Raw genomic sequence first — 114,839 nt, 5'->3', positions numbered from 1 at the left:
ACTTCGTCGACCGTGCTCGGTTCGACGAAATGGTTGCGGCACAAGCCTTCCTGGAATGGGCCGAGTACGCCGGCAACCGCTATGGCACCCCTCGCCGTCCTGTGCTGGAGGCCATCGACTCGGGGCGGCCGGCCATTCTCGAGATCGAACTGCAGGGAGCGCGGCAGGTGCGTGCCGCGATGCCCGAGGCGCAGCTGGTGATGCTCGTACCGCCGTCATGGGAGACCCTCGTCGGCCGGCTGACCGGCCGGGGTACCGAGGATCCCGCGGTGGTGGCGCACCGGCTGGCGGTGGCGGAGAAGGAACTGGACGCCCAGGGCGAGTTCGATGCGCTCGTGGTGAACACCGACGTCAAGCAGGCCGCGGGGGAGTTGCTAACCTTGATAACCGGTACCGCTGTCTGAAAACCGCACAGGAGTTCTTTTGACCACCGAGCTGGGCGCATTGGGTGAGCCGACGACCAATCTCGAAGGCATCACCAACCCCCCGATCGACGACCTGCTTGACAAGGTCTCTTCGAAGTACGCGCTGGTGATCTACGCCGCCAAGCGCGCCCGTCAGATCAACGACTACTACGCGCAGCTCGGCGAGGGCCTGCTCGAGTACGTCGGCCCGCTCGTCGAGCCGGGTCCCCGCGAGAAGCCGCTGTCCATCGCGCTGCGCGAGATCCACTCCGGCCTGCTCGAGCACACCGAAGGCGAGTGACCACCGCGGGCCGTCCCCGGGTGGTGCTCGGGGTCGGCGGTGGCATCGCCGCCTACAAGGCCTGCGAGGTCCTGCGCCGGCTCACCGAGTCCGGCCACCAGGTGCAGGTGCTGCCCACGACCTCGGCGCTGAACTTCGTCGGCAAGGCGACGTTCGAGGCGCTGTCCGGCCAGCCCGTGTACACCGGGGTCTTCGAGGACGTGCCCGATGTGGCCCACGTCCGGATCGGCAAAGAGGCTGATCTGGTGGTGGTCGTGCCGGCGACCGCGGACCTGCTCGCCAGGGCCGCCCATGGCAACGCCAACGACATGCTGACCGGCACTTTGCTGACCGCGAGGTGCCCGGTTCTGATGATCCCCGCGATGCACACGGAGATGTGGGAGCACCCCGCGACGCAGGACAATGTCGGGTTGCTGCGCTCGCGCGGCGTGATCGTGACCGAGCCCGCGAGTGGCCGGTTGACGGGCAAGGACACCGGCAAAGGCCGGTTGGCCGACCCCGCCGAGATCGTCGATCTGGCCCGGCTGCTGCTCGCGCGCCCGGACGCCCTGCCACGCGACATGAGCGGCAAGCGGGTCGTGGTGTCGGCAGGTGGCACCCGTGAGCCGCTGGATCCTGTGCGCTACCTGGGCAATCGTTCCTCCGGCAAGCAGGGCTACGCGCTGGCTCGTGTCGCCGCGCAGCGCGGCGCGCAGGTCACGCTGGTGTCCGCGCATACCGTCGCGTTGCCGGAGCCCGCGGGTGTCGACATCGTCAACGCGGGCACAGCCCTTGAGCTGCGCGAAGCCATGCACAAGGCGGCGGGCGAGGCGGACATCATCGTGATGGCGGCCGCCGTGGCCGACTTCCGCCCGGTCAGCCGGGCCGATCACAAGATCAAGAAGTCCGACCGCGATCCGGATCCGGTCGCGCTCACCCGTAACCCCGACATCCTGGCCGAACTGGTCGCCGCTCGAGCGGCGGGCAAGTTTCGCTCGATCATCGTCGGATTCGCCGCCGAGACCGGTGACGAAACCGGCGACGTGCTCACGCACGCGCGTGCGAAACTCGCTCGCAAGGGCTGTGACCTGCTGGTTGTCAACGCCGTCGGCGAGGGCAAGGCCTTCGAGACCGAGGACAACGCCGGTTGGCTGCTGGCCGCGGACGGGACCGAACGGTCTATCGCACTGGGCTCCAAGGCGCAAATGGCGGCCGGAATATGGGACTTCGTGCTGAACTCCGGCACGTATCCCACGGGCCCCGCAGGTGTTCAGTAACCTGGTGCGTGCGGCTTGTCGGGATGAAGTGAGGGGTAATGGCGACTAACAAGGCCAGCCGGCTGTTCACATCGGAGTCGGTGACCGAAGGACACCCAGACAAGATCTGTGACGCGATCAGTGACTCGATCCTGGACGCGTTGCTCCGCAAGGATCCACGCAGCCGGGTCGCGGTCGAGACGCTCGTGACCACGGGCCAGGTGCACGTGGCCGGTGAGGTCACCACGGAGGCGTACGCGGACATTCCCGCGATCGTGCGGGACAAGATCCTCGAGATCGGCTACGACTCGTCGGCCAAGGGCTTCGACGGGAACTCCTGCGGAGTCAACGTCGCGATCGGCTCCCAGTCCCCGGACATCGCCCAGGGTGTCGACACGGCGTACGAGTCCCGGGTCGAGTCGGCCGACGACGAGATCGACCGGCAGGGCGCCGGTGACCAGGGCCTGATGTTCGGCTACGCGTGCACCGACACGCCTGAGCTGATGCCCTTGCCGATCGCGCTCGCGCATCGGCTCTCCAAGCGGCTGACCAAGGTCCGCAAGGACGGCGTGCTGCCGTACCTGCGGCCCGACGGCAAGACCCAGGTCACCATCGAATACGCCGGTGACCAGGCAGTCCGGCTGGACACCGTGGTCGTGTCCTCGCAGCACGCGGACGGCATCGACCTCGAGCGGCTGCTCGGCGTCGACATCCGCGAGCAGGTCATGGAGCCGGAGATGGCCGGCCTGACGCTGGACACCTCCAACGTCCGGCTGCTGGTCAACCCGACCGGCCGGTTCGTCATCGGTGGCCCGATGGGTGACGCGGGCCTGACCGGGCGCAAGATCATCGTCGACACCTACGGCGGCATGGCCCGCCACGGTGGTGGCGCGTTCTCCGGCAAGGACCCGTCAAAGGTGGACCGTTCGGCCGCGTACGCGATGCGCTGGGTCGCCAAGAACGCGGTCGCCGCGGGCCTGGCCACACGCGTCGAGGTGCAGGTGGCGTACGCGATCGGCAAGGCCGCGCCGGTGGGCCTGTTCGTCGAGACGTTCGGCACCGAGGTCGTCGACCCCACCAAGATCCAGCAGGCCATCTCCCAGGTGTTCGACCTGCGGCCGGCCGCGATCATCCGGGACCTGGACCTGCTGCGCCCGATCTACGCGCCCACCGCGGCGTACGGGCACTTCGGCCGGCCGGAGCTGGACCTGCCGTGGGAACGCACAGACCGTGCCGAGGCGCTGAAGCAGGCCGCCGGTCTCTAGCAACGATGGCCCTGGTAAATACCAGGGCATGGTCAACGCGGGCACCCGGAACAAGGGCGAGCGGCAACCCGCCGCCACGCTCCCGGTTGCCCGCGTTTACGTCGACGTCCCGCTGACCCACCTCGACAAGCCGTTCGACTACCTGATCCCTCAGCAGCTCGACGAGCAGGTCGTGACCGGCTGCCGGGTCCGGGTGCGGTTCTCCGGCCGGCTCGTGGACGCCTATGTGATCGAACGGGTCGCCGAGTCCGAGCACCCGAAGCCGATGTACCTGGAGAAGGTCGTCTCTTCCGAGCCGGTCCTGGCGCCGCAGATCGCCCAGCTGGCCAGGACTGTGGCCGACCGGTACGCGGGCACGATGATGGACGTCCTGCGCCTGGCGATTCCGCCCCGGCACGCCCGCACGGAAGCCTCCCTGACCGCGGACCCGGTCACCGTCCAGCCGCCTGCCGAGACCGGCTGGGGCCGATACCCGCGCGGTCCGGCGTTCCTGGACGCCCTGAAAGCCGGCCGCAACGCGCACGCCGTGTGGCAGGCCCTGCCCGACGACGACTGGCCGAAACGACTCGCCGAGCTGGCCACCACGGTTGCCGCGACCGGCCGTGGCGTCGTCATGGTCGTCCCGGACTACCGCGACGTCGCCCGTCTGCACGCCGCGTGCCTTGACCTGGTCGGGAAGGACGGGGAACCGGCCGTTGTGGCGTTGTCGGCCGATCTGGGGCCGTCTACGCGGTATCGGCGGTGGCTTTCGGTCCTGCGCGGCTCCGCGCGGATCGTTCTCGGCACGCGTGCGACCGCGTTTGCGCCTGTCACAGACCCAGGGCTGGTTGTCATCTGGGATGACGGCGACGACCTGCACGCTGACCAGCGCTCGCCGTATCCGCATGTGCGGGAAGTTCTGACCTTGCGAGCGCACCAGACCGGGGCCGCGCTGCTCATCGGCGGGTTCGCGCGTACCTCCGAGGCTCAGTTGCTGCTGGAGACAGGATGGGCGCACGAGCTTGTGGCATCGCGCGACGAGCTCAGGCGGTCCGCGCCACGCGTCACCGCGATCGGCGAGACCGACGTCCAGATCGCGCGTGACCCAGCCGCCCGCGCGGCACGGTTGCCATCCGTCAGCTTCGAGGCCGCACGCGACGCGCTCAAGGCCGGGGCTCCCGTATTGGTGCAGGTTCCCCGTCGTGGGTATGTCCCCGCGCTTGCGTGCGCGCAGTGCCGTGCACCGGCTCGTTGCCGGCGGTGCGCGGGGCCGCTTGCGTTGCCAGGTGGCCATGACGACGGCATGGCGAGGCCTGCGGGCTGCCGGTGGTGTGGTGCCACTGAAGCTGCTTTCCGCTGCGGCAACTGCGGATCACGTCGGCTGCGTGCGGTTGTCGTCGGTTCCAAACGGACCGCGGAGGAGCTTGGGCGCGCGTTCGCCGGTGTCCCGGTCCGGACATCCGGCGCCGAGGAAGTGCTCGCCACAGTGTCGGACGCGCCCGCGCTCATCGTGGCCACGCCCGGCGCCGAACCGGTTGCCGAGGGCGGCTACGGCGCCGCGCTCTTGCTGGACAGCTGGGCTTTGCTTGGCCGCGCGGACCTACGCGCGACCGAGGAGACCCTGCGCCGGTGGATGGGCGCAGCCGCGTTGGTGAAACCCGCGTCCGACGGCGGCCGGGTCGTTGTCGTGGCCGATTCGTCGTTCGCGCCGGTTCAGGCCTTGGTGCGATGGGACCCGGCTTGGCACGCGTCGCAGGAACTGGCCGCCCGCGCCGAACTCGGGTTCCCTCCCGCGGTCCGGATGGCGTCGGTCGATGGATCGGCGAACGCCCTCGCCGACTTCCTCGATCAGCTCCAACTGCCGGAATCCGGCGAGATCCTCGGCCCGGTGCCGATCAACGAGACCACCGAACGTGCCCTGATCAGGACACCACGCGTGGACGGCCGCGCCCTGGCCGCCGTGCTGACTGTCGCCCAGGCCGGGCGCACAGCCAAGAAAGAGCCGGAAGCGATTCGCGTCCGGCTTGACCCGCTTGAACTCGTCTGAGCTGGATTCCACCCCAGTTCGCCGTTCACCGCGTGCGGCATGACGAGATGCGGGCGACCCAGGGGCCACCCGCATCCGCAGAACATGTGCCGTTACTTATGCCGCAGGCGGAAGGACAGGAAGCACGCCCCGCCACGGTCGTCTGTCTCGAAGAAGACAGAGAGTCCCTGTGTGGAGTCGATTGTCCTGTGCTGATTGCTTCCGCGCGGGTCGGCGCCGGGGCACTGGCCGCCGTCGCCGTTGAATTCCCACAGCACATCGAGCGCTATGTCATTTCGCCCGGAGATCGCCAGGGTGAGCTCGCATCCGCCGACCCTGTTGTCCGAGTTGACGATGATCGGGTCCATGAAGAAGTACTGGAATGCGAACGGGAAGTACGGAATCGGCACGTTACTCGCCGTGCCGCCGCACTGACCGGTGTTCCCGGGGATGAACCAGTAGGAAAGGACAAGCCCGTTGAGCGAACCGTCGGCATTGTTCAGCCCGAACTTCAGCTCGCATCCACCGGGACGGCTGTCGGTGTCGACCACCATCGCCGTCGTCCACTCGCCTACGTCCTTCCATTCGTGCGGCTTGGGGTCGCCGTATTCGAAGCCGCATTGCCCGTTGTCGCCCTGGTCCTTGTGCCAGATTCCGAACTGGGCTGCAGCCAAGGGGCCGACCGGAGCCGCGCTTGCCTGCGGTACGCCCACCACGGCCATCGCGGCGACGCTTATCCCGAAGGCCATGACTGTCAGTTTTCTTCGCAACCCTCGCACTCGCATTTGAAACTCCCGTGTCGGGGGTGGTTCACCTTGCGTGGAAAGCGAAGCAGCATCCACCGGCCCAGCAGGCCCGTGTGGGACAACCTGGGAAATGTTGGGAAGTCCGGCGGCAGAAGGCCAGGGAATCAGAGCGGCCCGGGCAGCGTTGACCGGGAACATGGCAGACGAGACCGTAGAGCTCAGCCCCACGGAATGGGTACAGGGCCAGACCAAGAGGATCCTGGAGACCGGGACCACCGAGGGGATCGACATCCTCGGGTCGCCGGTCGTGCTGCTGACCCTGCGCGGCGCGAAGACCGGCAAACTGCGCTACACCCCGGTGATGCGGGTGGAACACGACGGCAAGTACGCGGTCGTGGCATCCAAGGGCGGTGCCCCTGAGCACCCCACCTGGTACTACAACATCAAGGCGCACCCCGAGTTCCCGCTGCAGGACGGGACCGTGACCAAGGACTACGCCGCACGCGAGGTCGAGGGCAGCGAGCGGGCCGAGTGGTGGGAGCGGGCCGTCGCGGCCTACCCGTCCTACGCGGAGTACCAGGAGAAGACCGACCGGCAGATCCCGGTGTTCGTGCTCGACCCGAAATGACAGGCGTGCCCGCGGCGCTGGAAATGCGCCGCGGGCCTTTCTCACCGGGCGATCGTCGGGAAGCTGCGCGACCAGCGCTTGTCGTCGACCGCATGGACGACGAACCGGGCAAGGTCGGCCCGGGTGACACTCGTGCCACCTATGGGATTGACGCCGTCCTCGACTCGGTAGACGCCGGTCGGTGGCTCGTCGACGATGCGTGCGGGCCGGACAAAAGTCCAGTCGAGCGGGCTGTCCCGCACGATGTCCTCCATCAGGCGCATATCGCCATAGAGTTCTCCTATCAGGGTGCGGGCCACGACGCGGTACCAAAGCGGATGGTTCGGATCGTTCTTGCGCGCGCCACTGGAGGAGAGCGCGACGAGGCGGTCGATACCACTGGCGACCATGGCGGCGACGAGTGTGCGGGCGCCCGAGGAATAGAGCCCGTCGGCCTTTCGTCCCGCCGGCCCGATCGCCGAGATGACGGCGTCGTGGCCGGTCACGGCGGCGCGAACGCTGTCCAGGTCTCGTATGTCGGCTCGGACGACTTTGAGCGGTGCATTGCTGACCTGCCGGAAGGCGGCTGGATCACGCACGGCCGCGGTGACAGTGTGGCCGGCGCGCAATGCTTCCTCAACGATGACTTGGCCCGTGGCGCCGTTCGCCCCGAACACAACGAGGGCGCTCACCGGTCGCCGCCCTTGGTCAGCGAGCGCGGGATGACCGGCACCAGGATGGCAGAAATGAGACAGGCGGCTATGGCGAGAAGAACTCCGGCGACGAGGCCTGCGACGTCACCGTTGAGTCCGAAGTAGAGGGTTCCGGCCACTGCCACTCCCAGCGCGGTGGCGAGCTGCTGCGCAGCGTTGAGGCTGCCGGAGGCGCTGCCGACCTCGCTGGGGCCGGCCGTGGCCAGCACCGCCTGGATCAGCGGGCCGAACAGCAGTCCGAGTCCCAGACCGGTCACGAGCATCGGTGGTACGGCCCCCAAGGGCGGCGCGGAGAACACTGCGGCGCCTGCGACCCCGAGCAGGCCCAGGATCTCCACTCCCAAGCCCACGTACAGGATCGAGCGGCCGAGCCTGCGGGTCAGCCGCGCGGCGGCGAGCGACCCGAGCATGATCCCCGCGGCGACCGGGGACAGCGCCACGGCGGCCTGCAGGGCGGAATAGCCGAGATCCAGTTGCATGCGCAGCGAGAGAACCAACAGCAGTCCACCCAGACCGGTGAAGAACACGACAGCCACGACGAGCCCGCCGACGAAGGCGCGCTTGCCCAGCAGGCTCGGCACCAGGATCGGGGACGGACTGGTGCGTTGGCGCCGGCCGAGCAGGGCGAACGCCAGCACTCCGGCTGTGAGGGCGGCGAAGCTCCACCATGGCCAGCCGTTCTCGCGTCCCTGGATGAGCGGGTAGACCAGTAATGCGGATCCCGCTGTCACCAACGCCACGCCCACAGGATCGATCCGGGCGCCGGGGTCGCCGGGATCGGCAGGCATCCAGCGCAACGCGCCGAAGACCGTGAGCGCACCGAGCGGAAGGTTGATCAGGAAGATCAGCCGCCAGTCGAGCCCGCCCAGATCGAGCGCGATCAGTCCGCCCGCCAGGATCGGACCGCAGATCCCGGCCAGGCCCATTACCGGCCCGAACAGGGAAAACGCCCGGCCGCGCTCGTGGTCGCCGAACACCCCGGTCAGCACGCCGAAGCCCTGCGGGATCATCAGCGCACCGAGAGCGCCCTGCACGACTCGGGCCGCGATCAGTACGGACGGATTCGGAGCCGCCGCGCACGCGGCGGAGGCAAGCGTGAATCCGATGGCACCGATGACGAACAGCCGTCGCCGGCCCCACCGGTCGCCGAGTCGCCCTCCGACGACCAGCAGCACACCGAACGCGAGGGTGTAGCCGGCGGCGAGCCACTGCAGTGTCGCCTCGCTGCCGCCGATCCCGGCACGCACCGAGGGCGCCGCGACGTTCATGACAGTGGAATCGAGCAGGTCCATGACTCCGGCGAGCAGGACGACGGCCAGCACGCGCCATCGCCACCGGTAGGGCGTCGCGGTGCGTTCAGCTGCCAGCAGGGTGCTCATGTCTTCTCCTAGCGAACGGTGTTAGTAGCGAACGATGTTCGTGACGAACAGTGTACGTAACGAACGATGTACGTCAACGCTAGGCTTGGTGAATGCCCGGAAGCCCCCGAACCCGCCCCGCCAAACCGGCATTGAGCCGGGAGTCGATCGTCGCCGCTGCTCTCGACCTGGTCGATGAGCTCGGATCGGCTGCCGTGAGCATGCGTCGCGTCGCCACGGCCGTCGACACCGCTCCGGCATCGCTCTACGTCTACGTCGCGGACCGACGCGAACTGATGGCACTGGCGCACGATCTGGCGGTAGCCGACGTGGACCTGCCGACCGATGCCGACGGGAACTGGCGGACCCGGCTCGTGCTGCTCATAAAACGCACAGTGGACGCTCTCGCGGCCCACGGAGACATCGCCGCGATCGGCCTGACGGATCTCACGCCAGGCCATAACTCGCTACGGATCACCGAGGAGATGCTGCGGTTGTTGCGAGTGGGGGGCGTCGCGGACGAAGCCTGCGCCTGGGCTGTCGACCTGTTCGGGCAGTACATCGCCTCGTCGGCCCTGGAGGAGGCGACATGGCGCCGCGAACAGCCTGCCGGCGCCGTCACCGCGCAGCTCGACGCCGTCCACACCGCACTGTCCGTCGAGGACTATCCGACGATCCGCGCCCTTGCTCCCTTGCTGACCAGTGGTGACTCCGCATCCCGGGCGACCTGGAAACTGCGGGTCCTCATCGACGGAATCCTTGCCCAGGGAACGTAGTCCTAGCGAGGATGCAACAAGCCACTGTAGAGCGTGTTGCCTTTGGCGTCGTAGATGACCACCGTGAGTCCGTCGAGGCGTTGCTTGTCGATGGATCCTGTTTCGTCGAGCAACGACGGCGGAAGCACCGACAGGAAGGTGCCTGCCCGCACGTCGGTGTTCAACTCGACCGACCCGTCCAGGACAACGCTCATCGCGGTCGCGTTCGGCCGGACGGTGCCCGCGATGAGCAGGCCGCTGTCGGTTTCCGCGCCTGCCGGGAGCAGCAGCGCGTCGACGTACTGTACTGGCTGGGCCAGGAGGTAGTGGCGGAACTGCATGTCCGGCGGAGTGCTCACGGAATCCGTGCGGCCGCTGGGCTGCCACTGGCAGAGCGACGCTGCCTTGCTGTTGGACGCCATGATGAATTCTTCGCCGTTGATGGCGGCCGACGCCCCAGGTTGCCAGCTGTCCTGGTCCGGCACCGGATCCTGGGCTGCTTCGAGGCATTTGCCCAGCGCCTGTCCCCGCGGGGATGTCCGATCCGCCGGTGGGGACACCGGTCTGTCCACAAGAGACACCGAATAGGGTGGAAACGAGGCTATCTCCCGGTATGGGAAACGCGGATCGTCGTCATCGAGAGGCTCCGCGGGTTCGTCGACGGGCAGTTCCCGTACCGACAGCTTGAGATCCGGGCCGGCGGACATCGCCACGTTGGTCACGAACAGGCCCATGACCGGGGTCGATTCGACGGCTGTGCTCGTCGTGCCGTCGGCTGCTTCGACCTCGAGGCCACGCCATGTGGGGTCGACCACCCCGGCGATCGTGCCGTTCGGTGTCGCGAACAACACACCGGTCCCGGAATCGGTCGCGTAAATCGGTTCGGCGTCCGGGTCGGAGACGGTCACGGACGTCAATGTGCTTTCGCAGAACAAGGTTTCGTCCGCCGCGCGGACCGCGGTCACCGAGATGCCACCGGCGCCTGTGTTCGCGAACTGGCTGGTCCACTGTGTCCGGGCGGGCGACGTCCGGCCGGTGGTCGCCAGGGCCTGGTAGCACCGGTCCATCTCGGCGCTGGACTCCTGGTCGTCGAGCACCCGGGTGACGACCTGCTGCGGTGGCGCCCACGCCTGGTCCGCCGGTTCGTTCACCGGGGTGGGCACGGCGCGCCCGAAGATGACCGCGAATCCCGCGATCACGGTGACGCTGACCGCGGCCGCGATGGCCATCTTGGCCCGGCTGTACTGGGGCCTGGCCGGAACGTCGAGGTCGCGCCACAGCCGGCGGCGCAGGCGGTCACGCACCTCCGGCGGCATCTCCCGGCGCGGAGGCTGGTTGAACTCGGTCATGGCGCCTCCCCCAGGGGATCGCCGCCGAGCGTCTTGCGCAGCCGGGAGCGGGCGCGCGAGATCCGCGACCGGATGCTGACCTCTTCCAGTCCGAGCACCGCGGCGGCCTCCGCGATCGGCAGCTCGCCGATCAGGCACAGTTCGACCGCCTGACGCTCGGATTTCGGCAACCGCGCGATGGCGTCCAGCACGACGCGCATCCTCGCCTCGCCGTCGACCTTGTCGGCCACCGACTCGGCGTGGTCCTCGATCGCCTCCTGCGTGGGGACCCGGCGCAGCATCCGGGTGAATCGCCCGGAACTGCGGTATTCCGACCGCGCCAGGTTGCCCGCGACCGCGTAAAGCCAGGGCAGCGCGCTGTCGCGGACCAGGGTGACCTCGTTCAGCTTGCGCCACGCGGTCATGAACGTGACCGACGTCAGGTCCTCGGCCAGCGACCACGACCCGGTCAGCCGGTACGCGTGATTCCACACTGCCTGGGCGTGCCGTTCGAACAGCTCGCCGAAGGCCGCCTTGTTCCCCGACGCAGCACGACGCCACAGCGCTGCGTCGCTGTGCTGGTCGAGCTCGACCTCGGGTTCGGGCGCCATCCTCGCTCTCAGGCTCTTGGTGGTCACATGTGAATGTGTCCGTGGGTGACCTCAGCGTTGCAGATCCGAAACTCACAGTTGGTTCAGCCCAACGCCGCATGCATCAGGCGCGCGCTGCTCCTACTGTCGAAGATAGGACAGCCGTCACCGGAGGCAGGCGTGAGCGAAGCCCAGCTCGGCACCCGTGAGCACATCATGTCCGCCACCGAGGCGGCCCAGTTGACGGTAGGGGTGGAGGAGGAGTTCCTGCTGGTCGACGTCAAATCCGGCCGGCTGGCCGACCGCGCCCAGGACATCCTGGCCGGCTTCGGCGGGGACTACGACCTGCAGGCGGAGATCACCCTGAGCCAGGTCGAGACGGCCACGGGCATCTGCCAGACCATGGGTGAGCTGCATGAACAGCTGACGAACTCGCGCCGCCTGCTCTCCGAGCAGGCCGAACGCCACGAAGCATGGCTGGTCGCCTCCGGCGCGCCCGTGCTCGGCCGGGGATCGCCGGTCGTGACCCCGTTGCCCAGATATCACCGGATAACCCGCGAGTTCCGGGCCCTGATCGGCGACCTGCCGGTCTGCGGCTGCCACGTGCACATAGGCCTGCCCGACGACGACGCGCGAGTGGTGGTCAGCAACCACCTCCGCTTCTGGCTGCCGACCCTGCTGGCGATCGGCGCGAACTCGCCATACTGCAACGACGTCGACACCGGCTACGCGAGCTGGAGATACCTGATGTGGGGCCGCTGGCCCTCAGCGGGCCCGCCACCCTGGCTCGACTCACCCGCGACCTATTACGCGGCAAGAGAACACGTGATAGCCAGCGGCGCGGCCATGGACCTGGGCATGCTGTACTGGGACATCCGCCTCTCAGCCAATCATCCGACGATAGAAGTCCGCGTCTCGGACGTGGCCGCCACAGTCGAGGACGCAGTACTGCTGGCAGCACTGGTCCGCGGCATCGCCACAACAGCATTGGCGTCTGGCGCCCGCGGTTTGCCTGTGCCACAACACATGTTGCGCCCCGCCCTGTGGCGCGCAGCCCGGGATGGCCTGGAGGGCCTAGGAGTCGACCTCCACACCGGCGATCTCGCTCCTGCGGCGGATCTCGCCGCGGCTTTGGTGCGTTGGATCAGACCTGCGCTTGAGATGACCGGCGACTACGACCTGGTGGACGACTCCATGGCCAGGCTCGTTCTCGACGGCTGCGGCGCAGCCCGTCAGCGAGCAGCCTTCGCCCGCCACGGCGGCCTGGGCGAAGTGGTCTCATTCCTGGCCGCCCAAACCCGGCCACATTGACGGCCGCGGGCGGGATAGCAGCCTGGCTCTCGGCGGCGGCAGCGGCTTGGCAAGGGGTGGTGGCTTGCCCTCCAGCAACCGGGCGATGTCCGATCGCATCGCGTCAGGGGACTGATACCGCTCCTTAGGCCAATTGGTCAGTGCTTTCATGGTGATCGCTTCGAGATACCGATTGATGGCAGGATTCAGCTGCCGGGGTTGAGCAGGCTCCAGAAGCCGATGTTTCGGCCTGGCTGTGCCTGAGTGAGTCCCATATGGCTCCTCGCCGGTCAACAGCTTGTAAAGCAGCGACCCGATTGCCTGAACCTGGTACTGGAGATCGGCTTTCCGTGCGGCCACGTCGTCGGCTGAGGCACGCCATTGGTCTGGCTTTGTGTTCCCGGCGGTCGACCTGTCGAATGGGCGGGCTGTACTGAAACCTACCAGCTTGATCGCATTGCTCCTGGTGAGCATCACGTTGGCCGGGCTGACAGCGTCGTGCATGAGGTCTTTCTGATGGATGGCAGTCACCGCCTCGCAGACACTCGCGGCAACTTCCATTGCAAGCAACCCATCCAGTGGCCCGTCGGTTTCGACGATGTCGGCCAATGTCCGCCCATCGACGTACTCCATCGCGATGAATGGCAGGAGCCCGCTACTGGTGGGAGTTTCGGCGATCTCGTGGACGGCGGCGATAGCGGGATGCCGGACCTTCGCGGCCAGTATCGCCGAACGTCGGAACTGTTGCTGGGTATGAGAATTGTGGGCCAGATCAGCCCGCAGAATCTTGATCGCCACGGACCGGCGGAGCCCGGTATCGAAGGCTCGGTAGACCACGGACACATCGCCCGTGCTGAGCTTCGTAACCAGTTCGTAGCGGTTTGCGATCAACTTTGGTACACCGAGATCCCCGAATGGGTCCGGATCGGTTGTCAGTTGCACCGAATGTGTGTCATCCGGCCTGTTTACAGGTGTCCCAGGCTGGTCGGGTAGTGCTGCCAGCAGTTTCCGGTAGCGGCCGCCGAGCTGGGCCAGGACCACAATCGCGACATGCAGTGGGGAACCCTGGTCGATGGTTGCTCCGCCCCGCAGTGCCTGTTCCGGATCGGCCAGCAGGGCGGTGATGTCGAAGCCTTGCCTGGCTTGGGATGCGACGAATTTGTTGGTTTCCTGGACCACTGTGAGCAGGTCGCGGCGCTGCAGATAGCCCAGGAGGTGCTCGCGTACTCCAAGCAGGAAGTCGTAACGGGCGTTGTCCGGATCGACTGGCAGATCCAGTGCGTCCGACCTTTTCAGCAAGCCTCCCAACAGGACCTGGGTCAGGTCTCCGTCGTCGGCGTCGGGCAGCATCACATCCCGGACGAACTGCATTACCGGCAACGTCAGCCATGCCGCGGAAAGCAGGCACGCGAGCCGGAACGCCTGTGGCGAAGCCCCAAGCCGGTACCGCTCGACCACTTCCCGGGGCTCCAGCACGACATCCGGGGCGGACGTCGCCATCGGCGGAGTCAGCAGTGCGACCGGGGTCCAGCTGGATGTGCCGGCGACCACCTTGGCCCATGACGCGAGCCAAGGTGCTGAGAACCGGACGACGGGGATCGTCCCTCCAGTATGGACTGTCCACGAGCGATTCGGGGCACCCGGGTTCCAAGACCTTGCCTGCCCGCGTACGACTTGGATGCCGGTGCCGGGCCACATCTGGGGTGGAAGGACGTTGCATACCGCGACTGGCCGGGTTGAGCCCCACTTTTCCAGTAGGGCAAGCATTTTTCCGGTCCGCCAGTCGTCGCTGATCCCGTCGGTGATCAACAGGACTGCTTGCCTGTTCGCCGGTTCGGTCAGGATTCGGTCGATCGGGCGTTCGCGGATCAGACGGAACAGGCCGAGTCTTTCCGTCGTCATGCGGAACTGGCGGATGCGGTCCCGCCAGATCGCCATCGTGGGCGACGGGTCCACCACCAGAGTCAGGTTCAGCCATCGTTCGGTGTCCGGCCGTAGCACGGGGCTCCAGACGCCCTCGTCGGCGATCCGGGTGACGGTGGCGTTCTCATCGAGGACGAAACGGGTGCGGGCGGGGACTCGACGGCCGAACGGGCGCAAAGCCCTGGCTATCTCGATCTGACGGGCGGGCCGGACAGCACGGGCACGTTGGACTGCTATCCCTTGCACGCGGTCCGGTTGACCGAGAACCCGCGGTGGGCCGCCCGGCGCGCCGATGTACAGGCCGCCGCCCGGGGCCTCATGGTGTGGCGGATCGGCGGCCGGCTCGCCGGTTTCTTCCGGAGGCTGGATGGCCTCCGGTTCGGCGGACAGTGCCATCACTACCGGTTCGCCGGAGGGCTCGACAGCGACGTGGTCGGCGAGCCAGAGTGCGTCCCGCAGTTCGTCCGCATCCGGTGTCACCCCGGCGTTCGCCAGGACGGCCAGCAGTTCGTCGATCATCGGGGCTCGGAATCCGCCACCGGTCGCAGGACGGCGTCGACCATGTCGTTGAACGATCCCGGATCGCCGGTGGCGTGCCGGGAGCCTGATGTGGCCAGGTAGACCGCGTTCAGCAACTGATCCGTGGTCACTTCGGCGTGTTTGCGGCGTTCGAGGAAGTCCACTATGTGCTGCTGCGCCGCAACGGCCGCGTCCGGTCCGAAGTGCGCGGCCAGGATCGAGTGGATCTGTTTCGCGCTCGGCTCCCGCATGTCCAGTCGCAGGCACCTGCGGAGGAATGCCGGTGGGAACTCGCGTTCGCCATTGCTGGTGAGCACGACGAACGGGAACGCGTTGCACGCCACCTGCCCTCGTGTCACGGTCGCGTGGACATCGCGGTCAGCGGTCATCACCTCTACTTCGGCGACTTCGCGCGGCAGACGGCTGAGCTCGTCGATCTCGAATTCGCCTTCTTCGAAGACGTTGAGCAAGTCGTTCGGCAGGTCGATATCGCTCTTGTCGATCTCGTCGATGAGAAGGACACGAGGGCGCGCATAGGGGAGTAGTGCGGTGCCGAGTGGGCCGAGCCGGAGGTGCTGGCCGATGTCCTCGGCCATGTCCTCGCCGCTGTCCGTGCTGTCGGTGCGCCTGCGCAACTGCCGCAGGTTCTCTTCCCGTAGCCGGCCGATCGGGTCGTAGTGGTACAGCCCGTCGAGCAGCGTGGACCGGCTGGTGATCGGCCACCGCAGTACCGGGCCCAGCTTGAGCTCCTTGGCCACGGCGTAGGCGAGGGTCGACTTGCCTGTTCCCGGCCTGCCGGTGATCAGCAGCGGCCTGCGCAGGTACAGCGCCGCGTTCACCATCTGGATCTCCTCGGGCATGGAGGTCCGCGTGTGCCCGCTGCCGAGCCGCCTTGACGTGCTCGCGTCCTGGTCGATCGCTGGATTGGCGACATTCGGTCCACCGTCGAAAGCACGCCAGTTCGGCGGTGATGGCAGGTGCTCTATGCCGTCGTGGGGGATGCCTGTCCCCTGATAGATCGGCCAAGCGGTCATCGAGTGCCTCTCATATGGGTGGTAGCCAGGTCGGGTCTGGTGGTATCCGGTGCGGGTTGTCCCACAGCAGCACCACATCCCGGCCCGGGTGGGAGGTCAGGGCGTGCCTGGCGCTCGCGGCTTCGCGCTGTTCACGAACCACGTCCTGCAACCGGGACACCGGCCGTTCGAGCAAGATCGAGTTGAGTGGTGTGGTGTTCGTGTACCGATACGGCGTGGCCCTGTGCCACAGCACGACCGGTATCCCCGCGTCGAAAACCGCGGTCAGCGTGGCAGCCAGTGCCTCGGGCGGCGTGTCCACCGCACGGATGATGCCGACGCACAGAACATCCTGCAGTGGCTGTACCGAACCGGCTGTCACCAACTGGAAGGCGCCGGCATCGAACCGGCCGTCGGATTCCTTGAGCCTCTTCCACTTCTCGACATGCGCGGCGGAGATCTCCCGGCCCAGCGGCCGGACGATCACCGGGCACAGTGTGCCGATCGGATAGGCCCGGCCGGTGAGGTCGACCATCAGCTTGTCCACCGGGGCTTCCAGCATCTGCACCGGCATGGTGAACTCGACGATGGGCTCGCCGCCGCGCACGGACTCGATCTCCCGTAGCAACCTACCGAGCTGCTCGGCGATACGTTGCCAGCTCCAGGGTTCGGTGCTGCTCGCCGCGGCCTGCCAGCCCTCGCTGTTGGAGTAGAGCCACACCGTGACGTGGAAGTCCGGGGTCAGCAGATCGGGGAGCACCCGGACAGAGATGATCGTCCGCTTGACGATCTTGCCTATCCGGTCCAGCTCGTCGACGTTCACCGTCCAGTGTGGTGCGTTTCGGCGCAGCCAGCTCCACAACGCGTTGCCGGTCACCTTGTCCGGGCCGCATGCCAGCCGGGCCAGGAACTCGCACAAGGGAAAGGCGTTGACCGCGCCGCGGAGTGTCTGGACGGCACGCCAGAGGTCGCCGGGGTACGGCGGCAGGCCGGCAACGCCGCGCCGGACGTCGTGGTAGATCTCGGCGACCGACTCGGTCTCGGTCGCCCCGCCGAGAATGCGTTGCAGTTCTGTTTGCTGATCGAGCGTCAGGTCAAGCAGGTGCGGCGACGAGGTGAAGCACTGGGCTGTGGCGTTGAGCAGGCTGGTGAACTTCTCCCGGAGAGCCGGCCATTCGTCCCGCGCCGTGGTGATCAGTTTTTCGAGATACCCGGCGAGATGTGCCTGCTGGACGGCCGCGGTCCACAGTTGGCGGGCGTTGTTCCAGCCCAGCGGGAAATCCAGTTGGGACATCCCGGTTCTCCGCCACACATCCTCGGCGGCGGCGGGTTTGGGGTAGGCGTGGGCCAATGCTTTCACCAGGGTGTCGGCGGCCGGGTCGCTCCAGTCGGGAGCATCAATCCATCTGGTCACGGATCTCTGTGCCCAACTCGGCGATGCGGTCGGCTATGCGCGCGATTGCCCGGCCCTGGTTGCGGAACTCGGTCTGGGTGCCTTGGGCGATCTCGACGGATTTGTGGTGCAGGGCCACTACGCGCCACTGTTCGTCGAAGACCGGGGAGCCGGACGAGCCTTGTTCCGTGTCGGTCCAGTACTGCACGACCTGGGCGTCGGCGTGGCGGACGAGGTTGTGCAGCATGGCGATCTTCTTGGGCAGGCCCTGGGGGTGCTGGACTATGTAGACGCGATCGTCGGCGTTCACTGTCGCACCGGTTGTCAGTGGCAGGATTGGTGCGTCGCTCGGTATCGGGTCGTTGGTGGTGATGATCGCGAAGTCGTCCGCACGGCTGCCTTGGATTGATGTGATGTCGCAGTCGACGAGGGACGGTTGGCGGACTTGGCCGGTGATGTCGATTTCGAAGCCGAATTCGGCACGCACCCAGGTCGCGCGTTGGCCGGTTGTCCAGTCGTGCAGCACATGGTGGTTGGTCAGCAGGGTTCGTTCACCGATGCGGAAACCTGTGCCGTGGAAGAAGTCCCGGCCGATGGCGACGCTGAGGCGGCAGACTGCCCTGGCGCAGTGCACGCCCTGCTCGAGGAACACCACGTCCAGCAGGGTGTCCTGGCCTTCGACTATTTGGCGTTCCCGGCCGTCGGGGGTGAAACCCTTCCATGCCGGTTCCTCCGGCTCGGGAGCTTCGACCAGGGGTACCTCGCTGAGCAGTTCGTCGATCCGGACCTGTAAGGCCGGTACACGGTCCGTGGCGAGGGTGAGCAGCCTGGGCAGTGCCTGCTTGCCTGCGGCGTGGTCGAAGAGGTCGGTCCACAGGCGCCTGGCCGGCTGGTTGAGGTTCAACTCGGACGGTTCGATTCCGGCCGCTCGGGCTACGTCGACCACGTCGTCGTGCCGGAAGAGCGCACTGGCCACTGTGTCGCGCAGGCTGCGCACCCGTGGGTCCGACCAGGGCAGGGGAAACTCGTTCAACAGACCTGGCACCCTGCCTCAGCCCTCCCCGTGCTGAAACCTATGAAAGGTTGACGAGTCTAGGCAGGTGACTGGATCTTGGGGTCGCCGGGCAGGTGGCGAGAGCAGCCGATGATGGGATGTCCTGACTTGTATACATGATGCATGCACCGTTCGGGTGACGGTTTGCGTCGGCTTTAGCTCGCGGGTGTGTTTGCGTCAATCCTGAATTCAGGTCATTGTGATCCGCGATTATGCGACGCTCCGGGGTCATTACCGGCAAGTAAGTGCACTCTGACAGTGGTATCGCCGGTGATCAAATCCTGGCAATGTAACTGGGGGTTTTGTTCAGACCACTGTGGATGGCGAGATCTGAGCGAAGTGAGTCCGACGTTATGGCCGATTTATCCCTGCATGAGCATGTCTCTGGTCAAATTTCACGTCTCTGCGACGTCGCTGGGCTGACTGGTCACCGGGAAGGGGCCGCCGAGCTGATCGGTCTATTGCTTGGAGCGGCCGGTGAAAACAGGATCGGCGTGTTGTCGTCCTGGCCTTCCGGTGTTTCCGACGATACCACGCCTGTGGAATTCTCCGTCGCATTCGACACGAATGGAAAATATGCTGTACGGGTGCTCGGCGAAACTGTCGGCACGTTCCCTGAGTGGCATTTCCTTGATTCTGTCGCTGACCGGCTGCGGCTGGCCACCGATCGGTTCGAGGCGATCAGGGACCTTTTCCTGGCCGGCGAGCGGCAGGGTGAGTTCCGGATCTGGTACTCGCTGATCTTCCGGCCGGACACGCCGGCCAGGCTCAAGGTGTACCTGAATCCGCAGGTCAGCGGCCCTTCGCGGGCTGTTGACCTGGTGGTGGAGGGGATGCGGCGGCTGGGCATCGAGCGGGCCTGTGCGCCGGTTCTGGCAAGTGCGCTGACCCGGGGAACGCTGGACCGGTTCTCCTTTTTCGCCCTCGATCTGGACGGCACGGCGCAGGCGCGGGTGAAATTGTACGTCACCCATGAAGCGGCCGAAGTCGCCGATGTCGTCCGGGCGGCGAGCCTGGTGGCCGGTATCGACCCGATGAGGATCCAGGAGTTCTGTGCCATTCTCGGCGGGGGATACGGGCCTTTTCAAGGCCGGCCGTTGATTTCGAGTTACTCGTTCGTGGGCGGGGACGACGACCGGCCGAGTAGTTACGGCCTTTATCTGCCGATCCGGTCGTATGTTCCCGACGACGAAGTCGCGCGGGCGCGAGTGCTGGCCGTTCTGGCGCAGTACGATATGAACAGCGCCATCCTCGACGAGTCCATTGCCGCGGTGTCCGCGCGCCCATTGCGGGCCGGGGTCGGACTGATTCCGCATATTTCGCTGCGGCTGGGTGCCTCGGGATCCGGAATCACTGTCTATCTGTCCTCCGAGGCTTATTCCGTCATGCCACCGCGGGGAAGATCAGTTCTCGGTCTGGTGTCGTCAGCTCAATGAACCACTGAGGGAGTAGTCATGCGGGCCTTCCCGCCGTATCGGGCTCAGGTCGTCACCGGGATTCCGATCACCACTCGCGAGCAACGGGCTCAGGCTTTGGCCGACGCCGGGTACAACGCGTTCAACCTGCGGGCGAACATGGTCACCATCGATCTGCTGACCGATTCCGGCACGGGCGCGGTGTCCACCGGCCAGGAGTCGGCGGCCGCCGCGGGAGACCGGTCGTATGCCGGGTCGGACTCGTTTTTCCGGTTCCGGCAGGCCATCACGGATCTGACGTCGTTCCCGCACGTTTTTCCCGCGCACCAGGGACGCGCGGCCGAGCGGGTGTTGTTCGCCAGTCTGCTCAAGCCGGGACAGATCTCGTTGAGCAACACCCATTTCGACACCACCCGGGCCAACATCGAACTGCTTGGTTGTACGGCGCGAGATCTTCCGTGTGCGCAGGCCGCTGATCTCGACAGCCATGAACCGTTCAAGGGCAACATCGACATTGCCGAGTTGGAGCGGACACTGGCCGGTCCGGACGCTGACCAGATCGGCATGGTGCTCATGACGATCACCAACAACGGCGGTGGCGGTCAGCCGGTTTCGATGGCGAATCTGACCGCTGTCAGCGAGATCTGCCGCCGGCAGGGTGTCCCATTGATCCTCGACGCGGCGCGTTTTGCCGAGAACGCATGGCTGGTGACGCAACGCGAAAGCGGATATGCCGGCAGTTCGCCCAGGGAGGTCGCCGAGGCCGCGTTCGGACTCGTAGACGGCTGTGTGGCCAGTCTGAAGAAGGACGGCATCGCACCGATGGGGGCGTTCATCGGGCTGCGGGACACCGAACTGGCCCGGCGGTGCGAGATGAACCTGATCGCCACCGAGGGCTTCCGGACCTACGGCGGCATGTCCGCGCACGACCTGGAGCGCACTGCGGTGGGGATCGGCGAAGTCCTCGACCCGAACTACCTCGCCGCCCGCGCGGCCGAGGCGAGTCGCCTTGCCCAGCAAGCCAATGACGCAGGTGTCGACATTGTGCAGCCCGCCGGGGTCCATGCGCTGTATCTCAACGCGGGAAGACTGCTTTCACACCTGCCACCGAGCCGTTTTCCCGGCCACGCCTTGGCTTGCGAGCTGTACCTGCGTGGCGGGATCCGGTGTGCCGAGCTCGGTTCCCTGTATCTGGGCGAGTTCGACGACGACAACGAACTTGTGACAGCGGCGCCGTTCGAGCTTGTCCGGATCGCACTGCCACGCCGTGTCTACGGACAGGCACATTATGACTATGTGGCCGACGTTCTGGCCGACATCGCGAAGGATTCCGAGCGGGTACCGGGGTATCGCGTCCTGGAGGCGCCGCAGCTGCTGCGGCACTTCAACTTGCGACTGGCTCAGGTGTGAGGCCCGGGTGGGAGACACAGTGGAGGCCTCCACTGTGTCTCCCACCCGGGATCATCTGACCGGCAAGGCACTCATCGCGTGCTTCACCAGTTTGATCAACGCGAGCTTGCTGGAGTCCCGTTTGCGGGCGTCACACATCACGATCGGCACGTGCGTGGGCACGGCCAGCGCCCCGCGGATCTCGTCCTCGGTGTACGGCTGGGCGCTGTCGAAGCAGTTCACCGCGACGATGAACGGGATCTGGCGCCGCTCGAAGAAGTCGATCGCCCCGAAACTGGTGTCCAGCCTGCGGGTGTCGACCAGGACAACGGTGCCGATCGCACCGCGGGCCAGTTCGTCCCACATGAACCAGAACCGTTCCTGCCCGGGGGTGCCGAACAGGTACAGCACGTGTTTCGGCGAGATGGTGATCCGGCCGAAGTCCAGCGCGACGGTGGTGGTCGTCTTGCGCTCGACGCCTTCCAGGTCGTCTATCCCGTCGCTGGCCTCGGTCAGGATCTCCTCGGTGGTCAGCGGCGGGATCTCGCTGACCGAGCCCACCATCGTGGTCTTTCCCACGCCGAAGCCACCGGCGATGATGATCTTGACCGGGGTCGGGATGCTGTCGGTCCCGCTGTCGTGGTCAGAGTTTGGAAAGGCCATCGAGCACCGCCTGTAGTAGTTCATGATCCGGTGTTCCGGCCGGCAGCTGGGAGACCGATCGGACGATCACCACGCCACGTTCGATGAGGTCGCCGCACAGCACGCGTACGACACCGAGCGGAAGGCTCAGGTGGGCGGCCAGTTCGGCAACCGACAGCGCCCGGTGACACAGCCGCCTGATCTTGAGGTGTTCCGGGGTGAGCCCGGCCGGATCCGCCTCGGATCGCAGGGTCATCACCTGGGTGGCCAGGTCCAGTTGCGCACTGGCCGAGGACGACGGTGTCCGGCCTGCGGTGATCGCGTACGGCCGGACCAGTGGCCCGGCGGCTTCGTCGTACCATCCGTCGTCCACGCGTCACGACCTTTCCGCGGCCGTTTTCATTGCCTCGCGTGGGGCCGAGGCCATGAATTCGCCGACGCGCTTGACGAGACGGTTGATCTCGTAGGCGATCATTTCCACGTCCACTGTCTCGGCGGCGAGAACAGCCAGGCACGCGCCCCGGCCCGCGGCCGAGACGAACAGATAGCCGCGTTCCATCTCGATGAGGTTCTGCAGAACAGGGCCGCGGGAGAAATGCCTGCTGACGCCTTTGGCCAGGCTTTGCAGGCTGGACGCGATGGCTGAGAGCTGGTCGGAATCGTCCTTGCTCATCCCGGCCGATTTGCCCAGCAGCAGTCCGTCGGCGGAAAGCACGATGGCGTGCTGGGTGCCGACCACCCGGCTGACCATGTCGTCGAGCAGCCAGTTCAGATCAGTTTTCTGGTTCATGCTAGCGATTCCCCTGCTGGATAACCTGAGTCAGTCTGCTGACATATCGGATTCCCGGCCTCGCAGCGTTCCTTTGTGGAAAGCCGAGAGGGTGCGGGACTGGTCGAACTCGCGAGCATTTCCGGACTCGACGTCGTCGTCGCCGTGATCGTCGTCAGGATCGTCACGCAGTTGGGTGACAAGATTCTGTTGCGGCCGCCGTTGGGGTAACGGCGCGCGCTCACCTTGCGGGGTTTCGTCCGGTGCGGGGCGAGGCTTCGGCCGGGGTTTTTCCGGTTTTTCCTCCGCTCGCGCCAAGACACCGCTTGAATGGATCGCGGCCCGGGGTTCCGGCCATTCGATCGGGGGTTGCGGATCGCTCACCACGATTCTGTCCTCGGTCTGGCCGTCGGCGACAAGTACCTGGGTCGGGATCAGCACAGTGGCTCGCGTCCCGCCGTAACGCGATGGCGCGAATGTCACTGTGATGCCCAGTCGCGAGGCGATTCGGGCGACCACGAACAAACCGAGACTGGTGTCCGCGCGCAATGCCATCGCGTCGAATTCCGGGGTTTCGGCCATCATCGCGTTGGCCCAGTCCCGGACGGTTTCGGTCATGCCGAGCCCTTGGTCGGAGACCTCGATCACGACACCCCGGGCCACGAGCGTGGCCGTGACCTCGACCTGCGAGCCGGGCGGGGAGTAGGTGGTGCCGTTGTCGACCAGCTCGGCGACCAGGTGGATCGTGTCGGCCACGGCCGAGCCGGTGATCGAGACCTCCGGGATCGCCTCGACCCGCACCCGCGAGTACTGCTCGGTCTCCGACACCGCGGCCCGCAGGACCTCCATCAGCGGCACGGGGTTGCGCCAGCGCCGGCCGGGCTGCTTGCCGCCGAGGATGATCAGGTTCTCGGTGGTCCGCCGGGCCCGGGTGGCCAGGTGATCGAGCTGGAACAGCGACGCCAGCTGGGCGGAGTCCTCCTCGCGTTTCTCCATCTCGTCGAGGATCTGCAGCTGGCGGTGCACCAGGACCTGGTTGCGGTGGGCGATGCCGAGGAACACGTTGTGCACACCGCTGCGGGCCTTGGCCTCGCTGACCGCCGCGGACACCGCGGTCAGCTGCGCGATGTTGAGCGCCTCGGCGACCTGGCCGATCTCGTCCTTGCCGTGGTCCAGCCTGGGCAGCTCGGCGGCCACGTCGACCTGCTGGCCGCTCTTGAGCCGGTCGACGATGTCGGGCAGCCGGTTGCCCGCCAGGTCCAGGGAGTCGTTACGCAACCGCTCCAGCCGCGTCATCAGTGTCCGGTCGACCAGGGTCCGGGACACCCGGACCGCGATGATCACCGACGCGACCGACACGAGCAGGGCGATGACACTGCCGATGATGGCGTTTCGCAGCTGGCTCTCGCCGGACGCGATGGCCGCGGCCGAGACCTTGTCCGCCTGATCGATCGTCAGTGTCGTCATCGCGGCCGCGACGTCGTTGCTCACCTTCTGCCAGTCCGTCTGGCCCACCGGCAGCCCGGCCTTGTCCTTGGGCGTCCACGGGCCACGCTTGACCAGCGCGTCCTCGGCCGCGGCCAGCCGCTTCCACGAGTCGCTGGCGATCAGGTTCTGATACAGGGCCTGGGAGCTGGGCTCCAGGAACTGCGCGTTGCGGCTCAGGTCGGCCCGGTAGACGCCCATGAGCTGGGTGAACAGCATGAACTCGTCCGGCGTCAGCGTGCCCGACGCGTAGCCGCTCGTGATCAGGGATGCCTCGCGCGACATGTTGTCCGTGCTGCGGAACACCGTGATCGCCGCGATGGCCCCCTGGACGGCGACCTCGTCGGGCACCACGCGGGCCTGCACTTCGAACAGCCGGAACGCCGTGTCGAGAATGCCGTTGTAGAAGTCGTTGGCCTGCGCTTTCGACACGCTCTTGAAGCCGATCTGGGCGCGAATGACCGGCAGCTGGTCGAAACCGGACTTCAGTTCCCGCATCCGGTCGGCGATCTGGGCGGGCGCACTGTCGATGGCGGGGCCGAAAACCGTCTGCAGTTCCCGCAGCCGCTCGTCGGTCAGCTTCTGGCGGTCGGCCAGATCCGCCTGGCTGACCCCGTTGTTGACCAGGAACTCCACGCCGACCTGACGTTCCTGCTGGATGGCGGCCAGCGCACTGAGTGCCGGAATGGACACCTGGCGGACCGAATCGGCGACGACTTTGGCGTAGAGGCCGTTGAAGACGAAGTACGACGATACCGCGATCCAGAGCACCAGCAACGTGATACTGGGAATCAGAACCGTGCGGGTCAGCCGCTTCCGGATGGATTTGTCCTGCCCCGCTGAGGGGTCATCGGTTTTCTGCACGACGCTCCGCAAATTCCGCAGTAGATTGGGGAACTCGGTGGCACTGGATCGTCGACCGCACGACTGCCAACATCGCCTTTCGCCTGTCCGCAGGTACATACCGAGCGCGGGAGTTCTACCACAGCGCGGCGGTACCTCGCGGGCCGATCTTGATGTATACAATCGCCGGGCGGGATGCCTGACAAGATCGTTGCTGGGTATCCGTGTTCACTAGTCCGAACGAGTGAATGTGAATAGCGGTTCCGCATGTTTGCGCACGACGGATAGGATTACTCTGAATGGCCTAATCCGGTCGTCCGATGCCGGCGTGGCCGAATATCGGCGCATTTCATTCAGAAATCGTTTTCCCGAGTACGTGGAACACGCGGTCAGTCGGCGCCGGCCGGCCAGTCCGGCGGCAGCCAGTTCACCGCGTACCAGAGATCCATCCGGGGCTGAACCTGGGACAGGTCGACGTGCAGGGCCCGTTCGATCTGGCCGATCCGGTGCCGCACCGAGTTGCGGTGCACCTGGAGCATGGCCGCACTGCGGTCCCAGTTGCCGTGGTTGGCCAGCCAGACCCGAAGTGTCTCAACAAGATGCGTCGCCCCGGGTGACTTGATCTCGGTGAGCGGCGCGAGGGTACGCCGGGCGTAGGCACGGGCCTGAGCAGGGTCGACCAACGATGTGACGCTCCCGGATTCGTCGTCGGCGCTGACTGGCTGGCCGCTCGCGGCCGCGCGGCGCCGTAGCGCGACTGCTTCCCGCTCTGCTGAGCGCAGATCGCCGACCGACGTCACGCCGCTCATCCCGATGAGCCACCCGCGTTTGTGGAGAGCGTCCAGCGCCGCATGCCCAGGAGCCGACCGTGCGGCGACGATCGCGCGGAAGCTGCCGCCGGTCAGATCCACCAACGGCGTGCCCAGAAGTTGCACGAGCTGCGCGAAGTCGCCGTCCGGGCTGACCCGTGGCCGCCGCCGCACGTCGACTCCGGCAAGTACGCGGTAATCCTGGCCTGCCCGGTTGTCCAGCAAGGCGGCCAGTAGGTCCCCAGTGGACTCCGCGGCCGAACCCGCGGCCAGCAGCAGCCGCGCGGCGAGCCGGGACGCGTACCCGCGCGACGAGTCGACTTCACGCCGCAGCAGGCCGAGCATCGCCAGCGCCATCGCGACGACGGCACGGTCCCCGACGCTGAAAGCACGGCTGCGTCCCACGATGAGAACCGAAGACGGCTCAACCGGGTGCAACACCGCGTGATCGTCGCCGACGTGCGTGCTCGCGCTGCGGGGACCGGAACCGCCGCGCAGCTTGCCTGCCAGCGCTCGAAGATCTTCGGACGGCTCGGGCGCGAGGCCGGATCGGGTCACGACGGCGCCCTCGGAGTCGAGCAGCATCGCCCACCCGGTCAGCGATGTGGCCAGCGCGCGAACCGTCGTCTCGGTCGGCCGGGGCCGGGCGGCGGCGCGTGTCAGGGCGCGCTGGCTGTCGGCGATGACCCGCAGTTCGGCGTTCTGGGCTTCGGCGAGCGCGTTGCCGACAGCCTGGCTGACGGCCAGGAACGGCGTCCGCTCCGGGACCGCCAGCAGCGGCAGGCCGCGGTCGCGGCACGCCTTGACGAGCTCTTTCGGGACAGCGTCGTACACCGGCGTGACGCCGAAGCCCAACGCGCTCACACCGGCGTCGACCAGGCTTTCCACGTAGGCGTCGATCTCCGCGGGAGTCTTGGGGAAGTTCACCCCCGCGGTCAGCAGCAGCTCCTGGCCGAGCAGGTAGGGCACGGGGTCGCGCAGCTCGCTGACGTGTGCCCAGCAGATCGGCCGGTCCAGCTCGGATTTCCCGGCCCGGACCTCCAGCCCGAGCTCCGCCCGGCCGGTCACCGCACGCAGCGGAATCGTCCTGAGCACCATGGCGCGCCTCCCTGGGCCATTTCATCCAATGGTGGTGGCCGAGATTGTGCAGAACAACCACTGAATGGACCAGGCCTGGGTCTCTACGGTAATCGGAACGTCACTCCAGGCACCGGAGAACAGCATGGTCCTCGACTACACGGTGATTGTCGCCTACCTCCTCGGCATGGTCGCGATGGGGTGGTGGGGAATGCGCCGCGCCACCACCAAGAGCGAATATCTGGTCGCCGGCAGGCGGCTCGGCGGGTTGATGTACTCGGGCACGATGTCGGCCATTGTGCTCGGCGGGGCGTCCACGGTCGGCGGCGTCGGCCTCGGCTACAAGTTCGGGATCTCCGGAGCCTGGCTGGTTCTCGCCATCGGCCTGGGGATTCTGCTGCTTTCGGCGGCGTACGCGCGGCGGATCTCCCGGCTGAAGGTGTACACCGTCTCCGAGATGCTGGATGTCCGCTATGGCGGGAATTCCGCGGCGGTGTCCGGCACGGTGATGTGGGGGTACGCGCTGATGTTGACCGTCACTTCGCTGGGCGCGTCGTCGACGATCTTCCACGTGCTGTTCGGCTTCGACCGCTGGGCCAGCATTCTGCTCGCCGGTGGAATCGTCGTGCTGTACTCGGTTCTCGGTGGTATGTGGTCGATTTCGATGACCGACATCGTCCAGTTCGTGGTCAAGACCGTCGGCATCCTGATCCTGCTGCTGCCGTTCGCGGTGATCAAGGCCGGTGGTTTCGAGGGAATGCGGGAGCGGCTGGACGCGAGTTTCTTCGACTTCACCTCGATCGGCGGCGAGACGATCGTGACCTACCTGGTGATCTACACCCTCGGACTGCTGATCGGACAGGACATCTGGCAGCGCGTGTTCACCGCTCGCACGCCCGCCGTGGCCACCTGGGGCGGGATCACCTCGGGCCTCTACTGCGTGATCTACGCCTTCGCCGGCGCGTTGATCGGGATGGCGACCAAGGCGCTGTACCCGGCCTTGGCCAGCAAGGACGACGCCTTCGCCACCGCGGTGGAGGGCTTGCTGCCGACCGGTGTGCGTGGGTTGGTGCTCGCGGCAGCCTTGGCGGCATTGATGTCCACGTCCAGCGGTGCGTTGATCGCTGCCTCGACCGTTGCCGCGAACGACATCTGGCCCAGGCTGACGCGTCGTGCCGCCACAGCCAAGGACAACGTGCACTCCAACCGCATGTTCACGCTCGTGCTGGGGATCGTCGCGATCGTGCTCGCCGTGCTGATCGAAGGCGTGATCGCCGCGCTGACGGTCGCGTACAACCTGCTGGTCGGCGGGCTGCTGGTGGCGATTGTCGGCGGCATGATCTGGAAACGCGGCAACCGGCAGGGCGCGCTGGCATCGATGGTCTCCGGCGCGATCACCGTGGTCATCGTGATGTTCACCGCCGGGCTGGAGGCCAACGAGGTCATCTACTACGGCCTCGGTGTCAGCCTCGTGGCCTACGTCGTGGTCAGCCTGCTCACGCCGCCGACCGACGCGGCCGTGCTTGAACACTGGGAATCAAGGACCAAGGAAGTCAAGGAAGGGGTACCCGCGTGATCGGCCCGACTGACAGCTCTGTGGTGCCGCGGTTCGCCGGGCCGGCGACTTTTGCCCGGCTGCCCAGGCTGGACCAGGTGATCTCGGCCGACATCGCGGTGGTGGGAGTCCCGTTCGACACCGGTGTTTCCTACCGCCCGGGCGCCCGGTTCGCGCCTGCTGCGGTGCGCGAGGCGAGCAGGTTGCTGCGGCCGTACCACCCAGGGCTGGACTACTCGCCGTTCGAGTCGGCGCAGGTGGTGGACGCGGGCGACATCGTGTGCAATCCGTTCAACATCGGCAAGGCGATCACCGAGATCCAGGAGCAGGCCACAGGTCTGCTGGACACCGATACGCGGCTGGTGACGATCGGCGGCGACCACACGATCGCCCTGCCCTTGCTGCGTGCCGTGGCAGCCAAGCACGGGCCGGTGGCGTTGCTGCACTTCGACGCGCATCTGGACACCTGGGACACCTACTTCGGCGAGCCGTACACCCATGGGACGCCGTTCCGACGTGCGGTCGAGGAAGGCATCCTGGACACGTCCGCACTGTCGCATGTGGGCACTCGTGGGCCGCTGTACGGCAAGGCGGATCTGTCCGAGGACAAGCGGCTGGGCTTCGGCGTTGTCACGTCGGCCGACGTCATGCGGCGTGGGGTCGACGAGGTGATCGAGGCGCTGCGGGACCGGATCGGCGACCGCCCGCTGTACGTGTCGGTCGACATCGACGTGCTCGACCCCGCGCACGCACCGGGAACCGGCACGCCCGAGGCGGGCGGTATGACCAGCCGTGAACTGCTGGAGATCCTGCGAGGCCTGGCGGGCACGAACCTGGTTTCCGCCGATGTGGTCGAAGTGGCGCCCGCGTACGACCATGCGGACATGACTTCCGTTGCCGCGTCGCACGTTGCGTACGACTTGGTCACACTGCTTGCCATGGGTGTGAAGCAATGAGCCGTACTGGCGGCGACCTGGTCGTCGAATCCTTGACCGCACTGGGCGCGCAGACTGTGTTCGGGCTACCTGGGCAGCACGCGCTGGGGTTGTTCGACGCGTTGCGCCGGTCTTCGCTGCGGTACGTGGGCAGCCGGACCGAGGTGAACGCGGCTTTCGCGGCCGACGGGTACGCGCGGATGACCAGGAGCGTGACTCCGCTGTTCGTGTCGACCGGGCCTGGCGCTCTGCAAACGCTTGCCGGGTTGCAGGAGGCAGTGGCGGCATCGGTGCCGGTGTTCGGCATCAGCAGCCAGATCCCGTCGGCCGGGCTGGGCGGCGCACGGCGTGGATTCCTGCATGAACTACCTGATCAGCGGGCCAGTTTCCGGGACATCGTGAAGCACACGCGAGTAGTGCGGTCCGCTTCGCAGATCCCGTCCGCGATCGCCGAGGCCTGGCAGATCGCTGCTTGCGCGCCAACCGGGCCGGTGTGGCTGGAGATCCCGCAGGACATCCTGCTGGCAGACACTGACATCCCAGCTGTGACGGAATTGTCCGGAGAGCCACGCGCGCTCGTGCCGCGTCCGGAACTGATCGCCGAGGCGTGCCGACTGTTGTCCGAGGCGTCCCGGCCGGTCGTGCTGGCCGGCGGGGGAGTGGTACGGGGCGGCGCTGAGCAGGAACTGCTTGCACTGGCTGAGAAACTTGGCACCCCGGTGGTCACGACATTCGGTGGACGAGGCGCGTTTGCCTGGCAGCACCCGCTTTCATTGCAATCGTGGGTGGAGGACTGGCACACCACCGAGGTACTGCAGGACGCCGACATACTGCTGGTCGTTGGCTCCGGCCTGGGCGAACTGTCGAGCAACTACCACACGTTCGCGCCTCGAGGGCGTGTGATCCAGATCGAGGCGGATCTCGGCAAACTCGAGTCCAACCACCCGGCTCTGGGGATCCACTCCGATGCCGCACTGGCATTGCGCGCCTTGGTCTCCGGCGTTGCGCAGCGCACGGCACCCGTGCCGGACCTGTTGCCGAAGATCCAGGAACGTCTGGACAGCCAGGATCTGAAGCTGGAACGGGATGTGCTGGCCGCTGTCCGGGAGGCGCTGCCGGACGACGCGCCGAGCTTCTGGGACATGACGATCCTGTCGTACTGGGCCTGGTCCGCGTGGGATCCCAGAGGCGGTGCGATGAACTCCGCGCAGGGTTCCGGCGGCCTCGGGTACGCCTACCCGGCGGCGCTCGGCGCAGCGTCGACTGTGGACGGACCCGTGCTCGCGGTCTCCGGCGACGGCGGTGCGATGTATGGTATTTCGGAGCTGGCCACCGCGCGTCAGCACAACCTGCGGGTCACCTGGTTGATCGTGGACGATGGCGGTTACGGCATCCTGCGCGAGTACATGACCGGCGCGTTCGGCGAAGCCAACGGGACTGAGCTGGCGCGGCCCGATTTTGTCGCGTTGGCCGAGTCTTTCGGCGTTCCCGCGACACTCACGTCACCCGAGCGGCTGCGCGCCGACCTTGCCAAGGCATTGAGCAGCGACGGCCCTCAGGTCGTTGTCCTGCCTGCCTTGTTGCGGATGTTCGCCCCGACGCACCTGGAGCAGCAATGAGCGTGCTGGAGTTGGTCAACCCGGCGACCGGCGAGGTTTCCGGCACCGCGCCGATCGGTCGTGAGTCCGAAGTCGACGCTGCGGTTCAGACTGCTGTCAAGGCGTTCGCGGCTTGGCGCCGGAGCACGCCGCAAGAGCGTCAGGTCGTGTTGCTGGCCATCGCGGATGCGCTGGAGGCCCGCGCCGAGGAGTTCGCCGACCTGGAGTGCCGGGAGACCGGTAAGGACCGGGCAGTGGTCCTGGAGGAGGAGATTCCCCAGTCCGCGGACGTTTTCCGGTTCTTCGCGGGCGCGGCACGTACTCTGCAAGGCGCCACAGCGGGGGAGTACCTGGCCGGCCACACGTCCAGCGTGCGGCACGAGCCGCTTGGGGTGATCGCGCAGATCACGCCGTGGAACTACCCGCTGATGATGGCGGTCTGGAAGATCGCGCCCGCACTCGCCGCCGGGAACACGGTCGTCCTGAAGCCCGCGGACACCACGCCGAGCAGCACAGTCCTGCTCGGGTCACTGGCACCGGCCGGTCTGGTCAACGTCGTGACCGGCGACCGCGACACCGGCCGTCTGCTGGTCGCGCACCCCGTTCCGGCGATGGTGTCGATCACGGGCTCGACCCGTGCGGGTATCGAAGTCGCACGGACCGCCGCCGAGACTCTCAAGCGCACACACCTCGAACTCGGCGGCAACGCCCCTGTCGTGGTGTTCGACGATGTCGACGTGCCCGCAGCTGTCGAAGGCATCGTCGGAGCCGCGTTCTACAACGCCGGTCAGGACTGCACGGCGGCGAGTCGTGTGCTGGTGCAGGAGAATGTGCACGACTCGTTCCTTTCGGCTTTGGTTGCCCACGTGTCCAAGGCGAGCACTGGACCGTTGAACAGTGCGGCCCAATTGGCGCGCGTGACCGGCCTGTTGGACCGTCTTCCTTCGCACGCTGTCGTCCACTGTGGAGGGAAACAGCTCGGCGAGACGGGCTTCTTCCTTGCCCCGGCTGTCGTGTCCGGTCTGCGCCAGGACGACGAGATCATCCAGGAGGAGGTCTTCGCCCCGGTGATCACCGTGCAGCGGTTCGCCACTGACGACGAGGGCGTGGCCATGGCAAATGGCGTGCCACAGGGCCTGGCTTCCTCGGTGTGGACCCGGGATCTGGCTCGGGCCGCTCGCGTGAGCACCGAACTGGACTTCGGATGCGTGTGGGTGAACACGCACGGCCCGTTGGCGTCCGAAATGCCGCATGGCGGGTACGGCCAGTCCGGATACGGCAAGGATTTGTCGGTCTCCGGGCTGACCGACTACACGCGCGTCAAGCACGTGATGGCCCGGTTCGCTTGAGATCATTGGCGGCTGGGGGCAGAGTGGGGCCTTCAGCCGTCTGTGGGAGGTCATGTCGTGCGCAGATCCGCCACCCTGGTCGCGTTGCTCACCGTCACAACCGTGCTCGTCAGTGGTGCGGAGTCGGGGGCGACACCGACCAGGCCCAAGGTGCCCGAGGCAATCGGCTACGGCGGCGCCGTGGCCAGTATCGACTCGGACGCCACCGCGATCGGCATCTCGGTGCTGCGCCGAGGCGGCAACGCGGTCGACGCGGCCGTCGCCACCGCGGCAGCGCTCGGTGTCACCGACCCGTTCTCCAACGGCATCGGCGGTGGCGGCTTCTTCGTGTTCTACGAGGCCCGGACCGGCAAGGTGCACACCATCGACGGTCGTGAGACCACGCCGATGTCCGCGACCGAAACACTGTTCCAGGAGAACGGTGCGCCGCTTCCGTTCGCCGAAGGCGTCACCAGCGGGCTCAGCGTCGGCGTGCCTGGCACGCCCAAGACGTGGGAGCGCGCGCTCCAGCTGTGGGGCCGCAAGTCGCTCAAGGACGTGATGAAGCCCGCTGAGGAGCTCGCGCGCTCGGGCTTCGTGGTCGACGCGACGTTCCGTGGCCAGGTCGCCAACAACGCTGCGCGGTTCGCCGCGTTCCCGTCGACCCGCGCGCTGTACCTGCCTGGCGGGCAGCCACCCGCCGTGGGTACGACATTCCGTAACCCCGATATGGCCGACACGTACCGGGAGTTGGCCAACACCAACCTGAGGTCGCTGTACGACGGTCAGATCGGCAAGGAGATCGTGCAGACCGTCCAGCAGCCGCCCAAGGACCCGGCGTCAACACTGAATGTGCGCCCCGGCAAGCTGACCCAGGCCGATCTGGCCCGTTACGAGGCCCCGCTGCGTGAGCCGTCCAAGACGAACTACCGTGGCCTGGACATCTACAGCATGGGCCCGCCCTCGTCCGGCGGCACGACAGTCGGCGAGGCGCTGAACATCCTCGAGCCGACCAACGTGAAGAACCTGTCGCAGACGGACTATCTGCACTATTTCCTGGAGTCGACCCGGCTCGCGTTCGCGGACCGCAACCGCTGGGTCGGAGACCCCGCGTTCAGCAACGTGCCGACCAGCGAGCTGCTGTCGCAGAAGTTCGCCGACTCCCGCGCGTGCCTCATCAACCCGGCCAAGGCCCTGACGAGCCCCGTCGCACCCGGCGACCCTCGCAACCCAACCCCTTGCGCCACCACCGGCCAGGGTGTGGCCGCCGAGATCGGCAGCCAGCACACCACGCACCTCACCACGGCAGACGCCTGGGGCAACGTGGTCGCCTACACCCTGACCATCGAATCCGAAGGCGGCAACGGAATCGTCGTGCCAGGCCGGGGTTTCCTGCTCAACAACGAGCTGACCGACTTCAACTTCGCGCCCCTGTTCCCAGGAGTGCCCGACCCCAACCTCCCCGCCGCCGACAAGCGCCCCCGCTCCTCCATGGCGCCCACCATCGTGCTGCGCAACGGAAAGCCCTACTTCGCCACCGGTTCCCCCGGCGGAGCCTCGATCATCACCACAGTCGCCCAGGTGATCACCGGCCGGGTGGATCGCGGCAAGTCCCTTGTGGACGCCATCGCGGCTCCCCGCGCCTCCCAGCGAAACTCGGCGGCAGCCCAGGTCGAACAGGCCTTCCTGGACCAACCTGAAACCGCCGAACTGAAGAACCGCGGCCAGGGCTTCAGCACCGCCCCAGGGGAAATCGGCGCCGCCACCGGCGTCGAACGCCTCCCCGACGGTCGCTGGCTGGCTGCCGCCGAACCAGTCCGCCGCGGCGGCGGCTCAGCCGCAGTCGTTTTCCCGTTCCGCTGGTAGGTATTTCTCCTCAGTCTGCCCGGTGCGCTTCGGCGTGCCGGGCAGACTTTTCACTGCTTGGTCCAGGTGATCGCGCCACAGCTGAGGCATCGAGAGGTGTTTCCCGCAGGAGGGTTGACAGTTACCGACGCGGTCACGCTGTCCTGAGGTATGTCGATGGTGATCGTTCCATCGCCGACATACCCCCGGCACTGTTCGCCGACTGTCGAGTAAAACGGCACGGCACCCATGTAGTGCCCACCCGACCCGGTGATGCGAGCACCGCCGGCCGGGCAGGTGTTCTTCTGGCCCACGCTGATGACATTTTGAATCCAGTTGTCACCGTCGCCGGGAACAAACTCGACGATGTTGCCCAGATTGTCCTGCCACTGCCCTTCCAGAGGATCGGTGCCCTGCGAAAGGGCCACTCCACCGGCGATCCCGCCTGCGATGATCGCGGTGCTCACCACCGATGCGATGACAGGGTGCGAGCTCGCCGCGGAGGTGACCTTCTCGGTGATGTTGACAAAGAATCCGACCGGGATGAATATGAAACGTCTCTTGTTGACGGAATTGTCGACGTTGAAGCGTGCCTTGGTGGCGGTGATATTGTGGAACGTCGTGGCCTGATCGCCCGATGAAACCGGCCCGGAGTTGTTTCCGCCGATGCTTATCGAGCGGTCCTCGTTGCTGGGCAGGCGGTCGTTCTCCGGCAGGTGGACGACAAGCCGTACAGGAAGCCCGGCGTCCTCGCGAAGCGCCGTTTTGACCTGGAGACGCAAGCCGGCCTGGAAGTCCGGATCGTCATGTGACGAGGTGAGAGTGACCATCCCGGCCTCGACTGCCGGATTGGACGACAAATCACGAAGAAGCCGCAACCCGGCCTGCACGTCCTCGTCGGAAGCGACGTCATCAAGATGAGTCATGACAGCAGACCCATAAGCGCTCACGGCTGCGGAGATGTAACGGACAACCTGACTGGCGAGAACATTGTCGTCCACAGCGACTCCACCTATCGGAGAAACAGTCAACGACTTCTCGCGTCCGCGTAAACGATCGTTACGCCCTCGATCGGCTCATCACCCGGTCAGCCGAATTTGAATTGTTGGTAATTGACAGTCCATGGAATCAGCGTTCCCGAGAGGACTATGACAAGGCGAAGGCGGTGAGGGTTGTGTCGAGCATCGCCAACTGTGTGGTGGGTGGGTAGGCGGCCGGGTCGGTAGAGGCGAGTGCGGCCGTTCCTTCCACCATTGCGATCAGGGCGTATGCCGTTGTCGCCACTCGGTCCTTGGGCCAACGGGGTGCGACTGCCGAGACAAGCCGGATGATCCGTTCCCGCCATGCCTGGTTGTTGGCCTGGTGCAGTGTGGTCAGTTCGTCGTCGCCGACGGCGGAGGCCAGGAAACCCACCCAGACGATGGCTTCCGCTGTGGTTTCGGCGTCCAGTGCCAGGGCTTGTGCGAGGACGGCGCGCAAGGCGGTCTGAGGGCTTGCCGACTCGGTTTCGAGGGTTTCGACTCGGTCGCGGGTTCGCTCGTGCAGCAGTTGCCGGGCGTGCCGTAGCAGGGCCCGGCGGTTGGGGAACCGGTGCATGACCAGGCCTGTCGTGCAGCCTGCCGCTGCGGCGACCGCGCGGATCGTGAGTCGCTCGAGTCCCTGGCCGGCCAGGACGTCCCACACCGCTTGGGAGAGCTGGGCCTGCTGGGCTGACGGGTCGGCTGTTCGTGACATGGATGGCTCGTTTCCTCGTAACATCTGTTACGGTAACAGATGTTACGGCTGGATGGAGTGGACAGTGTCGAAACTGCAGCAGTGGATGATCGAGGTACGGCCCTGGGATGACCCTGCCGGTGTCGAAATGCGCCGGCAGCAGCGTGACGAGCTCGACGCTCGCTATGGCACCGACGACCATGAGCCTGGGATGCCGCCGTCGGCAGGAGACGTGAATCTCTTCCTTGTCGCAGTCGATCGTGACACCGGTGAGGCGATCGGTTGCGGTGCTCTGCGCCGGCTCGATGCTGCCGCTGCGGAGATCAAACGAATGTATGTCGTGCCACGGATGCGTGGCAGCGGAGTGGCGACCGGCCTGCTGCGTGCCCTGGAGTCGGCCGCCGTCGAGCGGGGATGGCGCACGGTGCGCCTGGAGACGGGCACTGAACAGCCCGATGCCCGGCGTTTCTACCTTCGTGAGGGCTACCGGGAGATCCCTGCTTTCGGCAGCTACGTCGGCTCGGTCCTGTCGGTTTGCTACGAGCGCGAACTGTAGGTGGCGGCGGCGACGCGGGCGAACGAGTGGATCAGCGGCCCGGGATTGGTACCGGTCCAGGCGACCACCAAAGAGCTGGGTGCCATGTCGGCCAACGCAACCGCAGTGAGTCCTTCGGGAAGGGGATGGCCCAGCGTTGTCAGGCCGACTGTGCCGTTCCAGAGAACAGCTTGAATGCACTCGTGGACTGTCCGGACGATGAGGCCGTCGCGGGGTTGGCCGCCGCTCCAGTAGGCCTGCCATATCGGGTCGGTTCCCTCTGGGAATCGGAACCATGGGCGGTCGTCGAGGTCTTGCAGGCGAAGGCTTTCCCGGCCGGCGAGGGGGTCGTCGGCTCGGAGGACCACACCGACCGGGTCGGTGCGCAGGACTTGTGTAGTGATTCCTGTGGTGTCAAACGGAGTCCGTGTCAGGGCCACGTCGACGAGACCGGCTCGCAGGCCGATGGTGGGATCGGTCAGGTCTGCCTCTCGGATGTGGACATGCACTGAGGGATGGTGTTTCCGGAATGCCGCGGCCAGGCTGGTGCCGACTTCCTCTGCGCTGTTGGCAAGGGTGCCTATGGTGATAGTGGCTGTGCCTGCTGCGGCGGCCACGCGTGTGCGGGCTTGGTCGGCCTGTGCGAGCAGTGTGAGGGCCTCGTCGTAGAGCGATGCCCCGGCTGGGGTGAGAGCGACTCCGCTGGGAGAACGTTGCAACAGCACGCATCCGAGGTCGGTTTCGAGCTGTTTGATGGCCCGGCTCAGGGGTGGCTGGGTCATGTGCAGGCGGGTGGCGGCCCGGCCGAAGTGGAGTTCCTCGGCCACCGCTACGAAGTACCGAAGCTCGCGTAGGTCCATCACCAGCGAAAATACCGGATCGGTATCGGGGCGTGCGAATCGGGCTTGGACTGCCGGGCTCAGTCCGCGATGGACTGGCGCCATGGAACCAGTTGTACAGATCAAGGACGTGCAGGAAGTCGCGAAGGACGTGGTCGTCGTCCCGAACCGGCATGTGCAACTCGTCCCGAACATCGGCGTCATCGGTGGCCGGCATGCCGTTTTGGTTGTGGATACGGGTATGGGCCCGCGCAACGCCGAGACCGTGCTGGCGTTCGCGGCCGACTATGCGCAGGGCCGCAAGCTGTATCTGACCACCACGCACTTTCATCCTGAGCACGCCATGGGTGCCCAGAGTTTCGCCGGTGAGGCGACGTACCTGGTCAACCAGGCGCAGGCTGATGACCTGGCGCAGAAGGGGCCGGGCTACATCGAGATGTTCAAGGGCCTCGGCGAAGGTGTCGCACGCCAGCTTGAGGGGGTCGAGTTTGTGCAACCGGACATCGTCTACGACGAGGCCTACGACTTGGACCTGGGTGGCCGGGTGGTGCGTCTGCAGGCGACGGGCCGGGCGCACAGCCGGGGTGACCAGGTGGTCAAGGTGACCGACGCGGACGTCCTGTTCACCGGGGATCTGGTGGAAACCGGTCAGTTCGCGATCTTCCCGTGGTTCCCGCCGTACGACACCGATGTTTCAGGTGTGCGCTGGCTCGCTGTGATGCAGCGTCTCGCCGCTGATGCTCCGCAGGTTGTTGTGCCCGGCCACGGCGATGTAGGTGGCGCGCAACTGCTTGCGGACGTACACGACTACCTGGAGTTGCTGCGCCACGAGACCTGGGCTCGCCGCGATTCGGCGATGAGCGAGCAGACCATGGTCGAGGAGATCGAGGCGTTGATGATCGAGCGGCACCCGGAGTGGGAGGGCCGGGATTGGATCGGGAAAGGCGTGCGCTGTCTGTGCTCCGAACGGTTGACGACCACCGACCGTCACCTTTAGTGTTTGTTTCGTAAACGTTTTCATTCCGCCGCTGGGTCGACTTCGGAGACTAGGAGTTCTCAATGGCGAGATTCGGCACGGTGGCTCTGGCCTGCGTGATAGCCGCGGGCCTGACGGCGCCGGCGGCTGCGGCGGCGCCGCCCGTGTTCAACGTCAAGTCGTACGGAGCGGTCGGCAACGGCAGCACCAATGACGACGACGCGATCGACAAGGCGATCAACGCGGCGAGTGCGGCCGGTGGCGGGACCGTGGACTTCCCCGCCGGCCGCTACCGGTCGCGCACCATCCACCTGAAGAGCAACATCACGTTCAACCTCAACGCGGGCGCGACGCTGCTCGCCGCGGGCAGCGGGATGGACAAGGCCGAGTCCAACGAATGGGACGAGTACCAGGACTACGGCCACAGCCATTTCCACAACGCGCTGATCTTCGGCGAGAACGTCGAGAACGTGGCATTCACCGGCGCGGGGACCATCGACGGCGACAACAAGCTGACCACCGGCGACCCCGGCCAGGGCGTGGCCGACAAGGCGCTGAGCCTGAAGTACTGCAAGAACGTCAGTTTCCAGGACATCACGTTCCGCCAGGGCGGCCATTTCGCGATCCTGATGAACGGCTGTGTCGGTGTTCGGATGGACAACACCAAGATCCTGTCCGCCGACGACCGGGACGCCTTCAACATCATCAACAGTTCGAACGTCGAGATCTCCAACTCGCGCATCGAGGCCAGCGACGACGCCGTGGTCTTCAAGAGCGACTACGCCCTGGGCCGCACGTTCGTGAGCGAGAACAACATCGTGCGCGACTCCACCGTGCTGTCCGCGGAGAACAACGCCCTGCAGTTCGGATCGGAGACGTGCGGCAGCTTCCGCAACATCACGTTCAAGAACCTCAACGTGACCGGTGCGGGCAAGGCGGGCATCGGCATCGTCACGATGGACGGCGCCACCATCGAGAACATCACCTACGACAACATCAAACTCACCAAGACGGCCTCGGCGATCTTCATGAACATCGGCAAGCGCTCGCGCTGCCCGGGCAACCCGCCGGCCGGCAAGATCCGCAACATCACCCTCACCAACATCACCGGCGCCAACCTGACCACCCCGCGGGACGTCGCGGGTGACGACGAGTACTCCAGCTCACTCAGCGGCCGGACCGACTCACCGATCGAGAACGTCACCTTCGACGGCCTCAACCTGGACTTCCCAGGCGGTCACCCGGCGTCCGACGCCAACCGCGTCCCGCCGGAGAATTCGACCGCCTACCCGCCCCGCACCTTCGGCGTCCGGCCTTCCTACGCCTTCTGGCTGCGGCACGCCAAGAACATCAAGTTCCTCAACAGCACGGTGTCCTTCGCGAAGTCCGACGGCCGCCCGGCGTTTCTGGCCAACGACACCACCGGCGTCAGCATCGACACCGTCAAGATGGAACGCAGCACCGGCAGCTACGACGTGACGTTCCAGAAGAGCAGCGGCCAGCAGGTCACCGGAAGCACCACCACCCCGAGCGGCACCCCACGCGTGCGAGTTCAATAGCCGGAGGGGAGAGCGGCCGGTCACCGCCGGTGGCCGGCCGTGGGGGCGCGCTGCACGACTGACTAGGCAAGTTCGTAGAATAAGCCGTCGTGACCATCCAACCGATCAGGCTCTTCGGCGACCCGGTGCTGCGTACGCGCGCGGACGAGGTCGTCGATTTCGACAAGGAGCTCCGCACGCTCGTCCAGGATCTGTGGGACACCATGGAGTCGCAGGGCGGGGCGGGGATCGCGGCGCCGCAGCTGGGCGTGAGCCTGCGGGTGTTCACGTATCACTGTGACGGGTCCGCGGGTCATATGGTGAACCCGACGTGGAACGCCATCGACGACGAGTGCCAGGACGGCGACGAAGGCTGCCTGTCCATCCCGGGGTTTCAGTGGGAGACACGCCGGATGCGCAATGTCGTGGCGTCCGGCTGGAACATGTACGGCGAGCCGATCGAGGTGCAGGGCACCGATCTGCTGGCGCGCTGTATCCAGCACGAGACGGACCATCTTGACGGCGTGCTGTTCCTCGACCGGCTGGACGCCGAGACGCGCAAGCAGGCCATGCGGGAGATCCGGCAGGCATCCTGGTTCGACGGCAACGTGCCCACCATCAAGCAGGACCCGCATGCCCTGTTCGGAGGCTTCTGACGATGCGGCTGGTCTTCGCCGGGACACCGGCGCCCGCGGTACCCACGCTCAAGGCGTTGATCGAGTCCGGCCGCCACGAGGTCGTCGCCGTTGTGACCAGGCCGGATGCGCCCGCGGGTCGTGGCCGTCATCTCGTACGGTCGCCGGTCGGCGCGCTGGCCGACGAGCACGGCATCGAGGTGCTCACGCCGCAGCGCGTCAAGGACCAGGACTTCCTGGACCGGCTGACCGAGCTCGCGCCGGATTGCTGCCCGGTGGTGGCGTACGGCGCCTTGCTTCCGCAGATCGCGCTGGACATTCCGGCCCACGGCTGGGTGAACCTGCACTTCTCGCTGCTGCCCGCGTGGCGTGGGGCGGCCCCGGTGCAGGCGGCGATCCGGGCCGGGGACGAGATCACCGGCGCGAGTACGTTCCGGATCGTCAAGGAGCTCGACGCGGGCCCGGTGTTCGGCGTGCTCACCGAGCCGATCCAGGACACCGACACGGCCGGTGAGCTGCTGGACAGGCTGGCCGAGGCCGGTGCCGGGCTGATGGTGTCCACTTTGGATGGCATCGAGGACGGCTCGCTGCGCGCGGTCGAGCAGCAGCATGCCGACGGCGTGAGCTACGCGTCCAAGATCGCGGTCGAGGACGCGCACATTGACTTCAACGCTCCGGCACACGTGGTGGATCGCCTGGTCAGAGCGGTGACGCCGGACCCAGGCGCGTGGGCGGAGGTCCGGGGCGAGCGGCTCAAGCTCGGCCCGGTCAGGCCCGTGGACGGCGATGCCCTGCCGCCCGGCGAGATCAAGGTGGAGCGCAAGCAGGTGCTCGTGGGCACCGCGACCAAGCCCGTGCGGCTCGGCGAAGTCCAAGCGCAGGGCAAGAAACGAATGGCTGCAACCGACTGGGCACGTGGTGCTCGCGTCGAGCAAGGGGAACGATTGTCTTGACGCACCGACCGTCCCGGCCACGGCAGGCGCACCCGCCGCGCCGCCGCGAGTCCTCCGCACCCCGGCCACCAGCTGAGGATCCAGCCCGCCGCGCGGCGTTGGACACGTTGCGCGCGGTACGTGACCGCGACGCATACGCCAACCTCGTGCTGCCGGGCCTGTTGCGGGAGCGACGGATCCAGGGCCGGGACGCCGCGCTGGCGACTGAGCTGACGTACGGGACATGCCGCGCGCAAGGCCTGCTCGACCAGGTGATCGCCGAGTGCTCCGACCGTCCACTGTCGCAGGTGGACAAGCAGCTGCTGGACGTGCTGCGGTTGGGTGCGTATCAGTTGCTGCGCACCAGGATTCCACCGCACGCTGCAGTGTCGTCCACTGTGGATCTAGCACGAGCTGACGTCGGGTCGAGGCTTGCCGGATTCGCCAACGCAGTGCTGCGTAAGGTCGGCGAGCACACTGAAGCCGAGTGGGTCGCCAAGCTGGCGCCCAACCGTGAGGAAGACCCGATCGGGTACCTTGCCACGGCGACGGCCCACCCGCGCTGGATCGCCCGCGCGTTCGCGGACTCGTTGGGAGACAAGGGCGACGGCCTGAAAGCCGCACTCGAGGCCGACGACGAACGCCCGGCCGTGCACCTGGTCGCCAGGCCCGGGGAGATCACAGCCGAAGAGCTCGCCGCGATCACCGGCGGCGACGTCGCGCCCTACTCGCCCTACGGCGTACGCCTGGAAGCGGGCGGCGGCGACCCAGCAGACATGGAACCCGTCCGGGAGCGGTTCGCCGGAGTCCAGGACGAAGGCAGCCAGCTCTGTGCGGTCGCCCTCACCCGCCCCACACTGACCGGCCCCGATGAGCGATGGCTCGACCTGTGCGCAGGCCCAGGCGGCAAAGCCGCAATGCTGGGCGCCCTCGCCGGACTGTCCGGCGCGACCGTGGACGCGGTCGAGAAAGCCCCGCACCGAGCCAGGCTCGTGGAGAACGCGACCGAAGGCCAGCCGGTGACCGTCCACATTGGCGACGGCCGCGAAACAGACTTCGAACCAGGCACATTCGACCGGGTTCTCGTCGACGCACCCTGCACCGGCCTCGGCGCGCTCAGGCGCAGGCCCGAGGCACGGTGGCGGCGTCAGCAGTCCGACGTCGGCGACCTCACCAAGCTGCAGCGCGAGTTGCTGCTGTCCGCGATGGACCTGGTCCGCGTCGGCGGCGTGGTCGCGTACGTCGTGTGCTCGCCGCACCTGTCGGAGACAATCGGCGTGGTCAGCGACGTCGTGCGCCGGACCAAGGCCGAGCAGCTGGACGCCCGCGAGTTCTTCCCCGGCGTCCCCGACCTCGGCAATGGCCCGGACGTACAGCTCTGGCCCCACCTGCACGGCACCGACGCCATGTACTGCGCCCTCATCCGCAAGATCTAGCTTTTGTTGTGCCCCCAATGCCACATTGGGGGCATCCAACGTCCCCAATGTGGCATTGGGGACACACTTCAAGCGCTCTGTGCGGGGTGAGTCGCCCACACGAGGTATGCGGACGTGTTGGCGGGGCTGGGGAAGTACTTGAGTGCGTTTTCCGGCTCAGTCAACACGTACTGGGTTCGGCCGTCGACCGTCGTGACGTAGGCGCTCTCGTCGAGAGCCATGCCCCATCCGGCGATTTGGGCATCGATCTGTTCGCCGTACTCCAGGACAACCGCGAACACGCGGGGCGCCTGGTCGGCGACCATTTCCGCGACCAGTGCGGGGAAATCGGCGTCGTCAAGTGATGTGTCTGTCGTGTGGGTCATGGTGGTACTCCAGTAGAAGGTGGTAGTCAGATTCGGCGCCGCGCCCGGGATCCAGTCGCGGCCAGGCAGCCAGGGCATCGGAACCTGTGACCCCGCTCGACTTCGGTCAGTCGGTCCACTTTGAACCGCTGTGTGCAGCCCATCGGTTCGAGCACAGGGAAGCCGGCAGCCAGGTCGATGTGCGCGAACGCGTGCGCAGTCCGGTGCCCTGCCCGGGTCTTCCAGGTCCAACGGCAAGTCATGTCGCGCTCCGAAACTCTGCGAGCAGTTCGCTGTGAAAGTAGACTCGCGCCAGAAAATTGGCTAGCGCTTACGAGCGCTGAAAGTGGAGGGCCCTCCGTGTCGCATCCCCGTGACCGTGCGATCGGTGCTCAGCTCCGGGCGATTCGCAAAACGCAGACCGATCTGAAGCTGGAGGACGCCGCGGAGCTTCTGCAGTGGTCGCCTGCCACATACAGCCGGATCGAGACCGGCAAACGTCATGTGACCAGTGAGGAGGTCATGGCGATCCTGGTCGCGTACAAAGTGCCGGTGGCCCAGCGGGATGAGATGGTCGCGAAGGCCAAGAACAACATGCAGCCGGGGTGGTGGGATGCGCCGCTGCCTGGTGTGTCGCCAGACTTCGGCACTCTGGCGAGCTACGAAGCGGAAGCTGATCGGCTGACCGACTGGTCACCGCTCTTGGTCCCCGGCCTCATGCAGACTCACGGCTATGCGCGTGGCTACATGCTCCAAGCGGGCGGTGCGCCACAGGATGTCGAAGTCCGATGGATGGCCAGATTTCAACGCCAGCAAGCACTCCGGCGTGTGAGGTACACCGGATACATTGGTGCGGCGGCGTTGCATACCCGGTTTGGGACTGAGAACGAGTTCACGGAGCAGCTTCAACACCTGCATGTCATGGCGAGTGCCGTGAACACGAGTATCCGGAACGTGCGGCGCACTCAGCCATGCTGCATTCGTTCCTGCTGATCGAGTTCCCTCAGGCCGATGCGGTCACCTACATCGAACTCGTGAGAGGCAGGGGCGTATACCTGTCGCAGGGGGAGGTGGCCTACTACTCGCGCATCAGTGATGAGCTGGACCGAATCGCCCTTTCAGCCCGTGAAAGCAGGGATATCCTACGAGCGATCGTCAGAGAACGAGAGGGTTGAGTGATGGAGTGGCGTAAGTCGTCGCGGTCCGGCAATGAGGGCAACTGTGTCGAGTTAGCGGGCACTCTCACTGCTGTGCGCGATTCGAAGCAGCCTGCCGCGATGCTGGTCGTTGATGTGCGTGCCCTGGTGGAGGCCGTCAAGGGCGGCAAGTTCGACCAGTAGCTGGCGTGTGTATGTCCCCAATGCCACATTGGGGACATGCGATGCCCCCAATGTGGCATTGGGGGCACACCTTTATGCCCCGAAAGCCACTTTGGGGGCACGCGAACTGCGCGTTAGAAGGAGACGCGTTCGACGCTGTCGGCGCGCAGTACTGATTGCTGCTGGAACTGTCGCTTGTAGTCGGTCCGGATTTCCTCGATGTCCTTGTTGGCTTTCCGGTTTGTGTACGGGTACAGCAGGATCAGCTGGTAGGAGTTCTCCTTGCCACCCATCCACTGGCCGTGGGCCTCCAGCCAGGTCAGGCCGTCGGGGAACGCGGGGGTGACTTCCTTGTCCAGGAACAGTTCGAACTGGGCGGGGGTGATCACCGTGCCGTCCGGGCGGCTGCCGCCGAAGAACAGCTCGGTGCGCTTGTAGGAGTCCCCAGGCGTCTGCTCAACAGCCACAGGAGCAGCGGTGGAGGCCGCGCTCGCGCCCAGCATCAGGGCGGCCACTATGCCTGCGATCGCGGTACGTCGTGTCGTCATGGCGTTATTCAAACGCCCACGTCATGGCTCTGTCCTGTTGTTTCGAGCAATGTCCGGACCCTGGGATCTGCCCGGTCGGGCAGTGGTGGCACACTGGTCGCCCGCGAAATCAACCTGGGGTGGGGTACGCGATGCCGTTTTTCGCAGGCGGGGCCTTCGGCCTGATCGTCATGGGACTCTGGATCTTCTGTCTGGTCGACGTGATCACCACAGTCGACGGCACGACCCGCAATCTGCCCAAGATGGGCTGGTTGCTGATCGTCCTGCTGCTGCCGCTGATCGGCTCCATCCTGTGGCTGGTCGCCGGGCGGCCGGAGCGGGTCGGCGGTCCCTATCAGGGGCCGCGGAGCCGGTTCCCGGAGTACGAGCGGCCCGGCCGTCATGTCGCGCAGAGCCCGGAGGACGACGCCGAGTTCCTGCGTAAGTGCCGTGAACGGGCCGAGCAGCAGCGCAAGGCCGCGAAGCCAAGGGAAGAGTCATAGGTGTCCTGGGGCTGGTCGCCGCCGCGTGTTTCGGCGTCGACCAGCGCCTTTATGACGAGATCGCCAAGCCGGCAGTCGAGCGCGGCTGGCGTCTCGCCGTGACCTTGACGCCGACGGCAGAGCGTTGGCTGAAGGCGTCCGGCGAGTTCGACCGCGTTGCCGCGCTGACTGATCTGCCGGTTCGCAGCACGTCGAGGCTGCCCGGGGAACCACGCCCGCACCCGGACCCGGAGGCGTTCCTGTTCGCCCCGGCCAGTGCGGGATCCACCGCCAAACTCGCGCTGGGCCTTGCCGACAATCAGGCGCTCACCGCGCTGTGCGAGGTGGTCGGTGACCCCACGGTCCGGGTTGTGGTCTGCCCGCAGTTGAGTGAGCAGCAGGCCAGGCATCCGGCGTGGCCACGGCATCTGGAGACGCTGGCGAGCGTGGGCGTGATCGTCCGGCGGATCATGCCTGACCAACCGTGGACTGGCGCGCTGGACGCCCTGCACGTGCCCACCACGCCCGAACCATAGACTTCAGGACGTGTCTGCAGATCCGATGATCGCGCCGAGCATCCTGGCCTCCGACTTCGCCCGCCTGGCCGACGAGCTGCATGCCATCGCGGGTGCGGACTGGGTGCACGTGGACGTGATGGACGCGCATTTCGTGCCCAACCTGACCCTGGGACTGCCGGTGGTCGAGGCGTTGCTGAAGGTGACCGACATCCCGATGGACTGTCACCTGATGATCGACGACCCGGACCGCTGGGCGATCGACTACGCCGAGGCCGGTGCGTACAACGTCACCGTGCACGCCGAGGCTGCGGGCGACCCGGTCAAGCTCGCCGCGAACCTGCGCGCCGCCGGTGCCAAGGCCGGTCTGTCGATCAAGCCGGGCACTCCGCTCGAGCCCTGGACCGAGGTGCTCAAGCACTACGACACGTTGCTGGTGATGTCGGTCGAACCGGGTTTCGGCGGGCAGTCGTTCATGCCGGAGGTCCTCGACAAGGTCCGCGCGGCGCGCAGGCTGGTCGACACCGGGCACTTGAAGCTGCTGGTGGAGATCGACGGGGGAATCAACACCGACACCATCGAGTTGGCAGCACAAGCAGGCGTCGACTGTTTCGTGGCCGGATCAGCCATCTACAGCGCGGACGAGCCCGCCAAAGCCATCGAAGCACTGCGTGACCAGGCGTCACGCGCCAAGGGAGGGAACTAGATGTTCACCGGGATCGTCGAGGAGCGCGGCCGGATCGTGGCCGTCGAGCCGCTGCCGGACGCCGCGCGGCTGACCGTGGCGGGCCCGCTTGTGACATCGGACGCGAAGCACGGCGACTCGATCGCGGTCAACGGCGTGTGCCTGACGGTCGTGGACGTGTCCGACGGAGCGTTCACCGTCGACGTGGTCCACGAATCGCTGCTGCGCTCGAGTCTGGCCAAGGCGCAGGCCGGTGACCAGGTCAACCTGGAGCGCGCGATGGCGCTCGGCGACCGGCTCGGGGGGCACATCATGCAGGGCCACGTGGACGGCACCGGCGTGTTCGTCTCCCGGGACGAAGCCGGGCTGACGACCTTCGAACTGCCCGCTGACCTGGCTCGATACGTGGTCGAGAAGGGCTCGATCGCGATCGACGGCATATCGCTGACCGTCGCCTCCGTACAGGGTGACAAGTTCACCGTCGCGCTGATCCCGACGACGCTGGAGCTGACCACCATGGGCCTGCGTCAGCCGGGCGACGTGGTGAACATCGAGGTGGACGTGCTCGCCAAGTACGTCGAGCGGCTCGCTGTGCCGCACATCGCAACGGCAGTGGCCGCCGGACAGGGCCACAATGGGCCTCGGAACTAAGGGAGGCGCTGTGGCCGGCTTGAACGACATCGAACGCGCGATCAGGGACATCGCCGACGGGCGGCCCGTGATCGTGGTCGACGACGAGGACCGCGAGAACGAGGGCGATCTGATCTTCGCGGCCGAGAAGGCCACACCCGAGCTGGTCGCGTTCATGGTCCGGTACACGTCCGGGTACATCTGCGTGCCGCTGACCGAGACCGACTGCGACCGGCTCGACCTGCCGCCGATGTTCCACACCAACCAGGACCGCCGCGGCACGGCCTACACCGTCACGGTCGACGCGAGCGACGGCATCGGCACGGGCATTTCGGCTGCCGACCGCGCGCACACCATCCGGCTGCTGGCCGACCCTGACTCCAAGCCGACCGACTTCAGGCGGCCCGGACACGTGGTTCCCTTGCGTGCCAAGGAAGGCGGGGTGCTGCGCCGTCCAGGGCACACCGAGGCCGCGATCGACCTCGCGGTGATGGCCGGGCTCAGGCCCGCCGGTGTGCTGTGCGAGATCGTGTCCCAAAAGGACGATGGCGATATGGCCCGGCGCGACGAGCTCGAAGTGTTCGCGGCCGAGCACGACCTCGCGATCATCTCGATCGCCGAGATGATCGCCTACCGGCGGCGCAACGAGAAGCAGGTCACGCGAGTCGCCGAGGCCCGGATCCCGACCGCGCACGGATCATTCCGCGCGGTCGGTTACGACAGCCTGCTCGACGGGATCGAGCACATCGCTCTCGTCTACGGCGAGATCGGTGACGGTACTGAGGTGCTCGTGCGTGTGCACTCCGAATGCCTGACCGGTGACGTGTTCGGCTCCCTGCGCTGCGACTGTGGGCCCCAGCTGGACGCGGCGCTGGAAGCCGTGGCCTCCGAAGGCCGTGGGATCGTGCTCTACATGCGTGGCCACGAAGGCCGCGGTATCGGCCTGATGCACAAGCTGCAGGCGTACCAGCTGCAGGACGACGGCGCCGACACCGTCGACGCGAACCTCGCGCTCGGCGTCCCCGCCGACGCACGCGACTACGGCACTGGCGCGCAGATCCTGTCCGACCTGGGCGTGAAGACCATGCGGCTGCTGACCAACAACCCCGCGAAGCGCGTCGGGCTCGAAGGATATGGTCTGACCGTGGTCGACCGCGTGCCGCTGTCGGTGTGGCCGAACCCGGAGAACCTCCGGTACCTGCGCACCAAGCGTGACCGGATGGGCCACGAGCTGGGCAACCTCGAGCACTTCGAAGGAGAGACGCAGCAGTGAGTGGTGAGGGCCGGCCAGAGGCGTCCGTGCCGCAGTGTGAGGGCATCCGGCTCGCGATAGCCGCGACACGGTGGCACGGCAAGATCACCGATACGTTGCTGGAGCGCGCGCTGGCCGCGGCCAAGCAGGCCAAGATCGAGGAGCCGACCGTGGTCCGCGTGGCCGGCGCGATCGAGCTGCCGGTGGTCTGCCAGGAGCTGGCCAAGCACCACGAGGCCGTGGTCGCGCTGGGCGTGGTCGTCCGGGGAGGCACACCGCATTTCGAGTACGTCTGCGACGCCGTGACCGCCGGGCTGACCAGGGTGTCGCTCGACGAGGCCACGCCCGTCGGCAACGGCGTGCTGACCGTGAACAACGAGGAGCAGGCCCTGGACCGGGCCGGGCTGCCGGACTCGGCCGAGGACAAGGGCTTCGAGGCCACCGCGGCGGCGCTGGAGGCCGCGATGGTGCTGCGGGGCCTGCGTCAGCCTTGGACAGAGCGAGGATTCGAGTGAGTACCTTCCAGTTCCGGCCTCGCAAGATCCGCTACGTGGCGTCCGCGCTGGCAGTGGCGTTCGTGGCGGTCTTCACGGTGGTCGCGATCCTGCTGCGCAGCGAGTGGACCGGCGCGTACTTCCAGCTTTCCGACCAGATCGCCATGGTCGGCATCGGCGTGATGCTCGCGCTCGGGGTGCTGCTGTTCGCGCGTTCCCGTGTGCGGGCCGACGAGGCCGGCATCGAGATCCGCAACCTGGTGGGTACCAAGCGGTTCGAGTGGGACCAGGTCGAGCACGTCAGCTTCCCGGACGGGGCCTCCTACGCCCGCCTGGAGCTGCCGGACGACGAGTACGTGACGATCATGGCCATTCCGGCGGTGGACGGCGAACGGTCGGTCGGCGCCATGCGCGAACTGCGCCGCCTCAAGGCAGGCGCCGCTCAAGACGCCTGAAACATCCGAGGGTTAAGCCAAATTGTTCAGGTAGTTTCCTATTTGATGGTGTCTTGATCGATCCTTGACGCTGTAGACATCGGATCTCTAACCTGATGTGGTCCTGTCGTTACAGCGAGGGATCAAGTATGCGCGTTCAACGAGGAACGTCCCTGACACTCATCGCAGCCGTGGTGTTATCGCTCGCCGCCTTGGGTGGGAACGCCCATGGCGAGCCGCGGACCGGCCATCGCGCGCCGCAGAATACCGGGCTGAGACTCTGGTACGACGAACCCGCGACCGACTGGGAGTCGCAGTCGCTGCCGATCGGCAACGGCGCACTCGGCGCGAGTGTGTTCGGCGGTCTGCAGAACGAGCAACTGCAGTTCAACGAGAAGAGCCTGTGGACCGGCGGTCCCGGTTCGCCCGGCTATGACTTCGGCAACTGGCGGTCGCCGCGGCCCGGCGCGATCAAGCAGGTGCAGGACCGGATCGCGGCCGAGACGCAGGTGGCGCCCGAGTGGGTGGCCGGTGTGCTCGGCCAGGGCAAGACCGGTTTCGGCGCCTACCAGACCTTCGGCGACCTGCGGATCTCGCAGCCGCAGGCACCGCCGGACGTCACCGGCTATCAGCGCAGCCTCGACATCGCCAACGCCACCGCCGGGGTCACCTACACCTCCGCCGGCACCACGTTCACCCGTGAGTACTTCGCCTCCGCCACCGACGAAGTCCTTGTGGGCCGGATCAGCGCCGGCCAGGCCGGGAAGATCGGCTTCACGTTCTCGTTCACCGCGCCGGACAACCGGTCCCGGACGTTCACCGCGAGCAACGGCCGGATCACCTTCGCCGGCAACCTCAACGACAACGGCATGCGGTTCGAGTCGCAGCTGCAGATCCTCAACGAGGGCGGCACGCGTACGGACAACGCCAACGGAACGGTCACCGTCTCCAGTGCCAACGCCGTCACGTTCGTGATGGGCGCGGGCACGAACTACTCCGATGTGTACCCGACCTATCGCACGAACGACCCGCACAACACGGTCACTCAACGAGTCAACGCCGCGTCCACGAAGTCGTTCACTGCCTTGCGATCCGCGCACATCGCGGACTACCGGAACCTGTTCGACCGGGTCGCGCTCGATGTCGGTCAGCAGCTGCCGGACATGCCCACCGACGACCTGCTTCGGGCCTATCGCGGGAATCTGGCGCCGGCGGCCCGGAAAGCGTTGGAGGTACTGCATTTCCAGTACGGCCGGTACCTGCTGATCGCGTCTTCGCGTGCGGGCTCGTTGCCCGCGAACCTGCAAGGTGTCTGGAACAACTCGACTTCGCCGCCGTGGAGCGCCGACTACCACGTCAACATCAACCTGCAGATGAACTACTGGCCGGCGGAAACCACGAACCTGTCCGAGACCACAGAACCGTTCTTCGGCTACGTGGACTCGATGGTCGCGCCCGGCCGCAAGACCGCGCAGGAGATGTTCGGCAACGACGGCTGGGTCGTGCACAACGAGACGAACCCGTTCGGGTTCACCGGCGTGCACAACTGGGCGACCGCGTTCTGGTTCCCCGAATCGGGAGCGTGGCTCGCGCAGCAGTACTACGAGCACTACCTGTTCACGCGCGACCAGAACTTCCTGCGCGACCGGGCGTACCCGATGATGAAGTCGTTGGCCGAGTTCTGGATCGACGAGCTCGTCGCCGACCCGCGTGACGGCAAACTCGTTGTGTCACCGAGTTTCTCGCCTGAGCAAGGGCCGTTCTCGGCGGGCGCGTCGATGTCGCAGCAGATCGTGTGGGATCTGTTCACCAACACCGCTGAAGCAGCGACAACATTGGGGGACAGTGGTTTCGCCACGCAGGCCCGTAACATCCTCAACCGGCTCGACCCGGGCCTGCGGGTCGGCAAGTGGGGCCAGTTGCAGGAATGGAAGCAGGACTGGGACGACCCGAACAACGACCACCGGCACGTGTCGCACCTGTTCGCGTTGCACCCGGGCCGTCAGATCACCCCGCAGAACAACCCGGATCTCGTTGCGGCGGCACGGACTTCGCTGACCGCCCGTGGTGACGGCGGAACCGGCTGGAGCAAGGCCTGGAAGATCAATTTCTGGGCCCGGCTGCTCGACGGCAACCACTCGCACCTGATGCTGGAGGAACTGCTCAAGAACAGCACACTGAACAACCTGTGGGACACCCACCCGCCGTTCCAGATCGACGGCAACTTCGGTGCCACCGCGGGCGTCGCGGAGATGTTGCTGCAGAGCCATCGCGGTGTGGTCGACGTCCTGCCTGCAGTGCCTGACTTCTGGGATACCGGTTCGGTCCGGGGACTCAAGGCACGCGGTGACGTCACCGTCGACACGGACTGGGTCGGCAGCGTGCCCACGCGGATCGCGCTGAAGCCAGGGCGGGCCGGTCAGCTGAAGGTGGCCAGCGACATGTTCACCGGGCGGTTCCGGCTGGTCGATTCCCAGACCGGTCAAACCGTGCAATACCAGCGTTCGGGCAAGGAGATCTCCTTCAACGCCGTGGCAGGACGGACCTATCTGGCTACTTCGGCCATATCGGTCGCGGTGGACGCGCCGGATCTTGTCGTGGCCGGCACCCCGTTCGAGGCCAAGGTGACAGTGTCCTCGCTTGACGGCCCGATCCCGTCAGCGCAGCTCACCATGGCTTTGCCACAAGGATGGAGCAGCACACCCGCGAGCCACACCGTTCCGTCGATTCGCAATGGACAGTCGCAGACCTACGCCTTCACAGTCAGTCCGTCGGCAGGCGCTGCGAAATACCAGGGCTTACGCGCGGTACTGACTGGAAGAGACTGGCGCACAACAGGCAGCACGCTGGTGCGGATCGATCCGCTGCCGCCGTGCCCGATTCCGCCGTCGAACATGCCGATTGTGGCGTGGGATCCGGTTTCCGGCGGCGTGGTCGACGACAAGTCGACGTTCAACCGCGATGCCACCATCGACGGCACGCCCTCGTATGAGGCCTCCGCGCCGACAGGCTCCGGGTTGGTGCTGAACGGGACATTCCTGCGTACCGCCGGCACTTCGCTCGGATTCCTGCGGGAAGCCACTTTCGCCGCCGAGGTGAAAGTGGGCGGTTCAGGCTCCTACCGGCGGCTGTTCGACTTCCAGCCCAGCGGCAACCCCGGTACCGACGGCATCCTGATCGACCTCACGCCGTCGAACAATGTCCGGTTCATCGGCTCCAACCAGAACGTGACCACCAACGCCGTCGTCCCCACCGGGCGATACGTGGACCTGGTGGTCACGATGACCGACAGCGGCCAGATCGACGTCTACATCGACGGCGTTCGCGCAGGTGGGGCCAACGTTCCCGACGCGGGCATCAACGGCTGCGCCACCCGTCAGCTGAGGTTCGCCGCCGACCAGGACGGCGGTCAACGCCTGACCGGCGCGGTCGACCGAGCGGCGATCTTCGCCAAGGCCCTCACCGCCGAGGAAGTCCCCACTTGGCGCACCCGCGCTTTCGGCTGATCTCGTGCGGCCGCCCACATCCCGCTTTGGTTGATCAGTGCGGCCGCCCACATCCTCCCGGTGGGCGGCCGTCGGCTCAGCTCAGCAGGTCAGAGATCAGTTTCACCATCGCGCCGGGGTCCTCCACGTGCGCGTTGTGGCCGAGACCAGGCAGGACCGTGGCGTTCTCGTCCACTTCCCTGACCTGTTCGGGGCTGCACATCTGGTCGTGCTCGCCGACGGCCAGCACGGCTTCGGCCTGGCTGGCCGCCAGCAGGCCCGGGACGTCCGGACGGCCGACCGCGAAGGTCCTCGGGTCACACGCCAGCCGCCAGCCGTCTGGCGTGCCGACCAGGCCGTAGTCCACGCGGGAATCCTCGATGTCGACCAGCCCGCCCAGGCCCGACACCTTCAGGTAGCGCTCTGCGGCCTCGCTGCGGCCCATGTAGAGCTTGTTCGGGCGTTCGGCGTACGCCTTCGCCCCGGAGAGCTCCGCGGCCGACCACGCGACCTTGATGCCCAGCCCGCACGCCCGGTCGACCGAATTGCCGAACCAGCCGCTGGCCAGCGTCAACCCCAGTACGCCACCCAGCGAATGTCCCAGCACCACAACGTGCTCGTGGTCCTCGATCAGCTCGGCGAGCGCGGCGGCCATGTGCCCGAACGTGTACCGCTCCAGCGGCGCCGACCCGCCGTGACCGGGCAGGTCGGGGGTGATCCAGCGGCACGGGCCGTCCGCGAGTTGTTCGTGAACGCCTTGCCACACATCACCTGTCGCGCCCAGTCCGTGCAACAGCAGAACGACTGCGTCGCCGGAACCGCCACGCTGAACCCTCAGCCGGTCTTCCATCCGACAGATAGTGCCACAAGACGGGGCACCTACAGGCTGGGGAACCAGTCCGAGGTGACCACGGGGTGCTCCGGCTTCCAGCCGGTGGCCTCGGTGAGCTTGGTCGACACCACGCGCTGCGACCGCGCCATGATCTTCAGGAAGCCGAAGGTCAACGGGACCGTGCGTGCCTTGCGGGCCCCGGCCTTGTGGGCCACCACGGCACCGAAGTCCTTCTTGCGCAACGGCGTCGCGCCCACGTTGTACACGCCACTCGGGGCTGAAAGCGCTGCCACGATCGCGGTACCGACGTCGGAGGGGTGCACCGGCGTGATCCAGCCGTCCTTCTTGCCGAAATACGACGGGCCACGGCCGCTGGCGCCCTTGAGGATCCACCTCGTCAGCGGCTCGTCGCCGTGCACGTTCGCGATCCGCAGACGGACCGCGATCCGGCCCTCACTGGCGAATGCCTCGACATTCCGGTGCGCGATCAGGGAAGTGTTCGGCGCCCCGACCGGGCTGACCGGTGCGAGCTCGTCCAGCTCGTTCTCGCCGCCGTCGGCGTACACCAGCGCGACGCCTTCCTGCACGAGAATCCCCACATCGGCGGCCTTCGCCGCGGTGACAAGGGCTTTGCTGCCCTCGATACGGATACGCCCGTTCTCCGCCCAGCTGGACGACCGGATCAGCTTTCCGCCGACGGGAACCCGCGTCGCCACGTTGATGACCGCGTCGTGCCCGTGCAACGCCTCGGTCAGCGAGTCGACGTCGAACAGGTCCGCCACAACGGGCTCTGCCCCGAGCTTCTTGACCGCGGCAGCGCGTTCGTTGTTGCGCGCCAGCCCAGTCACCTTGTGCCCGGCCGCGAGCAGTCCCGGCAACGCGGCCCGCCCCAGCACTCCGGTCGATCCGATCAGCAGAACTCGCACCGCGGCCTTCCCTTCCACCACGCCTGATGTCGACCTCGTCGACCTCATGGTGGGACAGGCCACAAGAACTGTCAGCCCCTGTCCAAACGCTTATCCGCCGGTCACTCGCGCGGAAACGACAGCAGCATCTCGTCGGTGAAGATCTCCAAACGGCCGCGGCCGTTGCGCTTGGCCTGATACATCGCGACATCCGCGCGCCGCATCAAATCGGCGGGGTCGGGCATTCCCGGTGTGCTCAACGCTATTCCGATACTGGCGTTGACGCGCAACTGCCGACCTGCGATCGGCATCGGTTCGCCCAGCGTACGGAGAATCCGCTCCGCTACTCGGACCGCGTCGGCGATCGTGGAAACGCCGTACAACAGCACGGCGAATTCGTCCCCGCCGAACCGCGCGGCGACATCGATGGCGCGCAGCTGCGATTTCAACCGCCCTGCCGTGATCGTCAGAAGATCGTCACCGGCGGCGTGCCCGAGGGTGTCGTTGACCGCTTTGAACCTGTCCAGGTCCAGGAAGAGCAAAGCGACCCGTTTGGCCTCGTGTTCGGCCGCGCCGAGCCGTTTGCTCAGCTGTTCCAGGAAAAGCCCGCGGCTGGCCAGGCCGGTCAGGGAATCGTGGAACGCCTGGTACATCCGGTCGACGGTGTTCGCGTCGGTCAGCGCCAGGCTGACGTGTTCGGCGAACGCCCGCAAAGTCTGCACATCGGAGGCCGAATACGCCCGAGTCTGCCGGTGCGAGCCCACCATCAGGCTCCCGGTGACCGTGCCGCTGTCGTGCACAGGGGCGGCCATCGAGGCGCACAGCCGACCGTCGGTGAGCTCCGCGATGAGCGACGACGTCTCCCCATAGCCGTGCAGCACGACCACGTCGTCGGTCAGCATCGCCTGACCAGCGGCGCCCGCCTCGGCCAGCGGGACTTTCGGGCGATACCGGGCCACTCCGGTCCGCAGCCCGACGTGCGCGACGAGCTTGGTGTCCTCGCCGTCGGGTGTCTCACGCAGCCACAGCCCGACGATGTCGTCACCGAGCAGGTCCTGCGCGGCCCCGGTGATCATGTCGAGGATCTGGGCGAGCGGCCGGCGCCGGGAGATCGCGCGTTGGATGTCGAACAGGTGCTCGACCAGGCGCTGCCGTTGCCGCAGGGACTTCAGCAGCTCGGCGTTCTCCTGGGCCTGGCGGTCGCTGCGTTGCATCGCGCGCAACATGTTCAGGGTCAGCTCCAGCAGCCGCGCCATCCCACGGACCAGGTTCTGTTCCTGGACGGTGAACGCCTCGTCCCACCGCGCGAGCACGAGGCCGCCAGGATGCGTGCCGCCCCACTTGGCCGTGACCGTCGCGCAGTCGCCCACCCCGGGAACTTTCAGCTTCTCCTGCTCGTGCCGGGCCACGGCGACCAGGTCGCCGTCGGGTGCCTGCCCGGCCGGAAAGCCGACCGACGCCGCCACATGATCACCGAAGACCACCGCGGCGACCTCGGCCTCCAATGCCTGGGCGGCCCGTTCGGCAGCACCCCGTACCGCGGACTCCTCATCCGGGTACGACGAGATCACGGCCAGCAGCTCGAGCAGCTGCTGACCCAGGTGCCATCCGTCCTCGTCGGTCATCTCAACCGATAGCCAACACCGCGAGGGTCTGGTTGTGGAAGCCGTCGATGCCACGAATCCGCGCGATCTCGCCATAGGTGTAGAAACCGGAGAACGGCGCGTTGCGGGCCCACTTGGCGATCCGCTCGTTCTCCCGCCGGATCCCCTCGCAGCCGAGCACCGCCCGCAGGGCCGCGCAGCTGAACGCCAGGATCCCCGCCGGTTCCCGGTCGCCGAGATCGCCGAGGACGGCTTCGCACACGGTGTCGGTGGCCGCCAGGATGGAGTCCTCGTCGCCGGTCATCGCCCACGTCAGTCCGCCGTGGTCGATCGCGGTGCCGCTGCCGATGGACCGGCCCTCGATGTCGATCTCGGTGGAGAGGTTGCGGGCCTCGACCCCGCTGCGCCGCTGCACTCCCAGTGGCCGGGACATCGCGAAGTCCATAAAGGCCTGGCGGTCGGTGTACGCCTCCGGCGGCGCGCCCAGCCGGTCGAGGTAGACGTCCATCGCGGGCCGGTCGTCCAATGTGTACACACGGCCGTTGCCCGCGCTGGTGACGATCATCGGCTCGCCGATCTTGCGCCAGCCGTGGCCGACCGCGACCGCCAGCGGGGCCTCTGAGGCGATCGTGGCGCCGACGACCGCGTCGGTCATCACCTCGTCGTCACGGATCACAATGGTGTGTGCCATCCGCCAGCCGTCGCCCGCGGCACCGCCGATGAGCGGGATGCTCGCGCCGACAACGCCGTAGCAGCCGCGCAGAATCGCTTCCTGGTCACGGATCTTGCCGTCGGTCAGGATCATCAGGATCCGGTGCGGCAGGTCGGGGACTTTGCCCGTGCACTGGGCGATCTGCGCGCCGGCGTCCCGCTGCCGCCCGGACACGGACTCGGCGGCCGCCGTGCTCACCGCGATCCCGGGACCGCCGATCGCGGTCACCAGAACGGTTCCGTCGGTCGGCCCGCCGGGCGCGATCTCGCCGTGCGTGGAGCACCCGATCAGCGGGACATCCGGGGCGATCTCCCGGATGGCGGTCACCACCGCGCCCGGGTCGTGCGTGATCGCGAAGTAGACGATGATCAGCTTCGGGTCCTTGCCGATCAGTGCCTCCGCGGTCGCGGTCGCCGCGGCCGACCGGGAATCGGCGTCCGCGCTACGGCCGACGCCCATCCAACGTCTGCTGTCAGACCCGGGTTGATCCATCACGCCTCCCCGAAGGCTGGTACGCCAAGTGCATCACCGTAGTGGGCGTGCCCACTCCGAGTAGCATTGCCTGGCCGCCATACCCGAACGGAGCAGCGAACGAGGATTCCCGCGCCGCTCAGGTGAAGTCGTCGGGTCGTAGGACCACAGTGGTGACCTGCCCGGACCGATCGAGCTCGGCGATCACGGTGACCGCACGCTGACCCTCGCCCGGTTGGGTGTCCGGAAAGATCACTCGCCGCCCACCGGCCGGCTGGCGCGGCACGTCACGCCCTGGACCGAACCCGGCGGCCAGATCGTCCACTGTGATCGGCGAATCCAGCGGTACACGCACGTGGTCGATCGCGCCCTCCCGGCGGATCACCTCGGTACCGGCCGGCACCGGCCCGCCCGCGTGCACGAGCGAACGCAACATGATCAGCTCATCGACCGTGATCATGGCCCAGTCCCTCCCGTCGCTGCCGGAACCGGACGGCCGGCGCGGCGCAGTAGTTCACACGGATCCTCGTCGGGGGTGGGGATCGGGTTGGGCGTGCCGCCGGTGACGCCGGATTCGGCCATCGGCCCGGTGGCCCAGGCGTCATTCTCCTCCGGCAGTTCGCGGTACGCGTCGTGGGCGACGTCGAACTCGGCTCTGGCCTGCTCCAGCAACAGATCGTTGGCCGGGGACGGCGACCTGCGGCACCGGCACTCCGCCGTGGTGACCGCCCAGCCGGCGTTCTCCACCCGGGTCAGCACGGCCTCCCGGTGCGCGGCGCCCGAGCCGTAAACGCTTTCGTACCAGCCGGACGCCACGACTGCTTCGGTTGTGCCACGCCGGATCGGCGGGGCGTTCTTGGCGTCCCGGGCGACCCGCGCCGGGATGTCGAGGTTGCTTGCGATCCCAGCGGCGCTGTAGCCCTGCCCGGCGAGGTACCGCGCCATCGTGAACCACTGCTCGGTGTGCCGGGCCTCGTGGTAGACGGTATTGGCCAAGTCGGTCGCCGCTTCCTGGGTGAGCCCGCTTTGGTTGAGCAGCAACCGGTTGAGCCGCATCGTCCACGTCGGGAAGTCGAACGATCCCTGCTCGCTGGGTGAATCACCGTCGTAGAGCTGCACGGTCACAGTGGTCACACCGGCGTCGGCGAGCCGCCGGTTGACCGCTGCGACCAAGGCATCGGCCCGCGCCTGGGCTGTGCCCAATGTGTCCCATTGGTCGAACGCCTCGGTCTGAGCCTCGCCGCCGAACGTCGCGCCTTCACCCGCTCGGGCGAGTCCGGTTGGGAACAGTCGCGGTGTGGACCGTGGCCCGGCCTTGCCGTCGATCACCAGACTCGGGTCGTTGCTGCCTTCGTCCCGCTGGAACCGTGCGACCGCTTGCGCGAGGTCCGCATCGATTCCTGCTGCCGGGTCGAGCCCTAATCGCGTGCGCAGATCGGTGATGACGGCGGGCGTGTAGAGCCAGGGCTGGCGCCGGTAGAAGGCGAGCGCGTCGGCGACCTGAGTTTCGTCCAGCGGATCGCTGGACGGGGGAGTACCGCCGGTCGCCTGCCGCTGCACATAACGGTGCACAGCCAGGTTGCCCGCGTACGCCTGCAGGACCTGGAGCGGATGCTGATCGGCTACATGCTGTACGGGAGCCGCTGCGGCCGGTGCGGCGGCGGTAGTGTTCTCAAGTGGTGGCCGCTCGTGCGCCATTCGCGGATCCTAACAGCGCGAACGCGGCCGGAATCTGCCCGGAAAGGCGGCTGATCCGGCAATATTCCCCGGTAGTTCGCCGGTAGACGGTGGTCACTCGTCGGAGTGTCGGTGGTAACGCCTAGGCTTGTCAGGTGGCCGACGTGTCGACCTTCCGCGGTGAAAGCGACCGCCATAGTTACCGCCCTGCGCCCGGAACGATCCCGGACGCCCCTGGCGTGTACAAATTTCGCGACTCCGGCGGTCGCGTGATCTATGTCGGCAAGGCCAAGAGTCTGCGCAGCCGGCTCAATTCGTACTTCGCGGACGTCTCCGGCCTGCACCCGCGTACCGCCCAGATGGTCACCACGGCGGCGTCGGTCGAGTGGACGGTGGTCGCCACCGAGGTCGAGGCCCTCCAGCTCGAGTACAACTGGATCAAGGAGTTCGACCCGCGGTTCAACGTCCGTTACCGCGACGACAAGTCCTACCCTGTGCTCGCGGTCACCCTCAACGAGGAGTTCCCGCGGCTGCACGTCTACCGCGGTGCCCGCCGTAAGGGTGTGCGGTACTTCGGTCCGTACGCGCATGCGTGGGCGTTGCGCGAGACGCTGGATCTTCTGCTGCGGGTGTTCCCCGCGCGTACCTGTAAGCCCGATGTGTTCCGTAGGCAGGCGCGCATCGGCCGTCCATGCCTGCTGGGTGACATCGGAAAGTGCTCGGCGCCGTGTGTGGGGCGGGTGAACGCCGAAGAGCACCGGCAGATCGTGGACGACTTCTGCGAGTTCTTCGCCGGCCGGACCGACGGGATGATGCGCCGGCTCGAGAAGCAGATGCACGGGGCCGCTGCCGAGCTGGAGTTCGAGCGGGCCGCACGGCTGCGTGACGACCTCGACGCGCTGAAGCGGGCGATGGAGAAGCAGGCCGTCGTGTTCGGCGACGGCACGGACGCGGACGTGGTCGCGTTCGCACAGGACGATCTCGAAGCTGCGGTCCAGGTCTTCCACGTGCGTGGCGGCCGGGTGCGCGGCCAGCGTGGCTGGGTCATCGAAAAGGTCGAGGAGACCGGGACCGCGGGCCTGGTCGACCAGTTCCTCAGCCAGTTCTACGGCGACCAGGCGGAGACCGACGAGCCTGCCAATGGCAGCGCGGTGCCGAGAGAGGTGCTCGTACCCGAGCTGCCCGACGACGCCGAAGCGATCGCGGAGTGGCTCAGCAGCATGCGCGGTTCCCGTGTGCAGCTGCGTGTTCCGCAGCGCGGTGACAAGCGTGCGCTGATGGAAACCGTGGAGCGCAACGCGAAGGAAGCGTTCGTCCAGCACAAGCTCAAGCGCGCCGGTGATCTGACCGCGCGGTCGGCGGCGTTGCAGGAGCTGCAGAACCAGCTCGGCCTGGACACCGCGCCGCTGCGCATCGAGTGCGTGGACATCAGCCATATCCAGGGCAGTGATGTCGTCGCCTCGCTGGTGGTCTTCGAGGACGGACTGGCCCGCAAGTCCGAGTACCGCAGGTTCGCCATCCGGGAGGCGGCCACCGAGGGCGACGTGGCCTCGATCGCGGAGGTCGTCCGGCGCCGCTTCTCCCGGATGGTCAACGACCCTGTGCCAGATACGTCCACACCGGGGATTAATCCGGAGACGGGCAAGCCGAGGAAGTTCGCCTACCCGCCGAACCTGCTCGTGGTCGACGGCGCGGGGCCGCAGGCCAACGCCGCCGCGGATGTCCTGGCCGAGCTGGGCGTCTCCGACGTCGCGGTGATCGGCCTGGCCAAACGACTCGAGGAGGTCTGGTTACCGGCCGACAGCGAACCGCTGATCCTGCCGCGTACGAGTGAGGGCCTGTATCTGTTGCAACGGGTGCGCGACGAGGCGCACCGCTTCGCCATCACGTACCACCGGCAGAAGCGGGCGAAGCGGATGACCACTTCCGCGCTCGACGAGGTGCCGGGTCTCGGCGAGGCCAGGAAAGCCGCCTTGATCAAGCATTTCGGCTCGCTGAAACGCCTGCGTGCGGCGAGTATCGACGAGATCAGCGGCGTGCCGGGCGTGGGCCGGCGCACCGCGGAGTCCGTCGCCGCGGCACTCGCCGGGGACAACGCGCTGGAAAAAGAGGGGAACGATGTCTGAGTCCGGTATCGAAGTTGCGGTGGTGACCGGCCTGTCCGGGGCCGGCCGCAGCACCGCGGCCAAGTGTCTGGAGGACCTTGGCTGGTTCGTGGTGGACAACCTGCCACCCGAACTGATCTCGACCATGGTGGAGCTGGGCGTGCAGGCGCGCGGCGCGATCACCAAGGTCGCGGTCGTGATGGACGTGCGCAGCCGCGCGTTCACCGAGGACCTGTCGGCGGTGATCAAGGATCTGGACAACCGCGGCTACAAGCCCCGCGTGCTGTTCCTCGAGGCCACCGACGAGCTGCTGATCCGCCGGTTCGAGCACGTCCGGCGTGGTCACCCCATGCAGGGTGACGGCCGGTTGATCGACGGCATCAAGGCCGAACGGCACCTGCTGACGCCGTTGCGCGAGGAAGCCGACCTGATTCTCGATACGACGTCGTTGTCCGTGCACCAGTTGCGCGCCAAAATAGAGGACGCGTTCGGAGGCGGCGCGGAGACCCAGACCCGGGTCACCGTGTTGTCGTTCGGCTACAAGTACGGCCTGCCAATGGATTCCGATCTGGTGATGGACGTGCGGTTTCTGCCCAACCCGTTCTGGATCCCGGAGCTTCGCGAGCAGACCGGCCTGGATGCCGAGGTCCGCAACTATGTGCTCTCCCAGGAGGGTGCCGAGGATTTCCTCGAGCGTTACCACGAGCTGCTGCGGCTGATCGGGGCCGGCTACCGGCGCGAGGGCAAGCGGTATCTGACCCTGGCCATCGGCTGCACCGGCGGTAAACACCGGAGCGTGGCGATGTCCGAGGAGCTGGCGACTAGATTGTCCAAAGAGGATGGTATGGCCGTGAAGGTCGTACACCGGGATTTGGGGCGTGAGTGAGCGATAGGTCCATGGAGCCGGCGCTGGACAGTCCGCGGGTGGTCGCACTCGGCGGTGGTCACGGGCTGCACGCCACACTGGGTGCGCTGCGTGAGATCACCACCGAGGTGACAGCCGTGGTCACAGTCGCGGACGACGGCGGCTCCTCGGGCCGGTTGCGCCGGGAACTGGGCATGCTTCCGCCCGGCGACCTGCGCAAGGCGTTGCTCGCCCTGGCCGGCACCACCGACGAGGCGAAACTCTGGAACTCGGTGTTCCGTCACCGCTTCGGCGGCACGGGCGCGCTGGCCGGGCACGCGATCGGCAACCTCGTGCTGTCCGGCCTGTTCGAGGTGCTCGGCGATCCGGTCACGGCCCTCGACGAGGCCGCGCGGATGCTCGGCATCACCGGCCGGGTGCTGCCGATGTCCTGCGAACCGCTGGACATCGAGGCGGATGTGGAAGGCCTGGACGAGGATCCGGATGCGGTACGACGGATCCGGGGCCAGGTCGCGGTCGCGACCACACCGGGCCGGGTGCGCCGGATCGGGCTGCAGACCAGTGCCGGAGATGTGCCCACTGCATGTCCGGAGGCACTGGCGGCGGTCCGTGCGGCGGACATGGTCGTGCTCGGTCCGGGATCGTGGTTCACCAGTGTCCTGCCGCACCTGCTGGTACCAGAGCTGCACCGGGCGCTTGTCGAGACCGAAGCGGCACGTGTGGTGGTACTCAATCTTGTACCGCAGCCGGGCGAGACAGCTGGATTCTCGCCCGAACAGCATCTGGACGTACTCTGCGAACACGCTCCTGAGCTCCGCGTCGACGCGGTCATCGCCGACGTCAACTCGGTGCCGACGCCGGACCGGTTGCGGCGCGCCGCGGCCGCGCTCGGTGCGAGGGCGCACCTTGCCCCGGTGGCCACACCGGGGGCGACGGACCGCCACGACCCAGGTGCGCTGGCGCGGAGCCTGCGGCACGCGTTAGCCGGAACGGTGAGCGAGCGCGGCCAGGAGATGGTGGGATACGCAGGGCGTGAGCCCCGCGGGGGAGAGGAGGACACGTGGCGATGACCGCGGCAGTCAAGGACGAGCTGAGCAGACTGGCTGTGTCCAAGACATGCTGCCGCCGTGCGGAAGTCTCCTCCCTGCTGAGGTTCGCAGGTGGGTTGCACATCGTCGGCGGCCGAGTGGTGGTGGAGGCCGAGCTCGACACAGGCTCGGCTGCGCGGCGGCTGCGCAAGGAGATCCACGAGCTGTACGGGCACCACGCGGACGTGCACGTAATCACCTCAGGTGGTCTGCGTAAGGGCACGCGTTACGTGGTGCGCGTGGTCAAGGACGGTGACGGCCTCGCCCGCCAGACCGGCCTGCTCGACCCACGCGGCCGCCCAGTCCGCGGCCTGCCCGCAGCGGTCGTATCCGGTGGCGTGTGCGACGCGGAAGCAGCCTGGCGCGGTGCATTCCTGGCGCACGGTTCCCTCACCGAACCCGGCCGTTCCTCCGCGCTCGAGGTGACATGCCCAGGCCCCGAGGCAGCCCTGGCCTTGGTAGGCGCGGCCCGTCGACTCGGCATCCAGGCGAAGTCCCGCGAAGTCCGCGGCGCGGACCGGGTCGTCATCCGTGACGGCGACGCAATCGGCGCCCTGCTGACCCGACTGGGCGCCCATTCCTCGGTACTGGCCTGGGAAGAACGCCGGATGCGCCGCGAGGTCCGGGCCACAGCCAACCGCCTGGCCAACTTCGACGACGCCAACCTCCGCCGCTCCGCCCGCGCCGCCGTCGCCGCCGCCGCCCGCGTCCAACGCGCCATGGAGATCCTCGGCCCCGAAGCCCCCGAACACCTGACCGCCGCAGGCAAACTCCGCCTCGCCAACAGGCAGGCCTCCCTCGAGGAACTAGGCCAGCTCGCCGAACCCCCCATGACCAAGGACGCAGTAGCCGGCCGAATCCGTCGCCTGCTCGCAATGGCCGACAAACGCGCCAAAGACCTGGGCCTCCCCTCCACCGAATCAGCCGTCACAGCCGAAATGCTGGAGGAAGAGGTCTGAGGCCGTAGGCCGATAATTGCCGGATGGGATCCGACGGCGGCACGCTCAGACCGCGGCCGTTGCCGCGTCCCGAGTTGCCGCCGGGGCCGCTCCGGGATCTCAAAGACGCGGTTTACGAGCTGTATCTGGCCGCTTCCCCGCTGTCGCTGGACGTCATCCACGCCCGGATTCACGCCTTGGCGGACGCCAGTGACGTCAGGCCTGAGGCCGACCCGACGTCGACACCGAAACGGGACGTGATCAGGGACGTGATCAGCGGTGGCACCCTGCCGCCGAACGTCCGCCACGTGGTGGCCGTCGTGGCCGCGCTGTTGCATCACGAAGCCGGACCGGCGGTGGTGCAGGGACACCCTGAAATCGAGCGGGTTCGCAAGCTCTGGCGGCACGCGGCTGCACAGCGCCCGCTGGGCAGGTTGATCAGCGAGGTCTCCCCGGGCGATCTGGAAGTCCATGTGGCCGGTCTCGGTCAGGGGCACGACACATTGCCTGAGTTGCCGCCCTACGTCGTCCGCCCGCATGACCGGCTTGTCAGGCACGCCGTCGAGCAGGCCATGGCCGGCAGGTCGGCGATCGCCATCCTGGTCAGCGACTCGACGTCCGGCAAAACCCGGGCGTGCTACGAAGCGCTGCACTGGACGCCGGACTCCCGGACGAAGAGCCTGGCCGGGAGCGGCTGGCACGTGTGGCCTGCGATCAGTCCGGCAGATGTCCAAGCGGTCATTCGCGACCTGCCACATGTCGGCCCCCGGACTGTGGTGTGGCTCAACGAGATCCAGCGTTATCTGCACGAGCCGGAGTCACAACTGGCAAGGCAGGTCGCGGACGGTTTGCGTGAGCTGCTGGCGGCGCGTGCCCGTGGGCCCGTGCTTGTGCTCGGCACCTTATGGCCGGATCTCTGGTCCCAGTTGACTCGGCGCCCGCAATCGCGCGAGGAGGACACCTTCGCGTCGATTCGTCTGCTGCTGGACGGCCGCTGCATCCCGCTGCCTGACACGTTCACCGATGAGGAACGTGAGGCAGCGCGCAACACCGGCGATCCCAGACTGATCGAGGCTGCCGATCGCGCCGAGGACGGCGCGGTGACCCAGTACCTGGCCGGAGTTCCCGACCTGCTTCAGCGCTATGAGCTTGCCAGGCCGGCTGTCAAGGCTGTCATCCACGCTGCCATGGACGCCCGGCGACTCGGCCACAGCGAGTGGTTGACCGCCTCGCTGCTGCGGGACATCGCCTTGTCCTATCTCGACAGACGCGAACTACGCAAAGTGGAACGCACGCCGGATTGGTTCGCTGAAGCCATTTCCGAACTCACGCGGCTGGGCGACGCCGACACGAGTGTTCTCACGGCGGACGCACGGTCCCGATACCGGCTGGAGGGCTATCTCGATCAGCACGGCGGACGTAACCGGATGTCGGTCGTTCCGTCGGAGGGTTTCTGGGACGGCTGCATCGAACACTGTGATCAGCCGGACGACCTGGCCAGTCTTGCCAAGAGCGCGCAGTGGCGGCACAGGCTCAAGATCGCGGCCGCGCTCTACTCGAAGGCAAGCCGCGTCGGCCATCCCTACGCGCCGGTGATGCTGGCGGAGATGCGGTCGGAATCCGGCCACAGCGTCGTCGACGAAAAGCTCTATCGCGACGCTGCGGACGCCGGCCACCCCTATGCGTTGCTGTTCCTTGCTGAAATGAAAGAACGAGCGGGCGACCACGACGGTGCCGAACGGATCGCCCTGAACGCGGCACGCAACGGCAGGCCTGCGGCCTTGGCTCGCCTCGTGGAGTTGCGGGAGCGGGCCGGTGACCGTGAAGACGCCGAGCGCCTGGCACATGAAGCCGCCGACGCCCGCCAGCCCACCCTGCTGGGAAACTTGGTGATGATGCGCGAGCGCGCCGGTGACCATGAGGACGCCGAACGTCTGGCGCAGCAAAGTCTGCGCAGCGGGCCGCCCACCGCGTTGACCAATCTGGCCCGGATGCGGGAACGTGCGGGCGACCGGCAGGCTGCGGAACGCCTTGCCGGGCAGGCCGCGCGTGCTGGGCACCCAGACGCGCTCGCAATGCTGGCTGAGATGCGGGCGGAGGCCGGTGACCGACAGGATGCGCAACGCCTGACGGAGTCGGCCGCACGGGCCGGGCATCCGGACACCCTCGCGACGCTGGGGATGATGCGTGAGCAGGCGGGTGACGATCAAGGTGCTGAAGAGCTGTACCGCAAGGCGATCGAGGCCGGGCATCTCGACGCCTTCACGAACCTGGCGATCATCCGCGAGCGCAGTGGCGATCGGCAGGCCGCGGAAGACCTGGCCCTGCGGGCAGCTCAGGCTGGGCATCCGGACACCCTCGCCAGGCTGGGGATGATGCGTGAGCAGGCGGGTGACGATCAAGGTGCCGAGGAGCTCTACCGCAAGGCGATCAACGCCGGACACCTCGACGCCCTCAACAATCTCGCCATCATCCGTGAACGCGCGGGTGACCGGGAGGACGCGGAACGGCTCGCGCAGCAGAGCCTCCGCAACGGATCACCGACCGCGCTGGCCCGCCTGGCCAGAACACGGGAACGTGCAGGCGACCACAGGGGCGCCGAACGCCTGGCGGAACAGGCCGCGCAAGCTGGACACCCCGACACTCTCGCGACGCTGGCGATGATGCGGGAGCAAACCGGCGACCACGCGTCAGGTTGGTGCCGGATCACATTGTGAAAGAACCACTCGGACGCGATCAGCGCCAATGTGCCACCGGACGTGGCGAGCGCTGCTCTCGCTGGTTTCGCATCGAGGATGCGGAAGGCATGGATCAGTGCACTTGTCATGCCGTGCTCGTCCATGTGGACATCTCCCGCGTGCAACACCACCCTGAGCCTGATTCCGGCTTCTGGCGAGCGGGTCGCGTTGTAGTCACGCAGTCCCGCCAGGAGAACGTTCGGCCATTGGTCAGCCAGCCGGCTCTTGGGGAACTCAGGCGGTACCAGAACCATCACGCCGTCCCCACGGTCCTCCACGTGGCAGTGCTTCAAAGGGATGCCGGACTCGTCGAACGCCTTTTCCAGGATGCGGTAAAGCCCCTCGCGTACGGCAATCTGGTGGAGCTGCGTTCGTGCCGGGTCGATGAAAGTCGCGACGTCGACGACCACGATGGTGCGGTGCTCAGTCGTCAACGATCTCACCATCCCGCACGCGAATATGACCCGGTCAGCCTACTCCGGTCGGCACTCGTCGCTCTGGTGAACCGGCTGGCGGGCACTCGTCGGAACTCGGCCCCCACCTGGTGCCACGTCCAGACGATGGTCATCGACCTGACCCGCTCCGAACCAGGGAGATGGCCTCGATGTCCGCCTCTCGCGCCCGGCCCGCCGCAGTAGTCACAACCGCCGCATCGATCACCATCGCCAGCGTGGCGCACCCACTACTGGGCTATGTCCTGGCCGCCGTCGTGCTCTGCCTTGTCGTGACTGCTGCGGTCGTCATTGTGCCGGCGGCCTGGTCGCGTAAGAAATACCGGCGTGATGCCGCGCTCGCCGTCTTGGACCGTTTGCTCGGCTGTGTCCGGTTCCGAGTTGCGGGAAGTTGCCTGGGCGCGGAGGTTGACCTGGAGCGCGCTCCAGCCGATAGCGTCGCCCGGGAAACAGAGAGAGGCGATTCATCGTGCGACTTGGCGTCCATATCACGAAGTTCGACGAGCCGGCCGGCGAGATAGGGGCCGAGCTGGCTGCTGCCGCGGTGGCTGCGGAGGCGGCCGGGGTCGGTTGGATCTCGGTGATGGACCATTTCTTCCAGATGGAGCGCAACGGCGGTGCGGAAGCGGGCATGCTGGAGGCGTACTCCGCGCTGAGCTTCCTTGCCGCGCACACGTCGACTGCGCGGCTGGGTGCCCTGGTGACCGGCGTGACCTATCGGCATCCTGGTCTGTTGGCGAAGATCGCGACGACGCTTGATGTGTTGTCGGGTGGGCGGGCGATCCTTGGGCTTGGCGCCGCGTGGTACGACCGGGAGCACCATGGTCTTGGTGTTCCCTATCCGGCGACGGCTGAACGGTTCGAGCGTCTTGAGGAGACGCTGCAGATCTGCCTGCAGATGTGGGACCCGGACAACAACGGCCCGTACGAGGGCATGCACTACCAGTTGGCCGAGACTCTGTGTGTGCCGCCGCCGGTGAGTTCGCCCCGGCCGGAGATCATGATCGGTGGGGGCGGCGAGCGGAAGACGCTGCGTCTGGTGGCGCAGTACGGCGACGCCTGCAACCTGTTCGCGGCTCTCGGGCCTGAGGAGATCGGCCGCAAACTCGACATCCTGCGCCGGCATTGCGAAGACGTTGGCCGTGACTACAACGAGATCCACAAGACTGTCACCGGTCAGGGCACCGCCTTGAGCGACGCGGGACTCGACGCGTTCACCGAGGACATGGCCACCTACGCGAAGCTCGGCATCGACACCGTGACTCTGGTGCCGCCCGTAGGCCGTGCCTCCCAATGGATCGAGCAGCACGCCGGCTCAGCCGTCACCCGGCTCGCCGAACTGTCCTGAGAGGACTGATGAGGTCACCCCGTCCTGCTGCGCAGCGCGCGTAGCAGGTGCTCGGCGAGATCGTCGAGGTAGCCCGGATCGATGGCGACGTGGCGGACGCCCAGTCGCCAGTAGACCGGCGCGGCGATCAGGTCGAGCGCGAGCTCGATGTTCACCTCGCCGGACAGTTCGCCCCGATCGATCGCGCGCTGCAGGGTGGCCGCGCCGAACGCTCGCCTGGGGCGGCCGATGGTGGTCTCGATCGCGTTGGCCAGCGCCGGATTCCGGACTGCCTCGGCGGTCAGGTCGGGCAGGATCGTCGCGATCCTCGGGTGGGTCAGCCACTCGTGGATCGCTCGCAGGTTCGCCTGTCCCATCGGGGTCGCCGATCCTGCGCCTGTCGTCGAGCCTTTCCTGCGACAGGCAAGGAGTTCCGGGGTTCGGCGAGTGGTGCTGCTGAGCTCGTCGGCGGTCGCTGAGGGCTCAGGTTTGGGCGCTCTGCACGGGTTGGTGCGTACGATCATGCCGGAGTGGACGGTGCTGCGGCCATCCTGGTTCATGCAGAACTTCGTTGGTGAACATGTTGTCGCTGAAGGAATCCGCGCCAACGGTGAAATAGTCACCGCGACAGGGTCGGGGCGAGTGGCCTTTATCGACGCCACCGACATAGCCGCCGTCGCTACCCAGGCCTTGCTGGATTCCGTGCCACACAACACAGAGCATGTCCTGACTGGACCCGAGGCGCTCAGCTACTCCGATGCCGCGGCCATCATCAGCGAGGTTACCGGTCAGCCGGTGCGCCAATCCTGTCAGCGCAGCGGAATTCGCCACCCGGCTTGTCCACGCCGGTGTGCCCGCGCCGTTCGCCGAAATCCTTGCCAGCCTTGACGATGGCATCCGGCAAGGCGGCGAGGATCGGGTCACCAGCGCGGTTCCCGACATCACCGGACGGTCGGCTCGCTCGTTCCGCGACTTCATCGCCGGTTCTCATGCGGTGGAAAACCGATAGGGGAGGCAGAGCGCACGCGCTACCCTGCCCCGCATGGAATGGGTACGGATTGCGGTTTACCGGAACGTCAAGGGAGCGCCCCGGCCGATGGCGGCAGTCCGGGCCTGACTGGCGGAACGCGGCATCGACTGGATGCCGATCAGGGGTGAGGAAATCCGGATCGACCTGATGTGCGGTCCCGATGGTTGCTGGGTGGGCATCAGTCTGAGCGCGGATGCCTTGTGGCGGTTGGGTTTGCATCCGGCGCAGCCCACGTCCAAGATCGTCGGGCCGTCACCGCCCGCGTGGTGGCGCTTCGCGGCCGACTGGAATGCGTAAAGGTGGGGCATACCTGGTTACTCTGGTGGTCGCGGGCGCGCAGGACTGCCTGACGGGCGTCCGGCCTGTCAAGGCGTTGGCGAAGCTGTTCGCGAACTGCGAGCTCGTGATGATCGAGCAGTGCGGGTCACTACCCGTGGATCGAGCGGCCCGCCGAGTTCCGGCGGGCCGTCGATTCCTTCCTACGCGGTCACGATCGAGTCGCCGCTGATCTTCACCGGGATCGGGGTCAGGCCTGAGGTGGCCGGGCCCTTCTTCATAGCGCCGGTCTTCGCGTCGAAGACGCTGCCGTGGCCTGGGCACGTGATTGTGCCGCCTTCGGGCTTGGCCACTGTCACGCCTGCGTGGGGGCAGACCGGGTCGAGGCCTTTGACCTCGTTCTCCGAGGGCCGTACGAGCAGGACCTTGCCTGACGGGCCCGTGACGATCGCGCCGCTGCCGACGGGGACATCGGCGAGTTTGGCCAGCGCGGTGCCGCTGGAGCCGCCGCCTGCCGGGGTGTTGCCGGCGGAACCCGCTGGTGGGCTGCCTGCGGCGGGTGTCCCAGACGAGCAGGCGGCGAGCGAAACCGGTGCGACCAGACCGGCTAGCAGGCCGCACACAACTGTGCGGCGTGTTGGATCTGGCAAGACGATGCCTCCTGCGGTGGGGGTTGGCAACTGTTCGTTGGAGTGTGAGTGGATGTGTGCGTTGGTGAGTTGTGGTGGTGTGGCGTGTCGCCGTGGCGGGTGAACATCCGTTCGATAGCCTGACTGTCGGTCGAGTGAGGGGGTGTTTCCGGGATGGGTGTGGTGATCCGGGCATTCCGGTTCGCACTGGACCCGACGCCTGTGCAGGCGGCCGAGTTGCGGTCGCATTGTGGTGCACAGCGATACGCGTTCAACTGGGGTTTGGCGTTGGTGACCGCGGTGATGAACCAGCGGACGGCCGAAGCCTCTTACGGCATCCCGGAAACCGAACTGACGCCGAGCGTGTCGTGGTCTGCCTATGGTTTGCGGAAGCTGTGGAACCAGGCCAAGAACACCATCGCGCCGTGGTGGGGCGAGAACTCGAAAGAGGCCTATGCGTCCGGTGTGGCCAACCTGGCGACCGCGTTGAGCAATTGGAACGCCTCGCGCACCGGTGCCCGGCGTGGGCCGAAGGTCAGGTTTCCTCGGTTCAAGGGCAAACGGCAGGCGATCTCGTGCCGGTTCACCACCGGCAGCTTCGGCTTGGTCGACGGTGACCGCAGACATGTGCGGCTGCCTCGGATCGGCACGGTGCGCACGCACGAGTCGACCCGCAAGCTGGCCCGGCATGTCGAGCGCGGCACCGCCCGCATCCGCTCGGCCACGGTCTCCTACCGGGGCGGGCGCTGGTTCTGCTCCTTCTCCGTGGAGATCGACCGGACCGACCCGCCACCGACCCGGCCGGCGTCGGTGGTGGGCGTCGACCTTGGCGTGAAATCTCTGGCGGTGCTGTCCACTGGTGAGGTCATCGCCAACCCGCGCCACCTCGAGGTAGCGCTGTGCGAGTTGCGGCGCTTGCAACGCCAAGCCGCACGCCGTACCGGTCCTGACCGCCGTACCCGGCAGCGACCTTCGCGGCGGTGGCTGCGTACCCAGGCCCGTATCACCACGCTGCACACCGCTGTGGCCAATGCCCGCCGGGACGGCCTGCACAAACTGTCCACCCGCCTGGTGAGAACGCACGGCACGGTTGTGGTGGAGGATCTCAACGTCGCGGGGATGCTGCGGAATCGGCGACTGGCCCGGCACGTCGCCGGTCTGGGCATGGGCGAGTTCCGCCGCCAGTTGGAGTACAAGGCGGGATGGGCTGATAGCCGGGTGCACCTCGCGGATCGCTGGTACCCGTCGTCGAAAACCTGTTCGGCGTGTGGCGCGGTGAAAACCAAACTGCGTCTGTCGGAACGGATCTATCACTGCGACCAGTGTGGACTCGCGCTGGATCGTGACCTCAACGCCGCCCGCAACCTCGCCCGGCTTGTGAACGAGGCCACCGGCGGCATGTCCTCCCCGAGTTGCGGGGCGACACGAAACGAGCCCGATGGAAACCCACGTCAGACCCACACTGTGTGGGCAACGGGTACCGCCACGGGAAGACCCGACCCACCCAGATCGGGCCAACGCCGCCACCGCAAGGTGACGACTGCTTGAACACAACGAACTCACATTCGCTCACACTTCAAGTAACGGTAGGCGTCCGGTAACCGGAGATCACGCTCCGAGTTCCGATCCGGTTCAACCATCCGTGTTCTGATTCGATAAAGTGACCTGGTCGGCACTATGGCATCGGCGCCATGACCAGGGAAGTAGGCTGGGCCGGCCCGACATTCCTGTACAGCACGAACAGAGGAGCGCACCGTGACGGTCCGAGTAGGTGTCAACGGCTTCGGTCGGATCGGCCGGAACTTCTGGCGCGCCGTTCAGGCGAGCGGCCACGACATCGAGATCGTGGCGTTCAACGACCTGGGCGACGTGGCCACCATGGCCCACCTTCTCAAGTACGACAGCGTCCTGGGCCGGCTGACCGACGAGGTCACCGTCTCCGACGAGGGCATCGTGGTCGGCGGCAAGACCATCAAGGCGCTGGCCGAGCGCGACCCGGGCAAGCTGCCCTGGAAGGACCTCGGCGTGGACGTCGTGGTCGAGTCCACCGGCTTCTTCACCAACGCCGCCGACGCCCGCAAGCACGTCGACGAGGGTGGCGCCAAGAAGGTCATCATCTCCGCCCCGGCCAAGGGCGAGGACCTGACCGTGGTGATCGGTGCCAACGAGGACAAGTACGACGGCTCGCAGACGATCATCTCCAACGCCTCCTGCACCACCAACTGCCTGGCCCCGCTGGCCAAGGTCCTCCACGATGCGTTCACCATCGAGAAGGGCCTGATGACCACGATCCACGCGTACACGCAGGACCAGAACCTGCAGGACGGCCCGCACAAGGATCTCCGCCGCGCTCGTGCCGCCGCGCTGAACGTCGTCCCGACGTCGACCGGCGCCGCCAAGGCCATCGGCCTGGTCCTGCCGGAGCTCAACGGCAAGCTGGACGGCTACTCGCTGCGTGTCCCGGTGCCGACCGGCTCGATCACCGACCTCACGGTGGACCTCGGCCGGGAGGTCACGGTCGACGAGGTCAACGCCGCGTACCGCGAGGCCGCGGAGGGCAAGCTCAAGGGCATCCTGCGGTACAGCACCGACCCGATCGTGTCGGCGGACATCGTGACCGACCCGGCGTCGTGCATCTACGACGCCCCGATCACCAAGGTCATCGGCAACCAGGTCAAGGTGTACGGCTGGTACGACAACGAGTGGGGTTACTCCAACCGCCTCGCCGACCTGGTCACCCTGGTGGCCTCGAAGCTGGGCTGAGACAACACGATGAAGACCCTGGCTGATTTGCTGGCCGAGGGTGTGGCAGGTCGGCGCGTGCTGGTACGCGCCGACCTGAACGTGCCCCTGGACGGCGAGACGATCACCGACGACGGCCGTGTGCGTGCGTCGCTGCCCACCATCCAGCAGCTCACCGGCGCGGGTGCGCGCGTGGTGATCGCTGCCCACCTGGGCCGCCCGAAGGGCGCACCGGACCCCAAGTTCTCGCTCAAGCCGGTCGCCAAGCGACTGGGCGAGCTGCTCGGCCAGGACGTCAAGCTGGCCGAGGACGTCACCGGCGAGTCCGCGAAGTCGGCCGTGGAATCCCTGCGGGACGGCGAAGTCGCCCTGCTGGAGAACATCCGGTTCGACGCGCGCGAGACAAGCAAGGACGAGGCTGAGCGCGGCGCGCTCGCCGACGAGCTTGCGGGACTTGTGACGGCGTTCGTGTCCGACGGCTTCGGCGTTGTGCACCGCAAGCAGGCGTCGGTCTACGACGTCGCCAAGCGTCTCCCTCACTACGCGGGTGGGCTTGTGCTCGCCGAGGTCGACGTGCTGCGCAAGCTCACAGAAGACACTGAACGCCCGTATGTAGTCGTACTTGGTGGCGCGAAGGTCTCCGACAAGCTCGGTGTCATCGCCAACCTGCTGACCAAGGTCGACCGGCTGCTCATCGGCGGCGGCATGGCGTACACGTTCCTCAAGGCTCAGGGCCACGAGGTCGGTCAGTCGCTGCTGCAGGAAGACCAGCTCGACCAGGTCAGTGGTTTCCTCACCGAGGCCGAGAAGCGCGGCGTGGAGCTCGTGCTGCCGGTGGACGTGCTGGCCGCGACCGAGTTCGGCCCGGACGCCCCGCACGAGGTCGTGCCCGCCACCGGGATCCCGGCCGACCGGCAGGGCCTGGACATCGGCCCGGAGACCCGCGAGCTGTTCGCGAGCAAGCTGGCCGACGCGAAGACCGTGTTCTGGAACGGCCCGATGGGCGTGTTCGAGTTCGAGGCGTTCTCCGGCGGCACCAGGGCGGTTGCCCAGGCGCTGGTGGACAGCGACGCGTTCAGCGTCGTCGGCGGTGGCGACTCCGCGGCCGCGGTACGTCAGCTCGGCCTGCCCGAGGACGGCTTCTCCCACATCTCGACCGGCGGCGGCGCGTCGCTGGAGTTCCTTGAGGGCAAAGAACTGCCCGGTGTCCTGGTCTTGGAGGACTGAGCACACATGGCCCGCACGCCGCTGATCGCCGGCAACTGGAAGATGAACCTCAACCACCTCGAGGCCATCGCGCTGGTGCAGAAGATCGCTTTCTCACTGCCGGAGAAGTACTACGCCAAGGTGGAAGTGGCCGTCCTGCCGCCGTTCACCGCGATCCGCGCCGTGCAGAACGTGATCGAAGGGGACAAGCTCAAGATCAAGTATGGCGCCCAGGACCTGTCCCCGGTCGATTCGGGCGCCTACACCGGTGACATCTCCGGCCTGATGCTGAGCAAGCTCGGCTGCCACTACGTGGTGGTCGGCCACAGCGAGCGCCGCGAGTACCACCTGGAGAGCGACGAGCTGATCAACAAGAAGGTCAAGGCGGCGCTGAAGCACGGGATCACCCCCATCCTGTGCGTCGGCGAGAAGCTCGAGGTGCGCGAGGCAGGCGGCCAGGTCGAGCACGTCACCGAGCAGCTCGTGGCCAACCTGAAAGGCCTGAAGGCCGAGCAGGTGGCAGGAGTGGTCGTCGCCTACGAGCCCGTCTGGGCGATCGGCACCGGTAAGGTCGCCACACCGCAGGACGCACAGGAGGTCTGCGGCGCCATCCGCAAGAAGCTGGACGAGAAGTACGGTGCCGAGGTGGCGAACACTGTCCGTGTGCTTTACGGCGGCTCGGTGAAGTCCGGCAACGTCTCCGATCTGATGGCGATGTCGGACATCGACGGAGCCCTGGTCGGCGGTGCCAGCCTGGACGGCGAGGAGTTCACGAAGCTGTCGGCAATGGCGGCCGGCGGGCCGTTTGTGTGAGGATTGTTTCTGTCACGCAACTGTTGTGCATTTGTACGGCCCGTGGTCAACGGGAGACACGTACGAGGTAACCTGTGAGTCCTGCCGTGCGACAGCGAGGATGAAATGGAACTGGCTCTGCAAATCGGTTTGATCGCCACGAGCGTGCTGCTGATTCTCCTGGTGCTACTGCACCGGGGCCGTGGTGGTGGTTTGTCCTCCCTGTTCGGTGGCGGAATGCAGTCGAGTCTGTCGGGCTCCAGTGTGGTCGAGAAGAACCTCGACCGGGCGACTCTGGTGGTCGGCGTGATCTGGCTGATCTGCATCATCGGGCTCGGGTTGCTGATCAAGATCGCGTGAGCAGGCGGAATCTGGGGATGTCGAATGTTCGGCGTGATCAGACATTTCGCAGTTGCCATGTGATGGGGGTGTGAGGGTCGATGGCTGGTGGAAACGCGATTCGGGGTACCCGGGTCGGTGCTGGACCGATGGGCGAGTCGGAGCGCGGTGAGTCCGCTCCGCGTCGCCGCGTGTCCTACTGGTGTGCGAACGGGCATGAGTCCCGTCCGTCGTTCGCGGTCGACGCAGAGGAGCCGGAGTCGTGGGACTGCCCACGCTGCGGTCTGCCTGGCGGCCGCGATGAGAAGGCACCGCCCAACGCGCCCCGGAACGAGCCGTACAAGACGCACCTCGCGTATGTGAAGGAGCGCAGGTCGGACGCTGACGGCGAGGCCATTCTCGCCGAGGCGCTGGCCAAGCTCCGCGCCCAGCGCGAGGGCTGACAAACCAGAAGTTGTAACCCTCGTGAGTGCGAGCACTCACGAGGGTTACGGCTGTGTTCAGGATTCCAAGGGATAAGTCACGCAGACCCGGAATCCGCCCTCGGGGGTGTGCCCGGCGTGGAAGGTGCCACCCAGCAGTACCGCGCGTTCCCGGACGCCCAGCAGGCCGTGCCCGCCGGAGGGCAGCCGCCCGGACAGGCTGGCGGAGTTGAGGTCCGGCTGGGCGTTGACGATCTCCACGATCAGCGCGGAGCCGCAGGGGAACAGCCGGATGACCGCCTTCGCCCCGCCCGAGTGCTTGTGGATGTTGGTCAGTGCTTCCTGGACGGTCCGGTAGGCCGCCCGCGACACCGCCGGCGGCACGGAGTCCGGCACCACCTGCTCGGCCAGTTCGACCGGCACCTCGGAGTTGCGCAGCAGCTGGGTCAGTTCTTCCAGGCCGGGGTGCACGCCGTCGTCGACGGCGCCGGAGCGCAGCACACCGACCAGGTCACGCAGTTCGTCCAGGGTGCGCTTGCTCAGCTGTCTGATCGTGTTGGCGCCCTGGCGGGATTCCTCGTCGTGCGCCGACACTGCCAGCGCGCCTGCCTGCATCGCGATCAGGGTGACCTGGTGGGACACCACGTCGTGCATCTCGCGGGCCAGGCTCGCTCGTTCGGCGGCGCGGATGGTCTGTTCGTGCAGCTGCTGCTCGCGTTCCCGGCTCTCGGCCAGTTCGACGAGCCGGGCGGACAGTTGTTTGCGCAGCGCCAGCAGCAGGCCGATCGCGATCGGCATGCCCGCGACCAGGATGCCGTACATGCCGTTGAGCACGTGCTTGCGCCAGCTCAGCTCGACGAAGTCGCTCAGCGGCCACGTCACGTACCGGCTGAGCCAGACGAGTGCTCCGGCGAGCATGGTCTGCCACATCCAGAGCTTGCGTGCGGCCAATGTGCCGAGGGCGATCATCGCGGCCAGCTGGGCCCACCCGGCCAGGAAACCGGGCACGGTGATCAGGACGGCTAAGAAGGGGAACCGTCTGCGCAGCACCATCGCGGTGCAGGCGACTCCGGAGAGCACAATCGAGTAGGGCTGGGCTTTCTCAGGGATGACCAGCCAGACGTCCAGCACGGCGACGATCACCGCGAGCGCGTCCAGCGCGATCCCCTTCGCCACCGGATGCCGGTGGATCTTGCGGAACCGGTCAAGGCTGGCGTATGGATTTCGGGCGCGCGTGACCTGGTGGGTCACTTCCCCCGCATGCCCGGCTGTCAAAGTGTGCGTGACCACCGTGGAACCCCTTGGTTTGGCCTGCGTGTCCTCATGGATCGGCAGTTGCAGTGCGCTGCCCCCGGTCGCCGGTGACCGCATGGGGGAGCCGCCGTCTCGTTGCCGGGGAACATCGCTCGGGCTCGTGGCCCCGCCATGCTCCTCGGCCGGCCGGTGTCTCTGTCTTGGCATTGGCTCGGCCTTTCTGACGAAGCGGCGTGGGGTGTACGCCCTCCGTCACCATCTAAAGACAGTCCGATCCTCGAACGCGGACGCCCGGTCGGCAAGGAATGTGCGAACGCACATTCTTGATGGACGAACGTCGGTAGCGCGGACGGCCCACGGTGTGGTGTCCGTCCAAGGTCGGACCGGAAAATCAACCGCTGAACCGATGGCAGTGCGCAAATCGGGCGAGATGATCGTCACGTGGGGACATTGCTCGGATACGCCCGTAGTCACTGGATCGCGCTGACGGTCGGGCTGGTGATCGCGCTCGCCTCCGCGGCGAGCGGTCTGGCCCAGCCGCTGGCGACGAAGGCGGTGATGGACGCACTGGCCGATGATCAGTCGCTGACCGGCCCGGTGACGGTGCTGTCGGTGTTGCTGGTGGTCAGCGCGCTGCTCGCGGCGGCCTACACGTACTTGCTGGACCGCACGGCCGAGAAGATCGTGTTCTCGGTGCGCCGGATGCTGATCGCCCGGCTGCTCCGGCTGCGGATACCGGAACTGGACATGAAGGCGCCCGGCGACCTGACCGCACGGGTGACGTCGGACAGCACGCTCCTGCAGAGCGCCACGACAACCGCCCTGATCAGCATCGTCAAAGGCACCGCGGGCGGGGTCGGCGCCGTCGTGGTGATGTTCGTGCTGGACGCCAGGCTCGCCGGGATGACCATCCTGTCGCTGGCGACGGTCGGCGTTGTCGTGGGCGTGTTGCTGCCGAAGATCCGCCGGGTCATCACCAAGGCGCAGGAAGCCGTCGGTGAGGTCGGCGCAGGACTGGACCGGGCCCTGGGCGCGGCCCGGACGGTCAAGGCGAGCGGCGCCGAGCAGCGTGAGGAGAAGGCGGTCACGGAGGCCGCGCGCAAGGCGATGCACGCCGGGTTCCTCGGCGCCCGGTACAACGGCATGGTCGGCGGCATCATGACGCTGGCGTTCACCGTGCCGTTCCTGCTGGTCCTCGGCGCGGGCGGGGTCTGGGCGGCCACGGGATCGCTGGAGTTGTCCACGCTGATCGCGTTCCTGCTGACCGTGTTCTACCTGACCGAGCCGCTGTCCGAGCTGGTCCAGGGCTCCACGACGTTGCAGCAGGGCCTCGGCGCGGTCCGCCGGATCCAGGAGGTCGAGGAGTTGGCGGTCGAGCTGGACGTCGACCAGCCGGTCACCGCCCTCACCAGCGAATCGGCGCCCGCGGTGTCACTGCTCAACGTGAAATTCCAGTACACGGGCCGATCACCGGCACTCGACGGCGTCAGCTTCTCGGCGCCCGCAGGTGGCCGGACCGCCATCGTCGGGCCGTCCGGGGCGGGCAAGACCACACTTTTCGCCCTGCTCCAGCGCTTCTACGAACCGGCAAGCGGCCGGATCGAGCTCGGCGGCGTGGACATCGCCCAGATGCCGCGCGCGGAGGTCCGTCGTCGGATCGGCTACGTCGAGCAGGACGCGCCCGCGCTGTCCGGCACGATCGAAAGCAACCTCCGGTACGCCGCGCCGGATGCCACCGACGCCGAGATCACCGAGGTCCTCGAGCTGACCAGGCTGACGGAACTCGTCGAGCGCCTCCCGGACGGCATCAACACCATGGTCGGCACACGCGGCCTGGCGTTGTCCGGTGGCGAACGCCAGCGATTGGCGATCGCCCGCGCGCTGTTGCGTAAGCCGCAGGTGCTGTTGATGGACGAGGCGACCTCACAGCTCGACGCCCGCAACGAGATGGCTCTGCGCGAGGCGATCGAGAAGGCGTCGGAGTGATGCACAGTGCTGCTGATCGCGCACCGCCTCTCGACCGTGGTCTCGGCCGACCGGATTGTCCTGCTCGAGCGTGGAAAAGTCGCGGCGACCGGGACACATGACGAGCTGCTGGCGGGTTCACCCCTGTACCAGGAGTTGGCGGCATCACAGCTGCTTGTCCCGGAGGTTGTTGAACAATGACCGGGTGAGCATCGCGGTGAGCAGGCTGGATATCGCGGTCTGCCCCGAGGTGGTGTTCAACGCCCTCTACCGGGACTCCGCGTACGCCTTCTGGCTGGACAGCGCGGCGGGCGGGCAGTTCTCGTTCATGGGCGAGGCGTCCCGGGTCGCCCGCGCCTGGCCGGACCGGGTCGAGGTCGATTCACACGTCGTCGGCGGCGGCTTCTTCGACTGGCTCGCAGGTGAGCTCTCTGTCGTCGAGGTGCCCGATGTGCCGTTCGGCTTCACGCTCGGCTGGGTCGGTTACCTCGGCTACGAACTGAAGGCCGAGTGCGGTGGCTCGCGGGCCTTCTCGTCGCCCGATCCCGACGCCGTGCTGATGTACGTCGGCAGTGCGATCGTGTTCGACCATGTGACATCGGCGGTGTACCTGATCTCGGAGGATTCGTCCTGGATCACGCAGACCTCGGCCTTACTTGAGGACTTGCCTTCGCCAGGCCTGGTGGTTCCGGCTCAAGCCTCGTCGGTCCGCGCGAGGCACAGCCGTGCCGAGTACATGGCGATGATCGAGCACTGCCAGGACGCGATCCGGCGCGGCGAAAGCTACGAGGTCTGCCTGACCAACATGGTGTCGGCAGAAGTAGATCTTGACCCGTGGCAGGCGTACCGGTTGTTACGCCGTCAAAGCCCGGCACCATATGGCGCCTATTTACGGCTGGGCGATATGGCGGTGCTCAGTTCGTCGCCCGAACGGTTCTTGCGGATTCAGGCTGACCGAAAGGTGGAATCCCGGCCCATCAAAGGCACCCGGCCGCGCGGCAGGACCGCCGAAGAGGACACCGAACTGCTGAAAGACCTCGCGACCAACGAGAAGGACCGCGCCGAGAACCTGATGATCGTCGATCTCGTGCGCAACGACCTCAGCCGGTGCGCGGTGGTGGGATCGGTGCGGGTGCCCGCGATCTTCGAGGTGGAGACGTATGCGACCGTGCACCAACTGGTCAGTACAGTCCAGGCCCGGCTGCGGCCCGAGGTATCGCCGGTGCGTTGCGTGCAGGCCGCGTTCCCCGGCGGATCGATGACCGGCGCGCCGAAGATCCGCACGATGGAGATCATCGACGCGCTGGAACGCGGCCCTCGTGGCGTCTACTCCGGAGCGCTCGGGTACTTCTCACTGTCCGGGGACATCGACCTGTCGATCGTGATCAGGACTTTGGTGGTGCGTCCCGGTGCGGCGGCCTTCGGCGTGGGCGGCGCCATCATCGACCCGTCCGAACCCGGCGCCGAGTTCGAGGAGACCGTCGTGAAAGCCACGGCGATGCTCTCGGTCCTCGGCGCCGGATTCCCAGAGCGCTAGTTCCAGCGAACCGAGTGGATGCCACCGGATTCGCCGACGATCACGCCCTTGGTGTTCGAGGCGCGTGCCTGGCCGTCGTTGTCCTGCGGCAACATGCCCAGCTCGCTGATTGAGCCGTTCGGCGTCCACTGCACGGGTATGTAGCCGTTCGCGCCCTCGGAACGCCCGACGATCAGGCCGTTGTCATTGACGTTGTAGGCGTCGCCGTACGGCCTGCCGGGCAACGTGCCGAGGTTGGTCACAGTGCCGTCGAGGTTCCACCGGACAGCGACCCGGGTCGCGATCGTGCTGTCCATTTGCGCATAGCCCACGATCACCCCCTGTTTGTTGATGCCACGGGCTTCGCTTGAGAAAGCACCGGGCACTGCGGGCAACGCGACGGCCACGCCATCCTTGCCCCACTTGACGGCGTGGTCCTGGTACTGCGCGCTGATCGAGCGACCGACGACCACACCGTCCTCGTTGATGTCATTGGCCCAGCTGTACGCATCGTCCCGCAGCGGCAGGAGTTTCTCGGCTGCCGGACGGATGACGTCCGACGCCTTGTGCGGGTACGGCAGGTACCTGCGCGGATTCCACCGGACGGCGAGATCCTGTCCGGAGAACAGTTTGTACACATTGCCGACCACGGCACCGGCATCGTTGATATCGAAGGCCAGGGCCTCGTCATATCCAGGCACGGACGCGAGGATGGCGATGGTGCCGTCGGCGTTCCACCGGATGGCTTTGCTGCCCGACGCGCCGACGGCGACCCCGGCATTGTTGATCCCGAGTGCGCGGGCGTTCTGGTCGCCTGGCACCGGAAGGAGATCCGTCTTGCTGCCGTCGGCGTTCCAGCGCACACCGTGGACATTGCCGGCGTAGTCACCGGAGTAACCGACGCTCTGGCCGGCCTCGTTGATGTCGAAGGCCGATGCCTGCGTCGATCCGGGCAACATCGGCAGTTCGGTGATGACCGGTACGGCGGCCGCCGGTGCGGCCATTCCCACCAGCAGCGCGGCCGTACCGGCCAGCATTGCGACGCGTTTGAGCATACGAAACCCCCGTGCTCCCTCAGCCGAACCCACCCTTGGTGTCAACATAGCGAGCGAACACGGGAGTTTCGCTGACCCATTCAGGGCAACATGGTCATGCTGCCGTCTTGAGTGCTACCTGGACAGTGGCTTGTTGTGTCACCCCGTTCACTGTCAGTCCCAACGAGAACGTGGCCGGGCGGATCGCGGTCACGACGCCCGTCGCCGGGTCGAGCCGGGCGACGTGCCATGGCTTCAACTCGGTCCAGTCGCCGATGAGCAGGCTGGGGGAGCCGGACCACTCGTGGCTGACCGGATACGAGACCGGCACCTTGCGTGTGCCCTGCATCAGGAATGCCGAGACCTGGACGGACTCGCCCGCCCTGATGGCGGCCGGTGCCTCGATGGTGAGCGAGTCGACGTGCGGGCGGATCTCTGCGGCGAGCCAGTCCTTGTCGCGCTGCGGGTCGACGCCGAGCAGGCTCCAGCCGGTGAAGCCGCCGAGCGTGCTGTCACCGCCAGGAGCCTTGGCGGAGTTGCCATTGATCAAGTACGGCACACCGTCCACACGGGACGCGTGGAACACGCCGACGTGTGCGCCGATGAAGGCCGCGCCCTTGCCGGTACCGGCGCGGAAATCGGCGAGCCATCCCTCCAGAGTGGACGCTTCGAGCCGGTCGCCGAGCTGGCTGCCCTTCGCCGGGTTCGGATCGCGCGGCGGGTGATGTTCCATCACCACAACGGAATTCACCGACTTGTCGCGTCTGGCGGTGTCCAGAGCGTTGCGCAGCATCGCGGTCTGGTCGAAGCCGCCGCCGCGGATGGTGCCGGTGGACGAGTCGAGCAGTACGAACCGGGTGCCCTTGTGGTCGAACGTCCGGCTGGTCGTGCCGAACTCCCGCCGGAAGTTGTCGATCGTGCCCGGCCCCATGATCTCGTGGTTGCCCGGGACGTAGTACCACTTCAGCGAGTCACCGAGTTCCTCGTTGAGAATCCGGTGTGCCAGCGTGAGATCCGCGGGCGCGGCCTCGTCGACGAAGTCGCCGTTGATCACCAGGAAGTCCGGGTTCTGGGCCTTGATCTCCCGCAGGGTCCGGCGGGCGGAGCGGACGAGGTCGCTGTCGGGGTTGCGAGCCACGAACTGCGAGTCGGACATCACCGCGAACCGCCACAGCCGGTCACGTACAGTCGGCACGACAAACGGATCTGGGACTGTGACCTCGGCGGGGATCTCCACGTCCGGCGGGACCTTGGCGACGAACGAGTCGATCAGCACCTCACCGGTGTACTGCCGGTCCGCTTTGGTCTCGATGGTGTAGAACCTGTTGACCGTCAACGGGAAAGCCATCCCCGTCGGTACGGCGATCTCCAGGTACCGCCATCCGGTCCACGTGATGTACGGGCCGTACAGCGACCGCGACTGGCCTTGACCGTCGGTCACCGTGAACGCGGTCCATTCACCCTTGCCGTTGCCGTAAACCCATGCGCCCAAAGCCAACGGCTGGCCGGAGAGCTTGATCGGCTGGGGCGGAATCGCGTACGCGGTGCGTGTCCCGGTCGATAGCGAGAAGTCGTAGGACAGCTTCAGCCCGGCTCCGTTCTGTCCATTGGGGACAGGAGCGACCGAGCCGGTGCCCCTGGCTGAGCCGAAGGTCCACGACGCGCCGTCGTCGAAGGCAGCGAAGTTACGCTCCTCCAGGCCGACCGTGACCGCGATCTTGGTCGAGAGCTGCCCGACGGTCGCGGTGACCACGGCGGAACCCAGCGGTTTGATCGCCTTGAACCGCAGTCCGCCGTCCGCGGCCGGGGTGATGTCCAGCAGCGACCTGTCGTAGTCCAGCCGGAGATCCGCGGGCTCGATGGGTGCGGTGAACCCGTCGTTGTCGTATCCGACAATGCCGAGGTCGCCGGTGGCGCCTTCGGTGCCCAGGCTCAGCCGTGAGGTCGTGGGCGACAGCCGGGTCAACGGCCCGAGCACGGTCATCGCCAGGTCTCCTGATATCCGGCCGTTGCGGGCGGACACCGTGGCTGTGCCGGACCTGGTCGCGTGGAAGACGCCGTCCTCGCGGATCCAGCCGTTGCCACGGGCCAGCCATGACGCTTTTCCTTGCGCAGGGCCGAAAGTCTCGTCGTAACCGTGTGCGATCAGCTGCCGCGTCAGGCCGGGGAACACGCGGTCCGGGCGTCCGCCGGGGATGGTGCCGGCACCAGGCGTCTTCTCCGGGTCGCTGGCCGTGGTCACCCAGAACCCAGTGAGCTTCCCGCTTCCGGCGGGCGCGTAGAACGCGAGTCCGTTGGGGACAGGACGTTCGCCGCCGTCCGACGGCTTGTTCTCCACATCGAGCTCGGTCGTGCCGGGCTCACGCGCGAGCATGGTCGACGACCCGCCGCCGTCAAGGTTCAACGCGTTGTGCGCGCCCATCTCCTTGAGGATCGTGGCCATGTCCTTCAAGTTGAGACCCAGCAGGTACGGCGCCTGCCGGCCGTCCACGGTCAGCAGGAACATCTTCTTGCCGTCGGCCGAGAATCCGACCGCGGTCCGCGGGTGCAACGGGTCGTCCGGCGCGACGATCTGGCCGTTGCGGATCAGCAGCTGGTTGCCCCCGATCAACGACTTCGGCACGCTGCCGTCGTTGGTACGCGACGAGTACGCCACCTTGACCTTGTCGCCAGGCTTCAACGCGGCGAGCGTGTCCGCGCCGGTCTCACGGCCGACCAGGGCGTAACCGTTGGCGGGCAACGGATCGGCGCCCGGCTTGGGCCGGACTTCGGTCACAGTGTCGTTCACCACGACCGTCTCGGCGACGCGGGCAGCGCCTTGCGTGCCACGGTCGCGCGAGTACGTGCCCCACATCGGGTTGAACACGCCGATGCCGTTGGCGTCGATCCGCGCGCTGTTGAGCTGGGTCAGCCGGGCACTTCCTGCGGGCAGCGTGAGAGTGCCGTCGAAGAAGACCTCCATGACCCGGCCGATGCCGGCCGCGTCGATCCCGACCGCCCGGTTGTGCCCGGTGTTCGGCGACTTGACCAGGGTGCCCGCCTGGATGCCCGCGCCTTCCGGGGCGTTGGAGTTGTTGATGTCGAAGAAGTCCCCGTTCACCGCCGCGATCGCACGTTTCGCGCTCGCCTGGGCCGACAGCGGCTGCGCGCTGCTGACCTGCCCGGGGTGCAGGTAGTCGACAGTCGTGCCCGCGCCGAGGTCCACGGTCAGCGAGTCGCCACGCACCCAGCCTCCGGCGTCACCCGGCTCATACCAGTCGAACGAGTTCAGCGTGACGCCCGGCGCCACCGGGCGGCTCGTCCGGGAGGTCTCTATCCGCTTGGCCGGATCGACCGCGGACCGGATCGACGCGACATCCGGCAGGTCAACGACGGGGTCGGCGACTGCAGGGGTCGCCAGCCCGAACACGAGTAGCAGCGGTACGGCGGCGGCACTTCTTCGAAGCGACACGGGGACTCCCACGGGCCGTGAATACTTTACGAGATGACAGCCAACCCGGTAATCAGTTGCCCAGCCAACCGCCTTTCGGTGTAGTCCGGCGGAAACTTGGGTGAATGCTTTCGACGTCGCTATGACTGGCAGTGGCCGGTTGACACGATCCGGGCCATGAGACGGATCGGATGGTGTACCGCCATCACTTTGGTAGCCGGATTAGCCGCGGCCCCGGCACAGGCCGGCCAGCGGCACGAGGACTTCGACATCCAGGCCCACCGCGGTGGGCTGGGCCTGCGTTCGGAGAGCACACTCAGCTCGTTCGGCAACGCGATCCGGCTCGGCGTGAGCACGCTTGAGCTGGATCTGCAGATCACCGAGGACGGCCAGGCCGTGGTCACCCATGACCGCCGGGTCGGCGCCAACAAGTGCGCCGACACCGCGCCCGCGACGCCCGGTGACTCCGAATTCCCCTACGTCGGCAAGTACGTCAACACGTTGACGCTGGCCCAGGTCAAGACCCTGGACTGCGGTTCGAAGAAGCTGCCGGACTTCCCCGGCGCCGTGCTGTCGCCCGGTTCCCGGATGCCGACCCTGCGCGAGGTCTTCGACCTGGTCAAGAAATACCGTGCGGACGACGTCAAGCTGAACATCGAGACCAAGGTCGAGGCCGGCGCGCCAAGCGAGACCGCGCCGCGTGAGCAGTTCGTGCAGGTCACCGCACGCGAGATCCGGGCGGCCGGGTTCGAGAAGCGGGTCAGCATCCAGAGCTTCGACTGGGGTGCGCTGATCCGGATGCGCCAGGTCGCGCCGAAGCTTCCGGTGGTCGCGCTGACCAACTTCGACTTCCTGCAGACCGGTCAGCCCGGCAGGTCCCCGTGGCTGGGCGGTCTGGACATCGACGACTTCGGCGGCGACCCGATCAGGGCGATCAAGTCGTTCGGCGCGTCGGCGTTCTCCCCGGTGCACGGCTTCCCACAGGCCGGAAAGATCACCGATCCGGACTACCGGCCGTACGTCACCAAGGACATGGTCCGTAACGCCCACCGCAACGGCATCAAGGTCGTGCCGTGGACCGTGGACGACCAGCCCACGATGAACAAGCTGATCGACGACGGCGTGGACGGGATCATCACCGACTACCCCGACCGCCTGCGGGACGTGGCCAAGAAGCGTGGCTTCAAACTGCCACGCGGTTACGCCTCACCGCTGGACGTACAGGCGCACCGCGGTGGCCGTTCGGTCCGGCCGGAGAACACACTGGCGGCGTTCGAGTACTCCCTCGGCCGGCCTGATGTGTCCACTTTGGAGCTTGACACCGGCGTCACCGAGGACAACAAGCTCGTGGTGATCCACGACCGGACGGTCAATGGCTCACACTGCGTCGACACCGCGCCAGTGCGGCCCGGCGACCCGGAGTACCCGTACGTGGGCAAGCAGATCCGGCAGCTGACCCTGGCGCAGATCAAGACGATCGACTGCGGCAGCAAGACGCTGCCGGAGTTCCCCAAGCAGGTGGCCGTGCCAGGACAGCGGATCCCGACCCTGGACGAGGTCTTCGCCCTGGTCAAGCGCAGCGGCCGGACCGACATCCGGTTCAACATCGAGACCAAGATCAGCCCCACCGCCAACGACACCGCGCCCTACCAGCAGTTCACCTTCCAGTTGGTCGCCGCGATCGAGGGCGCCCGCCTGGCCGACCGCGCCACCATCCAGTCCTTCGACTGGCGCACGATCCGGCTGGCCCGTGCGATCGACCCGCGCATCGAGACTGTCGCCCTGGTCTGGCAGTACGGCCCGGAGGAGTGCAAGACAGTGGCCGACGAGTGCTCACTGATGGCCGCGTACGGCGATCCGTCGGTCAAGAGCCCGTGGACTGGTGGCCTGGACTGGTGGAAGTACCGGGATCTGGGCGCACTCGTTCGTGCCGCGGGTGCTTCGACGGTGTCGGCGAACTGGCAGGTGCACGATGAGAAGCAGACCAAGTTCGCCTCTGACGACTGGTACCTGCGCACCGACCCGAAGTACTACTTCGGCCCGGACGCGCCTGCGCTCGAGTCGCGCTACGGCCTGAAAGTCGTGCCGTACACGGTGAACGACGAGCCCACGATCCAGCGTGTGATCGATCTGGGCGTCACCGGCATCATCTCCGACGACCCCGACACACTGATCGCAGTCGCCCGCCGCAACGGCCTGCGCTGAGTTTGTGTCCCCAATGTGGCATTGGTGGCATCGCATGCCCCCAATGCCACATTGGGGGCAAACCCAAGAGGGGAGGTCAGTCGTTTTCGTCGCCCTCTTCCGCGGCGGCGGGCGGTGGAGTGGTCGTTGCGGGGGTGCTGGTCGCCGTTGGCTTGGGCTTCTTGGGTTTCTTGTGCGGCTTCGGCCAGTTGACGGGGTCGAGGTACCAGGGCAGCCATTCCAGTACGACTGTCGTCTCGGTGGGCGGCGGAACCAGGGCGACGGGCACATTGACGTAGTCACCTTGTGCGGGTGGTTGCCCGGTCGGTGTGGATGTGGCCGAGGTCCTGGGCGGTTGCTGCCGCTGCTGCACCGGCTGGCCGGACGCCGCGGGGACCTCGATGATGTTGGGCGTGACCTCGGTTGCCGGCCTGGAGGTCACCTGGACGCTGTTGGTCGACCGCGGCTGGTCGAGGCGGGCGTCGCGTGGTTCCACCTGGGGCTGCGACTGTTTCGGTATGTTCAGCACGACCGTGATGCCGGTCGCGACAATCGCCGCCGCGACCGCCGCGACGAGCACAGTCCGTGTCTGCACTCGTGATTTCGCCGACGAACCACGCAGCATGTCCACGCAGGTCGCCGCGTCCGGCCGGTCGTCAGGGTTGGCGCTGGTCATGGCCAGCAATGTTGCCGCGTGCGGCAGATCCGGTGAGATCAGTGGGGCGCGGTTGAGCCGTGCCAAGGCCGTTGTCGCGTCGTCGCCTGGGTATTCGGTCCGGCCGGTCAGTGCCTCGAGCAGGACCAGGCCGAGAGCGTACACATCGGACGCTGTGCTCGGCTCCTGGCCGTTGGCCTGTTCCGGGGACATGTAGGACGGTGCCGAGGTCGCCGAGATGCCGACATCGGTCAGATACGGCTCCTGGCCGGGGCCGAGGAGGATGTTGCGCGGCTGGATGTCCCGGTGTGCGACACCTTGGGAATGCGCGTAGGCCAACGCCCGGCCAAGCGCCGAGCCGAGTTCGGTGACCTCGTTGGCAGACAACGGACCCTCAGCCAGACGGCTGCGTAAAGTGGTGGCCGCTATGAACTCCTGGACCATGAACGGTTCGTCACCGGACACACCCGCGTCCAGCACCTGCACCAGCCCAGGGTGGTCTAACCCGGTCAGCGCCGCCGCGCGCTCGACGAACTGATCCGGGTCCTCCTGTGCGGCGAACAACCGGATCGCGACAACCTGGCGCAGGTGCAGGTCCCACCCACGCATCACTCGCCGGCCCAACGGCGTGATCAGCCGATATCGGCCGGCGAGCTCGCGAATCCCCGAGTCCTCGGACATCGTTCGAAGCTATGTCACGCATCCGGCAGGGCCAGAGGTTATGTACAGGCCGCAATCAGGCCAAAGGCGGCTGGAACATGTGCGGGACCTTGGTCGCCGCGGCCCGGTCGAGCAGCCACAACGTGCGCCTTTGGCCCTGTGCACCTGCGGCTGGGATCTGGACCTCGCCCGCGCCGCCCAGCGCCATCGCCACCGCCGCGGCCTTCGATTCGCCGCCTGTGAGAAGCCACACTTCACTCGAACGCCGGATCGCGGGCAGCGTCAGCGACACCCGGGTCGGCGGCGGCTTGGGGCAGTTGCGGACCGCCACGACCGTGCGCTCGGTCTCGTAGACCGCGGGAGAACTCGGGAAGATCGAGGCGGTGTGGCCCTCCTCGCCCACGCCCAGCAGGCACACGTCGAACGTCGGCACGTCGCCGTGATCCTCTGGCCTGGCCTGGGCGGCCAGCAGCTCCGCGTACGCCGACGCCGCGAGATCCGGGTCGTCACCGAACTTGCCGTCCGACGGCTCCATCGCGTACACCCGCGACGGGTCGACGTGCACGTGATCCAGCAGTGCCTCGCGCGCCTGGGTCTCGTTGCGGTCGGGGTGCCCGGTCGGCAGGAACCGCTCGTCACCCCAGTAGAAGTCCACACGCGACCAGTCCACGGCGTCCTTTGCCGGCACCGCCAGCAACTGGGAGAGCACCGCGGTCCCGGTCCGCCCGCCGGTCAGCACCACCGAGGCCGAGCCCTTCGCGGCCTGCGCGTCGACCAGCCTGGTCACGAGCCGCGCCGCGGTGGCCGCCGCGAGCAGATCCGAGTTGGCCTGAACCACAACCTGGGGTGCCGCTGTCATGCCCGACATCCTCTCAGAGTCGCGCGAACCAGGAGCGGACCGCGTCGACCCCGCCTGTCGCCAGCGCGACCATCAATGCCACCCGCGCATGAGCGGGCCGCAGCCCCTGGGCGCTGATCGCGCCGACCTTGCCCGCGAGGCCGGTCGAGGCCGCCCCGCCGGCCCGCGACGCGATCACCACCGGAATGTCCCACCCGGTTAGCTCGCCGATCGGGATGAACAACTCGACCGGGACGTTGCCGTCACCGGTGCCTTCCAGCACGATGCCCCGCGCACCCGCGTCCGCCGCCGCGGTCAGCATCTCGGCGGGCATTCCCGGATAGGTCTTGATCAAGGCGACATCCGTCTCCGGGATGCCGTCGGCATCCGGTTGCCGGGCCGGGGGAGTCGCCGTGATGGTGACCTCCCCGGCCCGGCTCACGTGTCCCAGCACCGGATCCGAGGCGAAGCTGGTGGCCGTGGCCAGCGTCGCCCAGCGAGCGGCGTGCAACTGCCGGTCGAAACACACGAGCGCGCCGAGCCCGGCGGTTTCCGGAGCCGCCGTGATCGCCGCGACAAGGTTGTCCGGGCCGTCACTGCCGGGCTCGTCGAAGTACCGCGTGGCACCGGTGAACACAATCCCGCCGCGATCGACGGCAGGCCCAGCCATCAGGTCGGTGAGGAACGCGGTTTCTTCAAGCGTGTCAACACCATGCGTGACAACCACACCTTCGAAGCCGTCATCCAGCAAGGCTTTCCGGGCTCGCCGGGCCAGCGCCAGCATCGTGCCTGGCGTTGTGTCCCAGCTTGGTTCTGCCATGACGTCCTCGGCCGTGACCTCGACGCCAGGGACATCGGCCACGGCCTTGAGCAGTTCAGCTCCGGTCGCGACCGCGTCCTGCATGTAGGCCATCGTGTCGCCGGTGGCCACAAGCAGCACGTGTTTCATCAGAAGGTTCCCGTCATGATCGTCAGCAGGATCGCGGTCAGCAGACACATCCCAGCCCACCAGAGCATCCGGCGCGACATCTAGTTGTCCGTGGCCCGCTGTTCCAGGCGTTCGATCCGCTCGATGACCGGCCGAAGTTCCTGCTTGATCACGTCTGCCAGGCTGTTGGCAGGCTGGGCACGCAGGTGGGCGTAGCCGACCAGCGCCGCGGCCACCGTCGCACGGGCCGACTTGAGATCCGCGCCCACCTCACGAAGCGTGGCCCCGGCAGTGCCGTCAGGCTCGCTGAGCAACCCCAGCAGCAGGTGCTCACAGCCGACATAGTTGTGCCCCAAGGAAATCGCCTCGGTGACAGTCAGCTCCAGAGCGTTGGCCGCCGCCGAGCTGAACTGCGTCGCCGAACCCGAACCCGTCGGCAACGTCAGGACCTGAGCGACATGGGCAGGCGCGATCTCCAGGGCCTGCAGGACCCGCAACGCCAGGTTCGACCCCTCGGCAAGCATGGCGTGTAGCAGGTGTTCGGTCCCCACAAACTCGGCGCCATCGGCCTGAGCCTTGCCGACAGCCATCTTGATCACAGTCTTGGCCCGATCGGTGAACTGGGACAACCCGGCCGTCGGATCAGCCGACAGCACAGCCGCCCGAATCGCGGTCACCCGCTTCACCGACTGCTCGAGCGCACGCTGGCAGATCGCGGACAACGGCAGATTCGCCGCCCTCACCGCATCAGCCAGCTCATCAGGCAGATACACATTGACCTTTGGCATACCCCCATTCATACCCCCATACGGGGTTATGGTCAACGAGAAAAGGGCCGCCCAGGTGGACGGCCCTTTTCGGGAGTGACGGATCAGGCTGCGACGGCGGCGGCTGAGGTGGCTGGCTCGAGTGCCAGGTCCAGGACCTCACGCACGTCGCTGACCAGGTGCACGGTCAGCTGCTTGAGCACAGTCTCCGGCACGTCCTCCAGGTCCGGTTCGTTCCGCTTGGGCAGCAGGATCGTGGTCAGGCCCATCCGGTGAGCGGCGAGCAGCTTCTGCTTCACGCCACCGATCGGCAGGACCCGTCCGGTCAACGACACCTCACCGGTCATCGCGACTTCCGAACGCACGGGGCGCCCGGACAGCAATGACGCCAAGGCGGTGGTCATGGTGACGCCCGCGCTCGGACCGTCCTTCGGCACCGCACCGGCAGGCACGTGCACGTGGATGTTCCGCTCAGCCAGGTCACCGACCGGCAGTTCCAACTCGGCGCCGTGCGACCGCAGGTACGACAACGCGATCTGCGCCGACTCCTTCATGACGTCGCCCAGTTGCCCGGTCAGCGTCACGCCGGTGTGTCCGGTTTCCTTGTCTGCCAGCGAAGCCTCGACGAACAGCACATCGCCGCCGACGCCTGTGACTGCCAGGCCCGTTGCAACGCCAGGGACCGACGTGCGTTCGCCCGACTCCGGCTTGAACTTCGCGCTGCCGAGGTAGTCCTTCACCTCGGCCGGTCCGATGTGGACGGACTTGAGGTCCTCGCCGAGCGCCAGCTTCGTGGTCACCTTGCGCAGCACCCGAGCGATCGCCCGCTCCAACTGCCGGACGCCGGCCTCCCGCGTGTATTCCGCGGCCAGCAGGCGCAACGCGTCGTCCTCGAACGTCGCGTCCTCAGCGGTCAGTCCGGCGCGGTCGAGCTGGCGGGGGAGCAGGTGGTCACGTGCGATGACGACCTTCTCCTCCTCGGTGTAACCGTCCAGCTGCACCAGTTCCATCCGGTCGAGCAACGGTCCCGGGATCGACTCGAGCACGTTCGCCGTGGCCAGGAAGACCACGTCGGACAGGTCCAGCTCGACCTCCAGGTAGTGGTCCCGGAAGGTGTGGTTCTGTGCCGGGTCAAGCACTTCCAGCAGTGCGGCGGTCGGGTCGCCGCGGTAGTCCGCGCCGACCTTGTCGATCTCGTCGAGCAGCACGACCGGGTTCATCGACCCGGCTTCCTTGATGGCACGCACGATCCGGCCCGGCAACGCGCCGACGTAAGTCCGGCGGTGGCCACGGATCTCGGCCTCGTCCCGGACGCCACCCAACGCGACCCGGACGAACTTACGGCCCATGGACCGCGCGACCGACTCACCCAGCGACGTCTTGCCGACGCCAGGAGGGCCGACCAAAGCCAGCACGGCACCGCTACGACGCCCGCCGACGACACCGAGCCCACGGTCCGCGCGCCTGCGCCGGACCGCCAAGTACTCGATGATCCGTTCCTTCACGTCGTCCAGGCCCGCGTGGTCCGCGTCCAGGATCGCCCGCGCGCCCGGGATGTCGTAGCTGTCCTCGGTGCGTGTGCTCCACGGCATGTCCAGCACGGTGTCCAGCCAGGTCCGGATCCAGCCGACCTCGGGGGACTGCTCGGAGGTCCGCTCCAGCTTGTCGACCTCGGCCAGCGCGGCCTTCTGGACGTGCTCGGGCAGGTCGGCCTCTTCCACGCGGGCGCGGTAGTCCTGCTCCTCGGTGGCGGGCTTGCCGTCCAGCTCGGCCAGTTCCTTGCGGATCGCGGCCAGCTGCTGGCGCAGCAGGAATTCGCGCTGCTGCTTCTCGACGCCTTCCTTGACGTCCTTGTTGATCGTCTCGGCCACGTCGAGTTCGGCGATGTGCTCCTGCGCCCAGGTCACGAGCTTTTCAAGGCGCTCGGTGACGTTCGCGGTCTCCAGCAGCCACAGCTTCTGCTCGTCGTCGAGGTACGGCGCGTAACCGGCCAGGTCGGCCAGCTGAGCGGGGTCGGTGACCTGGTTGACCTGGTCGATCACCTGCCACGCGTTGCGCCGCTGCAGAATGGTGGTGACCAGGCCCTTGTACTCCTTGGCCAGCTCACGCGCCTTCTCGTCGACCGGCTCGTCCAGCTCGGTCGCTTCCACCCAGAGCGCGGCGCCCGGCCCGCTCGTCGCGGCCCCGATCCGGGCCCGGTGCGTGCCGCGCAGCACCGCGGCCTTGCCTCCGCCGGGCAGGCGGCCGATCTGTTCGATCTCACCGACCGTGCCCGCCTTGGCGTACTTCCCATCCAACCGCGGCACCAGCAGGATCTTCGACTGCCCAGCCGCCTGGGCAGCGTCAACGGCGGCCCGCGCCTCGGCATCGGCCAGCCGCACCGGCAGCACCATCCCAGGCAGCACGACCACGTCATCCAGCGGCAGAACGGGGAGGTTCAACGTCTCGCTCACGGCTGTCACACCTACTTCCAAGAAGATTGAGTCTGTCTCGCTCAACTACGTAGGTCGACGAACAATTCCGCCGTTCGCTCACGGCGATCGGCCGGGATTGTCGGTGGGTGGGTTTACAGTGCGCGGGCAGATGCAGCCTGGGTGCATGAGAGGGAGACATGACCACACTTCAGAACCGGCCGAACACCGCACTTCTGGTCGTCGACGTGCAGAACGCCGTCGTGGAGGAGGCCCACGAGCGGGACGCGGTCGTGGCGAACATCGGCAGTCTCGTGAACAAGGCCCGGGAGGAACAGATCCCGGTCGTCTGGGTGCAGCACTCCGACGAGGAGCTGGTTCAGGGGAGCGAAGAGTGGAAGATCGTCCCCGAGCTGGTCCCGGGTGACACCGAGTCGATCGTCGGGAAGAACTACGGCGACTCCTTCGAGGACACGAATCTCGAGAGCATCCTGGCCGATCTCGGAGTCGGACGGCTGGTCGTCACCGGCGCGGAGACCGACGCATGCATCCGCTCCACCATCCACGGCGCGTTGACCAGGGGATACGACACCACCCTCGTCAGTGACGCCCACACAACGGGCGACAAGTCCGAATGGGGAGCGCCGCCGCCGGAGGTGGTCATCTCGCACACCAACCTGTACTGGAGCTTCCAGACAGCCCCAGGCCGCAAGGGCGGCACAGTCGAGACCAAGAAGGTCGAGTTCTGAGGCCACAATGAAAATCCCCGCGAGCCGGGTGGCTCGCGGGGAATGAACTCAGCCTGCGGGGGTGGGTTCGGGCTCCGGTTCGGGTGTCTGGTTTCCCTGGACGATGTCGTTGAGGCCGCCGAGGGTGGCCTCGTAGATTTCGTCGGGGTCGAGCCGACGCAGTTCCTCCACCAGGCAGTCCTTGACGCTGCGGCGGTTGAGGACCACGCGGCGGGCGGGCTGGCCGGGTTGCTCGAGGGTACCGACCTTGCCGTCGGGGCGGGTCAGCACCACCGGGCCGGACGGGCGTTCCAGGGTCACCTGGAAGATCCCGGGTGCCTTCTTGTCCGGGGTCGCCCGGCGGACTGGGACCTGCAGGAACGATGCAAGCCAGCCGGCGAGCAGGTCCGTGGAGGGGGAGTCCGCTTCGCCCGCGACTGAGGCCGCGGTGATGTCCTCGTAGGGCGGCAGGTCCAGTGCCGCGGCGAGGTACGCGCGCCACTGGGTCAGCCGGGTCCAGGCGAGGTCGGTGTCGCCGTCGGCGTACGTGACGCGGCGCTGTTCCAGGGACCGCAGCGGGTCCTTGTCGGTTGCCGCGTCGGTGATCCGGCGGTGGGCGAGCATGCCGATCGGGTCGTCGGACGGCACGCGCGGTGCCTCGAACGGCCACCAGGCCACCACTGGGGCGTCCGGCAGCAGCAACGGGATCACACATGTGTCGCCGTGCTCCACCAGTTCGCCGTACAGCCGCAGCACCACGACCTCGGACGCGCCCGCGTCGCCGCCGACGCGGATCTGCGCGTCCAGCCGGGCCGCCGCCTCACGGGCGCCCCGGGCCACCACGATCACGCGGCAGGGGTGCTCGCGGCTGGCTTCGTTGGCCGCCTCGATCGCTTCCTCGGTCTTCTCGCCGTCGTCGGTGACGATCACCAGGGTCAGCACCCGGCCGAGTGCCACCGCGCCGCCTTGCTGGCGCAGCTCGACGATCTTGGAGTTGACCTTCGCCGTGTTGGTCGACGGCATGTCGATGATCACGGGTGCCTCCAGGTACGACCCGTGCGGGCCAGCATCTCGTCGGCCGACGGGGGACCCCAGTCGCCCGGTGCGTACGGGTCCGGCCTGCTGCCCTGTGCCGTCCAGGACTCCAGGATCGGGTCGAGGATCTCCCAGGAGCGCTCGATCTCCTCGGCCACCGGGAACAGCGACGGCTCACCCAGCAGCACGTCGAGGATCAGCCGCTCGTACGCCTCCGGCGACGACTCGGTGAACGCCCGGCCGTAGCTGAAGTCCATCGTGACGTCCCGGACCTCCATCGTGGTGCCCGGCACCTTGGAGCCGAACCGGATGGTGATGCCCTCGTCGGGCTGGATCCGGATCACCACGGCGTTCTGCCCGAGTTCCTCGGTGGAGGTCTGGTCGAACGGCAGGTGCGGCGCCCGCTTGAACATCACCGCGATCTCGGTGACCCGGCGGCCCAGCCGCTTGCCGGTCCGCAGGAAGAACGGCACGCCCGCCCACCTGCGGTTGTTCACCTCAAGGGTGATCGCGGCGAACGTCTCGGTCTTGGAGTCCGGCGGGTAGCCGTCCTCCTCCAGCAGGCCGGGCACCTTCTTGCCGCCCTGCCAGCCGCCGGTGTACTGGCCACGCGCGGTGGTCTTCTCGTACGGCTGGGCCGCTGTGGTCGCCGAGAGGACCTTGATCCGCTCGGTGCGCAGCGACCGCGGCGAGAACGACACCGGGTCCTCGATCGTGGTGAACGCCATCAGCTGCAAGAGGTGGTTCTGGATGACGTCACGCGCCGCGCCGATGCCGTCGTAGTACCCCGCGCGACCGCCAAGGCCGATGTCCTCGGCCATGGTGATCTGGACGTGGTCGACGTAGTTGGCGTTCCAGATGGGCTCGTAGAGCTGGTTGGCGAACCGCAGCGCCAGGATGTTCTGCACGGTCTCCTTGCCGAGGTAGTGGTCGATGCGGAACACCGACTCCTCGGGGAAGACCTCGTTGACGATCCCGTTGAGCTCACGCGCGCTGGCCAGGTCGTGCCCGAACGGCTTCTCGATGACCACGCGCCGCCAGCTGTCACCGTCCTGATTGGCCAGTCCGGAGCGGGCGAGCTGCTTGCACACCACCGGGAACGCGTCCGGCGGGATGGACAGGTAGAACGCGTGGTTGCCGCCGGTGCCGCGCTCCTCGTCCAGTGCGCGGACCGTCTCGGCGAGCCGGTCGAACGCGGTGTCGTCGTCGAAGGTGCCTTGCACGAACCGGATTCCCTCAGCCAGCCGGTCCCAGACCTCCTGGCGGAACGGGGTCCGCGCGTGCTGCTTGACCGCCTCGTAGACGACCTGGGCGAAGTCCTCGTCCGCCCAGTCGCGGCGGGCGAAACCGGTCAGTGCGAAGCCCGGCGGCAGCAGACCCCGGTTGGCGAGGTCGTAGATCGCGGGCATCAGTTTCTTGCGGGACAGGTCGCCGGTCACCCCGAAGATCACCAGGCCACACGGCCCGGCGATCCGCGGCAGGCGCTTGTCCCTCGGGTCGCGCAGCGGGTTCTGCCAGTTGCGCTCACTCACGGCCTGTCGACCTCCTGGACGGCTTTCACGAGGTGGGCCAGACCCGCGGCCCGGTCGGTCAGGTGCAGCCGCAGCACCGGACGGCCGTGCTCACGCAGCACCTGCCCGTCGCCCAGTGCCTGTGCGCGCTGCAGGACACCCAGCGTGTACGGTCGGTCGGGGACCTCAAGGTCCTCGTCCACCGCGCCGGTGATCTGCAGGAACGCGCCGTTCTGATGGCCGCCCTTGTGGTACTGCCCAGTCGAGTGCAGGAACCGTGGCCCCCAGCCGAAGGTCGTCTGGAAATCGGTGCGCTTGGCCAGCTCCGGCCGCAGCAGCGCCGCGGAGGCGTCGTCGAGCCGGTCCAGGTAGGCCTGCACCGAGATGTAGCCGAACGCCGGCACCGAGGCCACAAAGGACCGCAGCACCTCGGCCAGATTCTGCCCCGTACCGCCGTACACCTCGACCGGTCCGTCCACAAGGGACGGCTCCTCGTCGGTGCCGGCACCTGGGGGCTGGTCGAGCAGGGCACGCGCGGCCTTCTTGGCGGCTTCCACGTCCGGCTGGTCGAACGGGTCGATCCCGAGCAACCGGCCGGCGACCGCGGTCGCGTACTCCCACAACAGGAACAGCCCGCCCAGCGAACCACTCGAGGACAGCCGGGCCGGACCGGCGGGCGTGCCGATCGCGGTGGTGGTCGCGTCGTCGCCCGCGTCGGCGAAGCCGGGCGCGTCGATGCCTTCGGTCGCCACCGGCAACAGACCGGTGCCCTGCTTGCCGGTCGACTCGGCGATCAGCTGCTCCACCCAGTCGGGGAAGCCCTTCACGCTGGTGTTGGTGTTGGCGAAGACGACCTTCTCGGCGCCTTCGGAGTGCCGCACCGACAGCGCCGCACCCAGCACCAGCCCGGCGTTGGTGTCCTCGTCCTTGGACAGCACCGCCGCGGCGGCCGCGGCCTCGTCCAGCAGGGTCGCGATGTCCGCACCGGCCAGGCCGGACGGGACCAGGCCGAACGCGGTCAGCGCGGAGTACCGGCCGCCCACGTTCGGGTCGGCCAGGAACACCTTGCGGTATCCGGCGTCCGCGGCCAGCTTCTCGAACGGTGAACCGGGGTCGGTCACCACGACGATCCGCGATGCCGCGTCGATGCCTTGTGCGGTAAAGGCTTTCTCGAAGATCCGGCGGTGGCTGTCGGTCTCGACCGTGCCGCCGGACTTCGAGGACACCACGATCACGGTACGGGAAAGGTCGCCGGCCAGAGCGTCGGCGACCTGTGCGGGATCGGTGGTGTCGAGGACTACGAGGGGTACGCCGGCGGTCGCCGTGATGACCTCAGGTGCCAGCGACGAGCCGCCCATCCCGGCCAGTACGACCCGGTCGACGCCCTCGGCGTGCAGGTCGGCACGCAGGGCGGCGATCTCGGCCAGCAACGGCCGGGACGTCTCGTGCAGACTCACCCAGGCCAGCCTGATGGCCGCCTCGGATTCCGCCGCAGGACCCCAGAGCGTGGGGTCCTGCGCGGTGATCTTGCTGGCGACCTGGTCGGCCACCAGCGTCCGCACCAGCGTCGCCGTCTCCTCGGCGAGCTTGTCGTCGACGATGTCGACGGAGATCTCGATCATTGTGAGCGCTCAGCCCTTTGCCTTCTCGAGTTGGCCCGTCACGGTCTCCAGCAGCTCGGTCCAGGACTTCTCGAACTTGTCCACGCCCTCGTCCTCGAGCACCTTGAACACGTCGTCCAGGTCGATGCCCGCGTCCGACAGCGCGTCGAAGACCTCCTGAGCCTGTTCCTGGGTCCCGGTGACCTTGTCGCCCTCGATCTTGCCGTGGTCGGCCGTGGCGTGCAGGGTCTTCTCCGGCATGGTGTTGACCGTGTTGGGCGCGACCAGCTCGTCGACGTAACGCGTGTCGGAGTAGGCCGGGTCCTTCACACCGGTGGACGCCCACAGTGGACGCTGCGCGTTCGCGCCCGCGTCGGCCAGCGCCTTCCAGCGGTCGGTGCCGAACGCGTCCAGGTAGGCCTGGTAGGCCAGCCGGGCGTTGGCGATCGCGGCCTGGCCGCGCAGTGCCTTCAGCTCGGCTGTGTCGGCCGCGTCGATCCGCTTGTCGATCTCACTGTCCACACGGGACACGAAGAACGACGCCACCGAGTGGATCCGGCTGATGTCGTGCCCGTTGGCCTTGGCCTGCTCGATGCCCTCGATGAAGGCGTCCATCACGGCCTGGTAGCGCTCGATGGAGAAGATCAGCGTCACGTTCACGCTGATGCCCTCGGCGAGCGTCTTGGTGATCGCGGGCAGACCGGCCAGCGTGGCCGGGATCTTGATCAGCAGGTTCGGCCGGTCGACGGTCTTCCAGAGGTCCTGCGCCTCGGCGATCGTGCGGTCGGTGTCGTGCGCCAGGCGCGGGTCGACCTCGATCGACACGCGGCCGTCGACACCGTTGGTCGCGCTGTAGATGTCACGGAACACGTCGCACGCGTTGCGCACGTCCGTGGTGGTGATCTCGCGGACAGTCGCGTCCACATCGGCCCCGCGAGCCGCCAGCTCACGGACCTGCTCGTCGTAGGACTCGCCCTTGCTCAGGGCGTTGGCGAAGATCGTCGGGTTGGTCGTCACACCGGTGACGTTCCAGTCCCGGATCAGCTCCGCCAGGTTTCCGGTGTTCAGGCGCTCCCTCGACAGGTCATCCAGCCAAATGGATACGCCGGCGTCCGACAGTGCGTTCAGTTTCTCGTTACTCACTTGCCCTCCTCCACTCGCTGCAGCGAGCGCCGTGCCGCGTCGACAACGGCTTCGGTCGTGAAACCGAACTCGCGATACAAAGTCTGGTAGTCGGCCGATGCCCCGTAGTGCTCAATGGACACACACTCGCCGGCGTCACCGACGAAGCGGTGCCACGGCTGCGCGATACCTGCCTCGACAGACACACGTGCGCGGACCGCCGGAGGGATCACCTGATCGCGGTATGCCGCGTCCTGCGCGTCGAACCACTCCACACTCGGCATCGAGACCACACGTGTTGCAACGCCGTCGGCCTCGAGGACCTTCCGCGCCTCGACCGCGATCTGCAGTTCCGACCCTGTGGCGATGAGCACTACCTGGGGGGTGCCGTTGGCCGCGTCGGCGAGCACGTAACCACCCTTGGCCACCCCCTCGGCGTCGGTGCCTTCCAGGACCGGCAGGTTCTGCCTGGTCAGTGCCAGGCCGACCGGGCCCTCGGGACGCTCGATGGTCGCCTTCCACGCGGCGGCCGTCTCGTTGGCGTCACCGGGGCGCACGATCGTCAGGCCGGGGATGGCCCGCAGCGCGGCGAGGTGCTCGATCGGCTGGTGCGTCGGGCCGTCCTCGCCGAGGCCGATGGAGTCGTGCGTCCACACGTAGATCGCCGAGGTCTTCATCAGCGAGCCGAGCCGGACCGCGGGCCGCATGTAATCGCTGAACACCAGGAACGTCCCGCCGTACGGCCGGGTCGGGCCGTGCAGCGCGATGCCGTTGAGGATCGAGCCCATGGCGTGCTCGCGGACGCCGAAGTGCAGCGTGCGGCCGTAGGGCTGGGCGTTCCACTCCTTGGTGGAGATGTCGGCCGGGCCGAACGAGTCGGCGCCCTTCATCGTGGTGTTGTTGCTCTCGGCCAGGTCGGCCGAGCCGCCCCACAGCTCCGGCAGCACGTCGGCCAGCGCGTTGAGCACCTCGCTGGACGCCTTGCGGGTGGCCAGGCCCTTGGCGTCGGGCTGCCAGGTCGGCAGCTTCTCGGCCCAGCCCTCCGGCAGCTCGCGGGCGGTCAGCCGGTCCAGCAGCTCCTTGCGCTCCGGGTTGGCCTGCGCCCAGGCGTCGAACTTCGGCCGCCACTGCGCTTTGGCCTGCTCGCCGCGCTTGACGACCTCGCGCGTGTGGGCGAGGACCTCCGGCTCGACGACGAACTTCTGCTCCGGGTCGAAGCCCAGGATCTTCTTGATCTCGGCGACCTCGTCGTCACCCAGCGCGGCGCCGTGCGCCTTGCCGGTGTTCATCTTGGTCGGCGCCGGGAAGCCGATGATCGTGCGCAGCAGGATGAACGACGGGCGCCCGGTCTCGGCCTTGGCGTTCGCCAGGGCCTCCAGGATCCCGGTGACGTTCTCGCCGCTCTCCACGACCTGCACGTGCCAGCCGTAGGACTCGTAGCGCTTGGCGGTGTCCTCGGACAACGCGATCGTGGTGTCGTCCTCGATGGAGATCTTGTTGTCGTCGTAGATCACCGTGAGGTTGCCCAGGCGCTGGGTTCCCGCCAGCGAGGAGGCCTCGGAGGTGACGCCCTCCTCGATGTCGCCGTCCGAGGCGATCACGAAGATGTCGTGGTCGAACGGGCTCTGGCCAGGCGCGGCGTCCGGGTCGAAGAGACCACGCTCACGCCGGGCGGCCATCGCCATGCCCACCGCGGAGGCCAGGCCCTGGCCCAGCGGGCCGGTGGTCATCTCCACACCGCGGGTGTGGCCGTGCTCGGGGTGGCCGGGGGTCTTAGAGCCCCACTTGCGCAGGTGCTCGATGTCCTCGATCTCCAGGCCGTAACCGGCCGTGAACAGCTGCAGGTACAGCGTCAGGCTGGAGTGACCGGCCGACAGCACGAACCGGTCGCGGCCGATCCAGTCCGGGTCGGCCGGGTCGTGCCGCATGACACGCTGGAAGAGCGCGTAGGCCACCGGCGCGAGGCTCATCGCGGTACCGGGGTGGCCGTTGCCGGCGTTCTGAACCGCCTCGGCAGCGAGCACGCGGATCGTGTCGACCGCCCGCTTGTCGAGGTCCGTCCAGTCAGCCGGAACGTTTGCTGTGGTCAGGCGGGTGATGTCGTCTACGGACACGGGCTACTGCTCCCACTTTCGCTGCTCGTGCGGGAACACGCTTGGCATGCGAAACAAGTGTTCCCGCTGGTCTTCCCTCGTCCCGTGCGCCAGCGTAGTCACCCGCGGGGTTGTTGCTAGTCCAGAGTCATCTGGACGGAGGGTGTGTCCGCGCTGAACGCCACCCGCCATGGCTACCCGTATGTAGCCGGTCTACTATTCCCATCCGTACCCGAACTGTTCATATCCACCATGAGGAGCGACATGTCGCCGGTGTGCAGCGCTCTGGGAGCGCCGTGAGCATCACCGTGCCGTCTGTCGACGCCCCCGCCACCGCTCCGCGACGCAGGATCAAGGATGTCGTCCGCGCATACGTCGCGTTGACCAAGCCCCGCATCATCGAGCAACTGCTCGTGACCACGATCCCCGCCATGCTGCTTGCCCAGCGCGGCATCCCGTCGCCGTGGCTGGTTCTTGCCACGATGGTCGGCGGCACGCTCGCGGCGGGCAGTGCGGGTGCGTTGAACTGCGTGGTCGACGCGGACATCGACGCGGTGATGAAGCGCACAAGCGCCCGTCCGCTGGTCAAACACGAGGTTCCGGTCCGTAACGCGCTGATCTTCGGTGTGATCCTGGGCGTGCTGTCCTGCGGTTTCCTGTGGCTGACCACCAACTGGGTGGCCGCGGTGTTGTGCGTCGGCGCGATCCTGTTCTACGTCTTCGTCTACACGATGTGGCTCAAGCGGCGCACATCACAGAACATCGTCTGGGGCGGAATCGCGGGATGCATGCCGGTGGTGATCGGCTGGGCCGCGGTCACCGGCGACGTGGGCTGGCCCGCGTTCGTGCTCTTCGGCATCATCTTCTTCTGGACGCCGCCGCACTCCTGGGCATTGGCGATGAAGTTCCGCGACGACTACGCGGCGGCCGGCGTGCCGATGCTGCCCGCGGTCGCCACGCCACGGCAGGTCTCCTTCCGGATCGTGCTCTACTCGTGGGCGATGGTCCTCTGTGGACTGCTGCTGGTGCCCGCGACGAGCTGGGTCTACGCGGTCTCGGCCGTGGTCCTGGGCGGCTGGTTCCTGATCGCCGTGCACCGCCTGCACAACGTGTACCGGCGCGGCGGCGAGACCAACCCGATGAAGGTCTTCCACCTGTCGAACACGTACCTGTGCGCGGTGTTCGTGATGGTCGCGGTCGACTCCGCGATCGGCCTGCCCGTCACCTCCCTCTTCGCCTGAGGTTTTGCCCCCAATGCCACATTGGTGGCATCGCATGCCCCCAATGTGGCATTGGGGGCATCCCAAGCCCACTTGGTGGTGGGTGAATTTCCCATAACCTGTCGTGCGTTGACGAATACGAGAACATTCGGTCTGTACCTCTGACCCTGCAGTCAAGGAGGACAGCACCGATGAAGTTCCACAAGAGCGCGGTCGTCGCCGTCACGGCGGCGGCCGCGTTATCTGTTTCCGCGGTTCCGGCCCAGGCGGCCACCACAGTTGTCGCCTCCCAGCTGGCGGTGCCGTGGGGCCTGGGTTTCCTGCCGGACGGCAGTGCCCTGTTCACCGAACGGAACACAGCCAAGATCAGGTCACTGCGTAACGGCACGGTGACCGACGTCCAGACGGTCCCCGGCGTGAGCGCCCAGGGTGAAGGCGGGCTGCTCGGGCTCGCCGTGTCGCCACAGTTCGCGCAGAACCGGACCGTGTTCATCTACTACACGGCCGCATCGGACAACCGGATCGCCAGAGTCGTGCTCGGCCAGGCACCGGTGCCGATCGTGACCGGGATCCCCAAGGCGAGCATCCACAACGGCGGCCGGCTCGCCTTCGGCCCGGACGGCCTGCTCTACGCCGGTACCGGCGACGCGGGCAACTCGGCGAACTCACAGAACCGGGCCTCGCTGGGCGGCAAGATCCTGCGGATGACGCCGGAGGGCCAGCCGGCGCCGGGCAATCCGTTCAACTCGCTGGTGTACTCGTTGGGCCACCGCAACGTCCAGGGCCTGACCTGGGCCGCCGACGGCCGGCTGTTCTCGGCCGAGCTGGGCCAGAACACCTGGGACGAGCTCAACCTGATCCAGTCCGGCCGCAACTACGGCTGGCCGACGTGCGAGGGCCGCTGCGGCAACCCGAGTTTCGTCGACCCGCTTGCGGTGTGGTCGACATCGCAGGCCTCGCCGAGCGGCATCGCCTTCTACAAGAACAACCTCTACATGGCGGGGCTGCGCGGCACGCGGCTGTGGCTGATCCCGGTGACCAGCACCGGAGTCGGCACGCCTCGTGCCCTCTACCAGGGCCAGTTCGGGCGGCTGCGGACCCCGGTCGCCGGACCGGACGGCAACCTGTACTTCACCACCAGCAACCGGGACGGCCGCGGCAGCCCGGTAGCAGCCGATGATCGAATCATCCGGAGTGACGGAGCTTAAGCAACGTTGTCACCCCCTCTGGCGTCCTCTCTGATGGGACGTGAATTCTCCTTACGGGGAAAGGAAAGAGGGGGTAAAGGATGCGGAAGCACCTGGTCATGGCCGCCGCGCTGAGTGTGGCGGCGGTCATGATCGCAGCCTGCGGGGATGCTCAGCCCGCGGCGGAGAAACCGTCCACAGTGACCGTCCAGGGCCGTCCTTCGCCCGACGCGCTGCCGACTTCGCCTGATGTGTCACCGTCTTCGCCTGCTGTGGCGCAGGTTCAGGCGCCGGCGACCGTGGACGGCAAGGCACCGGTGATCCGGCACATCAAGACCGACAAGCCGTACGTGTTCATCACCATGGACGACGGCGCGGTCAAGGATCCGGCCGCGTTGCAGATGATCAAAGACTCGGGCGCGCGGCCGACGCTGTTTCTGAACAAGAAGTACTTCGTGGAGAACCCGGACTACTTCAAGGCATTACAGGCGGCCGGGGCCGACATCAACGACCACACGATGACCCACCCGAACCTCCGCGGCAAACCGTACGAGTTCCAGCGCAACGAGATCTGCGGCGACGCGGACGCGATCCAGCAGACGTTCGGCAAGCGCCCGACCTTGTTCCGGCCGCCGTTCGGCAACTATGACGACAACACCCAGAAGGCCGTCGCCGACTGCGGGATGAAGGCGATCGTGCTGTGGACCGCGGCGGTCAACGACGGCGTGGTCCAGTTCCAGGCGGGGGACAAACTGAAGGCGGGCGACATCGTGCTGATGCATTTCCGGCACACGTTCGCCGAGGACTTCCAGGCTTTCCTCAACCGTGCGAAACAAGACGGTCTCACTGTTGTTCCATTGACCGATTTCCTGGCCTGAGCAGGTATCTTGACCGGCCATGGAATTACTGCGCAAAGTCGCGCGCTGGATCGCCGCCCAGCCTTGGCTCGGCCGGATCCAGCCGGCTGTGCTGAACCTGGACAAGGTGCTCTACCGGCTGACGAAAGGCCGTGTCACCGTGGTCGGCATCGCCGGCATGCCGTCGCTGATCCTGACAGTCACCGGCCGCAAGACCGGGCTGCCCCGCCAGGCGGCGCTGCTCTACGTCCCAGACGGCGACGACATCCTCCTGGTCGGCTCCAACTGGGGCGGCCCAGGCCATCCAATGTGGACAGTAAACCTGATGGCAAATCCTGAGGCAGTAGTGAATATCAAGGGCCGGACCCATGAGGTGAAGGCGCGGCTGCTGTCGGAAGAGGAACGCACCGCGATCTGGCCGCACCTGACCGAAACGTGGCCGGCGTACGACGCCTACCGGTCCAAGACCGACCGCGAGCTCCGGGTTTTCCGGCTCACTGCGCGTTGACCGCGTCGAGCAGTTCACCCACTGAAGGGTCGTCCAGCGCCTCGACCACGCACTGCCACAGTTCGAGGTTGGCACTGGCCCAGTGCGAGTACATCGCTTTGGCCTGCGGGCTGTAGAAGTAGAAGCCCTCGTCATGTTTGCCGCGCTGTTCGCCGACGATCTTGTTCGCCAACTGGCCGAGGGTGATGCCGTTCTCGGAGAGGTAGCGGTGGGCCAGCATCACCGGGGTGACGGGCAGCGCCTTGAACAGGGTGTCGGCGTCGCTGAGCGCCTGCGCCTCCTTGGAGATGTCGCGGTGCCGGGTGCTGATCTCGGCCTCGACCACGATGTCGTCGATCCATTCCGCGACCGGCTCGGCGACCCCCGCCGCGGCCAGGATCCGCATCCTGATTTCCCGGCCTTCCGCAGCATCGGAATTGCGCTTCACGATGTAGTTCAAATCATGCACAAGCGCGGCCGTCTCGACCACCGCCGGATCGGACCCATTGGCTCGGGCGAACGCCCCCGCCTTGGTCCGCACGAAATGGACATGGTGCCACCCATGGAACGGCAGGTTCGCCGCGAACCGCTGGCATAGTCGTCGCACCCTGCGTTCCACCTGGTCAAACGCGCCGGCGGCAACACTGCCGACAGCGACCGCACTCTTCTCGCCGAGCATCGAGGCCTCCTAGCGATCCCTCCCTCAGGTGAAGGCATCGTAGGTCGTGAGACGCCCGGAATATGCGGTCATGATGACACTCAACCGGGTTGCCCCCGAATTTCGAGGTGAGCGCGAAGCTGGCGGAGCCGCCGCACGAATGGCGCGCCAAGTGGAGCGCGTTCCAGCCTGCGCTGACTGAGCCGCCCGCGATCGCCGGTCGAGGGTGGCGTCAGATGCGTTCGGCGAGGTGACCCAGGCGTTCCTCCACTGGTACGTGTCTGCGGCTGATGTTGGTGACGGGGTCGAACGACAGGCTCCAGCCGCGTACCGGCCGTGACTTCACCAGGAATGTCATTGTTCCGTCGGCGGCTTTGGGGATGCGGTGGAACTCATCCGACAGCATCGTCGCGGACTCGCCTGCCTCGCAGGGGCCGCTGCGCACCATGGTCGCGGACTTGATGGTCAGCCCGGCGAGGTCCATCTCGGTGTCGAACCGCTCGTGCACGTAACTGCCGCGCAGGATGGTGGTGCAGAAGTGATAGCGGTGGTTGTGGATCGAGTCGGCGTACCCGATGCGCCAGTCCTTCTGCGGTTTGTACTCGTGCAGCCAGAAGGAGAACTTGTCGCCCGGGTCGTTGAGCAGGCACCAGGCGAAGTGCGTTGTGGTCTCCCGCGATCGGGAGATCACCGCGGCGGCGACCTCGCCGGACAGGGTTCGCAGGTGGTGGCGCAGTTCGTCGCGCAGGCCCGGCCGGCCCGCCCAGGTGGTGAACCGGTCGCTGACCGACGCCCAGTCGGTCAGGTCGGCGGCACGTATCTCGCTGGCCAGTTCGGCCAGCGCTGAGGATCTCGTTCGCATTTTCAGCTCTCCAGCCCCGCGGCTTTGGTGAATTCTGCGCGGAAATCGTGGAACTTGCGCTCCAGATCTGCGTACCCCTCCTCGGTGAGGGGTGTTCCGGTTATTTTTCCGAACAGGGCCAGGAATTCCGAACGAGTGGTGTCCGGGGTGATCGAGAATTTCTGGGCAGTTCGCGTGTCGCGCATTCTGTGGAACTCGGCGCGTTGCATGCCGTAGATGAACGAGCCTTCTGAGAAACGCAGTGTGCGTGGGTAGAGCGAGGTGGCCCCGCCGACGTCGCTGTAGAGCGTGAGCCACACGCTGTCGTCGAAGATCTCGGTCCGGTCGAGCGGCGGATCGGAGATCACGGCGATCTCGATGGCCGTGCAGCGGCTGCGTGCCAGATACAGGCCCACGATGCCGATGGAGATCTCCTCGACGAGCCGTTTCCTGATCTTGTCGTAGTCGCCGGTCGCGCCCTCGTGCCGCAGCAGGTAGCGGGCCCGGCCGCTGATCGCGGAGTGCTGGCGCGGGTCGGCGACCACCGTGCGCAGCTCCCACTCCGAGTGGGTCAGCAGCAGCCTGGCGGCGGCGTGCCGGCCGGCGAAGCCGCGGAAGAAGTACTGCCTGCTGCGCTTGAGGTCGGCCATCAGCAGCCGGTTGAACTCCGGATCCGGGGTCGTGGTCGCTTCGAAGACATGCGTCGGGAAGAACTCGTTGTTCAGTGCGCGGTACTCGGACGACAAATCCCGCAATGCCCGTTTGCTTTCCTCGATCAGCGGCGTGACGAGTGCTTTGTGCGACGCCGAAGCGGTGATGAGGGTTTGTCCAAAACCGACGATGGCGGAGATCATCGTGCCGGTGCCCAGCGCAGTCAAGAGATTCTTGAAGAGGCCGGCGTCCATCGCACTGGATATCCACAGGCTACCGATCGAGATCACCAGCAGGATGGCCAGCAACAGGCCGGTCCTGGTCCAGAACATCTCCTGGACCGGATTCTTGCGGATGCCGTTGGCGTCCGCGGACACCGGGTCACCTCCTCGATGGGCACCCGAACGGGCGAATGCGTAGTGTACCCGTTTGTGTGCGACGAGTAACTGTACGCGCAATACCGTGACGGTGAAATCGGAAAAACGGGGGATCTTCACCTTCGCCGGATGGCTCACCGCGACCAGCCAGGCACCCGATGGAACCAGTGCGTGACCCGGTTGCCTAGGGTGACGCCCATGCGCATTGCAGGCAAGGTCACGATGGTTACCGTGGCGCTGGTGGCGGCGGCCACCTTGAGCGCCTGTGCCAACTCCGAGCAGGACTCTCCCGGCACCTCCAACCGCAACTCCGCCCCGCCGCCGCTGCCCATCACCACGACGGCGACGACCACCTCCGCGGCCAAGCCAACCTCACCAGCCACGTACAAGCCTGGCCCGGGCGAGTGCACGGCCGAGGATGTCAAGATCGAGAACGCCGAGTTCGGCAAGAAGCCGACGATCACCCTGCCCACCACCTGTCAGCCGCCGAAGGGCTTGGTGATCAAGGACCTGGTGCCCGGCACCGGCCCGGAGATCAAGCAGGGCAGCGTTCTCGAGGCGAATTACCTGCTGCAGACCTGGTCGGACAAGCAGATCGTGGACAACTCCTTCGACCGCGGCCAGACGTTGTCCGTGCAGGGCATCGGCTCCGGTCGGGTCATCAAGGGCTGGGACCAGGGCCTGCTGGGCATGAAGGAAGGCGGCCGCAGGCTGCTCATCATCCCGCCGGACCTCGGCTACGGCCCTCAGGGAAAGCCTCCGGTCAAGCCGAACGAGACCCTCGTCTTCGTCACCGACGCCGTCAAGGTCACCGGCTGACCCACGCCGCTCACCAGCGCGCCCGCCAGAATTCCCGGCGGGCGCGCTTTTTCTTATCTGCAACGGATCTGAGTCTGAATGTGCACGACCGGTCCTCTATCCACTTACCGGACGGGCTGAGACGATCTACACCCGTCAATCGGCGAATCGGTCACCTTGACTGCGCTGGATGACCAATTGTAATGGGTCGAATGCAGTAAGGTTGTCATGTGAGGTAAAAATGTGTTTGACAACTCCACTCGGTCGGGCCAGTGAACTGCCTTCGTGGTGTCGCTACCGTTGGTAACTGGCCATAAATGCTGACGGGTTGTCGGTCGTTGGCTAATCGGGAGTTAGGTCAACGCAAGGGGTTGAATTGAACACCAACAGGGGTCGTTGGGTTCTTGCTTTTGACGGATCATGTCACGCCTGTCGGAGGGTGTCCGAGGCGGTCGAAGCGGCGAGTGGTGGGAAACTTGAAGTATTGCCGTTGGCTAATCCGGATGTGCAAGAGTGGCGAACGATAGCGCAAGGCTCCCCGCTTCGTTGGGAACCAACTCTTATTTACGTCAATGAAGGTGTTCCTCGCGCGTGGTCGCGGCAAGCGATGGCGGTTCCGTTGGTCCGGAGGCTCGGACCGCGCTCGACTGTGCGGGTGTTGCGTGCGCTGGGCAGTCTGCGTTCGCCTCAGCGGGAGCAGGGCCGCGGTATCTCACGTGCGGCGTTCTTGCAGCTAACTGCCGGAGTCGCCGTGGCTGGCGGGCTCATGTTGGGCAACTCGCCAGCCGCTGCCGCGACAAGCAACGATGTTGATGTCTGGATTGATGCGAATCGGGGTCGGTTGCCTGCTACATATGATGAAGTCGTCAAGCATCCGCTCGAGTACCGGCAGGCAATCTTTCGGGAACTGTCTCCCGAGCAGCAGAGTAAACTGTGGGTCGATCACCTGAATCGCTATGTGAAAAAGAATCCCGAGCTGTCGGCCGGTCAGTTGACCGCAATTGGTGCTGCCATCGCATTGGCGGGAGATGTTGCGACTTTCCGTGATTATCGGGATGCGGCCGTGCAGGAAAGTGTGGACAGGCTGGATGACGAGTTGCTGAACGAGTTCGGCAAGATCGAGACGGCTAAGCTCGTCCGGGTACTCGGTGAGATGCCGGAATCAACTGGAATTCGCGCAGAAGACCTGCTCAAGAAGGATTTTCCTTGCTTGTGTAACGTGACCGACGACTGGTGCAGTGGATGTCCCGGGCAGAAATGTCTTGGTCCGTGTGCGCCTAAGCCCATCGGGTGCGGCACCCTGGGGGTGAAGTCCTGTAACGGGCGGTGTGTATGTCCATAATGGGCACGCTTCGTTAGGGAATTCCTGACCCAGCAGGCGAACGCGTCTGATTGTCACGGTGACACGTTCGCCTGCTGATTACTCCGCTCATACCGTGGTCAGGGATGAGCAGGAGTTTGGCCGGTGGTTTGCGGCCTTGGAGGTCGGTGTGGCCTGGGCAGCCTCGGCCGCCGAGACGCAGCCTAGCCCCGGCCACCGACGGAAACAGGTTGCCGACGACAGCTGTCCACAGTGGCCAGACGGCTCGCATTCCGAGTCAGGAGAACTTGTGGGCGAGCTCGCGGAAGTGATCCGCGGCCAGGCGCATCTGCTCGTCGCTGACGGCCAGCCCGGGGGTGCCGCTGAGCCGCTCGGTCTGCTCGGCAAAGCGAAGGTATTCCCGGCTCGCGTACTCCCGGCAAGCCAGGCACGTAACCCGCTCAGGTAGCGGAGACGTCATGGCCCGCGGTACGCCTTCCAAGCCGCACCCAGTCTCGACAACCGCTGGAAGATCGCTTACCAGCCCGAACGTCGACGCGATCAGATCGCGGCTCATGGCGTCGGCATTCAAGCGCGCCCCGACATGGATATGAGGATCAGTCTCGCCCATCCGCACCCCGCTCGCGTCGTCGCCCTCAGGCAAGTCTGCCACCTGCCCGACCGGCCTGCGTGAGCCGGACTGACTGGTCGGGACTGAAGGGTGGGTGTTCCCGTAGGCAGTCACGGCCGGCGAGCCCCGGTTGCGCCGGGGCTCGCCTTCATGTCACGGGATGAGCAGGAGCTTGCCGGTGGTTTTGCGGCCCTGGAGGTCGGTGTGGGCCTGGGCGGCCTCCGACAGCGGGTACCGGCCGCCGATGCGGACCGACAGGCTCCCGGCCAGGACCGCGTCGAAGAGTTCGCCGACGCGCCAACGGACTTCTTCCGGGGTGGCTGAGTAGTCGCCGGTCTTCGGCCGGGTCAGGAAGACCGAGCCCTGGGCGTTGAGCCGCTGGGGGTCGACGGGCGGGACGGGCCCGCTGGAGGCGCCGAACAGCACCATGTAGCCGCGCGGCCGGAGGCTGGCGAGGCTCTGGTCGAACGTGGTCTTGCCGACGCCGTCGTAAACCACGTGCATGCCCTCGCCGTTGGTGAACGCGCGGGCGTGTGAGCCGAAGTCCTCGTAGCCGACCACTTCGTCCGCACCGGCTTCCCGGGCGAGTTTCTCCTTCTCCGGCGTGGAGACTGTGGCCAGCACGCGGGCGCCACGGGCTTTGGCGAGCTGGATGAGCAGGAGGCCGACGCCACCTGCCCCGGCGTGCATGAGTACCGCGTCGCCGGGCTGTACCGGGTAGGTCGACGCGACCAAGTAGTGAGCGGTTACTCCCTGCAACAACAGGGCTGCCGCGGTCTCGAAGGAGACGCCGTCCGGGATCGGGAGTGCTTCTGCTGCCGGTAGCAGGAATTTCTCGGCGTAGCTGCCTTGCGCCGTGTACCAGGCGACGCGGTCACCGACAGCGAGATCCACGCCTGGACCGACCGCCGTGATCGTGCCCGCGCCTTCCAGCCCGACGCCGAAAGGGGTCTGGATGGGGTAGAGGCCGGAACGGTGATAGGTGTCGATGTAGTTCACACCCGCTGCCGCGACATCCACCGCCACCTGGCCTTCGCCCGGCGCCGGCACCTCCACGTCGGTCAGTTCCAGGGCCTCGGGCCCACCGGTCTGCCGTACCCGCACTGCGTTCGGCACGTCTTCTCCTCCAACACGTGAGTCCTGTCCTGGAAGCAACCACACCATGACCGGAGTTGTTCCGCGTGCCGGTAGAAGGTGAGAGTGCTACTCGGTGGCGACCCGCTTGCGTGCCAGCCGCTCAGCGGTCGGCCAGCGGACGTCCCAGGCCCAGCCGAGTTTCTCGAACAGCCAGATGGTCCGTGCGGCGATGTCGATCTGTCCACGCAGGACGCCGTGCCGGGCACAGGTGGGGTCGGCGTGGTGCGAGTTGTGCCACGATTCGCCCATCGACAGGACTGCCAGCGGCCAGAAGTTGGCGGCCTTGTCGCGGCTGGCGAACGGCCGGGAACCGACCATGTGGCAGATCGAGTTCACCGACCAGGTCACGTGGTGCAGGAAGGCGATCCGGACCAGTCCGGCCCAGAAGAACGCGGTCAGCGCGCCCCACCAGGACCAGCTGATCAGGCCGCCGAGCACGGCCGGCAGGACCAGGCTGCCCGCGGTCCACACCCCGAACAGCTTGCTGACCATCCGGATGTCCTTGTCACGCAAGAGATCCGGGGCGAACCGTTCGTAGTTGGTGACCTCCCGGGAGAACATCCAGCCCATGTGCGCGTGCCAGAAGCCCTTCAGCAGCGCGCCCGGCGACGTCCCGAACAGCCAGGGGGAGTGCGGGTCGCCTTCACGATCCGCGTACGCATGGTGCCGCCGGTGGCTGGCGACCCAGAAGATGATCGAACCTTGCACCGCGAAACTGCCCGCGATGCCGAGGGCGATCCGCAACGCACGGTTGCCTTTGAACGCCCCGTGCGTGAAGTAACGGTGATACCCGACGGTCACGCCGAGCGTGGCGATGACGTACAGGCTGACGGCGAGCACGATGTCCAGCAAGGTCAGACCCCAGCCCCATGCCAGGGGCACGGCAGCGATCAGCGCCAAGAACGGCACCAACAGAAACGCTTTCAGCACGAGCTGCTGAGCGAAGGTGCGGCGTTCGCCGAGCAGTGGTGCCGGTCCCGGAACGGTAGTCGTCACAAATCAGACATTAGGGCCGCGGAGTGAAGCGAAGATAGTCTCAGAGCGACGTGGCGGCGAACTGCTCATTGTGGTACGGCTCCACAGTGGCCGGTTCGGGGCGGTCACGCGTCGACACCCACAGCGAGGCGAGCGCGACGGTCACGAGCATCGCGCCGAAGACGTGCAGCACAACGAGCACGGCCGGGACGCCGGTGAAGAACTGTACGAACCCGATAGTCCCTTGCGCGAGGACAACGCCGACAAGCACGAAGTACCGGCGCCAGACGTCGCGCGGTGTCGGCCCACGCCACAGCATGAACCCGACGAGCGGGAGCACGCCGAGGAACACGTACAGGATCGCGGCGTGTACGTGTGCGAGCGTCTCGACGTGCAGGCCCAACCGGGCCACGTCCTTGTCGCCCGCGTGCGGCCCCGCGCCAGTGACCATCGTGCCCGCGATGAGCAAAGCCGCGAGCGCAACGCCCTGACCGATCAGCAGCCGCGGTACGAACGGATGGGTACGCACCTGCACAGGTCCGTCGCCTTCACGCAGCGCACGCACCAGCATCACGGCGAACCACGTGAGCACAGACGAAGCGATGAAGTGAATCGCGACCGTCCACCACAACAACCCCGTACGAACCGTGATCCCGCCCAGCACAGCCTGGACGACGACGCCGCCCATCATGGCGAGCGACAGCCAAATGACGCGCCGCCGCGTGGGACGCATGAACAGCGCGGCGAGGAAGCACAGACCGCCGATGATCCCCACGACACCGGACAGCATCCGGTTGCCGTACTCGATCCACTGGTGCAGCATGCTCAGCTCGGGGTGCTCGACCGGGACCATGCTGCCGGGCAGGCAGTTCGGCCACTCGGTGCAGCCCAGGCCCGAGCCGGTGACCCGGACGATCGAACCGGTGATCGCGATCGTCACGTTGGCCACGACTGCGGCGACAGCGAACCCATGGCGCCATTGGACGATCCGCGACTTCAGCACTCACCGATGGTAGGCAGGCGTTGCTGAGAGCTTGACATCAGGTCAGGCGTGTTGTGCGCCCCGCCACGATGGACGCCACCGCACCCCACGCGAACAGCACGGCAAGCGACTGCCAGCCAGGCCCGGCACCGTTCAACGCCTGGTTGAGGCCTTCGGTCAACGCACCGGACGGCAGCAGTTGCACGACTGCGGCGATCCCGGACGGCAGCGAGCTCGCCGGCACGATGATGCCGCCGGCCAGCAGCAGCACGAACCAGATGATGTTGGCCAGCGCCAGTACGAGCTCGGCCCGCAGCGTCCCGCCGAGCAGTACGCCCAGCGCGCCGAACGCGAACGCGCCCAGCACCGCGAACAAGACTGTCCACAACAGACCGCCGATCCCCGGCGCCCAGCCGAGCATCAGCGCGATCACGCCGAGTACGACAAGCTGGATCGCCACCACTGTCAGCCCGGCCAGCACGCGGCCGCCGACCAGCATCCAGCGGGGCAATGCGGTCGCGGCGAGGCGCTTGAGCACGCCGTAACGACGGTCGAAGCCCAACGCGATGGCTTGCCCTGTGAACGCCGACGACATGACGGCCAGCGCGAAAATCCGGGGGACGGCCGAGTCGACGCGTGGTGAGGGCATCGAGATGATGTCGATCAGGGTGAGTCCGACGAGCAGAGCGACCGGGATGAGCAGCGTCAGCAGGATCTGCTCGCCGTTGCGCAGCGTCAGCTTCGTCTCGGTGCGCGCGTGCGCCAGCAGCATGTGCAGCTTGCGGCCCGCGCCGGGAGCTGGGGTGAAGGTGCCAGCGGTGAAAGGCGAGTCGACACCGTTGGACGCGGCTGTGGCCGTCAACGCAACTCCCGTCCGGTCAGTTCGAGGAACACGT

General features: G+C 66.9%; 104 protein-coding genes and 2 pseudogenes (2 of these 106 only partly in view). 57 read left to right on the top strand and 49 right to left on the bottom strand.

The features are described from left to right. The 5 genes in view from gmk to JOF56_RS51850 are tightly spaced (at most 38 nt apart) and all read left to right on the top strand, a layout consistent with a single transcriptional unit that may run on beyond the window. On the top strand, window positions 1–404 hold the 3' portion of the coding sequence (gene gmk, locus JOF56_RS51870) for a guanylate kinase (protein ID WP_245378773.1). The gene continues 187 nt to the left of window position 1, outside the view; only the last 404 of its 591 coding nucleotides appear in the window; its start codon lies beyond the left edge, outside the window; the stop codon is at window positions 402–404. A gap of 19 nt (window positions 405–423) precedes the next feature. Then, window positions 424–705: a DNA-directed RNA polymerase subunit omega gene (rpoZ, locus tag JOF56_RS51865; RefSeq protein WP_033390145.1), complete on the top strand. Its 282-nt coding sequence runs from the start codon at window positions 424–426 to the stop codon at window positions 703–705. Next, window positions 702–1,961, top strand: coding sequence for a bifunctional phosphopantothenoylcysteine decarboxylase/phosphopantothenate--cysteine ligase CoaBC (gene coaBC, locus JOF56_RS51860; protein WP_504739852.1), 1,260 nt, complete (start codon window positions 702–704; stop codon window positions 1,959–1,961). Before rpoZ ends, coaBC begins: the two co-directional genes overlap by 4 nt. Window positions 1,962–1,999: 38 nt before the next feature. After that, window positions 2,000–3,205, top strand: coding sequence for a methionine adenosyltransferase (metK, locus tag JOF56_RS51855; protein ID WP_209646805.1), 1,206 nt, complete (start codon window positions 2,000–2,002; stop codon window positions 3,203–3,205). 28 nt (window positions 3,206–3,233) lie between these two features. After that, entirely contained in the window at window positions 3,234–5,231 is a 1,998-nt protein-coding gene (locus JOF56_RS51850; RefSeq protein WP_209646804.1) for a primosomal protein N', read from the top strand. Between the two features lie 92 nt (window positions 5,232–5,323). On the opposite strand, the gene JOF56_RS51845 is transcribed toward JOF56_RS51850, so the two are convergent. Then, window positions 5,324–5,959: a hypothetical protein gene (locus JOF56_RS51845; protein ID WP_209646803.1), complete on the bottom strand. Its 636-nt coding sequence runs from the start codon at window positions 5,957–5,959 to the stop codon at window positions 5,324–5,326. 193 nt (window positions 5,960–6,152) lie between these two features. On the opposite strand from JOF56_RS51845, the gene JOF56_RS51840 reads away from it, so the two are divergent. Further along, window positions 6,153–6,584, top strand: a complete 432-nt coding sequence (locus tag JOF56_RS51840) for a nitroreductase family deazaflavin-dependent oxidoreductase (protein WP_209646802.1) — start codon at window positions 6,153–6,155, stop codon at window positions 6,582–6,584. A 41-nt stretch (window positions 6,585–6,625) separates the two neighbouring features. Here the strand turns inward: JOF56_RS51840 and JOF56_RS51835 are convergent, their stop codons facing one another. Together JOF56_RS51835 and JOF56_RS51830 are read right to left on the bottom strand one after the other, a co-directional pair. After that, entirely contained in the window at window positions 6,626–7,255 is a 630-nt protein-coding gene (locus JOF56_RS51835) for an NAD(P)-dependent oxidoreductase (RefSeq protein ID WP_209646801.1), read from the bottom strand. Next, window positions 7,252–8,655: an MFS transporter gene (locus tag JOF56_RS51830; RefSeq protein ID WP_209646800.1), complete on the bottom strand. Its 1,404-nt coding sequence runs from the start codon at window positions 8,653–8,655 to the stop codon at window positions 7,252–7,254. Before JOF56_RS51830 ends, JOF56_RS51835 begins: the two co-directional genes overlap by 4 nt. Before the next feature lie 92 nt (window positions 8,656–8,747). Between JOF56_RS51830 and JOF56_RS51825 the strand changes: the two genes are divergently transcribed. Next, window positions 8,748–9,410 (top strand): TetR/AcrR family transcriptional regulator, encoded by a 663-nt coding sequence (locus JOF56_RS51825; protein ID WP_209646799.1) that lies wholly within the window; start codon window positions 8,748–8,750, stop codon window positions 9,408–9,410. Between the two features lie 2 nt (window positions 9,411–9,412). Here the strand turns inward: JOF56_RS51825 and JOF56_RS51820 are convergent, their stop codons facing one another. Next, the gene (locus JOF56_RS51820; protein WP_209646798.1) at window positions 9,413–10,738 is read right to left on the bottom strand and encodes a hypothetical protein; all 1,326 of its coding nucleotides are present in this window, start codon (window positions 10,736–10,738) and stop codon (window positions 9,413–9,415) included. Then, complete coding sequence (locus tag JOF56_RS51815; protein ID WP_209649004.1) at window positions 10,735–11,328, bottom strand: RNA polymerase sigma factor; 594 nt, start codon at window positions 11,326–11,328, stop codon at window positions 10,735–10,737. Before JOF56_RS51815 ends, JOF56_RS51820 begins: the two co-directional genes overlap by 4 nt. Before the next feature lie 159 nt (window positions 11,329–11,487). On the opposite strand from JOF56_RS51815, the gene JOF56_RS51810 reads away from it, so the two are divergent. Further along, window positions 11,488–12,618 carry a carboxylate-amine ligase gene (locus tag JOF56_RS51810; RefSeq protein WP_307855664.1) on the top strand — a complete coding sequence of 377 codons (1,131 nt, stop codon included), beginning with the start codon at window positions 11,488–11,490 and terminating at the stop codon, window positions 12,616–12,618. On the opposite strand, the gene JOF56_RS51805 is transcribed toward JOF56_RS51810, so the two are convergent. From JOF56_RS51805 to JOF56_RS51790, 4 genes are read right to left on the bottom strand one after another with little or no spacing between them, the layout of a single operon-like run. After that, entirely contained in the window at window positions 12,586–15,039 is a 2,454-nt protein-coding gene (locus tag JOF56_RS51805) for a serine/threonine-protein kinase (protein ID WP_209646797.1), read from the bottom strand. The two genes, JOF56_RS51810 and JOF56_RS51805, sit on opposite strands and share 33 nt — an antisense overlap. Continuing rightward, a complete protein-coding gene (locus JOF56_RS51800; protein WP_209646796.1) occupies window positions 15,036–16,073 on the bottom strand; it encodes an AAA family ATPase in 1,038 nt (345 codons plus the stop codon). Before JOF56_RS51800 ends, JOF56_RS51805 begins: the two co-directional genes overlap by 4 nt. 10 nt (window positions 16,074–16,083) lie before the next feature. Next, window positions 16,084–17,466, bottom strand: a complete 1,383-nt coding sequence (locus tag JOF56_RS60575; RefSeq protein WP_209646795.1) for a VMAP-C domain-containing protein — start codon at window positions 17,464–17,466, stop codon at window positions 16,084–16,086. Next, a complete protein-coding gene (locus JOF56_RS51790; RefSeq protein ID WP_209646794.1) occupies window positions 17,450–18,478 on the bottom strand; it encodes a trypsin-like peptidase domain-containing protein in 1,029 nt (342 codons plus the stop codon). Before JOF56_RS51790 ends, JOF56_RS60575 begins: the two co-directional genes overlap by 17 nt. 323 nt (window positions 18,479–18,801) lie before the next feature. Between JOF56_RS51790 and JOF56_RS51785 the strand changes: the two genes are divergently transcribed. After that, entirely contained in the window at window positions 18,802–19,935 is a 1,134-nt protein-coding gene (locus tag JOF56_RS51785) for a tryptophan dimethylallyltransferase family protein (RefSeq protein ID WP_245378772.1), read from the top strand. An 18-nt stretch (window positions 19,936–19,953) separates the two neighbouring features. Continuing rightward, window positions 19,954–21,324, top strand: coding sequence for a tryptophanase (locus JOF56_RS51780; protein ID WP_209646793.1), 1,371 nt, complete (start codon window positions 19,954–19,956; stop codon window positions 21,322–21,324). 51 nt (window positions 21,325–21,375) lie between these two features. On the opposite strand, the gene JOF56_RS51775 is transcribed toward JOF56_RS51780, so the two are convergent. From JOF56_RS51775 to JOF56_RS51755, 5 genes are all read right to left on the bottom strand, one after another. After that, complete coding sequence (locus JOF56_RS51775) at window positions 21,376–21,966, bottom strand: GTP-binding protein (protein ID WP_209646792.1); 591 nt, start codon at window positions 21,964–21,966, stop codon at window positions 21,376–21,378. Continuing rightward, window positions 21,947–22,318, bottom strand: coding sequence for a DUF742 domain-containing protein (locus JOF56_RS51770; RefSeq protein WP_209646791.1), 372 nt, complete (start codon window positions 22,316–22,318; stop codon window positions 21,947–21,949). The genes JOF56_RS51775 and JOF56_RS51770 overlap by 20 nt, the downstream gene beginning before the upstream one ends. A 3-nt stretch (window positions 22,319–22,321) precedes the next feature. After that, window positions 22,322–22,735, bottom strand: a complete 414-nt coding sequence (locus JOF56_RS51765; protein WP_209646790.1) for a roadblock/LC7 domain-containing protein — start codon at window positions 22,733–22,735, stop codon at window positions 22,322–22,324. A gap of 30 nt (window positions 22,736–22,765) precedes the next feature. Further along, entirely contained in the window at window positions 22,766–25,063 is a 2,298-nt protein-coding gene (locus JOF56_RS51760; RefSeq protein ID WP_307855663.1) for a sensor histidine kinase, read from the bottom strand. Window positions 25,064–25,431: 368 nt separating this feature from the next. Then, on the bottom strand, window positions 25,432–26,949 hold the full coding sequence (locus JOF56_RS51755; protein ID WP_209646788.1) for a PucR family transcriptional regulator: 1,518 nt from the start codon (window positions 26,947–26,949) through the stop codon (window positions 25,432–25,434). A 124-nt stretch (window positions 26,950–27,073) separates the two neighbouring features. Here JOF56_RS51755 and JOF56_RS51750 point away from each other — a divergent pair, with 124 nt between their 5' ends. The 5 genes from JOF56_RS51750 to ggt are packed head-to-tail and all read left to right on the top strand — an operon-like array spanning window position 27,074 to window position 34,210. After that, entirely contained in the window at window positions 27,074–28,504 is a 1,431-nt protein-coding gene (locus tag JOF56_RS51750; RefSeq protein WP_209646787.1) for a sodium:solute symporter family protein, read from the top strand. Continuing rightward, the gene (gene speB / locus JOF56_RS51745) at window positions 28,501–29,439 is read left to right on the top strand and encodes an agmatinase (protein WP_209646786.1); all 939 of its coding nucleotides are present in this window, start codon (window positions 28,501–28,503) and stop codon (window positions 29,437–29,439) included. Before JOF56_RS51750 ends, speB begins: the two co-directional genes overlap by 4 nt. Then, complete coding sequence (locus tag JOF56_RS51740; protein WP_209646785.1) at window positions 29,436–31,037, top strand: thiamine pyrophosphate-binding protein; 1,602 nt, start codon at window positions 29,436–29,438, stop codon at window positions 31,035–31,037. The genes speB and JOF56_RS51740 overlap by 4 nt, the downstream gene beginning before the upstream one ends. Beyond that, window positions 31,034–32,365: an aldehyde dehydrogenase family protein gene (locus tag JOF56_RS51735; protein WP_209646784.1), complete on the top strand. Its 1,332-nt coding sequence runs from the start codon at window positions 31,034–31,036 to the stop codon at window positions 32,363–32,365. Before JOF56_RS51740 ends, JOF56_RS51735 begins: the two co-directional genes overlap by 4 nt. Before the next feature lie 42 nt (window positions 32,366–32,407). Then, window positions 32,408–34,210: a gamma-glutamyltransferase gene (gene ggt, locus JOF56_RS51730; protein ID WP_372448339.1), complete on the top strand. Its 1,803-nt coding sequence runs from the start codon at window positions 32,408–32,410 to the stop codon at window positions 34,208–34,210. A gap of 50 nt (window positions 34,211–34,260) precedes the next feature. Here ggt and JOF56_RS51725 read toward each other — a convergent pair whose 3' ends face one another. After that, a complete protein-coding gene (locus JOF56_RS51725) occupies window positions 34,261–35,190 on the bottom strand; it encodes a hypothetical protein (RefSeq protein WP_209646782.1) in 930 nt (309 codons plus the stop codon). A gap of 145 nt (window positions 35,191–35,335) precedes the next feature. Further along, complete coding sequence (locus JOF56_RS51720; protein WP_209646781.1) at window positions 35,336–35,923, bottom strand: TetR/AcrR family transcriptional regulator; 588 nt, start codon at window positions 35,921–35,923, stop codon at window positions 35,336–35,338. A gap of 64 nt (window positions 35,924–35,987) precedes the next feature. On the opposite strand from JOF56_RS51720, the gene JOF56_RS51715 reads away from it, so the two are divergent. Continuing rightward, window positions 35,988–36,458 carry a GNAT family N-acetyltransferase gene (locus JOF56_RS51715; RefSeq protein WP_307855662.1) on the top strand — a complete coding sequence of 157 codons (471 nt, stop codon included), beginning with the start codon at window positions 35,988–35,990 and terminating at the stop codon, window positions 36,456–36,458. Here the strand turns inward: JOF56_RS51715 and JOF56_RS51710 are convergent. Further along, window positions 36,440–37,297, bottom strand: a complete 858-nt coding sequence (locus JOF56_RS51710) for a LysR family transcriptional regulator (protein ID WP_209646780.1) — start codon at window positions 37,295–37,297, stop codon at window positions 36,440–36,442. The two genes, JOF56_RS51715 and JOF56_RS51710, sit on opposite strands and share 19 nt — an antisense overlap. A gap of 82 nt (window positions 37,298–37,379) precedes the next feature. On the opposite strand from JOF56_RS51710, the gene JOF56_RS51705 reads away from it, so the two are divergent. The 5 genes from JOF56_RS51705 (at window position 37,380) to JOF56_RS51685 (ending at window position 42,793) form a co-directional block, all read left to right on the top strand. Continuing rightward, window positions 37,380–38,273, top strand: coding sequence for an MBL fold metallo-hydrolase (locus JOF56_RS51705; protein WP_209646779.1), 894 nt, complete (start codon window positions 37,380–37,382; stop codon window positions 38,271–38,273). 62 nt (window positions 38,274–38,335) lie between these two features. After that, complete coding sequence (locus JOF56_RS51700; protein ID WP_209646778.1) at window positions 38,336–39,811, top strand: glycoside hydrolase family 28 protein; 1,476 nt, start codon at window positions 38,336–38,338, stop codon at window positions 39,809–39,811. Window positions 39,812–39,900: 89 nt separating this feature from the next. Then, window positions 39,901–40,446: a peptide deformylase gene (gene def, locus JOF56_RS51695; protein WP_209646777.1), complete on the top strand. Its 546-nt coding sequence runs from the start codon at window positions 39,901–39,903 to the stop codon at window positions 40,444–40,446. Between the two features lie 2 nt (window positions 40,447–40,448). Further along, entirely contained in the window at window positions 40,449–41,378 is a 930-nt protein-coding gene (fmt, locus tag JOF56_RS51690) for a methionyl-tRNA formyltransferase (RefSeq protein WP_209646776.1), read from the top strand. Continuing rightward, window positions 41,375–42,793, top strand: coding sequence for an RsmB/NOP family class I SAM-dependent RNA methyltransferase (locus tag JOF56_RS51685; RefSeq protein WP_245378771.1), 1,419 nt, complete (start codon window positions 41,375–41,377; stop codon window positions 42,791–42,793). Before fmt ends, JOF56_RS51685 begins: the two co-directional genes overlap by 4 nt. A 68-nt stretch (window positions 42,794–42,861) precedes the next feature. Here JOF56_RS51685 and JOF56_RS51680 read toward each other — a convergent pair whose 3' ends face one another. Beyond that, on the bottom strand, window positions 42,862–43,158 hold the full coding sequence (locus tag JOF56_RS51680) for a hypothetical protein (protein WP_209646775.1): 297 nt from the start codon (window positions 43,156–43,158) through the stop codon (window positions 42,862–42,864). A gap of 177 nt (window positions 43,159–43,335) precedes the next feature. Here JOF56_RS51680 and JOF56_RS61055 point away from each other — a divergent pair. Both JOF56_RS61055 and JOF56_RS51670 read left to right on the top strand, forming a co-directional pair. Continuing rightward, window positions 43,336–44,312, top strand: a pseudogene (locus JOF56_RS61055) (helix-turn-helix domain-containing protein). A gap of 3 nt (window positions 44,313–44,315) precedes the next feature. Beyond that, the gene (locus tag JOF56_RS51670) at window positions 44,316–44,477 is read left to right on the top strand and encodes a DUF397 domain-containing protein (RefSeq protein WP_209646773.1); all 162 of its coding nucleotides are present in this window, start codon (window positions 44,316–44,318) and stop codon (window positions 44,475–44,477) included. A gap of 113 nt (window positions 44,478–44,590) precedes the next feature. Here JOF56_RS51670 and JOF56_RS51665 read toward each other — a convergent pair whose 3' ends face one another. Then, window positions 44,591–45,004, bottom strand: coding sequence for a DUF3574 domain-containing protein (locus JOF56_RS51665; RefSeq protein ID WP_209646772.1), 414 nt, complete (start codon window positions 45,002–45,004; stop codon window positions 44,591–44,593). Window positions 45,005–45,135: 131 nt separating this feature from the next. On the opposite strand from JOF56_RS51665, the gene JOF56_RS51660 reads away from it, so the two are divergent. From JOF56_RS51660 to JOF56_RS51625, 8 genes are all read left to right on the top strand, one after another. Further along, window positions 45,136–45,486 (top strand): PLDc N-terminal domain-containing protein, encoded by a 351-nt coding sequence (locus JOF56_RS51660; protein ID WP_209646771.1) that lies wholly within the window; start codon window positions 45,136–45,138, stop codon window positions 45,484–45,486. After that, on the top strand, window positions 45,483–46,001 hold the full coding sequence (locus JOF56_RS51655) for a flavoprotein (RefSeq protein ID WP_209648999.1): 519 nt from the start codon (window positions 45,483–45,485) through the stop codon (window positions 45,999–46,001). The genes JOF56_RS51660 and JOF56_RS51655 overlap by 4 nt, the downstream gene beginning before the upstream one ends. 25 nt (window positions 46,002–46,026) lie before the next feature. Next, window positions 46,027–46,686 (top strand): ribulose-phosphate 3-epimerase, encoded by a 660-nt coding sequence (gene rpe, locus JOF56_RS51650; protein ID WP_209648998.1) that lies wholly within the window; start codon window positions 46,027–46,029, stop codon window positions 46,684–46,686. Beyond that, entirely contained in the window at window positions 46,687–47,316 is a 630-nt protein-coding gene (locus tag JOF56_RS51645; RefSeq protein WP_209646770.1) for a riboflavin synthase, read from the top strand. Next, complete coding sequence (locus tag JOF56_RS51640) at window positions 47,300–48,568, top strand: bifunctional 3,4-dihydroxy-2-butanone-4-phosphate synthase/GTP cyclohydrolase II (protein WP_209646769.1); 1,269 nt, start codon at window positions 47,300–47,302, stop codon at window positions 48,566–48,568. Before JOF56_RS51645 ends, JOF56_RS51640 begins: the two co-directional genes overlap by 17 nt. Beyond that, complete coding sequence (ribH, locus tag JOF56_RS51635) at window positions 48,565–49,062, top strand: 6,7-dimethyl-8-ribityllumazine synthase (RefSeq protein WP_209646768.1); 498 nt, start codon at window positions 48,565–48,567, stop codon at window positions 49,060–49,062. The genes JOF56_RS51640 and ribH overlap by 4 nt, the downstream gene beginning before the upstream one ends. Then, on the top strand, window positions 49,053–49,496 hold the full coding sequence (locus tag JOF56_RS51630; RefSeq protein ID WP_209648997.1) for a PH domain-containing protein: 444 nt from the start codon (window positions 49,053–49,055) through the stop codon (window positions 49,494–49,496). Before ribH ends, JOF56_RS51630 begins: the two co-directional genes overlap by 10 nt. Window positions 49,497–49,624: 128 nt before the next feature. Further along, a complete protein-coding gene (locus JOF56_RS51625) occupies window positions 49,625–52,981 on the top strand; it encodes a glycosyl hydrolase family 95 catalytic domain-containing protein (RefSeq protein ID WP_209646767.1) in 3,357 nt (1,118 codons plus the stop codon). Window positions 52,982–53,057: 76 nt separating this feature from the next. On the opposite strand, the gene JOF56_RS51620 is transcribed toward JOF56_RS51625, so the two are convergent. The 6 genes from JOF56_RS51620 to JOF56_RS51595 form a co-directional block, all read right to left on the bottom strand. Beyond that, window positions 53,058–53,810, bottom strand: coding sequence for an alpha/beta fold hydrolase (locus JOF56_RS51620; RefSeq protein WP_209646766.1), 753 nt, complete (start codon window positions 53,808–53,810; stop codon window positions 53,058–53,060). A 29-nt stretch (window positions 53,811–53,839) separates the two neighbouring features. Beyond that, a complete protein-coding gene (locus tag JOF56_RS51615; RefSeq protein ID WP_209646765.1) occupies window positions 53,840–54,718 on the bottom strand; it encodes an NAD-dependent epimerase/dehydratase family protein in 879 nt (292 codons plus the stop codon). A 101-nt stretch (window positions 54,719–54,819) separates the two neighbouring features. Further along, entirely contained in the window at window positions 54,820–56,322 is a 1,503-nt protein-coding gene (locus JOF56_RS51610) for a sensor domain-containing diguanylate cyclase (protein WP_209646764.1), read from the bottom strand. A gap of 1 nt (window position 56,323) precedes the next feature. Further along, window positions 56,324–57,505, bottom strand: coding sequence for an FIST signal transduction protein (locus JOF56_RS51605; protein ID WP_209646763.1), 1,182 nt, complete (start codon window positions 57,503–57,505; stop codon window positions 56,324–56,326). Window positions 57,506–57,623: 118 nt separating this feature from the next. Further along, window positions 57,624–57,944 carry a hypothetical protein gene (locus JOF56_RS51600; protein ID WP_209646762.1) on the bottom strand — a complete coding sequence of 107 codons (321 nt, stop codon included), beginning with the start codon at window positions 57,942–57,944 and terminating at the stop codon, window positions 57,624–57,626. Further along, on the bottom strand, window positions 57,941–59,182 hold the full coding sequence (locus JOF56_RS51595) for a hypothetical protein (RefSeq protein WP_209646761.1): 1,242 nt from the start codon (window positions 59,180–59,182) through the stop codon (window positions 57,941–57,943). Before JOF56_RS51595 ends, JOF56_RS51600 begins: the two co-directional genes overlap by 4 nt. Window positions 59,183–59,316: 134 nt before the next feature. Here JOF56_RS51595 and uvrC point away from each other — a divergent pair, with 134 nt between their 5' ends. The 6 genes from uvrC to JOF56_RS51565 all read left to right on the top strand — a co-directional run bounded on the left by uvrC (window position 59,317) and on the right by JOF56_RS51565 (window position 68,695). After that, entirely contained in the window at window positions 59,317–61,287 is a 1,971-nt protein-coding gene (gene uvrC / locus JOF56_RS51590) for an excinuclease ABC subunit UvrC (RefSeq protein ID WP_307855659.1), read from the top strand. Then, a complete protein-coding gene (rapZ, locus tag JOF56_RS51585; RefSeq protein ID WP_209646760.1) occupies window positions 61,280–62,152 on the top strand; it encodes an RNase adapter RapZ in 873 nt (290 codons plus the stop codon). The genes uvrC and rapZ overlap by 8 nt, the downstream gene beginning before the upstream one ends. An 11-nt stretch (window positions 62,153–62,163) precedes the next feature. Beyond that, entirely contained in the window at window positions 62,164–63,201 is a 1,038-nt protein-coding gene (locus tag JOF56_RS51580) for a gluconeogenesis factor YvcK family protein (protein ID WP_209648995.1), read from the top strand. After that, window positions 63,192–64,178, top strand: coding sequence for a DNA-binding protein WhiA (whiA, locus tag JOF56_RS51575; RefSeq protein WP_209646759.1), 987 nt, complete (start codon window positions 63,192–63,194; stop codon window positions 64,176–64,178). The genes JOF56_RS51580 and whiA overlap by 10 nt, the downstream gene beginning before the upstream one ends. Before the next feature lie 23 nt (window positions 64,179–64,201). Further along, window positions 64,202–66,874: a tetratricopeptide repeat protein gene (locus JOF56_RS51570; protein WP_209646758.1), complete on the top strand. Its 2,673-nt coding sequence runs from the start codon at window positions 64,202–64,204 to the stop codon at window positions 66,872–66,874. 942 nt (window positions 66,875–67,816) lie between these two features. Beyond that, window positions 67,817–68,695, top strand: coding sequence for an LLM class F420-dependent oxidoreductase (locus JOF56_RS51565; protein WP_209646757.1), 879 nt, complete (start codon window positions 67,817–67,819; stop codon window positions 68,693–68,695). Window positions 68,696–68,709: 14 nt separating this feature from the next. On the opposite strand, the gene JOF56_RS59225 is transcribed toward JOF56_RS51565, so the two are convergent. Then, the gene (locus JOF56_RS59225; protein WP_245378768.1) at window positions 68,710–69,051 is read right to left on the bottom strand and encodes a TetR-like C-terminal domain-containing protein; all 342 of its coding nucleotides are present in this window, start codon (window positions 69,049–69,051) and stop codon (window positions 68,710–68,712) included. 380 nt (window positions 69,052–69,431) lie between these two features. Between JOF56_RS59225 and JOF56_RS59215 the strand changes: the two genes are divergently transcribed. Then, a complete protein-coding gene (locus JOF56_RS59215; RefSeq protein ID WP_245381312.1) occupies window positions 69,432–69,683 on the top strand; it encodes a hypothetical protein in 252 nt (83 codons plus the stop codon). Window positions 69,684–69,815: 132 nt separating this feature from the next. Continuing rightward, the gene (locus JOF56_RS51555) at window positions 69,816–70,001 is read left to right on the top strand and encodes a hypothetical protein (protein WP_209646756.1); all 186 of its coding nucleotides are present in this window, start codon (window positions 69,816–69,818) and stop codon (window positions 69,999–70,001) included. Between the two features lie 182 nt (window positions 70,002–70,183). Here the strand turns inward: JOF56_RS51555 and JOF56_RS51550 are convergent, their stop codons facing one another. After that, complete coding sequence (locus JOF56_RS51550) at window positions 70,184–70,630, bottom strand: Rieske (2Fe-2S) protein (protein ID WP_245378767.1); 447 nt, start codon at window positions 70,628–70,630, stop codon at window positions 70,184–70,186. 153 nt (window positions 70,631–70,783) lie between these two features. Between JOF56_RS51550 and tnpB the strand changes: the two genes are divergently transcribed. The 6 genes from tnpB to JOF56_RS51520 all read left to right on the top strand — a co-directional run bounded on the left by tnpB (window position 70,784) and on the right by JOF56_RS51520 (window position 76,131). Then, a complete protein-coding gene (tnpB, locus tag JOF56_RS51545) occupies window positions 70,784–72,157 on the top strand; it encodes an IS607 family element RNA-guided endonuclease TnpB (RefSeq protein ID WP_209646754.1) in 1,374 nt (457 codons plus the stop codon). A gap of 207 nt (window positions 72,158–72,364) precedes the next feature. Continuing rightward, window positions 72,365–73,372 carry a type I glyceraldehyde-3-phosphate dehydrogenase gene (gene gap / locus JOF56_RS51540; RefSeq protein ID WP_209646753.1) on the top strand — a complete coding sequence of 336 codons (1,008 nt, stop codon included), beginning with the start codon at window positions 72,365–72,367 and terminating at the stop codon, window positions 73,370–73,372. 9 nt (window positions 73,373–73,381) lie between these two features. Next, entirely contained in the window at window positions 73,382–74,578 is a 1,197-nt protein-coding gene (locus tag JOF56_RS51535) for a phosphoglycerate kinase (RefSeq protein WP_209646752.1), read from the top strand. A 6-nt stretch (window positions 74,579–74,584) separates the two neighbouring features. Then, a complete protein-coding gene (gene tpiA / locus JOF56_RS51530; RefSeq protein WP_209646751.1) occupies window positions 74,585–75,370 on the top strand; it encodes a triose-phosphate isomerase in 786 nt (261 codons plus the stop codon). 105 nt (window positions 75,371–75,475) lie between these two features. Continuing rightward, the gene (secG, locus tag JOF56_RS51525) at window positions 75,476–75,709 is read left to right on the top strand and encodes a preprotein translocase subunit SecG (RefSeq protein WP_033385845.1); all 234 of its coding nucleotides are present in this window, start codon (window positions 75,476–75,478) and stop codon (window positions 75,707–75,709) included. Between the two features lie 80 nt (window positions 75,710–75,789). After that, a complete protein-coding gene (locus JOF56_RS51520) occupies window positions 75,790–76,131 on the top strand; it encodes an RNA polymerase-binding protein RbpA (RefSeq protein WP_209646750.1) in 342 nt (113 codons plus the stop codon). A 57-nt stretch (window positions 76,132–76,188) separates the two neighbouring features. Here the strand turns inward: JOF56_RS51520 and JOF56_RS51515 are convergent, their stop codons facing one another. Beyond that, window positions 76,189–77,571 carry a sensor histidine kinase gene (locus tag JOF56_RS51515; RefSeq protein WP_245378766.1) on the bottom strand — a complete coding sequence of 461 codons (1,383 nt, stop codon included), beginning with the start codon at window positions 77,569–77,571 and terminating at the stop codon, window positions 76,189–76,191. Between the two features lie 234 nt (window positions 77,572–77,805). On the opposite strand from JOF56_RS51515, the gene JOF56_RS51510 reads away from it, so the two are divergent. Genes JOF56_RS51510 through pabB form a run of 3 tightly spaced genes read left to right on the top strand, consistent with a single transcriptional unit; the run spans window position 77,806 to window position 80,866 of the window. Next, window positions 77,806–79,350 (top strand): ABC transporter ATP-binding protein, encoded by a 1,545-nt coding sequence (locus JOF56_RS51510; protein WP_209646749.1) that lies wholly within the window; start codon window positions 77,806–77,808, stop codon window positions 79,348–79,350. Window positions 79,351–79,356: 6 nt separating this feature from the next. Then, on the top strand, window positions 79,357–79,530 hold the full coding sequence (locus JOF56_RS51505) for a hypothetical protein (RefSeq protein WP_209649145.1): 174 nt from the start codon (window positions 79,357–79,359) through the stop codon (window positions 79,528–79,530). Between the two features lie 4 nt (window positions 79,531–79,534). After that, window positions 79,535–80,866 carry an aminodeoxychorismate synthase component I gene (gene pabB, locus JOF56_RS51500; RefSeq protein ID WP_307855658.1) on the top strand — a complete coding sequence of 444 codons (1,332 nt, stop codon included), beginning with the start codon at window positions 79,535–79,537 and terminating at the stop codon, window positions 80,864–80,866. Here the strand turns inward: pabB and JOF56_RS51495 are convergent. Further along, a complete protein-coding gene (locus JOF56_RS51495) occupies window positions 80,863–81,900 on the bottom strand; it encodes a DUF3466 family protein (RefSeq protein ID WP_209646747.1) in 1,038 nt (345 codons plus the stop codon). The genes pabB and JOF56_RS51495 overlap by 4 nt on opposite strands. 94 nt (window positions 81,901–81,994) lie before the next feature. Then, entirely contained in the window at window positions 81,995–85,330 is a 3,336-nt protein-coding gene (locus tag JOF56_RS51490) for a phosphodiester glycosidase family protein (RefSeq protein WP_307855657.1), read from the bottom strand. Window positions 85,331–85,486: 156 nt separating this feature from the next. On the opposite strand from JOF56_RS51490, the pseudogene JOF56_RS59210 reads away from it, so the two are divergent. Next, window positions 85,487–86,512: pseudogene (locus JOF56_RS59210) on the top strand (glycerophosphodiester phosphodiesterase family protein); the annotation flags it as partial. Beyond that, window positions 86,498–87,514, top strand: a complete 1,017-nt coding sequence (locus tag JOF56_RS59205; RefSeq protein ID WP_245381035.1) for a glycerophosphodiester phosphodiesterase family protein — start codon at window positions 86,498–86,500, stop codon at window positions 87,512–87,514. The pseudogene JOF56_RS59210 and the gene JOF56_RS59205, both read left to right, overlap by 15 nt. A gap of 76 nt (window positions 87,515–87,590) precedes the next feature. Here the strand turns inward: JOF56_RS59205 and JOF56_RS51480 are convergent, their stop codons facing one another. The 5 genes from JOF56_RS51480 to lon form a co-directional block, all read right to left on the bottom strand. Beyond that, window positions 87,591–88,829 carry a serine/threonine-protein kinase gene (locus tag JOF56_RS51480; protein WP_209646744.1) on the bottom strand — a complete coding sequence of 413 codons (1,239 nt, stop codon included), beginning with the start codon at window positions 88,827–88,829 and terminating at the stop codon, window positions 87,591–87,593. A 55-nt stretch (window positions 88,830–88,884) separates the two neighbouring features. After that, window positions 88,885–89,667, bottom strand: coding sequence for a 6-phosphogluconolactonase (gene pgl / locus JOF56_RS51475; RefSeq protein WP_209646743.1), 783 nt, complete (start codon window positions 89,665–89,667; stop codon window positions 88,885–88,887). A gap of 13 nt (window positions 89,668–89,680) precedes the next feature. Beyond that, window positions 89,681–90,595 (bottom strand): asparaginase, encoded by a 915-nt coding sequence (locus tag JOF56_RS51470; RefSeq protein WP_209646742.1) that lies wholly within the window; start codon window positions 90,593–90,595, stop codon window positions 89,681–89,683. Between the two features lie 80 nt (window positions 90,596–90,675). After that, window positions 90,676–91,362, bottom strand: coding sequence for a Clp protease N-terminal domain-containing protein (locus JOF56_RS51465; protein ID WP_209646741.1), 687 nt, complete (start codon window positions 91,360–91,362; stop codon window positions 90,676–90,678). A gap of 83 nt (window positions 91,363–91,445) precedes the next feature. Further along, window positions 91,446–93,794, bottom strand: a complete 2,349-nt coding sequence (gene lon / locus JOF56_RS51460; RefSeq protein ID WP_209646740.1) for an endopeptidase La — start codon at window positions 93,792–93,794, stop codon at window positions 91,446–91,448. 158 nt (window positions 93,795–93,952) lie between these two features. Here lon and JOF56_RS51455 point away from each other — a divergent pair, with 158 nt between their 5' ends. Beyond that, the gene (locus JOF56_RS51455) at window positions 93,953–94,501 is read left to right on the top strand and encodes a cysteine hydrolase family protein (protein WP_209646739.1); all 549 of its coding nucleotides are present in this window, start codon (window positions 93,953–93,955) and stop codon (window positions 94,499–94,501) included. Window positions 94,502–94,549: 48 nt separating this feature from the next. On the opposite strand, the gene opcA is transcribed toward JOF56_RS51455, so the two are convergent. Genes opcA through tkt form a run of 5 tightly spaced genes read right to left on the bottom strand, consistent with a single transcriptional unit; the run spans window position 94,550 to window position 101,863 of the window. Beyond that, the gene (opcA, locus tag JOF56_RS51450; RefSeq protein WP_209646738.1) at window positions 94,550–95,515 is read right to left on the bottom strand and encodes a glucose-6-phosphate dehydrogenase assembly protein OpcA; all 966 of its coding nucleotides are present in this window, start codon (window positions 95,513–95,515) and stop codon (window positions 94,550–94,552) included. Continuing rightward, window positions 95,512–97,047 carry a glucose-6-phosphate dehydrogenase gene (gene zwf, locus JOF56_RS51445; RefSeq protein WP_209646737.1) on the bottom strand — a complete coding sequence of 512 codons (1,536 nt, stop codon included), beginning with the start codon at window positions 97,045–97,047 and terminating at the stop codon, window positions 95,512–95,514. The genes opcA and zwf overlap by 4 nt, the downstream gene beginning before the upstream one ends. Next, the gene (locus JOF56_RS51440) at window positions 97,044–98,648 is read right to left on the bottom strand and encodes a phosphoglucose isomerase-related protein (protein WP_209646736.1); all 1,605 of its coding nucleotides are present in this window, start codon (window positions 98,646–98,648) and stop codon (window positions 97,044–97,046) included. Before JOF56_RS51440 ends, zwf begins: the two co-directional genes overlap by 4 nt. A 9-nt stretch (window positions 98,649–98,657) precedes the next feature. Continuing rightward, window positions 98,658–99,770, bottom strand: a complete 1,113-nt coding sequence (gene tal, locus JOF56_RS51435; RefSeq protein ID WP_209646735.1) for a transaldolase — start codon at window positions 99,768–99,770, stop codon at window positions 98,658–98,660. Further along, on the bottom strand, window positions 99,767–101,863 hold the full coding sequence (gene tkt, locus JOF56_RS51430) for a transketolase (RefSeq protein ID WP_209646734.1): 2,097 nt from the start codon (window positions 101,861–101,863) through the stop codon (window positions 99,767–99,769). Before tkt ends, tal begins: the two co-directional genes overlap by 4 nt. A 275-nt stretch (window positions 101,864–102,138) precedes the next feature. On the opposite strand from tkt, the gene JOF56_RS51425 reads away from it, so the two are divergent. From JOF56_RS51425 to JOF56_RS51410, 4 genes are all read left to right on the top strand, one after another. Further along, entirely contained in the window at window positions 102,139–103,083 is a 945-nt protein-coding gene (locus JOF56_RS51425; RefSeq protein ID WP_372448338.1) for a heme o synthase, read from the top strand. A 170-nt stretch (window positions 103,084–103,253) separates the two neighbouring features. Beyond that, on the top strand, window positions 103,254–104,270 hold the full coding sequence (locus JOF56_RS51420; protein ID WP_209646732.1) for a PQQ-dependent sugar dehydrogenase: 1,017 nt from the start codon (window positions 103,254–103,256) through the stop codon (window positions 104,268–104,270). 80 nt (window positions 104,271–104,350) lie between these two features. Beyond that, on the top strand, window positions 104,351–105,127 hold the full coding sequence (locus tag JOF56_RS51415; RefSeq protein WP_209646731.1) for a polysaccharide deacetylase family protein: 777 nt from the start codon (window positions 104,351–104,353) through the stop codon (window positions 105,125–105,127). Between the two features lie 19 nt (window positions 105,128–105,146). Further along, window positions 105,147–105,614 (top strand): nitroreductase family deazaflavin-dependent oxidoreductase, encoded by a 468-nt coding sequence (locus JOF56_RS51410; protein WP_209646730.1) that lies wholly within the window; start codon window positions 105,147–105,149, stop codon window positions 105,612–105,614. Here the strand turns inward: JOF56_RS51410 and JOF56_RS51405 are convergent. From JOF56_RS51405 to JOF56_RS51395, 3 genes are all read right to left on the bottom strand, one after another. After that, window positions 105,601–106,272: an HD domain-containing protein gene (locus JOF56_RS51405; RefSeq protein ID WP_209646729.1), complete on the bottom strand. Its 672-nt coding sequence runs from the start codon at window positions 106,270–106,272 to the stop codon at window positions 105,601–105,603. The two genes, JOF56_RS51410 and JOF56_RS51405, sit on opposite strands and share 14 nt — an antisense overlap. A gap of 211 nt (window positions 106,273–106,483) precedes the next feature. Beyond that, complete coding sequence (locus JOF56_RS51400; protein ID WP_209646728.1) at window positions 106,484–107,113, bottom strand: hypothetical protein; 630 nt, start codon at window positions 107,111–107,113, stop codon at window positions 106,484–106,486. A 2-nt stretch (window positions 107,114–107,115) separates the two neighbouring features. After that, a complete protein-coding gene (locus JOF56_RS51395) occupies window positions 107,116–108,075 on the bottom strand; it encodes a hypothetical protein (protein ID WP_209648993.1) in 960 nt (319 codons plus the stop codon). Window positions 108,076–108,318: 243 nt separating this feature from the next. On the opposite strand from JOF56_RS51395, the gene JOF56_RS51390 reads away from it, so the two are divergent. Continuing rightward, window positions 108,319–108,939 carry an FKBP-type peptidyl-prolyl cis-trans isomerase gene (locus JOF56_RS51390; RefSeq protein WP_209646727.1) on the top strand — a complete coding sequence of 207 codons (621 nt, stop codon included), beginning with the start codon at window positions 108,319–108,321 and terminating at the stop codon, window positions 108,937–108,939. Window positions 108,940–109,573: 634 nt separating this feature from the next. Beyond that, window positions 109,574–110,260 (top strand): bacteriocin fulvocin C-related protein, encoded by a 687-nt coding sequence (locus JOF56_RS51385; RefSeq protein WP_209646726.1) that lies wholly within the window; start codon window positions 109,574–109,576, stop codon window positions 110,258–110,260. Between the two features lie 256 nt (window positions 110,261–110,516). On the opposite strand, the gene JOF56_RS51380 is transcribed toward JOF56_RS51385, so the two are convergent. The 6 genes from JOF56_RS51380 to JOF56_RS51355 all read right to left on the bottom strand — a co-directional run. After that, window positions 110,517–110,882 carry a hypothetical protein gene (locus JOF56_RS51380; protein WP_245378765.1) on the bottom strand — a complete coding sequence of 122 codons (366 nt, stop codon included), beginning with the start codon at window positions 110,880–110,882 and terminating at the stop codon, window positions 110,517–110,519. 120 nt (window positions 110,883–111,002) lie between these two features. Beyond that, entirely contained in the window at window positions 111,003–111,965 is a 963-nt protein-coding gene (locus JOF56_RS51375) for a quinone oxidoreductase family protein (protein WP_209646725.1), read from the bottom strand. 87 nt (window positions 111,966–112,052) lie between these two features. Then, window positions 112,053–112,982 carry an acyl-CoA desaturase gene (locus tag JOF56_RS51370; protein ID WP_209646724.1) on the bottom strand — a complete coding sequence of 310 codons (930 nt, stop codon included), beginning with the start codon at window positions 112,980–112,982 and terminating at the stop codon, window positions 112,053–112,055. Between the two features lie 40 nt (window positions 112,983–113,022). Beyond that, complete coding sequence (locus JOF56_RS51365; RefSeq protein WP_209646723.1) at window positions 113,023–113,964, bottom strand: COX15/CtaA family protein; 942 nt, start codon at window positions 113,962–113,964, stop codon at window positions 113,023–113,025. 37 nt (window positions 113,965–114,001) lie between these two features. Further along, window positions 114,002–114,715 (bottom strand): ABC transporter permease, encoded by a 714-nt coding sequence (locus tag JOF56_RS51360; protein ID WP_209648991.1) that lies wholly within the window; start codon window positions 114,713–114,715, stop codon window positions 114,002–114,004. Window positions 114,716–114,801: 86 nt separating this feature from the next. Then, a protein-coding gene (locus JOF56_RS51355) for an ABC transporter ATP-binding protein (RefSeq protein WP_209646722.1) crosses the window boundary here: on the bottom strand, window positions 114,802–114,839 show its 3' portion. The gene runs 898 nt beyond the window's last position; the window shows 38 of its 936 coding nt (coding positions 899–936); the start codon falls outside the window, past its right edge — the gene reads right to left on this strand; the stop codon is at window positions 114,802–114,804.

This window comes from Kibdelosporangium banguiense (assembly GCF_017876405.1).
In the GTDB taxonomy this organism is placed as follows: Bacteria; Actinomycetota; Actinomycetes; order Mycobacteriales; family Pseudonocardiaceae; genus Kibdelosporangium; species Kibdelosporangium banguiense.
The sequence above is the reverse complement of the archived record's forward strand: the minus strand, read 5'-3'. Positions and strand labels throughout refer to the sequence as shown.

Excerpts from the sequence above, each read along its gene's own strand:
- JOF56_RS51555 (WP_209646756.1), top strand. The coding sequence starts at position 69,816 with ATGCCGATCAGGGGTGAGGAAATCCGGATCGACCTGATGTGCGGTCCC.
- JOF56_RS51740 (WP_209646785.1), top strand. The coding sequence starts at position 29,436 with ATGAGCCGTACTGGCGGCGACCTGGTCGTCGAATCCTTGACCGCACTG.
- JOF56_RS51665 (WP_209646772.1), bottom strand. The coding sequence starts at position 45,004 with ATGACGACACGACGTACCGCGATCGCAGGCATAGTGGCCGCCCTGATG.
- JOF56_RS51660 (WP_209646771.1), top strand. The coding sequence starts at position 45,136 with ATGCCGTTTTTCGCAGGCGGGGCCTTCGGCCTGATCGTCATGGGACTC.
- JOF56_RS51595 (WP_209646761.1), bottom strand. The coding sequence starts at position 59,182 with ATGGCGCACGAGCGGCCACCACTTGAGAACACTACCGCCGCCGCACCG.
- JOF56_RS51735 (WP_209646784.1), top strand. The coding sequence starts at position 31,034 with ATGAGCGTGCTGGAGTTGGTCAACCCGGCGACCGGCGAGGTTTCCGGC.
- JOF56_RS51570 (WP_209646758.1), top strand. The coding sequence starts at position 64,202 with ATGGGATCCGACGGCGGCACGCTCAGACCGCGGCCGTTGCCGCGTCCC.
- JOF56_RS51850 (WP_209646804.1), top strand. The coding sequence starts at position 3,234 with ATGGTCAACGCGGGCACCCGGAACAAGGGCGAGCGGCAACCCGCCGCC.
- JOF56_RS51465 (WP_209646741.1), bottom strand. The coding sequence starts at position 91,362 with ATGCCAAAGGTCAATGTGTATCTGCCTGATGAGCTGGCTGATGCGGTG.
- JOF56_RS51755 (WP_209646788.1), bottom strand. The coding sequence starts at position 26,949 with ATGGTGCTCAGGACGATTCCGCTGCGTGCGGTGACCGGCCGGGCGGAG.
- fmt (WP_209646776.1), top strand. The coding sequence starts at position 40,449 with ATGCGGCTGGTCTTCGCCGGGACACCGGCGCCCGCGGTACCCACGCTC.
- rpe (WP_209648998.1), top strand. The coding sequence starts at position 46,027 with ATGATCGCGCCGAGCATCCTGGCCTCCGACTTCGCCCGCCTGGCCGAC.
- JOF56_RS51520 (WP_209646750.1), top strand. The coding sequence starts at position 75,790 with ATGGCTGGTGGAAACGCGATTCGGGGTACCCGGGTCGGTGCTGGACCG.
- JOF56_RS51840 (WP_209646802.1), top strand. The coding sequence starts at position 6,153 with ATGGCAGACGAGACCGTAGAGCTCAGCCCCACGGAATGGGTACAGGGC.
- JOF56_RS51405 (WP_209646729.1), bottom strand. The coding sequence starts at position 106,272 with ATGCTCGGCGAGAAGAGTGCGGTCGCTGTCGGCAGTGTTGCCGCCGGC.
- JOF56_RS51710 (WP_209646780.1), bottom strand. The coding sequence starts at position 37,297 with ATGGACCTACGCGAGCTTCGGTACTTCGTAGCGGTGGCCGAGGAACTC.
- JOF56_RS51750 (WP_209646787.1), top strand. The coding sequence starts at position 27,074 with ATGGTCCTCGACTACACGGTGATTGTCGCCTACCTCCTCGGCATGGTC.
- JOF56_RS51825 (WP_209646799.1), top strand. The coding sequence starts at position 8,748 with ATGCCCGGAAGCCCCCGAACCCGCCCCGCCAAACCGGCATTGAGCCGG.
- JOF56_RS51415 (WP_209646731.1), top strand. The coding sequence starts at position 104,351 with ATGCGGAAGCACCTGGTCATGGCCGCCGCGCTGAGTGTGGCGGCGGTC.
- JOF56_RS51705 (WP_209646779.1), top strand. The coding sequence starts at position 37,380 with ATGGAACCAGTTGTACAGATCAAGGACGTGCAGGAAGTCGCGAAGGAC.
- JOF56_RS51470 (WP_209646742.1), bottom strand. The coding sequence starts at position 90,595 with ATGAAACACGTGCTGCTTGTGGCCACCGGCGACACGATGGCCTACATG.
- JOF56_RS51580 (WP_209648995.1), top strand. The coding sequence starts at position 62,164 with ATGGAGCCGGCGCTGGACAGTCCGCGGGTGGTCGCACTCGGCGGTGGT.
- metK (WP_209646805.1), top strand. The coding sequence starts at position 2,000 with ATGGCGACTAACAAGGCCAGCCGGCTGTTCACATCGGAGTCGGTGACC.
- JOF56_RS51815 (WP_209649004.1), bottom strand. The coding sequence starts at position 11,328 with ATGGCGCCCGAACCCGAGGTCGAGCTCGACCAGCACAGCGACGCAGCG.
- JOF56_RS51495 (WP_209646747.1), bottom strand. The coding sequence starts at position 81,900 with ATGCTCAAACGCGTCGCAATGCTGGCCGGTACGGCCGCGCTGCTGGTG.
- secG (WP_033385845.1), top strand. The coding sequence starts at position 75,476 with ATGGAACTGGCTCTGCAAATCGGTTTGATCGCCACGAGCGTGCTGCTG.
- JOF56_RS51360 (WP_209648991.1), bottom strand. The coding sequence starts at position 114,715 with ATGCTGCTGGCGCACGCGCGCACCGAGACGAAGCTGACGCTGCGCAAC.
- JOF56_RS51480 (WP_209646744.1), bottom strand. The coding sequence starts at position 88,829 with ATGTCCGAGGACTCGGGGATTCGCGAGCTCGCCGGCCGATATCGGCTG.
- tnpB (WP_209646754.1), top strand. The coding sequence starts at position 70,784 with ATGGGTGTGGTGATCCGGGCATTCCGGTTCGCACTGGACCCGACGCCT.
- JOF56_RS51645 (WP_209646770.1), top strand. The coding sequence starts at position 46,687 with ATGTTCACCGGGATCGTCGAGGAGCGCGGCCGGATCGTGGCCGTCGAG.
- JOF56_RS51420 (WP_209646732.1), top strand. The coding sequence starts at position 103,254 with ATGAAGTTCCACAAGAGCGCGGTCGTCGCCGTCACGGCGGCGGCCGCG.
- JOF56_RS51805 (WP_209646797.1), bottom strand. The coding sequence starts at position 15,039 with ATGATCGACGAACTGCTGGCCGTCCTGGCGAACGCCGGGGTGACACCG.
- JOF56_RS51395 (WP_209648993.1), bottom strand. The coding sequence starts at position 108,075 with ATGTTCTGGACCAGGACCGGCCTGTTGCTGGCCATCCTGCTGGTGATC.
- JOF56_RS59225 (WP_245378768.1), bottom strand. The coding sequence starts at position 69,051 with ATGGGACAGGCGAACCTGCGAGCGATCCACGAGTGGCTGACCCACCCG.
- JOF56_RS51765 (WP_209646790.1), bottom strand. The coding sequence starts at position 22,735 with ATGAACCAGAAAACTGATCTGAACTGGCTGCTCGACGACATGGTCAGC.
- JOF56_RS51535 (WP_209646752.1), top strand. The coding sequence starts at position 73,382 with ATGAAGACCCTGGCTGATTTGCTGGCCGAGGGTGTGGCAGGTCGGCGC.
- tpiA (WP_209646751.1), top strand. The coding sequence starts at position 74,585 with ATGGCCCGCACGCCGCTGATCGCCGGCAACTGGAAGATGAACCTCAAC.
- JOF56_RS59215 (WP_245381312.1), top strand. The coding sequence starts at position 69,432 with ATGCCGCGGCCATCATCAGCGAGGTTACCGGTCAGCCGGTGCGCCAAT.
- pgl (WP_209646743.1), bottom strand. The coding sequence starts at position 89,667 with ATGACAGCGGCACCCCAGGTTGTGGTTCAGGCCAACTCGGATCTGCTC.
- JOF56_RS51775 (WP_209646792.1), bottom strand. The coding sequence starts at position 21,966 with ATGGCCTTTCCAAACTCTGACCACGACAGCGGGACCGACAGCATCCCG.
- JOF56_RS51720 (WP_209646781.1), bottom strand. The coding sequence starts at position 35,923 with ATGTCACGAACAGCCGACCCGTCAGCCCAGCAGGCCCAGCTCTCCCAA.
- JOF56_RS51845 (WP_209646803.1), bottom strand. The coding sequence starts at position 5,959 with ATGGCCTTCGGGATAAGCGTCGCCGCGATGGCCGTGGTGGGCGTACCG.
- JOF56_RS51830 (WP_209646800.1), bottom strand. The coding sequence starts at position 8,655 with ATGAGCACCCTGCTGGCAGCTGAACGCACCGCGACGCCCTACCGGTGG.
- JOF56_RS51515 (WP_245378766.1), bottom strand. The coding sequence starts at position 77,571 with ATGCCAAGACAGAGACACCGGCCGGCCGAGGAGCATGGCGGGGCCACG.
- JOF56_RS51625 (WP_209646767.1), top strand. The coding sequence starts at position 49,625 with ATGCGCGTTCAACGAGGAACGTCCCTGACACTCATCGCAGCCGTGGTG.
- JOF56_RS51600 (WP_209646762.1), bottom strand. The coding sequence starts at position 57,944 with ATGATCACGGTCGATGAGCTGATCATGTTGCGTTCGCTCGTGCACGCG.
- JOF56_RS51780 (WP_209646793.1), top strand. The coding sequence starts at position 19,954 with ATGCGGGCCTTCCCGCCGTATCGGGCTCAGGTCGTCACCGGGATTCCG.
- JOF56_RS51455 (WP_209646739.1), top strand. The coding sequence starts at position 93,953 with ATGACCACACTTCAGAACCGGCCGAACACCGCACTTCTGGTCGTCGAC.
- JOF56_RS51820 (WP_209646798.1), bottom strand. The coding sequence starts at position 10,738 with ATGACCGAGTTCAACCAGCCTCCGCGCCGGGAGATGCCGCCGGAGGTG.
- JOF56_RS51605 (WP_209646763.1), bottom strand. The coding sequence starts at position 57,505 with ATGGATCAACCCGGGTCTGACAGCAGACGTTGGATGGGCGTCGGCCGT.
- JOF56_RS51440 (WP_209646736.1), bottom strand. The coding sequence starts at position 98,648 with ATGATCGAGATCTCCGTCGACATCGTCGACGACAAGCTCGCCGAGGAG.
- JOF56_RS51800 (WP_209646796.1), bottom strand. The coding sequence starts at position 16,073 with ATGACCGCTTGGCCGATCTATCAGGGGACAGGCATCCCCCACGACGGC.
- JOF56_RS51640 (WP_209646769.1), top strand. The coding sequence starts at position 47,300 with ATGGGCCTCGGAACTAAGGGAGGCGCTGTGGCCGGCTTGAACGACATC.
- JOF56_RS51620 (WP_209646766.1), bottom strand. The coding sequence starts at position 53,810 with ATGGAAGACCGGCTGAGGGTTCAGCGTGGCGGTTCCGGCGACGCAGTC.
- JOF56_RS51400 (WP_209646728.1), bottom strand. The coding sequence starts at position 107,113 with ATGCGAACGAGATCCTCAGCGCTGGCCGAACTGGCCAGCGAGATACGT.
- JOF56_RS51410 (WP_209646730.1), top strand. The coding sequence starts at position 105,147 with ATGGAATTACTGCGCAAAGTCGCGCGCTGGATCGCCGCCCAGCCTTGG.
- JOF56_RS51390 (WP_209646727.1), top strand. The coding sequence starts at position 108,319 with ATGCGCATTGCAGGCAAGGTCACGATGGTTACCGTGGCGCTGGTGGCG.
- rapZ (WP_209646760.1), top strand. The coding sequence starts at position 61,280 with ATGTCTGAGTCCGGTATCGAAGTTGCGGTGGTGACCGGCCTGTCCGGG.
- JOF56_RS51680 (WP_209646775.1), bottom strand. The coding sequence starts at position 43,158 with ATGACCCACACGACAGACACATCACTTGACGACGCCGATTTCCCCGCA.
- JOF56_RS51700 (WP_209646778.1), top strand. The coding sequence starts at position 38,336 with ATGGCGAGATTCGGCACGGTGGCTCTGGCCTGCGTGATAGCCGCGGGC.
- JOF56_RS51610 (WP_209646764.1), bottom strand. The coding sequence starts at position 56,322 with ATGACCGACGAGGACGGATGGCACCTGGGTCAGCAGCTGCTCGAGCTG.
- JOF56_RS51670 (WP_209646773.1), top strand. The coding sequence starts at position 44,316 with ATGGAGTGGCGTAAGTCGTCGCGGTCCGGCAATGAGGGCAACTGTGTC.